Origin of the sequence: Pseudomonas sp. 21LCFQ010, assembly GCF_024129905.1 — a bacterium.
GTDB lineage: Bacteria > Pseudomonadota > Gammaproteobacteria > Pseudomonadales > Pseudomonadaceae > Aquipseudomonas.
The window spans coordinates 453,428-538,908 of the sequence record NZ_JAMYDZ010000001.1 but is presented as its reverse complement, the minus strand read 5'-3'; the positions used below and the strand labels follow the sequence as shown (position 1 = coordinate 538,908).

The 85,481-nt window shown below is 58.7% G+C and carries 123 protein-coding genes, 2 tRNA genes and 3 pseudogenes (1 of these 128 cut by a window edge); 47 read left to right on the top strand and 81 right to left on the bottom strand.

The window, feature by feature from the left end; genetic code table 11:
• Window positions 1-147 precede the first annotated feature (147 nt).
• The 7 genes from NJC38_RS02800 to NJC38_RS02770 form a co-directional block, all read right to left on the bottom strand.
• The gene (locus NJC38_RS02800; protein ID WP_253111339.1) at window positions 148-657 is read right to left on the bottom strand and encodes a hypothetical protein; all 510 of its coding nucleotides are present in this window, start codon (window positions 655-657) and stop codon (window positions 148-150) included.
• Between the two features lie 89 nt (window positions 658-746).
• Window positions 747-977, bottom strand: coding sequence for a hypothetical protein (locus NJC38_RS02795; protein WP_253111337.1), 231 nt, complete (start codon window positions 975-977; stop codon window positions 747-749).
• Window positions 978-1,063: 86 nt separating this feature from the next.
• Window positions 1,064-1,501 carry a phage tail assembly chaperone gene (locus tag NJC38_RS02790; RefSeq protein ID WP_253111335.1) on the bottom strand — a complete coding sequence of 146 codons (438 nt, stop codon included), beginning with the start codon at window positions 1,499-1,501 and terminating at the stop codon, window positions 1,064-1,066.
• Window positions 1,502-1,565: 64 nt separating this feature from the next.
• A complete protein-coding gene (locus NJC38_RS02785) occupies window positions 1,566-2,468 on the bottom strand; it encodes a phage tail tube protein (protein WP_253111333.1) in 903 nt (300 codons plus the stop codon).
• A 63-nt stretch (window positions 2,469-2,531) separates the two neighbouring features.
• Window positions 2,532-2,951: a phage tail terminator-like protein gene (locus NJC38_RS02780; RefSeq protein WP_253111331.1), complete on the bottom strand. Its 420-nt coding sequence runs from the start codon at window positions 2,949-2,951 to the stop codon at window positions 2,532-2,534.
• Window positions 2,948-3,379 (bottom strand): hypothetical protein, encoded by a 432-nt coding sequence (locus tag NJC38_RS02775; protein WP_253111329.1) that lies wholly within the window; start codon window positions 3,377-3,379, stop codon window positions 2,948-2,950. Before NJC38_RS02775 ends, NJC38_RS02780 begins: the two co-directional genes overlap by 4 nt.
• On the bottom strand, window positions 3,379-3,747 hold the full coding sequence (locus NJC38_RS02770; protein WP_253111327.1) for a hypothetical protein: 369 nt from the start codon (window positions 3,745-3,747) through the stop codon (window positions 3,379-3,381). Before NJC38_RS02770 ends, NJC38_RS02775 begins: the two co-directional genes overlap by 1 nt.
• A 77-nt stretch (window positions 3,748-3,824) precedes the next feature.
• Between NJC38_RS02770 and NJC38_RS02765 the strand changes: the two genes are divergently transcribed.
• The gene (locus NJC38_RS02765) at window positions 3,825-4,040 is read left to right on the top strand and encodes a hypothetical protein (RefSeq protein WP_253111325.1); all 216 of its coding nucleotides are present in this window, start codon (window positions 3,825-3,827) and stop codon (window positions 4,038-4,040) included.
• Between the two features lie 17 nt (window positions 4,041-4,057).
• Here NJC38_RS02765 and NJC38_RS02760 read toward each other — a convergent pair whose 3' ends face one another.
• The 11 genes from NJC38_RS02760 to NJC38_RS02710 form a co-directional block, all read right to left on the bottom strand.
• A complete protein-coding gene (locus NJC38_RS02760) occupies window positions 4,058-4,558 on the bottom strand; it encodes a DnaT-like ssDNA-binding protein (RefSeq protein WP_253111323.1) in 501 nt (166 codons plus the stop codon).
• A 26-nt stretch (window positions 4,559-4,584) separates the two neighbouring features.
• A complete protein-coding gene (locus tag NJC38_RS02755; protein ID WP_253111321.1) occupies window positions 4,585-5,193 on the bottom strand; it encodes a hypothetical protein in 609 nt (202 codons plus the stop codon).
• 49 nt (window positions 5,194-5,242) lie between these two features.
• Entirely contained in the window at window positions 5,243-6,187 is a 945-nt protein-coding gene (locus NJC38_RS02750; protein ID WP_253111319.1) for a major capsid protein, read from the bottom strand.
• Between the two features lie 10 nt (window positions 6,188-6,197).
• Window positions 6,198-6,917, bottom strand: a complete 720-nt coding sequence (locus tag NJC38_RS02745; protein ID WP_253111317.1) for a hypothetical protein — start codon at window positions 6,915-6,917, stop codon at window positions 6,198-6,200.
• 86 nt (window positions 6,918-7,003) lie between these two features.
• Complete coding sequence (locus NJC38_RS02740) at window positions 7,004-8,074, bottom strand: minor capsid protein (RefSeq protein ID WP_253111315.1); 1,071 nt, start codon at window positions 8,072-8,074, stop codon at window positions 7,004-7,006.
• Window positions 8,049-9,503 carry a DUF4055 domain-containing protein gene (locus tag NJC38_RS02735; protein ID WP_253111298.1) on the bottom strand — a complete coding sequence of 485 codons (1,455 nt, stop codon included), beginning with the start codon at window positions 9,501-9,503 and terminating at the stop codon, window positions 8,049-8,051. Before NJC38_RS02735 ends, NJC38_RS02740 begins: the two co-directional genes overlap by 26 nt.
• Window positions 9,503-10,825 (bottom strand): terminase large subunit, encoded by a 1,323-nt coding sequence (locus NJC38_RS02730; protein WP_253111296.1) that lies wholly within the window; start codon window positions 10,823-10,825, stop codon window positions 9,503-9,505. The genes NJC38_RS02735 and NJC38_RS02730 overlap by 1 nt, the downstream gene beginning before the upstream one ends.
• Window positions 10,800-11,276 (bottom strand): DUF2280 domain-containing protein, encoded by a 477-nt coding sequence (locus NJC38_RS02725; RefSeq protein WP_253111294.1) that lies wholly within the window; start codon window positions 11,274-11,276, stop codon window positions 10,800-10,802. The genes NJC38_RS02730 and NJC38_RS02725 overlap by 26 nt, the downstream gene beginning before the upstream one ends.
• 32 nt (window positions 11,277-11,308) lie before the next feature.
• Window positions 11,309-11,917 (bottom strand): putative metallopeptidase, encoded by a 609-nt coding sequence (locus NJC38_RS02720; RefSeq protein WP_253111292.1) that lies wholly within the window; start codon window positions 11,915-11,917, stop codon window positions 11,309-11,311.
• Window positions 11,918-11,925: 8 nt separating this feature from the next.
• Complete coding sequence (locus tag NJC38_RS02715; protein ID WP_253111290.1) at window positions 11,926-12,168, bottom strand: hypothetical protein; 243 nt, start codon at window positions 12,166-12,168, stop codon at window positions 11,926-11,928.
• A gap of 546 nt (window positions 12,169-12,714) precedes the next feature.
• Window positions 12,715-13,017, bottom strand: a complete 303-nt coding sequence (locus tag NJC38_RS02710; protein WP_253111287.1) for a DUF2829 domain-containing protein — start codon at window positions 13,015-13,017, stop codon at window positions 12,715-12,717.
• A 368-nt stretch (window positions 13,018-13,385) separates the two neighbouring features.
• On the opposite strand from NJC38_RS02710, the gene NJC38_RS02705 reads away from it, so the two are divergent.
• Window positions 13,386-13,766: a hypothetical protein gene (locus NJC38_RS02705; protein WP_253111278.1), complete on the top strand. Its 381-nt coding sequence runs from the start codon at window positions 13,386-13,388 to the stop codon at window positions 13,764-13,766.
• A gap of 20 nt (window positions 13,767-13,786) precedes the next feature.
• Here the strand turns inward: NJC38_RS02705 and NJC38_RS02700 are convergent, their stop codons facing one another.
• Both NJC38_RS02700 and NJC38_RS02695 read right to left on the bottom strand, forming a co-directional pair.
• Window positions 13,787-14,143, bottom strand: a complete 357-nt coding sequence (locus NJC38_RS02700) for a hypothetical protein (RefSeq protein WP_253111275.1) — start codon at window positions 14,141-14,143, stop codon at window positions 13,787-13,789.
• Complete coding sequence (locus NJC38_RS02695) at window positions 14,140-14,463, bottom strand: MFS transporter (RefSeq protein WP_253111272.1); 324 nt, start codon at window positions 14,461-14,463, stop codon at window positions 14,140-14,142. The genes NJC38_RS02700 and NJC38_RS02695 overlap by 4 nt, the downstream gene beginning before the upstream one ends.
• A 164-nt stretch (window positions 14,464-14,627) precedes the next feature.
• On the opposite strand from NJC38_RS02695, the gene NJC38_RS02690 reads away from it, so the two are divergent.
• Window positions 14,628-15,053 (top strand): hypothetical protein, encoded by a 426-nt coding sequence (locus tag NJC38_RS02690; RefSeq protein WP_253111264.1) that lies wholly within the window; start codon window positions 14,628-14,630, stop codon window positions 15,051-15,053.
• Window positions 15,054-15,061: 8 nt separating this feature from the next.
• Here the strand turns inward: NJC38_RS02690 and NJC38_RS02685 are convergent, their stop codons facing one another.
• On the bottom strand, window positions 15,062-15,400 hold the full coding sequence (locus NJC38_RS02685; RefSeq protein WP_253111261.1) for a hypothetical protein: 339 nt from the start codon (window positions 15,398-15,400) through the stop codon (window positions 15,062-15,064).
• Between the two features lie 156 nt (window positions 15,401-15,556).
• On the opposite strand from NJC38_RS02685, the gene NJC38_RS02680 reads away from it, so the two are divergent.
• The gene (locus NJC38_RS02680) at window positions 15,557-15,883 is read left to right on the top strand and encodes a hypothetical protein (protein WP_253111258.1); all 327 of its coding nucleotides are present in this window, start codon (window positions 15,557-15,559) and stop codon (window positions 15,881-15,883) included.
• Window positions 15,884-16,143: 260 nt separating this feature from the next.
• Here NJC38_RS02680 and NJC38_RS02675 read toward each other — a convergent pair whose 3' ends face one another.
• The 11 genes from NJC38_RS02675 to NJC38_RS02625 all read right to left on the bottom strand — a co-directional run bounded on the left by NJC38_RS02675 (window position 16,144) and on the right by NJC38_RS02625 (window position 21,871).
• A complete protein-coding gene (locus tag NJC38_RS02675) occupies window positions 16,144-16,737 on the bottom strand; it encodes a hypothetical protein (protein ID WP_253111255.1) in 594 nt (197 codons plus the stop codon).
• Window positions 16,734-17,369 carry a recombination protein NinG gene (locus NJC38_RS02670; RefSeq protein WP_253111252.1) on the bottom strand — a complete coding sequence of 212 codons (636 nt, stop codon included), beginning with the start codon at window positions 17,367-17,369 and terminating at the stop codon, window positions 16,734-16,736. Before NJC38_RS02670 ends, NJC38_RS02675 begins: the two co-directional genes overlap by 4 nt.
• Window positions 17,366-17,686 carry a hypothetical protein gene (locus NJC38_RS02665; RefSeq protein ID WP_253111249.1) on the bottom strand — a complete coding sequence of 107 codons (321 nt, stop codon included), beginning with the start codon at window positions 17,684-17,686 and terminating at the stop codon, window positions 17,366-17,368. The genes NJC38_RS02670 and NJC38_RS02665 overlap by 4 nt, the downstream gene beginning before the upstream one ends.
• Window positions 17,683-18,150: a recombination protein NinB gene (locus tag NJC38_RS02660; protein WP_253111246.1), complete on the bottom strand. Its 468-nt coding sequence runs from the start codon at window positions 18,148-18,150 to the stop codon at window positions 17,683-17,685. Before NJC38_RS02660 ends, NJC38_RS02665 begins: the two co-directional genes overlap by 4 nt.
• Complete coding sequence (locus NJC38_RS02655) at window positions 18,143-18,883, bottom strand: hypothetical protein (RefSeq protein ID WP_253111243.1); 741 nt, start codon at window positions 18,881-18,883, stop codon at window positions 18,143-18,145. The genes NJC38_RS02660 and NJC38_RS02655 overlap by 8 nt, the downstream gene beginning before the upstream one ends.
• Window positions 18,880-19,110, bottom strand: coding sequence for a hypothetical protein (locus NJC38_RS02650; protein ID WP_253111240.1), 231 nt, complete (start codon window positions 19,108-19,110; stop codon window positions 18,880-18,882). The genes NJC38_RS02655 and NJC38_RS02650 overlap by 4 nt, the downstream gene beginning before the upstream one ends.
• Window positions 19,107-19,382, bottom strand: coding sequence for a hypothetical protein (locus NJC38_RS02645; protein ID WP_253111237.1), 276 nt, complete (start codon window positions 19,380-19,382; stop codon window positions 19,107-19,109). Before NJC38_RS02645 ends, NJC38_RS02650 begins: the two co-directional genes overlap by 4 nt.
• On the bottom strand, window positions 19,379-19,825 hold the full coding sequence (locus NJC38_RS02640; protein WP_253111234.1) for a phage protein NinX family protein: 447 nt from the start codon (window positions 19,823-19,825) through the stop codon (window positions 19,379-19,381). Before NJC38_RS02640 ends, NJC38_RS02645 begins: the two co-directional genes overlap by 4 nt.
• Window positions 19,825-20,634: an ATP-binding protein gene (locus NJC38_RS02635; protein ID WP_253111232.1), complete on the bottom strand. Its 810-nt coding sequence runs from the start codon at window positions 20,632-20,634 to the stop codon at window positions 19,825-19,827. The genes NJC38_RS02640 and NJC38_RS02635 overlap by 1 nt, the downstream gene beginning before the upstream one ends.
• On the bottom strand, window positions 20,624-21,481 hold the full coding sequence (locus NJC38_RS02630) for a replication protein (protein ID WP_253111230.1): 858 nt from the start codon (window positions 21,479-21,481) through the stop codon (window positions 20,624-20,626). Before NJC38_RS02630 ends, NJC38_RS02635 begins: the two co-directional genes overlap by 11 nt.
• A gap of 168 nt (window positions 21,482-21,649) precedes the next feature.
• Entirely contained in the window at window positions 21,650-21,871 is a 222-nt protein-coding gene (locus NJC38_RS02625) for a helix-turn-helix domain-containing protein (protein ID WP_253111218.1), read from the bottom strand.
• 103 nt (window positions 21,872-21,974) lie between these two features.
• Here NJC38_RS02625 and NJC38_RS02620 point away from each other — a divergent pair, with 103 nt between their 5' ends.
• Entirely contained in the window at window positions 21,975-22,817 is an 843-nt protein-coding gene (locus NJC38_RS02620; protein WP_253111215.1) for an XRE family transcriptional regulator, read from the top strand.
• Between the two features lie 694 nt (window positions 22,818-23,511).
• On the opposite strand, the gene NJC38_RS02615 is transcribed toward NJC38_RS02620, so the two are convergent.
• Entirely contained in the window at window positions 23,512-23,808 is a 297-nt protein-coding gene (locus tag NJC38_RS02615) for a DUF1654 domain-containing protein (RefSeq protein WP_253111212.1), read from the bottom strand.
• A gap of 357 nt (window positions 23,809-24,165) precedes the next feature.
• On the opposite strand from NJC38_RS02615, the gene NJC38_RS02610 reads away from it, so the two are divergent.
• The 10 genes from NJC38_RS02610 (at window position 24,166) to NJC38_RS02565 (ending at window position 28,821) form a co-directional block, all read left to right on the top strand.
• Window positions 24,166-24,567 (top strand): LuxR C-terminal-related transcriptional regulator, encoded by a 402-nt coding sequence (locus NJC38_RS02610; protein WP_253111209.1) that lies wholly within the window; start codon window positions 24,166-24,168, stop codon window positions 24,565-24,567.
• Between the two features lie 474 nt (window positions 24,568-25,041).
• A complete protein-coding gene (locus tag NJC38_RS02605; protein ID WP_253111206.1) occupies window positions 25,042-25,284 on the top strand; it encodes a hypothetical protein in 243 nt (80 codons plus the stop codon).
• Window positions 25,281-25,538, top strand: coding sequence for a hypothetical protein (locus tag NJC38_RS02600; RefSeq protein ID WP_253111204.1), 258 nt, complete (start codon window positions 25,281-25,283; stop codon window positions 25,536-25,538). Before NJC38_RS02605 ends, NJC38_RS02600 begins: the two co-directional genes overlap by 4 nt.
• A complete protein-coding gene (locus NJC38_RS02595) occupies window positions 25,535-25,690 on the top strand; it encodes a hypothetical protein (RefSeq protein ID WP_253111201.1) in 156 nt (51 codons plus the stop codon). Before NJC38_RS02600 ends, NJC38_RS02595 begins: the two co-directional genes overlap by 4 nt.
• Entirely contained in the window at window positions 25,687-25,965 is a 279-nt protein-coding gene (locus NJC38_RS02590; protein WP_253111199.1) for a hypothetical protein, read from the top strand. Before NJC38_RS02595 ends, NJC38_RS02590 begins: the two co-directional genes overlap by 4 nt.
• Before the next feature lie 8 nt (window positions 25,966-25,973).
• Complete coding sequence (locus NJC38_RS02585; RefSeq protein ID WP_253111195.1) at window positions 25,974-26,606, top strand: AAA family ATPase; 633 nt, start codon at window positions 25,974-25,976, stop codon at window positions 26,604-26,606.
• An 11-nt stretch (window positions 26,607-26,617) separates the two neighbouring features.
• Window positions 26,618-27,274, top strand: coding sequence for a hypothetical protein (locus NJC38_RS02580; RefSeq protein ID WP_253111192.1), 657 nt, complete (start codon window positions 26,618-26,620; stop codon window positions 27,272-27,274).
• A gap of 62 nt (window positions 27,275-27,336) precedes the next feature.
• Window positions 27,337-28,020, top strand: coding sequence for a 3'-5' exonuclease (locus NJC38_RS02575; protein WP_253111189.1), 684 nt, complete (start codon window positions 27,337-27,339; stop codon window positions 28,018-28,020).
• Between the two features lie 2 nt (window positions 28,021-28,022).
• Window positions 28,023-28,202: a hypothetical protein gene (locus NJC38_RS02570; RefSeq protein ID WP_253111186.1), complete on the top strand. Its 180-nt coding sequence runs from the start codon at window positions 28,023-28,025 to the stop codon at window positions 28,200-28,202.
• A gap of 280 nt (window positions 28,203-28,482) precedes the next feature.
• Window positions 28,483-28,821 (top strand): hypothetical protein, encoded by a 339-nt coding sequence (locus NJC38_RS02565; RefSeq protein WP_253111183.1) that lies wholly within the window; start codon window positions 28,483-28,485, stop codon window positions 28,819-28,821.
• On the opposite strand, the gene NJC38_RS02560 is transcribed toward NJC38_RS02565, so the two are convergent.
• The gene (locus NJC38_RS02560) at window positions 28,813-29,310 is read right to left on the bottom strand and encodes a hypothetical protein (protein ID WP_253111182.1); all 498 of its coding nucleotides are present in this window, start codon (window positions 29,308-29,310) and stop codon (window positions 28,813-28,815) included. The two genes, NJC38_RS02565 and NJC38_RS02560, sit on opposite strands and share 9 nt — an antisense overlap.
• A gap of 104 nt (window positions 29,311-29,414) precedes the next feature.
• On the opposite strand from NJC38_RS02560, the gene NJC38_RS02555 reads away from it, so the two are divergent.
• Window positions 29,415-30,056, top strand: a complete 642-nt coding sequence (locus tag NJC38_RS02555) for a hypothetical protein (RefSeq protein ID WP_253111178.1) — start codon at window positions 29,415-29,417, stop codon at window positions 30,054-30,056.
• A gap of 85 nt (window positions 30,057-30,141) precedes the next feature.
• Here the strand turns inward: NJC38_RS02555 and NJC38_RS02550 are convergent, their stop codons facing one another.
• Window positions 30,142-31,080, bottom strand: coding sequence for a hypothetical protein (locus NJC38_RS02550; protein ID WP_253111176.1), 939 nt, complete (start codon window positions 31,078-31,080; stop codon window positions 30,142-30,144).
• Between the two features lie 142 nt (window positions 31,081-31,222).
• Here NJC38_RS02550 and NJC38_RS02545 point away from each other — a divergent pair, with 142 nt between their 5' ends.
• The 10 genes and pseudogenes from NJC38_RS02545 to NJC38_RS02500 all read left to right on the top strand — a co-directional run bounded on the left by NJC38_RS02545 (window position 31,223) and on the right by NJC38_RS02500 (window position 36,346).
• Window positions 31,223-31,834 carry a hypothetical protein gene (locus tag NJC38_RS02545; RefSeq protein ID WP_253111173.1) on the top strand — a complete coding sequence of 204 codons (612 nt, stop codon included), beginning with the start codon at window positions 31,223-31,225 and terminating at the stop codon, window positions 31,832-31,834.
• On the top strand, window positions 31,831-32,058 hold the full coding sequence (locus tag NJC38_RS02540) for a hypothetical protein (protein WP_253111170.1): 228 nt from the start codon (window positions 31,831-31,833) through the stop codon (window positions 32,056-32,058). Before NJC38_RS02545 ends, NJC38_RS02540 begins: the two co-directional genes overlap by 4 nt.
• The gene (locus tag NJC38_RS02535) at window positions 32,051-32,317 is read left to right on the top strand and encodes a hypothetical protein (protein WP_253111153.1); all 267 of its coding nucleotides are present in this window, start codon (window positions 32,051-32,053) and stop codon (window positions 32,315-32,317) included. The genes NJC38_RS02540 and NJC38_RS02535 overlap by 8 nt, the downstream gene beginning before the upstream one ends.
• Window positions 32,314-33,003: a hypothetical protein gene (locus NJC38_RS02530; protein ID WP_253111150.1), complete on the top strand. Its 690-nt coding sequence runs from the start codon at window positions 32,314-32,316 to the stop codon at window positions 33,001-33,003. The genes NJC38_RS02535 and NJC38_RS02530 overlap by 4 nt, the downstream gene beginning before the upstream one ends.
• On the top strand, window positions 33,000-33,287 hold the full coding sequence (locus tag NJC38_RS02525; protein WP_253111147.1) for a hypothetical protein: 288 nt from the start codon (window positions 33,000-33,002) through the stop codon (window positions 33,285-33,287). Before NJC38_RS02530 ends, NJC38_RS02525 begins: the two co-directional genes overlap by 4 nt.
• A 355-nt stretch (window positions 33,288-33,642) precedes the next feature.
• Entirely contained in the window at window positions 33,643-33,984 is a 342-nt protein-coding gene (locus NJC38_RS02520; RefSeq protein WP_253111144.1) for a hypothetical protein, read from the top strand.
• On the top strand, window positions 33,981-34,262 hold the full coding sequence (locus NJC38_RS02515; protein ID WP_253111141.1) for a hypothetical protein: 282 nt from the start codon (window positions 33,981-33,983) through the stop codon (window positions 34,260-34,262). Before NJC38_RS02520 ends, NJC38_RS02515 begins: the two co-directional genes overlap by 4 nt.
• Before the next feature lie 400 nt (window positions 34,263-34,662).
• Window positions 34,663-34,986, top strand: a pseudogene (locus NJC38_RS02510) (hypothetical protein).
• Window positions 34,987-35,029: 43 nt separating this feature from the next.
• The gene (locus tag NJC38_RS02505) at window positions 35,030-35,266 is read left to right on the top strand and encodes a DUF4224 domain-containing protein (protein WP_253111135.1); all 237 of its coding nucleotides are present in this window, start codon (window positions 35,030-35,032) and stop codon (window positions 35,264-35,266) included.
• Between the two features lie 3 nt (window positions 35,267-35,269).
• Window positions 35,270-36,346 (top strand): integrase, encoded by a 1,077-nt coding sequence (locus tag NJC38_RS02500; protein WP_253111133.1) that lies wholly within the window; start codon window positions 35,270-35,272, stop codon window positions 36,344-36,346.
• A 94-nt stretch (window positions 36,347-36,440) separates the two neighbouring features.
• Here NJC38_RS02500 and NJC38_RS02495 read toward each other — a convergent pair.
• The 6 genes from NJC38_RS02495 to NJC38_RS02470 form a co-directional block, all read right to left on the bottom strand.
• Window positions 36,441-36,514: transfer RNA gene (locus tag NJC38_RS02495), tRNA-Cys, on the bottom strand.
• Between the two features lie 46 nt (window positions 36,515-36,560).
• Window positions 36,561-36,636 (bottom strand) — tRNA-Gly (locus NJC38_RS02490).
• Between the two features lie 64 nt (window positions 36,637-36,700).
• Window positions 36,701-37,261 (bottom strand): CDP-diacylglycerol--glycerol-3-phosphate 3-phosphatidyltransferase, encoded by a 561-nt coding sequence (pgsA, locus tag NJC38_RS02485; protein WP_045490524.1) that lies wholly within the window; start codon window positions 37,259-37,261, stop codon window positions 36,701-36,703.
• 32 nt (window positions 37,262-37,293) lie between these two features.
• Window positions 37,294-39,117: an excinuclease ABC subunit UvrC gene (uvrC, locus tag NJC38_RS02480; protein WP_253111131.1), complete on the bottom strand. Its 1,824-nt coding sequence runs from the start codon at window positions 39,115-39,117 to the stop codon at window positions 37,294-37,296.
• Window positions 39,118-39,119: 2 nt separating this feature from the next.
• On the bottom strand, window positions 39,120-39,764 hold the full coding sequence (uvrY, locus tag NJC38_RS02475; RefSeq protein WP_045490520.1) for a UvrY/SirA/GacA family response regulator transcription factor: 645 nt from the start codon (window positions 39,762-39,764) through the stop codon (window positions 39,120-39,122).
• 335 nt (window positions 39,765-40,099) lie between these two features.
• A complete protein-coding gene (locus NJC38_RS02470) occupies window positions 40,100-40,495 on the bottom strand; it encodes a helix-turn-helix domain-containing protein (RefSeq protein WP_045494646.1) in 396 nt (131 codons plus the stop codon).
• 82 nt (window positions 40,496-40,577) lie between these two features.
• Here NJC38_RS02470 and NJC38_RS02465 point away from each other — a divergent pair, with 82 nt between their 5' ends.
• The 7 genes from NJC38_RS02465 (at window position 40,578) to NJC38_RS02435 (ending at window position 48,747) form a co-directional block, all read left to right on the top strand.
• Window positions 40,578-40,808, top strand: a complete 231-nt coding sequence (locus NJC38_RS02465; RefSeq protein ID WP_253111129.1) for a DNA-binding protein — start codon at window positions 40,578-40,580, stop codon at window positions 40,806-40,808.
• A gap of 704 nt (window positions 40,809-41,512) precedes the next feature.
• Complete coding sequence (locus NJC38_RS02460) at window positions 41,513-42,595, top strand: 3-deoxy-7-phosphoheptulonate synthase (RefSeq protein WP_253111127.1); 1,083 nt, start codon at window positions 41,513-41,515, stop codon at window positions 42,593-42,595.
• Window positions 42,596-42,785: 190 nt separating this feature from the next.
• A complete protein-coding gene (locus tag NJC38_RS02455; RefSeq protein ID WP_039589523.1) occupies window positions 42,786-43,067 on the top strand; it encodes a peptidylprolyl isomerase in 282 nt (93 codons plus the stop codon).
• Between the two features lie 145 nt (window positions 43,068-43,212).
• Window positions 43,213-45,081 carry an extracellular solute-binding protein gene (locus NJC38_RS02450; protein ID WP_253111124.1) on the top strand — a complete coding sequence of 623 codons (1,869 nt, stop codon included), beginning with the start codon at window positions 43,213-43,215 and terminating at the stop codon, window positions 45,079-45,081.
• Window positions 45,082-46,146, top strand: a complete 1,065-nt coding sequence (locus NJC38_RS02445) for a microcin C ABC transporter permease YejB (RefSeq protein ID WP_253111108.1) — start codon at window positions 45,082-45,084, stop codon at window positions 46,144-46,146. It abuts the gene before it with no gap.
• Complete coding sequence (locus tag NJC38_RS02440) at window positions 46,146-47,168, top strand: ABC transporter permease (protein ID WP_253111105.1); 1,023 nt, start codon at window positions 46,146-46,148, stop codon at window positions 47,166-47,168. Before NJC38_RS02445 ends, NJC38_RS02440 begins: the two co-directional genes overlap by 1 nt.
• 1 nt (window position 47,169) lies before the next feature.
• Window positions 47,170-48,747 (top strand): ABC transporter ATP-binding protein, encoded by a 1,578-nt coding sequence (locus tag NJC38_RS02435; protein WP_253111102.1) that lies wholly within the window; start codon window positions 47,170-47,172, stop codon window positions 48,745-48,747.
• Window positions 48,748-48,760: 13 nt separating this feature from the next.
• Here NJC38_RS02435 and NJC38_RS02430 read toward each other — a convergent pair whose 3' ends face one another.
• A complete protein-coding gene (locus tag NJC38_RS02430; RefSeq protein WP_253111100.1) occupies window positions 48,761-49,666 on the bottom strand; it encodes a LysR family transcriptional regulator in 906 nt (301 codons plus the stop codon).
• Window positions 49,667-49,764: 98 nt separating this feature from the next.
• Between NJC38_RS02430 and NJC38_RS02425 the strand changes: the two genes are divergently transcribed.
• Window positions 49,765-50,253 carry a DMT family transporter gene (locus NJC38_RS02425; RefSeq protein ID WP_253111097.1) on the top strand — a complete coding sequence of 163 codons (489 nt, stop codon included), beginning with the start codon at window positions 49,765-49,767 and terminating at the stop codon, window positions 50,251-50,253.
• A gap of 17 nt (window positions 50,254-50,270) precedes the next feature.
• Here the strand turns inward: NJC38_RS02425 and NJC38_RS02420 are convergent, their stop codons facing one another.
• Entirely contained in the window at window positions 50,271-51,449 is a 1,179-nt protein-coding gene (locus tag NJC38_RS02420) for a PilT/PilU family type 4a pilus ATPase (protein WP_253111094.1), read from the bottom strand.
• A gap of 96 nt (window positions 51,450-51,545) precedes the next feature.
• Between NJC38_RS02420 and NJC38_RS02415 the strand changes: the two genes are divergently transcribed.
• Window positions 51,546-51,821, top strand: a complete 276-nt coding sequence (locus tag NJC38_RS02415) for a peptidylprolyl isomerase (RefSeq protein WP_045490510.1) — start codon at window positions 51,546-51,548, stop codon at window positions 51,819-51,821.
• Window positions 51,822-51,829: 8 nt separating this feature from the next.
• On the opposite strand, the gene NJC38_RS02410 is transcribed toward NJC38_RS02415, so the two are convergent.
• Both NJC38_RS02410 and NJC38_RS02405 read right to left on the bottom strand, forming a co-directional pair.
• Window positions 51,830-52,177 carry a hypothetical protein gene (locus NJC38_RS02410; protein ID WP_045490508.1) on the bottom strand — a complete coding sequence of 116 codons (348 nt, stop codon included), beginning with the start codon at window positions 52,175-52,177 and terminating at the stop codon, window positions 51,830-51,832.
• A 50-nt stretch (window positions 52,178-52,227) separates the two neighbouring features.
• The gene (locus NJC38_RS02405; RefSeq protein ID WP_253111092.1) at window positions 52,228-52,671 is read right to left on the bottom strand and encodes a hemerythrin domain-containing protein; all 444 of its coding nucleotides are present in this window, start codon (window positions 52,669-52,671) and stop codon (window positions 52,228-52,230) included.
• Between the two features lie 224 nt (window positions 52,672-52,895).
• Between NJC38_RS02405 and NJC38_RS02400 the strand changes: the two genes are divergently transcribed.
• Both NJC38_RS02400 and NJC38_RS29005 read left to right on the top strand, forming a co-directional pair.
• Complete coding sequence (locus NJC38_RS02400) at window positions 52,896-53,213, top strand: SMR family transporter (protein WP_045490504.1); 318 nt, start codon at window positions 52,896-52,898, stop codon at window positions 53,211-53,213.
• A gap of 175 nt (window positions 53,214-53,388) precedes the next feature.
• Window positions 53,389-53,523: a hypothetical protein gene (locus NJC38_RS29005; protein WP_257105868.1), complete on the top strand. Its 135-nt coding sequence runs from the start codon at window positions 53,389-53,391 to the stop codon at window positions 53,521-53,523.
• A 51-nt stretch (window positions 53,524-53,574) separates the two neighbouring features.
• On the opposite strand, the gene ykgO is transcribed toward NJC38_RS29005, so the two are convergent.
• Complete coding sequence (ykgO, locus tag NJC38_RS02395; RefSeq protein ID WP_253111089.1) at window positions 53,575-53,724, bottom strand: type B 50S ribosomal protein L36; 150 nt, start codon at window positions 53,722-53,724, stop codon at window positions 53,575-53,577.
• A 301-nt stretch (window positions 53,725-54,025) separates the two neighbouring features.
• Between ykgO and NJC38_RS02390 the strand changes: the two genes are divergently transcribed.
• Window positions 54,026-54,283 (top strand): hypothetical protein, encoded by a 258-nt coding sequence (locus NJC38_RS02390; RefSeq protein WP_253111086.1) that lies wholly within the window; start codon window positions 54,026-54,028, stop codon window positions 54,281-54,283.
• Window positions 54,284-54,314: 31 nt separating this feature from the next.
• Here the strand turns inward: NJC38_RS02390 and NJC38_RS02385 are convergent, their stop codons facing one another.
• Window positions 54,315-54,464 carry a hypothetical protein gene (locus NJC38_RS02385; protein ID WP_253111083.1) on the bottom strand — a complete coding sequence of 50 codons (150 nt, stop codon included), beginning with the start codon at window positions 54,462-54,464 and terminating at the stop codon, window positions 54,315-54,317.
• A 268-nt stretch (window positions 54,465-54,732) separates the two neighbouring features.
• Between NJC38_RS02385 and NJC38_RS02380 the strand changes: the two genes are divergently transcribed.
• Complete coding sequence (locus NJC38_RS02380) at window positions 54,733-55,026, top strand: addiction module antidote protein (RefSeq protein WP_045490500.1); 294 nt, start codon at window positions 54,733-54,735, stop codon at window positions 55,024-55,026.
• Window positions 55,027-55,093: 67 nt separating this feature from the next.
• Window positions 55,094-55,404 (top strand): annotated as a pseudogene (locus NJC38_RS29135) (integrase).
• Between the two features lie 331 nt (window positions 55,405-55,735).
• On the opposite strand, the gene NJC38_RS02375 reads toward NJC38_RS29135, so the two are convergent.
• The gene (locus tag NJC38_RS02375; RefSeq protein ID WP_253111080.1) at window positions 55,736-57,388 is read right to left on the bottom strand and encodes an ATP-dependent Clp protease proteolytic subunit; all 1,653 of its coding nucleotides are present in this window, start codon (window positions 57,386-57,388) and stop codon (window positions 55,736-55,738) included.
• Window positions 57,389-57,420: 32 nt separating this feature from the next.
• On the opposite strand from NJC38_RS02375, the gene NJC38_RS02370 reads away from it, so the two are divergent.
• Entirely contained in the window at window positions 57,421-57,684 is a 264-nt protein-coding gene (locus tag NJC38_RS02370) for a hypothetical protein (protein WP_253111077.1), read from the top strand.
• A gap of 3 nt (window positions 57,685-57,687) precedes the next feature.
• Window positions 57,688-57,963, top strand: coding sequence for a hypothetical protein (locus NJC38_RS02365; RefSeq protein WP_253111076.1), 276 nt, complete (start codon window positions 57,688-57,690; stop codon window positions 57,961-57,963).
• A gap of 33 nt (window positions 57,964-57,996) precedes the next feature.
• Here NJC38_RS02365 and NJC38_RS02360 read toward each other — a convergent pair.
• Window positions 57,997-58,778, bottom strand: a pseudogene (locus NJC38_RS02360) (DNA adenine methylase).
• Window positions 58,779-59,122: 344 nt separating this feature from the next.
• Here NJC38_RS02360 and NJC38_RS02355 point away from each other — a divergent pair.
• Window positions 59,123-59,329 carry a hypothetical protein gene (locus NJC38_RS02355; RefSeq protein ID WP_253111370.1) on the top strand — a complete coding sequence of 69 codons (207 nt, stop codon included), beginning with the start codon at window positions 59,123-59,125 and terminating at the stop codon, window positions 59,327-59,329.
• A 41-nt stretch (window positions 59,330-59,370) separates the two neighbouring features.
• A complete protein-coding gene (locus NJC38_RS02350; RefSeq protein WP_253111068.1) occupies window positions 59,371-59,652 on the top strand; it encodes an XRE family transcriptional regulator in 282 nt (93 codons plus the stop codon).
• A 205-nt stretch (window positions 59,653-59,857) separates the two neighbouring features.
• Here the strand turns inward: NJC38_RS02350 and NJC38_RS02345 are convergent, their stop codons facing one another.
• The 22 genes from NJC38_RS02345 to NJC38_RS02240 form a co-directional block, all read right to left on the bottom strand.
• On the bottom strand, window positions 59,858-60,880 hold the full coding sequence (locus tag NJC38_RS02345) for an RHS repeat-associated core domain-containing protein (protein WP_253111066.1): 1,023 nt from the start codon (window positions 60,878-60,880) through the stop codon (window positions 59,858-59,860).
• An 84-nt stretch (window positions 60,881-60,964) separates the two neighbouring features.
• Window positions 60,965-61,477: a lysis protein gene (locus NJC38_RS02340; RefSeq protein ID WP_253111064.1), complete on the bottom strand. Its 513-nt coding sequence runs from the start codon at window positions 61,475-61,477 to the stop codon at window positions 60,965-60,967.
• Window positions 61,474-61,920: a structural protein P5 gene (locus tag NJC38_RS02335; RefSeq protein WP_253111062.1), complete on the bottom strand. Its 447-nt coding sequence runs from the start codon at window positions 61,918-61,920 to the stop codon at window positions 61,474-61,476. Before NJC38_RS02335 ends, NJC38_RS02340 begins: the two co-directional genes overlap by 4 nt.
• Before the next feature lie 15 nt (window positions 61,921-61,935).
• A complete protein-coding gene (locus tag NJC38_RS02330; protein ID WP_253111060.1) occupies window positions 61,936-62,388 on the bottom strand; it encodes a tail fiber assembly protein in 453 nt (150 codons plus the stop codon).
• A gap of 3 nt (window positions 62,389-62,391) precedes the next feature.
• A complete protein-coding gene (locus NJC38_RS02325; RefSeq protein ID WP_253111058.1) occupies window positions 62,392-63,444 on the bottom strand; it encodes a hypothetical protein in 1,053 nt (350 codons plus the stop codon).
• Between the two features lie 3 nt (window positions 63,445-63,447).
• The gene (locus NJC38_RS02320) at window positions 63,448-64,110 is read right to left on the bottom strand and encodes a DUF2612 domain-containing protein (protein ID WP_253111043.1); all 663 of its coding nucleotides are present in this window, start codon (window positions 64,108-64,110) and stop codon (window positions 63,448-63,450) included.
• Window positions 64,107-65,297, bottom strand: a complete 1,191-nt coding sequence (locus NJC38_RS02315; RefSeq protein WP_253111040.1) for a hypothetical protein — start codon at window positions 65,295-65,297, stop codon at window positions 64,107-64,109. The genes NJC38_RS02320 and NJC38_RS02315 overlap by 4 nt, the downstream gene beginning before the upstream one ends.
• Window positions 65,290-65,634, bottom strand: coding sequence for a hypothetical protein (locus tag NJC38_RS02310; protein WP_253111037.1), 345 nt, complete (start codon window positions 65,632-65,634; stop codon window positions 65,290-65,292). Before NJC38_RS02310 ends, NJC38_RS02315 begins: the two co-directional genes overlap by 8 nt.
• Window positions 65,631-66,332, bottom strand: a complete 702-nt coding sequence (locus NJC38_RS02305) for a Gp138 family membrane-puncturing spike protein (protein ID WP_253111006.1) — start codon at window positions 66,330-66,332, stop codon at window positions 65,631-65,633. The genes NJC38_RS02310 and NJC38_RS02305 overlap by 4 nt, the downstream gene beginning before the upstream one ends.
• Entirely contained in the window at window positions 66,329-67,144 is an 816-nt protein-coding gene (locus tag NJC38_RS02300) for a hypothetical protein (RefSeq protein WP_253111003.1), read from the bottom strand. The genes NJC38_RS02305 and NJC38_RS02300 overlap by 4 nt, the downstream gene beginning before the upstream one ends.
• The gene (locus NJC38_RS02295) at window positions 67,137-67,439 is read right to left on the bottom strand and encodes a hypothetical protein (RefSeq protein ID WP_253111000.1); all 303 of its coding nucleotides are present in this window, start codon (window positions 67,437-67,439) and stop codon (window positions 67,137-67,139) included. Before NJC38_RS02295 ends, NJC38_RS02300 begins: the two co-directional genes overlap by 8 nt.
• The gene (locus tag NJC38_RS02290; protein WP_253110988.1) at window positions 67,439-67,984 is read right to left on the bottom strand and encodes a phage baseplate protein; all 546 of its coding nucleotides are present in this window, start codon (window positions 67,982-67,984) and stop codon (window positions 67,439-67,441) included. The genes NJC38_RS02295 and NJC38_RS02290 overlap by 1 nt, the downstream gene beginning before the upstream one ends.
• A complete protein-coding gene (locus NJC38_RS02285) occupies window positions 67,984-69,510 on the bottom strand; it encodes a phage tail tape measure protein (protein WP_253110986.1) in 1,527 nt (508 codons plus the stop codon). The genes NJC38_RS02290 and NJC38_RS02285 overlap by 1 nt, the downstream gene beginning before the upstream one ends.
• Before the next feature lie 95 nt (window positions 69,511-69,605).
• Complete coding sequence (locus NJC38_RS02280; protein WP_253110984.1) at window positions 69,606-70,061, bottom strand: hypothetical protein; 456 nt, start codon at window positions 70,059-70,061, stop codon at window positions 69,606-69,608.
• 9 nt (window positions 70,062-70,070) lie between these two features.
• Complete coding sequence (locus tag NJC38_RS02275; protein WP_253110982.1) at window positions 70,071-70,529, bottom strand: hypothetical protein; 459 nt, start codon at window positions 70,527-70,529, stop codon at window positions 70,071-70,073.
• 70 nt (window positions 70,530-70,599) lie between these two features.
• Window positions 70,600-71,088 (bottom strand): DUF4236 domain-containing protein, encoded by a 489-nt coding sequence (locus tag NJC38_RS02270; protein ID WP_253110980.1) that lies wholly within the window; start codon window positions 71,086-71,088, stop codon window positions 70,600-70,602.
• Window positions 71,089-71,198: 110 nt separating this feature from the next.
• On the bottom strand, window positions 71,199-72,698 hold the full coding sequence (locus tag NJC38_RS02265) for a DUF3383 domain-containing protein (protein WP_253110977.1): 1,500 nt from the start codon (window positions 72,696-72,698) through the stop codon (window positions 71,199-71,201).
• A 7-nt stretch (window positions 72,699-72,705) separates the two neighbouring features.
• The gene (locus NJC38_RS02260) at window positions 72,706-73,242 is read right to left on the bottom strand and encodes a hypothetical protein (protein ID WP_253110974.1); all 537 of its coding nucleotides are present in this window, start codon (window positions 73,240-73,242) and stop codon (window positions 72,706-72,708) included.
• Window positions 73,239-73,610, bottom strand: a complete 372-nt coding sequence (locus tag NJC38_RS02255) for a hypothetical protein (RefSeq protein ID WP_253110971.1) — start codon at window positions 73,608-73,610, stop codon at window positions 73,239-73,241. Before NJC38_RS02255 ends, NJC38_RS02260 begins: the two co-directional genes overlap by 4 nt.
• Window positions 73,607-74,164 (bottom strand): hypothetical protein, encoded by a 558-nt coding sequence (locus NJC38_RS02250; RefSeq protein WP_253110968.1) that lies wholly within the window; start codon window positions 74,162-74,164, stop codon window positions 73,607-73,609. The genes NJC38_RS02255 and NJC38_RS02250 overlap by 4 nt, the downstream gene beginning before the upstream one ends.
• Window positions 74,152-74,574 carry a DUF4054 domain-containing protein gene (locus NJC38_RS02245; protein ID WP_253110965.1) on the bottom strand — a complete coding sequence of 141 codons (423 nt, stop codon included), beginning with the start codon at window positions 74,572-74,574 and terminating at the stop codon, window positions 74,152-74,154. The genes NJC38_RS02250 and NJC38_RS02245 overlap by 13 nt, the downstream gene beginning before the upstream one ends.
• A complete protein-coding gene (locus tag NJC38_RS02240; protein WP_253110963.1) occupies window positions 74,574-74,951 on the bottom strand; it encodes a hypothetical protein in 378 nt (125 codons plus the stop codon). Before NJC38_RS02240 ends, NJC38_RS02245 begins: the two co-directional genes overlap by 1 nt.
• Window positions 74,952-75,299: 348 nt before the next feature.
• Between NJC38_RS02240 and NJC38_RS02235 the strand changes: the two genes are divergently transcribed.
• Entirely contained in the window at window positions 75,300-76,142 is an 843-nt protein-coding gene (locus tag NJC38_RS02235; RefSeq protein WP_253110960.1) for a BRO family protein, read from the top strand.
• Between the two features lie 12 nt (window positions 76,143-76,154).
• Here the strand turns inward: NJC38_RS02235 and NJC38_RS02230 are convergent, their stop codons facing one another.
• The 9 genes from NJC38_RS02230 to NJC38_RS02190 all read right to left on the bottom strand — a co-directional run bounded on the left by NJC38_RS02230 (window position 76,155) and on the right by NJC38_RS02190 (window position 83,636).
• Window positions 76,155-77,240 (bottom strand): major capsid family protein, encoded by a 1,086-nt coding sequence (locus NJC38_RS02230; RefSeq protein ID WP_253110959.1) that lies wholly within the window; start codon window positions 77,238-77,240, stop codon window positions 76,155-76,157.
• Window positions 77,241-77,251: 11 nt separating this feature from the next.
• The gene (locus NJC38_RS02225) at window positions 77,252-77,758 is read right to left on the bottom strand and encodes a hypothetical protein (RefSeq protein WP_253110958.1); all 507 of its coding nucleotides are present in this window, start codon (window positions 77,756-77,758) and stop codon (window positions 77,252-77,254) included.
• A 4-nt stretch (window positions 77,759-77,762) separates the two neighbouring features.
• Entirely contained in the window at window positions 77,763-78,947 is a 1,185-nt protein-coding gene (locus tag NJC38_RS02220; RefSeq protein ID WP_253110957.1) for a DUF2213 domain-containing protein, read from the bottom strand.
• 43 nt (window positions 78,948-78,990) lie between these two features.
• Window positions 78,991-79,833 carry a phage minor head protein gene (locus tag NJC38_RS02215; protein WP_253110955.1) on the bottom strand — a complete coding sequence of 281 codons (843 nt, stop codon included), beginning with the start codon at window positions 79,831-79,833 and terminating at the stop codon, window positions 78,991-78,993.
• Window positions 79,724-81,226 carry a DUF1073 domain-containing protein gene (locus NJC38_RS02210; protein WP_253110945.1) on the bottom strand — a complete coding sequence of 501 codons (1,503 nt, stop codon included), beginning with the start codon at window positions 81,224-81,226 and terminating at the stop codon, window positions 79,724-79,726. Before NJC38_RS02210 ends, NJC38_RS02215 begins: the two co-directional genes overlap by 110 nt.
• A 9-nt stretch (window positions 81,227-81,235) precedes the next feature.
• A complete protein-coding gene (locus NJC38_RS02205) occupies window positions 81,236-82,465 on the bottom strand; it encodes a PBSX family phage terminase large subunit (protein ID WP_253110943.1) in 1,230 nt (409 codons plus the stop codon).
• Entirely contained in the window at window positions 82,446-82,745 is a 300-nt protein-coding gene (locus tag NJC38_RS02200; protein ID WP_253110941.1) for a hypothetical protein, read from the bottom strand. Before NJC38_RS02200 ends, NJC38_RS02205 begins: the two co-directional genes overlap by 20 nt.
• Window positions 82,746-82,828: 83 nt before the next feature.
• The gene (locus NJC38_RS02195; protein ID WP_253110938.1) at window positions 82,829-83,047 is read right to left on the bottom strand and encodes a hypothetical protein; all 219 of its coding nucleotides are present in this window, start codon (window positions 83,045-83,047) and stop codon (window positions 82,829-82,831) included.
• Between the two features lie 121 nt (window positions 83,048-83,168).
• Window positions 83,169-83,636 (bottom strand): DUF1737 domain-containing protein, encoded by a 468-nt coding sequence (locus NJC38_RS02190; RefSeq protein ID WP_253110937.1) that lies wholly within the window; start codon window positions 83,634-83,636, stop codon window positions 83,169-83,171.
• A 100-nt stretch (window positions 83,637-83,736) separates the two neighbouring features.
• On the opposite strand from NJC38_RS02190, the gene NJC38_RS02185 reads away from it, so the two are divergent.
• Window positions 83,737-84,795 (top strand): hypothetical protein, encoded by a 1,059-nt coding sequence (locus tag NJC38_RS02185; protein WP_253110928.1) that lies wholly within the window; start codon window positions 83,737-83,739, stop codon window positions 84,793-84,795.
• On the opposite strand, the gene NJC38_RS02180 is transcribed toward NJC38_RS02185, so the two are convergent.
• Entirely contained in the window at window positions 84,790-85,122 is a 333-nt protein-coding gene (locus tag NJC38_RS02180; RefSeq protein WP_253110926.1) for a phage holin, lambda family, read from the bottom strand. The genes NJC38_RS02185 and NJC38_RS02180 overlap by 6 nt on opposite strands.
• A 183-nt stretch (window positions 85,123-85,305) precedes the next feature.
• Here NJC38_RS02180 and NJC38_RS02175 point away from each other — a divergent pair, with 183 nt between their 5' ends.
• A protein-coding gene (locus NJC38_RS02175) for a hypothetical protein (protein ID WP_253110924.1) crosses the window boundary here: on the top strand, window positions 85,306-85,481 show its 5' portion. The gene runs 37 nt beyond the window's last position; the window shows 176 of its 213 coding nt (coding positions 1-176); its start codon is at window positions 85,306-85,308; its stop codon lies beyond the right edge, outside the window.

Below are 85,481 nucleotides of genomic sequence, written 5' to 3'. Positions count from 1 at the left end.
TTACCGGCGTACTCGAAATCGGAAAAGCTCATCTGACTCATGGGATGGCGGGCTTGTAGAGGGCAGTTGGACGGAGGGCTATTTCAGCACAGGTCAGATGGCCTGTGGTGACTTGATCGGAGAATCCCTAGATCTGGCTCGGACTAATTACATGCGGGGAGCCTCAGCAGTGCAGATAGGGGTATCTGCGGACACGTTCCGATCCGCCCGCGCATCGACCCTGACAACCTTGTATGCATCGGCCAAGGAGGAAATGGCTTCAGCAGCCTCCTTGAGGCCGGAGCTAGGCTCAACGCTTACCTTGGACACAGTTCCATTATCGTTTAGATCAACGGAGAGCTTCGCATACTCAAAGAATCCAGGTTGATAACTGAGATACCTAAGGTCTTCGGAGCGCCTGTTTACCACTACCTCGGCATTGACCGCTAAACAGCCTTCGTTTCCCGTCTTGTCGGAGTAACGTGCAGGCTTACCCCCAACTGCCGGTGTGTAGGTGAGATGTTTGGTTTCGATCCTTGGCTCGGACAAATAGAACGGCACGCCTTTACATGCGCCGTTGCTATCACAGTTTTCGCTTCCGACACCCTTGTGCGTAACGAAGTGTCCCGAGCATCCGACCAACCCCATTGCCATAACGGCGAAAAATATCTGTTTCATGCTCAACTTCCTGTTGTGAGTGGCAGATAGCCACATCAGGAGCGTAGCAGCGGCTGCATGCCTGCCAAGTGCGTTGCTTCGAAAGCGGCTCAGGCGCCTATCCCCTCGTGCGCCACCCGACACTGAATCGAGTCCATCCGCATCAGCGCACGGTATTCCTCAGGCTCCAGGTAGCGATCCATCAGTCGAGACCAGGCCTCAAGCTCGCTCCACAGCAGCGGGTCGCTTGTGCGCTTGCACTCCCAGAACAGCCCCACCAGGTACTCCATGCCCTCGGGCATCGGCGGGACATCCAGTTCACGCGGCTTGTGCCCGGTCATGCGCCAGACCTGCGTCAGGTGGTCCCGAAGCGTGGACTTCGAATCCTTGAGCGGCTTGGTGAGGCGCAGTTCGCCCTCCCAGAAGCTTAGGAGGTCGTCGAGTCTGCCGCGAAAAAACGCGAGCGGTTACTCGCCAGCGTCTCAACGTCCTGGGACAGACCGGGGTTATTGGTCAGCAGTTCTGCGACAGCATCAGCAGAAAACGGCGCGTCGAACGACCAGCCGATCACCAGCGCGGCGCGGTACTTGATGGTGCCAGCCTGGGTGATCTCGAATACCTCATCGGTCGAGAGCTTGGACTCGTCGCGATCACGGCCTTCGCGGGTCAGTTCCAGCAGCTTGCGACGGGCGACAGCGGCGTCAGAGCTGGTCACGACCAAGTAATGCGGGGTTTCGGTGCCGTCAGGGAGGGTCAGCGGCAGTTTCTTGCCCTTCTGGATTGCCGGCAGGGTGAAGAAGTCGGACAGTTCGAAGTTCTTGATCGGGGCTTCGGCTTTGGTTTCGTCTTTGGTCTTGGTGGTCATGCGGTGTTTCTCCTGGCAAAAGAAAGCCCGCGCAGTGGCGGGCATAGAAGGTCAGAGGCGCGGATCAGGCAGAGCGCTCGATCTGCATGGTGGTTTCCAGTGTGGCGTCGTATCCCGCGCTGACGGTGTACTGCGGGATGATGGCGCCCGGCCCCGAGGTCTGTTTCTGGCCTTGGGTGTAGCGAACTTTGGGCAAGGTCAGGGTGTAGCTGTCATCGCCTTCCTTGAACTCGATAACGTGCGCGGTACCGGTCTCGTTCAGCACCTTGTCCCACAGCACGGCATCGACCAGATAAGCCGACATCGAACCAGTGACCGTGGCCACACCATTGCTGATGTCGAAGGCTTCACGGCTGCCCAGGGCAAACAGTGCTTCCATGCCGTTATCCAGCGTTACCGACCACTCGGTCGCGTAGGCCACCGGCACACCGCCTTCCTGAAGGGCCAGGTTGGTGGTGATCATGATGTCGGTGTCGGTCGGCGGCAAGAAGGTCGACCCTGCCGGCAACGTGAATCTCTCGGCCTTGGTGCCCATCATGCTAAAAGTCACGCCAACCGGAGCATTCAGCGGGGAGCTGATCGCCATCGAGCTGACCGCGCAGCCGTGGTACACGTAGTCGATGCCGATGTCGGTATGGCGCTCCAGAATGGCGAAGGTGCGCTCGACCTTGCCGATTTTCAGCACGTCAGCGGTCCAGGTGCCCTGCATCGCAGCCTGGATCAGGTCGTCAAAGCTGGCAAAGGACAGCTCAACCGCGATATCGCCGGCCACGCTGTAGGTGCCGCCACGACTCGCTGGGCGCTGCCGGGACTGGTTCATCTCAGCAGTGTCGATCTGCTGGATGCTTGGGGTCAGGCCGGCACTGACGAAGCGGATAGGCTTCCAGGCCGGAGTTGCTGGAATAGCGCCTGCCACCTCCTCGACGTAATACGTTTGTACAGCTGAGCCGCTGGCTGCGTTGGCCATTTCGGGATCTCCATAACGAAAAAACCCGCAGTGAGCGGGGTGTGGGTTGTTGATTCGGGTAGGTCAGGCGTCTGGGAAGATCCAGGCGGTGTAGTAAACGCGGATGCTGACCGTCATCCAGGGCGAGCCGACACGAATCTGGGATCGGTCAGCCTTGCGGATATGCACCCGCTGACCCTGATACTCCAATCGCTTGCCCGGCACATAGAAGGCCAGAGCCTTGTCAGCATCAGCCAGGATCTGCCCTGTGCCGGTATTAGTCGGGTGATTGATGTCGATCTGCAGGTATCCGGTGCGCTCCACAGGGTTCACCCCGCCGAATGCTGCTGGCTCACGGCCTGTTGGCAGGTCTGTGAGCGCTGCCCATGCCTGCCCCTGTGGCGGAGTGAAGGTCTTGCCCTCCCAGGCCGTCTTAGCTGCCGGGTAGAGGTTCGCCGCGAGATAGGCTGACACGAGCGCGCCATTGATCTTGGTTTCGCTCATGTCGTCTTCCTGGCCTGCTCTTCGATGAGCTTTTTGAACCGGTCCACATTCTTCTTGACCATGCCCTGCGGCGCCTTCTTGCTGTAGCCGTCAGCGGTGACCAAGTCGGTCGGGCCGTTGTAGTCACCGTTCTCGACGACCTCGCAGTAAGGCATGTTGTTCGTTAGGTGGGTTTCGATGCCGACCGCGGACGGCGTGTTCTGGGCTACCTCAGCCATAGCGGAAGTGCCAGCCTTGTCCTCTTTCCCGGTATTGCCGGTGGCGGGCTGTCCAACTGTTGTTTGCCAGTCGCCCCGTAACCGCCCCTCATCCACTGGCGTGTCCATAATCACGGCATTGAACAGAGCGATAGTGGTCCCGCGAACGATCTTTTCATGCTTGGCGTTCGTCTTCAGCTTGAACGCCTTCATATCATCAGCCAGTCCCATCACTTCCTCACTTGCAGCTCATAGAGCAGCGGCGTGCCGGCTGGATTGATCTCTTTCAGCGGCGGGATCAGCGACCATGTTTCGCCTTGGATGATCACGGTGTTGAGCAGTTGAGGCGCCCACTCCAACCCCTTCGCGGCGATCTTGAGCTTCTTGTCGCCAGCTTTGAGCAGGGTGTTGGTGGCGAACTCCTGGCCGGTGAAGTCCAGCAGGATGCCTTGTGCGGACTGCTCTCGATCAACGCCAGGGGAGTCCGCCCCGGACACTGGGTCGTATTCCCCAGGCTGAACATCTCGGATGGTGACGACTTGCCCGAACTCAGTGATGAGTTCCAGAGCCGTCTTGGCCATTTCTTCATAAAATTCCATAGTTTCAGCTCAATGTATTTTTACAGCTGCGTGCTATACCTCTATCGGGCGTGTCGCCCTACATAAGGATGAAGCACATGACGATTGAAATTGATGAAGTCGTTTCCGATATCAGGGACGTGCTACTCAAACATGGGATTTCAGGAGGCACTTTCACGCTAAATCTAAATCCGAGTGTGGCCCACGGAATCACCGAGGAGGATTTGGTAGCGCTCGGTCAGCCCAAGCCGGCATTTTTTGGAATAGAGTGCAAATTCGAACCGCCTTTAGGGTTTTCCTGCACCTTCAGCTAGATACTGTGTCGCAATGATTAAGCCCTGACGGCATACAGCCCGCGCCGGGCCAGATAGTCGGCAAACTGTGTGGCGCTTGGCCGGTCCGGTGCAGCGGGCAGCAGATAGCCGCTGTCGTTGGGGATCTCGGCGTACTGGACATCGACGGCGCCCTCTACCCGCTTGCGAGTGACGGCGCCGGTACGCTTGCTGGGCGGATCGATGTCGTCAGCGTGAATCTCCACAGCCAACGCCATCTGCCCATATTCAATCCGGGCCGGGATCAGCGTCACCGGCAGGATTTCCCCGTCGAGCTCAACGCCCCGGCGCGGCCATGGCAATGCCTGACCGGTGGTTGCCTTATGCCCCTTCCAGCTCAGCGCCATCATCTGGACGGCGGCCCGGCGCAGTAAGGCCTCCTGCGCCGGCTCGTCAGCCGGGATTGTGCGGCCGAACTTTACGGCATAGGACGCCAAGTCAGCAGCTGTAGCGAAACTCTCGGCATCAGGCTTGCCGGTGCCGTCCTCGATGATGAGCATTGATCAGTCCAGGGTTGATGATTGAATCAGCTATCTTGCTGTGGCTTTGCCAGGTCAGCTACCAGCTTCTCCAGCGACTCTTTCGAGGCATTGGCGCGGTAGGTGATCTTGGCGGCATCCAGCTTTGCCTTGAGATCCTCGATCTCTTTGGCTTCGGCGCCGCCATCGGCGGCTTCCTGAGCTTGAGCCGCCTGAGCCAGCAGGTCCTCAACCTGCTTTTGCAGGAGTTTGGCCCGCTCCGCCTCGCTGTCACGCTCACGCTGCAGACTGGTCACGCCGGCATTAACCGCCTCGAACACTTCGAACAGACGACCAGCAGTTTTGCCCAGCTCACCTTCAGGTCGCGCTAGGCGCTGCTCGGTGAACGAATCCACGATCACGCCAATGGCCGCCAGTTCGGCGATCAAGCTGTCAGTAACCGCGGTGTCCGCGCCACTGATGAGCGCCACCCGCTTCGGTGCATCGACGACAACCACCTCGACCCCATCCTCTTCGTAGGCCTGGGCGACCTTGGGCCAGTCGCCGACCAGCACAACCTTCTCCACTTCCGGCTCAGCCTTTTCGAAGTGCCGAGGATTGCGGTAGATGCGGCCAGGCTCGAAACCATCGCGCTGTTCGGTGTAAATCAATTCCATGGGGATTCTCCAAGGCGACTCCCGCGAGCCGCCCGTTACCGTGAGTTGATTAAGGCGCGGACAGGTCGATCAACACGCCGGCGGTGGCCTTGTCGCTGGTGGCGTGCTTGCGCCAGTTCGCACCAGTACCCAGCGCGGCCAGGTTCGGGTTGATGCCTGCGGTGGATTTCCACGAGTAGCCCATGATGTCGACGTTGAAGGCGCCTTCCGCACGATAGCCAATGCCCAGGTTTTCCTGAGAGTTAATGTCGTAGGAGCGAACGCCAGGCGCCTGCGACTCGGTGAGGCTCACGGCGCCGGCCTGCAGGCCGAAGATGCGCTCGTCGGTCACCTTGTCGGAGACGAGGACCGGTTTGCCCATGGTGCCAGGAGTGCCGCCGTAGATAACCACACCGGCTTCTTCGTAGATCTTCTGGTCGATGGCGTCATCCACCAGGTCGAAGTAGGTTGCGGAGTCCATGGCGAACAGGGCAATGCGGTTGAAGCGGTCGCCGAACTTGCGCATGCCCTTGGTGAGCACCTTCTTGTGATCGGCGGCGAACGAGCCGGTTGCAACCATGGCGGCGTTCGCACCAATCGCGGCGCCGAGTGCTGCGAAAGCGGTCTGGATGTAGTAATCCAGCGCAGCATCAGCCATGTCCTGGCCGATCAGCATGGAAAACTCTTCAGGACTGCGAGCACGGCGCTTGAAGGCCTCCTCGGTGGTCTCGTATGGGCCGTACTTCCAGGGAGTCTTGACGCCCACGGCTTCATCGGCACCGATCTTGTTGCCGGCCACTGCGGCAGTGGAGTTCACGTCGCGGTGAGCGATAGAGCCACCGATCTTGTACATCGAACGCTTACGCAGGTCGCCTTCGATCAGTTCGTTGCGCAGCAGAATCGCACCGTTGGAGGATGCGTTGAACACTTGCAGAACGTCCTGCAGACGCTCGAGGTAAGCGGTTTGGGCCAGATCGTTGTAGATGATCAGGTCCGAGTTGACGGTAGTCGGCATGGGTTACTTCCTATTTTGGCAATTTGAGGTAGGCGTCCTGGCCATGCGCGGTGATGTACTCGCGGATCTGGGTGGAGGACATTTCGGAACGTTTAAGCGCGGCCCCGCCGCCCTTTCCAGCACCGCCGGCCCCGCCGCCAGATGCCTTGCTGCCAGCGATCAGCGGCGCAAAGGCCGCATCGTTGGCGATTTCTGCTTTCAGCTCGTCGAGCGTGGTCGCCGAGAGCTTGCCGGCCTTGTCCAGCACCACGACGGTCGGTTTGCCGTCGCGCTGCTCGACGCTCAGCCGGCGTTCGATATGAGGGAGCAGCACTGCCGCGCTACCCTGGACTGCCAGAGCGGTTGCCAGCTCGGTGGCGGTGCGGCCAACGGTCAGATCCCGGATCTGGCCCAGCAAGCTGCTGTTGGTGGTTTCGAGCTCGGCGGTCAGCTCGGCTTCGCGGCGCGCGAACTTCTCGGACCAAGACTTTTCCAGGCCCTCCACGTCGCCGGCCTTGCGAGCAGCCTCCTCGGCGTCGAGGCGAGCCTTTTCCTCGACCTCCTTGCGAGCCTTGTCCGCAGCCTTCTTCTCAGCCAGGAGCTCTTCATTCTTGGCTTTCAGGCCGGTGACATCCTCCTGCGGAGGCAGGCCGCTGATACTGAGGATGAACTTTCCATCCTTCTCGGCGTACAGGGCTTTTACGGCTTCGTCGACGCCTTCCAGGCTGTCCAGTTGGTAATCAAGTGGCATTGCAGTCTCCCAGAGACGTGGTGCAGGCCCGGCCTGCGGACATAAAAAACCCCGGCGATGCCGAGGCGTTGTGATTTGGTTGCTGATTACTGGACGCCGGCCTTTTCGAAGGCCAGAGGCTCCAGTTTCTTCATCTGCTCCAGATTCAGCGGCTTGAACTTGCGATCAAGCTGCAGTTCGGCGAATCGCTCGATACCCAGGCCTCCGTCACGGAACAGCTTGCCTCTGGCCGGTCCCAGCGCCTGGTCCTGAAATGCAGCCGGTTGCTTGGCCAGCCACTCATAGTAGGTCTCGTCAGCATCGACATAGCCGTCGACACTTGAGCGGGTTGCGCCTTTCTTGAGGAAATCCAGCTCCGGATCCAGCTCGGCTACCGTGGTTGATCGACAGCGAACGTGTGCCGGTGGCTGCGGCCCCTTGCCAAGCTGGAACACCCGACCATCCAGCGACCGGCAGAGCTGCGTCGTGCGGCTGTCGAGCGTCGAAACCCACTTGTAGCCATCGACAACGTCATCGTTCGCCTTCCAAGTCTCGAACCGGGCGACATTGGCGACGTGCTGCACGGCGGTGCGCACCACAGCATCGGCGTTTCGCTGGGTGATACCCAGAACCCCGTCCGTGTAGTTCGCAGCCTTCGTGCCACGGATCGCCTGAATGATCTGCTGATTTGTCTGGCCCTGCGTGTAACCCAGGCGGACAGCATTAACGACCCGGCCCCGCTCGGTCGCCGTCCAGTCCTTGATGAAAGGCTTGAGCAGCTTTCCGCCATCGGCGCCGGCCACCTGCAGCGGCTGGGCGTTGATCGCAGCTCGGAGCGCTGGCAATGTCGGCGTTGCCGCCTGATAGCCGACCAGCACCTGATCCAGGCTGCGCGCCTCAAACCCGGCCTCGTACTCCGCTACCTCTTCCAGGTCGACAGCCAACTGGCCGGCGTACTGGTCATAGATGGCCAGCAATTGACCGTCCACCTCAGCCAGCATCTTCTCCAGACGGGCCGAAGCCCATTCTGTGAGGTTGCCGCCGCTCAGCCGATCCCGAATGACCTTGTCGACCTGGCGCAGGTACTTGGCGACCTTCTCGACTTCGCCTGATTTCAGCTGCTCAAGCAGAACTTGGTGCCGAACAGCAGCATCAACCAGTAGCGGAGCCGTCGCCATCGTCGTCGCCTCCATCCAGGTCAAGGCCCGCCGTGCTGGATTCCAGTTCGTCGCGGATCATGTCGTCGGTTTTCTCGGGGTTGATCACCCCGCGATCGCGCAGGTACTGCCAGAAATCGGACTCAGGCAGCTTGCCGCCCTGCACGGCTGCGAACAGCCCGGCCAGGATCGTCGCGTCGAGGGTGATTTGCGTGAAGTCCTGATTCAGCTTGTAGACCAACTCGCCAGCGGCACCGACGAACTCGGCAGCCCAGGCCAGGCACTGCATGTAGCCCTCGCTGACGTTGCTCACCACCAGTGACAGGACGCTGTGTTCGGCGGCGCTGTCTGATGCGGCCTGCGTTGCGGTCTTGGTCGCGCTGCCGCGCTCGATGAGCCTGGCACCAAGGGCGACCATCTGGTTTTCCTTGCCGTCCATGGCCTCCTTGATCATGGTGTTGGCCTGAGCTTGAAGGATGCCTGCCGTGCCGTTGGCGGGCAGTGGCAGGATCGCACGAGAACCGAAGTAGATGCCCTTGTCCTCCAGCATCTTGACCCACTGCTCGTTCAGGCCGGCCATGTACACCTGGGGCTGGCCCATCAGGTAGGCCGCGTCCTCATAATCGGCGCTGTTCCGGTAATGCCCGACGTTGACCACGGCCATGTCGTACAGCGGAGCGTCGTCGATGCTGGTGTCGTTGTTCTCGCTGCCCAGGAACTGGAACGGGATCACTCGCCACGGCTGGCCAAGGCTGTTGAGCGGCGTGAAGGCTGGCATGTCCTGCGTGGTCGAGCTCTTGCCTTGCACCCAGACCTCTTGGGTGTAGATGCCCGCCTCACTGAGGCGCAGGACGCGGTACTGGACCACCTTGTCAATCCCAAAGCCGTCCTCCGTATCGGAATCGACCTCTTCCTTGAGCACGACCAGGCTGAGCAACTGCTGGCCGCCGACCTTGCGGGTCTTCCAGTTGATGATCGACTCGGCGGTATAGCTGCTGATCGTCGCCCGGACGCGGCCTGATTGCTGGTCGGCAACACTGACGGCCTGGCCGTCTACCTGCGGATAATCCACCAGTAGGCCATGCCGGCCGACCTCCAGCAGGTTGCCGATTACCGACTGGCTTTGCTGGTAGATGCTGACGCCCTGCCCGTCTACGTCCTGAGCGACGTACTCCAGCGCGCCGGGCACGGTCAGTGTCGGCCAAGTGCGGAACACCGCGCCGGTAAGGCTGTGCTTGGTGCGGCCCGTGGCGTTATAGAACACGGCACGTTGCAGGTAGGCGTTGTACCTGGCCTTGTTCTGCTCGCTTTCGTCCTGGGCGTTCGGGCGCGGCAGGTAGGTTTCTTTGGCTGCCTTGATCGTCTCTGAGCCCGAGCAGACATCACGGACCAGCTTCCAGCGGTTCAAGGCTCCGCTGTACTCGGGCCGAGTGAAAGTGACGTCGCTCATCAGTGGGCGAATCCTATGTTGATCGTGGTGGCGATAGCGTTGATCGGGAACCGCTTGGCGATGAAGTAGCCTGCGGCGTCGTTCATGTGGTCGTGACCCTTCTTCGGGTCTTTGTCCGGTTCGCCCTTATCGGTGTAGGTCTGCCGCTCCAGGCACTGGGTAAGCTGCGGGCACTGGTCGATGTTGACCTTCAGTCTGCGATCGCCATAGCTGTTCAGGAGCATGGCATTCAGGGCGTTGACCCGGTCCTTGACGCCAGGGTTGGTCGAGTCGACAACCACCGTGAAGTCGGCTTTTTTGAGCAAGGACAGGTCCGACTCGCTGGCGTTCTTGCTGCTTGTGTTCTGGCCGCTAGCATCTGGGTAGACCGCAACGCTGTGACCAGGGAAGCGCGCCTTGATCTTCTCGATCATCTCGGGTGTATCGCGCACGCCGTGGAACTCATCAAGCGCCAGCGGCAAGCCGTCGCGAACGACGTAGACCACGGCAGCCATCTTCATGACGTTGAAGTCCATGCCGATATGCAGAGCCTCGCCGGGCTTTATTCGCTCGGTAGTGCGGCATTCGGTTCGGCTGAAGGTGTAGTAGACGACGCCCGAGTAGTTCTCGAACCCGGCTTCGTACTCCTGCCGGAAGGTTCGAGGGTCCATCTTGCGGCGGGCCGCATCCAGCTCCTCGGCCGGGACATTGCCGCCCTGCAGAGAGGTGTACTGCCAGCTCTTGTGATCTGGCTCGCCACCTTCCTGCCCGTCGCGGTAGGTGTCGTAGCAGTGGTTGAAGCCCTTCGGCGTGCCGATCCGCAGTGCGTGGCCACCCTTGAGCGTGCCGACACCGGGAATAACATACTGACAGGTCGAGAGCATCGGGCGCAGGACTTCTTCCCAGGCCGCGTACTTACAGTCAGCCCATTCGTCCACCAGCACGAAGAACAGGCCGGAGCCGCGCAGGTCGTCGTAGTTCTCAAGGCCAACGCAGCGGATCAGGTGCCCGCTCTTGAGCGTGATCAGCATGTCCGTTTCGTTTGGTTTGCACTCGCGCCACTGCACCGGGATGGCCTGCTTGAGCCTGCGCCAGAACACCCGGCGGGCCTGTTTCTGGGTCGGTGCCGCGTACCAGATCTCGTCCTCTACGCTGACACCCCACTCTGCTGCCAGCCTAGCCGCCCGGCGCATCTCTGCTTTGCCCAGGAACGTCTTGCCGAACCGGCGACCACACACCGCATCCCTGAACCTGGCATTAGGCTGGAAGCCCCACACGTAGATATTGGCTTGCTTCGGCGTCAGCTGGACCGGCGCGTCATAGGTGCGGGGTAGCCGGGGCATCTTCGTCAGGCCTCAAGGTGTACTCAGCAACGGCGTGCTGCTGGTCCGCCTGGGTGCCCAGGGGTTTCTCGGGTTCAAGTCGGCGATTCACGAACACATCGCCGCATTCCTTCGCGGCCTGCTCCAGTAGCTGGGCGGTCAACGCCAGGTTGCGCATGTTCTCTGCCTTCTCGGCCATCCTGCCCAAGGCGCGCAACCGATAGGCCCGGTTGGCAATCGGTATGTCTGCCGTCTCTTCCCTGAACCGCTTGCGGCACTCATGGAACAGCTCGACCCACTTCGGCCCGAGTCCCTTCCCGGCGTACTTGGTGGGGTCGTGAGACTCGCACTGCTGCCGGGTGATGACGATGCCGAATTCCGTCTTGACCTGCTCGGCTACCTGGCTGGGCGTATCGAAGCAGGCCAGAGCCTGAACGATGTAGGCTTTGACCTCGCTTCGTAGTGCTGCCATGTAATTGCCATCCGTCAAAACCTGTCACTGTTTCAGGCCGACTTGAGCAGACAGGTTCCGCAGGCCCTCGAAATGTTGATTCTTGCCACCTCAGGCGGCTTGCTTGCTGCGTCGATCAGTGCTTGAACGTCCTGACTGGCGCCGTAGCGGCGGACCACTCCAACAAACTCCTCGACATCATGGCCATGGATCTCAAGCTTCGGCATCCCTTCCTTGGTGAAGGCTGGGGCACCGTATTTGTCTGGCTTGTGGGCTAGGTGATAGAGCTCATGTTCGACAAGCGAACAGAATTCGGCATCGCTGCACTGGGCACAGTAGTCAGCGGCCAGCGTGATGATGAATTCCGGCTCTTCCCCGAACCACTCACGCATCTGCTGTTCCATCCGGGCCTTCTGCCAGCCACCGGCGCGGTGCATGACCTGCTCGGCCTGGCCAAGCACTACCCGGCCTTGCTTGGCGAACGACTCGGATGCCCACAGGACGCCGATGTTCGCGCCTATAAGGTGAGCGTGATCTTCGTTGTGGATGCTGCCGGTGTCGGCAAGGATCTCGGCCGATATCCATTCCCAGACCTCTGGGGCAGGCTCAAGGGTCAGGAATACCGACTCAAGCAGGCTTGCTGGCGGAACTGGCCTGGCCATGGGGCACCTCAGTCGATATCTAGCAGCACATCCACCAGCCTCTGCTCTCCCAGCCTGAACAGGGCGAGCGCCTGGAGGTCATCAGCGGCAGGGCCGCACGCGAAAGCCTCGACTCTGCCGTTTGGTGATCGCAGAGCCAAGACGCCTATCGCGCATGGCTCCAGCTCTCCGGAGTCCAGTTGATCGGCAACCTTGCGCAGCGTCGCGACAGCATCCCGCCACCCTTCCCGCTTGAATTCGACGACATTCATGCCGTTACTCCACTGTGCAGCTCGGCCAGATCGACCAGCAACAGACCATTGCTTCATTGCTTTCTTCGAGCGCGCCAGCAAGAGTGAATAAATCGTCACCGATGCCTTTCTCATCACGCTATTGATTGACGTGGATCAATGCATGCCCAGCCATCAGGAACAAGCTGGAGTCAAGACGACTCCCAAGTGGGTGATGAAGATGCAGCACACTTATGAAGTTCATTATCTACTTGGGAAAACCAAGCGGAGCGTAACAATTCCCGCCCCTAGCATGGATTCCTCTCTGGCCCTGAAGATAGCGATCACTCATGCAGGTGCATGCGCGGGCATTTCTCTTCCGCTATCAGGGCTAAGTGAGATTCTTTGGCTGATCAAGCAGTGGAAAGTCGCTAACGTAAGGTGGAACAAGGCAGTTTCCTTCACTCGCCGCGACGTAACGCTTCAGCACCAGCAGCTTGTATGCCCGCGCTCGCTAGAAGACACGGCCCGCCAAGCATGCACACGGATAGCCTGCCTAAGCAGCCCAGAGGTATGCGCTTCCATCCATCAAAGTGAATCAGCCATAACAACCCAGTCGTCGGCCAGCATGTCGGTCTGCAAGGCGAGCCAGCCAGGCTGCATCTCGCCGGTCGCAGTCTTCATGTCGATGTGCGGGTTGATGGTGAACGATCCAGTAATGCCTGCCTTGTGATAGGCGCTGCCAGGGCGGACCTCGCTCACCGTCGAGCCTGGGTCGAGGACAAGCCACATACCCTTGCCATTCCAGCCGGCCCGAGCAACGCGCTTGCCTTGCTTGAGCGCCTTGATTGCATCGCCAAACGAAACGCCTTCGGTTTGTAACTTGGTCATAGCCATTCTCCAGAATGCAAAAGCCCCAGCGGATGCCAGGGCTTGGGTTGTTCGCGCCACGAAATGGCAGCTATTGAATTTGTGGCGCGGTCAGATATTCGGTGGGCTGGCCGGAAGCGGAATCGTACGTTACATATTGCTCAGTGTTGCGGGACGCAAATACCAAGCGGGCGGGGGAATATAGGTGTAATGTGACCGTTCATCGGAGATTGCTCCAGCAAGCTGACCCGCCACGCTCCTTCCTTTTCATGTTTCGGACCGCTAGGTCAAACCGAAACATCCCCAGATCTCTCACTGATCGTTCAGCACTTGCTGATTAGGCCTGAGCTACTGCCGGCCATCTCGCGTAAGTATCGGAATCAACTCGAATGGAAACGCCAGCCAACCTTGATAGGGCTCCTCATCGATTAGAAATCGTCATCGTCGAAAACGATTTGAAGCTTCTGAAACGCACCACCGAAATGATCGCCAAACTTGGTTGGAGGCCGCAGCCTTTTTCAAAGCCTGACAGAGCGCTTACTTACATCTTTGAGCGCAGTCAGAAAATTCACACGCTCATCGTCGATCTGACTGTGCCTGGAAGGGTATCGGGCTGCGAACTGGCCCTGATAGTCAACGCAAAGGCCCCAGAGATAAGAGTGATCGCCACTTCCGAAATACTGGATGCAACCTTTCAATTGAGCCCTGAAACGCGACTCCTGACCAAGCCGTGGACTCTGGACAGTCTTCAAGAACTGCTTAAAAGGTAATGCGTTTTTAGGTATGTCGATCAGTACCGCCGCCGCTCATGCTTGCCAGGCTCGGGGCCGAACTTCGGATCGGTCAAGCAGTGCTCGCAGTGCAACCAGCGGCACAGCCAGGTCTTAACTTGGAGCCAGTAGGTGCGGACGAACCAATGGCGGATGCCAGCGCAGGCCAACGCAACGTGGAAGGTGACCCCGGCAACCGTGGGCGTGACATAGGGCCACTCGCCGCGTGTGGCCATCGCATAGCCGGCGACCGCAATCGTGAAGTAGATGACCTTCCCCACAATCCCGTCGTTGACCCGGAAGCTCAGCATCGACCACAAGGCCCAGACCGCAATGATCGTAATGCTGATGGTGCTCGTCAGTTGAAGGCTGCTCATGGGTTACCCCCGAAGCGTTGCCGGATCAGAGCCCACAGATCAGCGGCTTTGATCGCTCTATGAATGGCGGCCATGAGGCTGCCACCGAAGGCGCCGAGCAGGAACCCTACCCCGGCAACGTTGTTCGGCTCGGTGATTGCCAGGTAGTTACTGACCATACCTGTGAGGTACACGGCGCAGGCAACCCCGGTCACCAAAAAAATGACCCAGGCCCTAACGCTGGTCAGGTCGTCCCGGTGCCACCAACTTGCAACCACGGCGCCAATCAAGCCGGCGATGGCCCACTCAGCGTTAGTGAGCCAGCGGTGAAATGAATCCATGCGCTCGACTCCGTTGAGCAAAGAAAAGGCCCGCCATTCGGGCGAGCCATTGAATAAAAGGGCCAGCAGCCTGGCCAAGAGAGCGTGACGCCCTGGAGTGACACGAAGAAAGGCATGGCCCCGTGCTATCGTTCAGCCTCCTACAGCAAACGATGGACGGAACCATGGAAAACATTCACCGATTTAAAGTCTTCGGCGCGAGCATTCTGACTGAGCTCTACAAGAACTTCCCTATACCTGTATCGATAACGCCTAGAGTTGCCGGGCTGACAGAAATCGAGTATGGGGAATATGACCCGATCTCCGAGTCAAGCCCAACTTCAGGAGCAAGAGATCCAGAGACGGACTTATTCGAAGCAGTACTGGGGTGGCTTTCTCGATCTGGAGTCATTGAGCTCGTTAGATCGCCAGTTGGGACTCCGCAGTACACGCTGGGCGCGCCTGGCTACTTTGCCATGCTTGAGCGCTCCAACTACAACAGCCGCATCCAACATCTCGGAGACATTCTACTAAGCGCTGATAGCGCTCAATCTGAAGATGCGTTGGTTAGCGCTTTTAGCAAGGTTCTGGAGCTGACTCTACGAAAATAGCAGCACCACTAGCTACCCTTGATGAAGTGGTCACAGAGGAATTTCAAGGTTGCCCGCATCTCCTTGATGTCCTTCAGGAGAGAGTCGGCAGCTATAGCCTGATCCGCCGGGGTCGAGTTCGAACCTAGCGACTTTCCGTCGCCGCTAGCGCGATGACAATTTTGCAGCAACCCTTCGAGCCGGCCCAACTCACCCCGCTTGGCTTCCAGGCGCTTTTCGACAACGGAAAGCGTCTCGGCAGCCTTCGCGGCAGCCTCCTGAGCCTCGGCATGGATCTTCGAGATCTCAGCCAGTTTGAGCTCGTCACAGATGATCGCCTCTACGAGGCTGCGGTATTCGCTTTTCATGTTGGCTCCAGAAATAAAAGGCCAGCCAGACCAGCGAGCCTCGGAATATGCGTACACAGCGCTATAGCGTGCACGAGACCATCATGGCCATCGGCACTTAACTGCCCTATCGTATTGACCGAAACTCAAATTTGTTCATCGCTGCCAGGAGGCCACATGCCGCTACCCATTACGCAGGAACAGCATCTCGCCCTGCGCAGGCTCAGACGGTCTCATCCGCCGATAGGAAGCTTGGCGATTGATCTTGCGGGAGCCTTCAACGAAACCTGTGTCGATAACCCTGAGTTCGCCAGGGTTATCTTGGAGACGCTCTGTCGCCGGCTGGTTGAGGGCGAACCCGATGCTGTCGAATCGCTAGTCAACCACTTCCAGACACTGGAGCAGTTGGGCTGCCTGGATGCCGACTCCGTTGCCAGCTTCACCAAGCGGATCAGGGAGCTTCCAGCGCAGATGCCGAAGGTGCATCTGCCGAAAGCTATCTAAGAACCTCAGGTAGCTGGCCGAGCGGACAATAAAAAACCCAGCCTTGAGAGCTGGGTTTAATTCCACGCCGCCTTTGCAGAGGCTGATCGGCGCGGGAGTGCATGCTATAGCATGCGCTGACTTGATGCCACCACATACTGGATGGGCAGCACAGCCATTGAGTAACAAAAAACCCGGCTTTGCGGGCCGGGTTTCTGGTCAAGTTTGCCTTTGGCAAAACTCTAAAAGTGGCGAAATGATGCCGAATCGCCGACAAAACGTCAAGCGGCTTCTTTCATCACCGAAATTGCGCGCGAAACAGGCGCCAGAGCAGCCTTGTCGAACTGGTTGCAAGCCTCGAAACAGTGCTCAACAAACTGCCCCCAGTCTCTGGCCCACTGATCACCAACCAAAGCCACGCCGAACTCCTCCAGAATCCATTTGCGCATGTGCTCTGCACCGGGGAGCGGATCAACGCCTTCGCTCTGCCCGCCCTGGTGCAGTCGGCGATACCGGTGCAGGACCGCCATAGCAACGTAGCGGGCCTTGTCGAACTTGCGCGCGGTCATCTTCGGGCCAAGGCTGTAGGCCAAGTGCAGCACCCTCTCCTCGGCCTCTTCCTTCTCGTCGATGCTCGCTATGGGGCTGTACATCCAGTTGCCGAACGCCCGGAGACTGGCCGGCAGCGTATCCATGGCCTGCTGCACCCGGCCGGCGATAGCTTGGTGAGCAGCGTGCCTAGCATTTGTGGACCGCTCGGTCTTTTGGATCATCCGACCAAGCATGCCCATCTCCTGCATCACGGCACCCTGGCTGTCGCGAGCGGTGTACAGGGCGTCGTGCCAGGCAGCACGGGCGCTGTTGAGTTTCATCATGCTGCTGTCCTCTTCAGTTCTCGGACCTTGGCCCGGTAGTGCGCCGTGATGGCTTTGATTTCTTCAACTGTGTACTTGCGGGGCTGATGAGGCCCTTCCAGCCAGGCAACCTGTTCGGCGCCGATGCGCTGGACCAAACGAATGCGGTACTCGACAGCGTTGCCGGAAAGGTTCCGATTGCACTTCACGCACTGCCGGTGGATGTTCAGCGGCTCGAACCGCAGCTCGGGACAGGCACCTACGGATCGGTAATGGCCAGCATCCCAACGGCTGCCGGTCAGCAAGTCGGAATCGTTCGGAGCCGAGTCGCAGCTGATGCACGGCAGATCGGCGTCACGCAGGCGAACGAACTCGTTGATCGCGGCCTGGGCATCTTTGAGGTGGTCCGAACGGCTTTTCAGCTTCTCCTTGCGGACCTTCAGCTCCTGCCGGCCAACTTCGGCCAAGGCCTTCCGCGTCTTCGCCTGCCCCTGCTCCGACTTGCCATGCGCGATCGCGCATTCAATCTCGCCGCAGACGGCTTGGGATGGCCGTACAGGCTTGAACAGCACTCGACACGACGGGCAGCGCTTCTTGCGTTCGGATCGTGGCTTGAGCGGGGTTTTGCGCTGTAGAGGTGCAGTGCGCTTCATGCTGGCACCGCCTTCGACTTCTGCTGCTCAGGGGTGAAGTCGCCGCGCAGGGGCATCAGGTATCGCGGACTGACCATTGCGATGCCACCCCTATCCACCCAGCCATTTTGCTCGGTATTAATCAGCAGGCCCTGAGACTGAACGATCCATTTTGGTTCATCTGTCGATTGAAAGAGCCTGTGCCCGGTTGGCGATACAGTTATTTCACCGGGATTGAGAAGCGTGACAAGCTCAACACAGCGACCCACGTTCGGACTGCTCCCGCTCTTGCTTCCAGTGATCAGCGCAAAATCGCCCGGCTTGAATTGATGACTCATGCCGCCGCCTCCCATTGCTCAGGCATCTGCCCTTTCGGCTCGCTCCAGCGGACGCCACGCTCAGCGCCGAACACATACATGCACTCAATCACGTCGCCCAACTCAGCCACGGTCATGCGCCGGGTGCTGACACCCAGCATCACAACCCCGCCGTTGATGCCGGAGGCCATGCGGACCTCTTGGCGAGCAGCGGCAGTCATCAGGGCTTTCCAGTCCTCGCTGTCAAGCTTCTGCATCACGCCATTGACCGGCCACTCCACCTGGCGGGAAATGTCAGCCAGCATTGCCCACAGCTTTGCGTTCTGCTCCAGGGTGCGGCGGGACTTGACCGGGCGGACGATGATCTCGATCGCACCGACCACGGCCAGCTCAGTGGCGAAGAGGTACGCCAGGCGACACACCTCGCGGACGCGGCTCGGGCCGGATGACCAGAAGTGTCGAGGTTTTGCGATGATGTCAGTCATGGCTCGCCTCCTTGTCCGCCCCCATCAGACAATCCAAAGCCCCAAGCCAGTTGTCGCCATAGATCCGCTCCAGGCTGGATTCAGCGTCTTGGGCAATGAACTGGAATCGATCAGCATCCCTTTTCAGAGTCGCCGCTTGATCTTTGAGCCGCGCAGCCTCCTCCCGCCAGTTATCCGCATGCGCCTTCTCTGCTGCTCGCCCGGCGTCGAAGCCTGACTGGTAGCTGTTCGGCTCGGCCTGCAAGGTGGCGACTTGGCTGCGCAGGGCGTCGCGCTCAGCTCGCACCTGATCCAGCAAGCGCCCGGAAGACTCAGCGAACGAAGCCAGGCCATCAGTGACCTTGCCCACCAGTTGCTCGGCGGTCAGGGTTTCTGCGTTGTAGCCGCCGGCGCTGAGCTGGAAGGCAAGCGAGCGCATGCCCTCGTCGAACTTTTCGTTCTCGGCCTTGAGCTGGTCGCGCTGCTCTTCTGCGTCAATTGCCTCATCTTCGGCCTTGCCGGCCCGCTCTACCCACTCCTTGCGGCGCTTGCGCTGACTCAGGTTTGAACGCAGTTGATTCAGGTTCCGCGCTTCCAGCCGCTCGATCTCCCCTAGCAGGGCCAGAACAACATCGGATCTGGCCTCAAACTCAAATTCGTCTCGAGCCTCGATCTCCGCATCAATGTCGCCGCAGTCGATCATGTCCAGATGCTTTTGAGCCAGCGCCTTGAGTCGGTTCTTGTCGATGGTCATGGCTTAACCTCGCGCATGAAATTCGCCATATCACCCATCTGCTGAACGATTGCAGCTTCCTCTGTGGCGACTGACTGAGTGATTTTTTCTTTGCCCTTGATGCAGCGCCGACAGTCCACAAGAGCCCAGTCACCGGACAGGCTGCTGCTCTCACCAAGCCAAGTGCCGCAAGCGGCCTGTTCCTCGCATTCATCATCTTGCGGGCGCGGGCAATAATGAGTTTTCAAAGCTTCACCTCGCAGCGCAGGCCCGCGGCCTCGATGGCTTCCTTGCATTCGCGCTTGTAGCTCAGCACAGCGTTACTGGTCAGCGTTCCGGTGTTCGCCACGGTATCGGGCAGTTCAACGACAACGGCCTGGCGGCTGGCTTCCCAGACAGACCACATCGACTCCTTAAAGCCTTCCATAACCTGTGCGGCCTCAACTTCACCAGCAGCGACAAAGGCCTGAGTCTCGCGTTTGTGCCATTGCTCGAATTGGATCTTGCTTGTATCGGTCATGGCAGCAGCTCCGCTGGGATCTGGACGGTATCGCCAAGCTTGGAGGCGACGATGGCGCGGCAGGCGGCGATCAGCGGGGTATCGCCATGCCACGGGGCGGTGCTGTCAGTCCATGCGCACGGATCGCAGGTCTCGTCCGAGTAGATGACACTTACGCGATGCGTGGCGATCAGCGGGCCGCCCTGGCTCCAGTCGGTGGAGGGGCAGAAAGCCTGAGGGTCCTGGCGCATGGAGTTGCGAGGCACAAGGATGCAGGTCGGAACCATGGAGCCGAACTCGCCTCGCGGATATTCGCCCACCTCAACCCCGGAAAAGGTCGGATCAACCGTCATGGTTGGGTAATAAGCGTGCGCAAAAGTCCACGCTTTAACGGCCATAGCCACAGCCCAGTCCAAGGCCGCGCCGGTCAGCTCAGCCGCTTTCACTTCGATCATGTTGGTCATCACACTCCCTCCTTGCCACGCTGTGACTCCCAGTCGAACACCACAACCACCCCGCCACCCTCGCGCAGGCGGTCAACGCAGCGCTCACCCATGGCCTGGGGAAGCTGGGCGGCGTCGAGGTTGGAGATCACCACGGTGGGGCGAACTTGCTCGTACCGGCCATTGATGATTGCGAACAGGGTGGTCAGCTCGAAGTCGCTCGGCTGCTCCTTGCTCACGCCAACTTCATCAAGGACCAGCAGGTCAGGCTCGATCAAACTGGACAGGATCTCGGCCTCGGACTTGTCACTGCTGCGGTCGTAGGTGGCGCGGATCGCCTGAAGCACGGCGCCTACTGTTCGGTACACGGCGGTTGCTGATGTGTTGCGCATCAGGTCGTTGGCGATTCCTGCGCCCAGGTGGGTTTTGCCAGTGCCAGGCTTGCCCAGCAGCATCAGGCAGCGTCCGGTTTTCTGGACCTCGCCAAAAACCTCGACGTAGCGTTGGCAGATCGCCAAAGCGAGGGCTTGAGGCCTCGACTCTGCCACGTACTGGGCCAGGGTCTTTTCGGCGAACCGCTTGGGGATCAGGGCCGCGCCCAGCTTGCGAGCCATGGCGATGCGGAGCTGGTGGGCTTTTTCCGCTCGCTCGGCCGCCTCGCGCTCTTCGTTTGCAATGCGCTGGCACTCAGGGCAGCCGCCCTTGAACTCACGGCCCAGCAAGGCGGTGACCTTCTGGTCGTACGAGCCGTGGATCTCGCACTCGGCCGGCTGGATACGCGGAGCGATTGGGTCGACAGGGGTGGTCATGGATACGGTCTCAGAGCGCATAGGAACCATCCTCCCGCTGGGTCAGGCCTGCGGTGTAGTCACGGTCGGCAAATCCTGTGTGGCGACTGGCTGGGGCGGCAGGCAACCGAGCGGCGGAGCGCTTGGTGATCCACTCGACCTCGAAACCCTGCCAGCCGTTTTCGATGGCGATTGCCATGGCCTGGGCCGGGGTGACGCCGAATGCCGCGCACTGGCCAAGCTTGGCGTTCAGGGTTGACCAGACTCTGGCCGACACCGGGGCACGCTTGGCCTTGCGGACGGCGAGGTAATCAGTGATCAGTGATTCGTCCAGGCCGTGCGGGTTGTCAGCGAGCATCTGGGATTTCCCGAACGCTGGCTTGCGGTCAGCCTGAGGCTCGTTGCCGGTGGCCGGCTGATCCTTGGGGGGGCATGTAACATCTTCCGAAGGAAGATTTACATAGGGGGTTTGTTTCTTAGAATAAAGAAGGGAGTCGTCGATTTTGGTCTGTTTCGCGGCAGATCCGATTCGGACGATTTGAGCCGAATCAGACGGTTTGGTCTGTTTCGGCTCTGACGAATACACCCATTCTTTTGGGTCGCAAACACCGATGTCACCACGCGCCCCGCCATCACGGAATAGAACGCGACGGCGCAGCAGGCCGGAGATCGCCTTGGATACGGTGTCAGGGTGAATGTGGGTAGCCTTGGCAATGGCTGTTGCAGGAATGCGCTGGGCACCGGCACCGAAGTTGATCGTGGCCTTTGCCACGTACAGAACGATCTTCAGCTCGCGGGCCGAAAGATCAATAGCCATCAGGCTATCCATCAGCTGATTGTCCATCCGGGTGAACCCCCTGGACTTGTCAAGTGGGACGATGTTTGTCATGATTCCTCTCGCAAACAGTTGTTGAAGAAACCACCCCGCCAGGTGGTTTTTTTGTGTCTGAAATTTGGTGCTGTATGCATCAACAGTTAGATCTCTAATCTGCCCATGCACCCCTGCTCAGGGGACAATCACGCCTACACGCACACGCGCGCCTGACTCGGAATTGAGTCAGGCGGCGGTTCTTTTGGCGGATGCCTTCTGGCCCTTTTCCATTTCCGCGTGCATCTGGTCGATTGCCGTCCCGGCGATGTAGCTCGGGTTGCCAATCTGGCCGTTGCGAATGCGAAAAATGGTCGAGATGTCGCACTTGGCACGCTCTGCAATGACCTTGTAGGTCCATCCAGAGCCCAGCAATGCATCCAATTTTTTTGGGAGATCGGTAGCGCCCATGGCTGCCTCCATTTGTAGATATGCACATAATCATGCACCAGTGCATAACTGTCAACGCCCGGAACCCTTGATGTATGCACTGAGTACAACGACGATTGCATCTATGCATAAAACCATCGACAAGATTCTGGCCGCGCTAATGCAGCGAGACGGCATCAATCAGCTCCAGCTCTCGCAGCGCTCTGGGGTCGGGCAGTCCACTATCTCCAGGATTCTCAAGCCTGGCGGCACGAAGGGGATCAAGGAGCCCACCGACAAGCAGGTTCGGCCTCTTGCCGACTTCTTCGGGGTTTCCACTGATCAGCTGCGCGGCTTCGCGCCGCTAGAAGTAGACGGAACCCAGGCAGAGCTGGTTGAAGAGCCGGCCCCGACATCGTCTGCCGACAAGATCCGCGAGATGCTGGCCGGCAAACGCCTCGGGGAAGACAAGCTGCAAAAGCTGCTGGCGATTGCACAAGGCGAAGACCCTGGCGTGGATCTGGAGCCTTTGGTAAACGATGCCTACAAACCCGGAAAGGTCGGCGATGAGGTTTGGATCGCCCACTACGACATCCGTGGCGCCATGGGTGGTGGCGAGGTAACGCACGACTACCCGGAAATGCTTCAGGATGTTCGGGTAAGCCCTTCCCAGCTGAGGGCCATGGGCGTCGAGTTCAAAGAACACTTCCATCTGAAGATGATTACGGGATGGGGTCAGTCGATGGCGCCGACTATCAAGCACGGCGACCCGCTACTTGTGGACATCAGCGTCAATGAGTTCGTCGGGGATGGGATTTACTTTTTCTCGTACCAGGGCTTTCAGTACATCAAGCGCTTGCAGATGAAGGGGAAGGACAAGCTAAAGATGATCTCGGACAACCGGAAGCACAAGGCCGAGGACATTTGGCTGGAAGAGACCTACATCCAGGCTCGCGTTTTGCTGGTGTGGAACGCAAATTTAGTGTGATGCGGCCAAGGGATGCCAGGGTTTTGCTGATCAGGGATAGGAAATAAGCATGAAGATTGTTATTGCATTTACGATTGGAGCCGCCGCCCTCTTGGTGGCATTTAGGTTCTTTCGCAGCTATCGCGAATTGAGCGCTCGGCTGGCCAACAACAGGCGCATTGGCTCTCAGTCCAAAACAGCTGACGTGCACAATGAAGATCTGTACAGGTATTGGTTTATAGGGCTGTCGCTCGCTGGCTTCGCCTTTATTGCCTTGGGCTTGAAGTGGGTCCTTGCATCTGAGGCGCCAGCTTCAACATACACGAGTACTGGATCATCGACCTCCAGCTATCTGAGCGTCCCTTCCGACCCAACAGGTACGTTCACCGTCATAAGCAAGTCCAGAGACCAGGGTCTCGCCATAATCACTACAAAGCGGTCGGGATCCAGTGGCACTACTTGGTCAAAGCGGGCCTACGACTGCGGGAGAGGGACGGTTATGTATCTTGGTACTGGCGGATCGTACGCAGAGATGAACGCCTCCAGGCCAGACCCCGGCATGACTCCAATTGTATCTGGCTCTATAGCGGATTACGTAGGGCGTGAAGCCTGTCGATAGTTGGCCAGGCCCCGCGCCGTGCTTTTCGTATCCGCCCATCCCGCCTGACTGATCCTGGCCGGAAGTCGATTCCGGGCCTGGATCAGTGACGCCGGATCAGAACGGCGCTTCGGCCTCTTCCGCTAAATCTTCCGCCGCTTCGGCCGATTCGTTCTCTTCCTGCTTTTCCCAAGAAACCAACACATCACCGTCATCCTGGAAGACAACAGTCAGTCCATCGGTATCCACGAGCAACCCCACCAACTCATCCCACACCTCTTCCGGATCGGTATCCAGCCTGTGAATCAGAGCTGATCGCCTGTGCTGCGCCTGCGGCGAATTGATCATGTTCGAAATCCGGATCGCCAGTCGATCAATGGGTGTGAGCAGCTCGCGCTGGGCTTGCTTGGCCATGGTCTGGTCCTTCATGTGATTGCTGTATACATATACAGTACACGATCAAAGAAATTTCCTACAGGCACTAACGCATAAAAAATTATGCACTGGTGCATTGACAGACAAATTGCACTGGTGCATATTTTACCCATCGAAACGCAACGCCAACGGCAAAGCGGATCGCCCGCTCTTTAAAAACCAGAAGGATGATGCGCCACCGGGGGCCTGAGGCAATTGACGCCTGGTGGACAGCACGAAATGCAGCAGGCTCCCCTGTCCGACATGTCGGCAGGCCGGTCTGCTGAGCAACACCAGTTTTCACTGGCTGGCCTGCCAAAGCGGGCCAGACGGGAAAACAACTAATGAGCTGAAAGCATGGAATCAACAATCGTAAATGGATCTTGGCAGGGCAGGCTGGGTTTGGGCCTGGCCCCCAAGGAATTGCAATACCTGCTTTCGGTGGCTCAGGGCATGACGGCCAAGGAGATCGGCAAGGCCTTCGGGGTCGCGCCCCAGGTGGTGACTAACCGCCTCAAGGTGGCCATGTACAAGCTGGACGTAAACCGGTCAGCCGCCATGGTTGCCGAGGCGATGCGCCGGAACATCATCAGCCCGCTGTGCCTGATGCTTGCTTCGCTACTGGCCTTCCATGCAGTGACTGACGAAGAAAGCATGCGCCGAGACAGGAAAGTCCCAGAGCCTCGGCGCGGCGGATACGAAATCAAGATTGCCCGCAAGGGTATGGAGAAGATCAGGCCGGGAATGGTTATCGGCTGAACCATCCTCCTGCACATTCGATGAGTGTGCAGCGGGATGCGGAAGACTCATCTCCGCGCAACGCGGCCCCCTGCATCCGTTACACGACGCCCAGCGGCTTAAGCCGCGCACCGGGCATTCCCGCAGAGGCGGGTTTCTCCATCGAGATTCGGCTTGAATCGGAACCCAGTAGCAGTGATGCCAGGCCCGCTACCGGCTGCAAAGCTGGTCAGGCGATTCTACGGAAGCGCGGGTATCAGGCTTAGCCATATGCGCTGGCAGGTGTCAGCAAGCCGAATCATCGATGCAGATTGCATCACCCGCAGGCGAATCCGGGGCCGAAAGGTCAGTCCAGATGCTCACCGGGGCAGCTCCCGGCGCCTGCATCCCCTTTCCTTCAATTTCGACCGCATTAGCAGGTGCCAGGCTGGCTTTTCACGCCCGGCTTGGTCACCGGCGCCTGGCATCTGACTAATGCGGTCCAGAGGATCAATCATGCTCAACGAACAAGCTGAAGCGTTCTTCAAGGACCGCATCAAGGCAGCCATCGCAATGCCCGCCAACCGCCAGATCGGCGCCGAGTCAGAGCTGGGCGTTGCTTCGGGCCTTCTGGCCTACGCCTGCCTGTCGGGCGACATCACGCCTGCCGAACACAAGATCCTGCACCGCCACATCGATGAGGCGCGCACTGAGTGCATCAAGAAGCTCTACACCGAGCCGGTGAGATCCTGCGCATGACCGACTTAGACCTTGAGCGATACCAGGACAGCTACCAAGGCATGCAGTCGGTCAGGCGCCAGTCAGCTCCGACTGATGCCTGGGGCAACCCCATTCGGCCAATCACCGACTTCGTGCACAACTACGACAACCCAATCGACCTGGCCGCCCGCAAATCTCGGGAGGCTGTTGAGCGGAAAAGTCTGGCCCGCCGGATCGGAATCGCAATCACGCAGATGGAGCGGATCTGTCCGCCCAAGGAGAGCGCAGCATGAGCATTCAGACTACCCAACGTCCGCAGGACACCCAGCCTGCTGCTCAGGTGCAGGGAACATTCACCTTCCCGCGCGACATGAAGGTGTCCGACCTCAAGCATCCGGTGCGCGCCGCATGGCTCAAGCGCAAACCGATAGGTAACTGGGGGTGACCCGCTATCAGCGCGCCCGCCGTATCGGTATCTGGCGAGGCGCCGCCATCACCGTCCTGCTCTCTGCGCTCTGGATTCTCGCCAGTTCCTACGCCGGCCAGATCACCTACCTGCCAAAGGTCGACCCCATGAACACCTCCCCGCAAGAACTTGCCCGGCAGGACTGGGCAACCATCGGCGCCTTCGACCCTGAGCAACTGCAGGGCGACCAGCGCCGCGAATACGAAGCCGAAGCCGCACGCATTGAGCGGCAATGGGACAACCAACCAAACTGAGGTGCTAGATGGCAACCGTGACCCTGATCCTCGGCAAGTCCGGGGCTGGAAAGAGCGCTTCACTGCGCAATTTCAAACCTGATGACGTGGCCTTGGTGCAGGTCATCAAAAAGCCGCTGCCCTTCCCTGGCTCCAAGGCCTGGAAATCGTACGTCACTGACAACTGGGTCAAGGTCATCGGCGCCTGCCGTCAGACCCGGCGCAAGGTGATCGTCATCGACGACTTCCAGTACATCCTGGCCAACGAGTTTATGCGCCGGAGCGAGGAAAAGGGCTTCGACAAGTTCACCGAGATCGGCCGGCACACCTGGAATATCTTCGAGGCCCTGCTTGGCCTGCCTGACGATGTTCGGGTCTACGTCCTCAGCCACACCGAGGAGACGGAAGGCGGCCAGATCAAGATGAAGACGATCGGCAAGATGCTGGACGAGAAGATCACGCTGGAAGGCATGGTGACCATCGTTCTGCGCTCGGTTGTGAGCGATGGCCAGCACCTGTTCAGTACCAGAAACAATGGTTCGGACACCACCAAAGCCCCGATGGGCATGTTCAACGAGGCGCTGATCGACAACGACCTCGCATCGGTAGACGCCGCGATCTGCGCGTACTACGACCTCACCGACACCACCCAGGCCGCATAGGAGCCTTCTGTATGTTCAATCTGGACGCAAACGCGGCCCGGTCCGCCGACAATAAATCAGCCTTCATCGACGAGGCTGGCAAGTGCATTGGCGAGTTCCAGCGAGCCGAATACATGGAAAAGAAGGATACCGGCTCAACCGGTATCGGCCTGACCTTCAAAACTCGCGACGGCGCCGAGGCCAGCTTTTACCTCAACCTGACTTACCAGCATGGCACCCGCAACGAAGGCGGCTACGCAATGATGAACGCCATCATGGCCTGCCTGCAGCTACGCACCGTAGGGGCGCCACAGCCGATCAAATTCGAAAAGTGGAACAGTGAAACCCGCCAGCGTGAGCAGGTCACCGCCCCTGGATTTCCTGAGCTGCTGAAGAAGCCCATCGGCCTCCTGATCCAGATGGAGATCGAGAAGGACAGCCAGAACGGGATGCCCCGCCCAACCATCTACGCACCGTTCAGCGCCGAGTCGGAGAAGACAGCTTCCGAGATCCTCGATCCGCGTTGCACTGCCCCGGCAAAGCTGGAAAAGATGGTCCAGCAACTGATGAAGAAGCCTATCTATGACAGGCGCCCCAAATCAGCCCAGGGCGCCGCTGCGCCCTACCAGGCAGACAACTACGACTACGGCGCGCCGCCCGACTTCTCAGACGACATCCCTTTCGACTGATTAATTTTCGCCGGCGGCCTGACCGCGGGTCGCCGCCCTCAACTTGCAGATGGATGCACGCGATGACCGCTTACATTTTTGATTCCGAGACCACTGGCCTCAACGATCCGCAACTGGTCGAGGCCGCTTGGCTCCGCCTCGCCGATATCGGCACCCTTGAAGTCACCCATGAATTTCTGGCCCGCTACAAGCCGGCCAAACCGATCGAGCTGGGCGCATTGGCGACGAGCCACATCCTTGATGAGGAACTGGCCGACTGCCCGCCGCACACGACCTTCGCGCTGCCAGCCGATACCGCCTACATGATCGGCCACAACGTCGATTACGACTGGAGTGTTATTGGTCAGCCTAACATCAAGCGCATCTGCACGAAGGCGCTCAGCAGCCTGCTCTGGCCGACCGCCGACAGTCACTCGCAATCGGCCATGATCTATCTGCACTACCGCTCCGAGGCGCCAGGCCTCCTCCGCAATGCTCATGCAGCGCTGGACGATGTTCAGAACTGCCGCCTGCTGCTGATCAAGATCATGGATGCGTTGGCGGCTCGCCTGGGTCGTCAAGTCGCAAGCTGGGATGAGCTGTGGGAGTTGTCCGAAGATGCCCGCCTGCCGCGCATCATCCGTTTCGGAAAACACGCCGGCTCAGCAATTGCCGACATCCCTGCAGACTACAAATCCTGGCTTCTGCGCCAAAACAACATTGATCCGTATCTGCGCAAAGCCCTCACCAAGCAGAGCGGAGCCTGATCATGCCGCCGCGCACAACCTACATACCTGAGCGCCCCTGGCACATCAAGCACTGGATGGAGAGCATCGACCGGCTCATCGCAGCATCGTCAGGCTGGAGCAAGGCCGATGCGGCGAGGGGTGAGAAGACGATAAAACAGCTCGAAAAGCAGCTTGCCGAGGCGCGCGGTGAAGCCCCGTGAGGCGCATCAGTAATCGGGTCCGCTGTCGCAGGCGGGCCGATCAGTTCCACTTACCACCGAGCGGTATTCGTCATGCAGACAACGATCACTCGAAATCACACGAACCACCGGTGCGGTGTGAGTCATCCAAAAGCCCGGTTAACTGACGCGCAAGTCGCTGAGATCCGCGAGATCTACGAAAGTGGCGGTGTTGGCTATGGCTACCTGGCCGAGCGCTACGGATGCGGCGCCTCAACCGTGCGTGACATTGTGCAGCGCAGAACAAGATGGAGTGGATGATATGGGCATGACCCAGCAAGAGCGCGATGCGAAGCGTCGGGCCAAAGAAGCGCGCATGGGCGCCGAGGAATTACGCATCAAGGTCATGGCCGGTGAAAAGCAGATGGCCAGAGAAATCATGGAGTGGCTGGACGACACCGAGCAGGCATCAGTGATCCTGACCAGTGTGCGTTACATGCACTCGCTTGGGCCGGAGGGCGTCAGGGAGGCCGTGAAAAATCTTCGTGCGCGCCACAAATTCGTTATCAGCGAAAACGTGGCGGCAGACTTTCACGCGAAGAGCCTGCTGATGATTCAGCAGGATCAGGGGGATGAGATTGAGGCGCCCTTATTAAAATAGGCAAGCAGGGAATTTGCTCCTTGAGACTACCTGCTCCCTTCCAGCCACCACGCCTCTCCTTCCTGAGGCGTTCGTGTAAGCTCGGAGGCTTTTCCCTTCGGGGACAGTAACCAAGACTTGGTACGAATCCTCTGCTGCGCCGTGGGATGCCCGGCGAGCCTCAATGAGACTGTTGAACTCGTCAAGACTCAGGCAGCAAATCTCTTGATCTTCGACGCAAACCAGAGCCACGAACACCTTGTGCATCACTTGAGATGCCTGTCGTATCGACTCCAAGTGATCAGCAGTGTATGTGAACTGATATTCTTCAGTATTGCGCTTAGGCTCGTTTCCGTACTTCAGAAAAACGCAAGTATCGGTATTTATCAGAAACGCGTTGTTAATTCTGATGTTTCCGACCTTCCACGGGTTGATCGCAGTAAAACTATCGTGCTCGGCAATCTGCATTAATGCGGCGCCCAAGTTCTGATGTTCCGTACGAATTTTCATTGTACCTCCCTGATCCGGCCCCATGCCGGAACACACCTATAGCCCACCTACAACCAATTTGCCACCACCGGATACGGAGGTAGGCGCATGCATGGAGAAACGCCATGAGCGAGAAAGCTATCGCCGAGAAAGCGCCGCGTAAAATGCTGGCCTATTCGGTAGAAACAAATGATCCTGAAGAGTCGACCATTCAGTTCGCCACTTCGAGCGCCGCAGCTCGTCGCCAGGGCGCTGATGAGATTGGCACGGACTTCAGCGGGATCGTGTCTTGCCGCCGAGCGCATTGGGCCGACCAATATGCTGATCAGCGATTCATTCCGGCAAAGGCCTACCTCGATGCGGGCTGGTGGTTTGATTGCAACCACTGCGGCACAAGGTGTGACAGTGAAGCCACCCGCTGGGACGAGGAAACTGAACAGGACATCCATCTTGACCTAGTCTTCGATGGTCGTGTCGTCTACTGCTCGGCGGAATGCAAGCAGGGTCATGAGGCAGAAGTGGCGGCGCGCAATGCCAAATTCGAAATCTTCAAGGAACGAGTTATTGAGGCTGAGCCTGGACTGACGTTTACCGAGTTTACGGGCGGATATCCATGGTGTGGCAATAGAGCGAAGTTCACCTTCCCCGGAGCGCAGTTCGGAGGATCGGTTAGCGACTCCGAGGACGGCAAGGACCTGAGGTGGTACGTGGCTAACGGCGATAAGACAGCATGGGAAAGCTTCGTCGCAGACAGATCTGCCGCCTGACCAGCGCCTAAGGGACCAATCATGCCAAGAGCCATCCACTACGAACCCGACAACGACGCCGAACAGGTCTTCTGAGGCGAGTAGATCAGATCAAATACTGGTCATATTTTGCCGGCAGCAGTGATACTTCTCCCCACGCTAAATTACTTACCGCTAAGCCAACACCGCTCTCTCTGACAATTCCGTAGAATAGGACGAACTTGCCAATCGCCCCCTCGTTCAAGTCATGCAGCTCGGCATCATATTTCTGTATTTTGATCGAAAAGTCTGCGTACCCACCTCTGCGATTAAATTCAAGCTTTACGAACCTTATGTTATGGGGATTTGAGCCGGCATCCCAAATGCTCGTAATACGCCCAAAACCAAGAATTTCGCTTTGCGTGGGCGAATCCATTATTGAGATATTCCGAAGCGAATCAAGAAGCAATCGTGCATGTTTGGCACCAGGAAATACGTAATACTTATACAAATTATCATCAAATTTTCTACAAAGACCTCTCACGGTTGTCAGTTTCGCAGGCAGGTTGAATGATCTGCCTCGATGCCGGGCAATTGGCACAGAGGCTATTTCTCCATCTTGATCTTCAACAGCGCTCTGACTGTAGACTTCGGCTTGTTTTTCTGGGGTCGCCGGACGCGACTGCAAAAAACCTTCAACGATGACCAGCTTGCCATCAACGATTGCTTGAGCAGCTTCTTCTTCGCTGAGGTATTTCTTACCCTCGGCTTTCTTAGTCCGAAGTCCGCACTCCGTCACTATGTTACGGCGGTGTGCGTAAAAAGCGTTCTTACCCGTCTTGTTTGCCTCTTCATTTAATGGCGATCTGAAGAGAGGGCAGCAGCATTCAGGGCAAAAAAGTGATCCTTTCATATCGGCTTGGTATTCAGATACCAGAACCGGCTTCCCGTTGGCGCGCAAAGTTGTTTCGCTATCCTTCCTGAAGACCCAGCCAGGAAGATGAAGAGCGTGCTTAATGCGATTGCTTTCCCAGTTTTGCGACTTTTTGCCAGATCCATCAGCCATTTGAAACGCTCCATATGTAAAGGCGGGCGATCTGACAAATACATTAAATTAAGGCAAAAGGCCATACTCAAAAGGTATTCACATGTGCGTAGGAAGCCAAGCAAGTAAATGGAAATTGGTGCCGGTCGAGCCGACCCGCGAAATGATCGATGCCGCACTGCGCGGCGATCCGGCGCTTGTCGATCCGCGATCAATCGTCGAGCACGACTATCAGCAAATGCTCGCCGCCGCCCCTCAGCCGCCAGCGCTTGGCGTCGAGTCTGTCCAGCGCTTCTGGGCTGAGGAGGCTCAAAACATCCGCTGCGTGCGCGAGAGCGACTTTGACGAGCAAATCGCACGGCTCCAGGCCGAACTGGCTCGCTCCAATGCCGAGGTCGAGCGGCTGACCGCTCTGCATGACGTCGATACCGAAGCGATGCGTCGGATGCTGGCCAGAAATGCTGAGCTTGAGGGGCTGCTGCGCAAACAAGCAGAGCACATCGTAATTCTGGCAGAGAACACACTTTCGTACAGCTCAGGTATCGGCTCGCCGATCAAGACAAAAGAGGTCAACGACGCAGTCTACGTGGCGCTTATGCATCAGCAAGCTGTCAACGCAGCACTGGCCTCTGGCAAATGCTGCCAGCCTACCGCTGAAGAACTCGCTGCGCTGCAGGCCGGCGATTGCACGCCGGAAGAACTCTGGGGCGGCGGCCGTCCGAACTGCCCGAAATGCCATGACAGCAAGGCACTGGCCGAGGGCAAAGAGCAATGAGCATCGCATATCAAGCCGACATCTTCTGCGACGGCGATCACACCAGTTGTCTTGGCCACGTTGTGCAAGGAGAGGTGTACCACCACAAACCCACAGGCGCTGCCCCCGGCGCGTGGAAGGTCGCGGATAGCCAGGGATGGCTGCTGGTCCGTGGCAAGCAGCGAATGCTGCACTACTGCCCGAACTGCTACAAACACCTTGGAGAGGGCAAAGAGCATGGCTAATGAAGATGAGTGCCTTGCGGCGGGCATCGATCCGACGAAAGTGGATAAGCATCGTAGAGCGCTGGAAAAGGTCATGAAGGCCATGGCTGCTGACAACATCATGCTGTTCGGTGGTGGTGACGGGTCTTCCCTGCGTCCACGCCGTGGCGACTCCGATACACAATTGTTGATCCTTGCGCACGTCCGTTCGGTAAATATCGACGGCGGCGCTGGGGCGTGCAAGCCAGGCTACGACGGACTTTTGCGGGGTGAGGCATGAATAACGACCTGATGCTGGTGTCGCGTGAGCTGCTGAAGCGACTGTACGTGTACGCCGAAATGCCGGCCGACGAGTTTGGCGAGATTGCTGCCTTGCTCGCAGCGCCTGCCGCCCAGGCGGTGGACGAAGACAGCACTAGGATTGAGAAAGCCCTGCGGAGCATCGCCAGCATTCCCGGCGACAGCGTTCATTACCATGCGACGCACATGAGCCGGATTGCCCGCGCCGCCCTCGCTGACCCTGTGCCGACTGCCCGCGAAGCCGAAGCACTGGCAGCAGAAAAAGCCCTCGGCATTGAGCGCTTACCGGCAGAGTCAGTGGCGCCTGTGCAGAGCGAGCATGAGCCGGTGGCCGTCCTGCAAGTAAGCCGCCTAGATTCCGGGGCTCGAGTTGCTGACGTGCTGTGGTTCAACGCCCAGACCCTGCCGTTAGACAGCCGCATTAAGGTGTTCGCTGCGCCGGTACGGGCGGAGAGACTGCCGGATAGCGAGGGCGTAGCTGACGCTTTGAAGCGAGTGATCAACGCCGCGAGAACGATCAACTTCGGCCCGCAATACGCGAAGCACGTCGTGGGCGACGATGACCCGCAATACCTTCAGCGGCACGAGTGGGTCGAATACCTCCTGGAAACTTGCAGCGAGGCTGAGGCCCAGCTCAACGCGCAGCCTGCCGGGCCAGAGTCATGAATACCCTGCCCGTCACCCTCCCGATGTGGGTAATCGAGCAGATCCGTGAAGGCATGAAGCTCACACCCGGCACATGGACCGAGCTTGAAGCCTGTGTTGATCGCGCAGTCGAGCAATCTGCCGAGCAGCGCAGCGAGCCGCAGATCAAGCTGGAAGCTGCCCGGTACCGGCTTCTGCGCAAAGGCGGCATGCTCGCAATCACCCGCCTGGGCGCAACGCCCGAAGAGTGCCGAATCCTCACCGAAGAAGACGCAGACGCTGCGATTGATGCAGAAATGGGTTAGTCAGCAGCAGCTTTTTCGCTCTTCCGGACTCATGCCATCAACGACCGCGACGCCACAGGTGGTAAGCCATGCCGAGGCATGCAGCTCATCCCTAAACGAATCCTCACATGCGTACGCCATCTGGCCGTTACAGCTGACCACCAATTGCCCGGCAGTTCCTTGAGGAATCTGGAGCAGGCGCAATTCAAGTGCGCACCCACGATAGATCGCTGACTTCAAGGGCGATTTTGTAAACACAATGGCTCCGCGGCCCGTAGGGGCATACATAAAATACAAGTGATATCAAAACGCCTTCATCGTATTTCCATTACATGAGTTTTTCAATCTGCTGCCAAATGGCGGCAAAGGAATTGCTATGCCTGAAGAAATGAAGTTCATCGGCCCTATCGAAGTAGCTCGTGACCAAGACGGCTGGTGGTACCACCCCGACATCCCCGACTTCGATGAAGATCACGATGCGTGGAAAGCCTGGCTGGCCGCCCAACAATTGAAGGTGGTCGGCTGGCACATGGACTCCGACCTGGAATCCCACCCCTATTGGGATGAGGACGCTTGCCATTGCCTGGGGTGGGAGCCAAAGAAACCACCGACTGCTGACGGGTTGATGGGCGTCACCGGTGACTGGTTTTTGCTGGGGATCTTCGACACGGAGGACGGCCCGTATGCGCAGTGGGCTTGCCGAGTGGTGACACCATGACACGCCTCGCCCTTACCCTGATGCTGCTGGCCACCGGCGCCAGCGCAGCTGAAACGCCAGATGCTGATATTAAGCGCCTCGAAATCGAACGAATGACCTTCGGCAGCGGCGTGACCGTCATTCACGACGATAAGCGCGACGTGACCTGCTGGGTGCTCTCTTACGCCGCATACCAAGGCGGCATCAGCTGCGTACCGGACAGCCAGCTCAAGCCTGAGCCATCCGCGAAACAGACCCAGGCGCCAAAGCGGCGCGTTGATGAGAGGTATTCGATGTGAGCGCCCGCGAAGCATTGGAGTTGGAGCCATGAGGACCGTAACCCGAATCGTCGACGACCCGGCGGCTGCGTGGGGATTCCGCCGGGAGCCTGCGACCTATGAGGATGCAGAGGCTATCACCGGGTTCCGCCTTGACCGGCGCAGCAATTACATGATCTCGCAGCATGGCGAGGTCGAGCAGTTGAGCTGGTGCACGTTGCGTTGCTCGGGCTGCAGTTGCGATTGCTCATCTGCAGCTATGGCTACGACACGCACGAGTCGTCTGGCTGCGAGGAGTGCGGTTACACCGGCAAGCGACGCCACCACTTCGGCTTTCCGCCACGGGCACCCCAGCCAAAGCACTCATAACCCCTTCCCTTTCAATCAGCCTGCCATCCGGTGGGCGTGGAGAACTATTGTCATGACGAAAGAAGAACTGGCTGCCCTAGCACCGAAGGTTCGTATTGCCATCGAGGCTGGCAAAGCCGCAGCGGCGTCGTGCAACAACGACGGCGGCAGTGCAAACCTCGACCGCGTGGTGATCCCGGTGCCGGGCATGCGCTCAGACGCCGACCATGGACTGCCTGGCTATCTGCAAAAGCGGCACGGCTACCACCGGCAAGGCATTCACCTCGACACGCCGTGGCCTGGCTAGGGTAACCGGCACAGCGCCGGCGTCCAGGCCATGCACAAATCACTCAAGGATCAGGGTGTGGACTGCTACGTCTACTACCAAGTCGATTAATCCCTCCCTAGCCCCAGCCGCCGTGCGCGGCCCGGAGATGATCATGGAAATCCAAACCGAAACCTTGGATGAAGACGAAATAGCAGCAATCACGGGCTACCAGATGCCCAGCAAGCAAGTCGCTTGGCTGGCTCGCAACGGTTGGCAATACGCGCTCACGGGTGCGCGCCGGCCGGTGGTGGGCCGGGTATATGCCCGCCTGAAGCTCGCAGGGGTCAAGCCGAGTGCTACGAACGCAGTCGCTGAGACCTGGACACTAGACCTATCGCGCGTGGGGTAATTGATGCGCAGCAAGAAGGGAGCGAACCGAGACCTGCCGCCGCGAATGCTGCGGCGGGTTCGGGCATTGAAAAGCGGCAAGGTTTGGGTGGGCTATTACTACGACGGGAGGGATGAAGGCGGCAAACGCAAGGAGATACCGCTGGGCACGGACCTCAACGAAGCCCGGGTTGAGTGGGCGCGACTTGAGCGCACCAGCCTACCGAAGGCAGCCTGCCTGATGGGCGAGGTGTTTGACCGATACCGCGACGCGATCATCCCCACCAAAGCGCCGCGGACCCAGCGGGACAACCTCAAGGAACTGGAGATATTGAGAAAGGCCTTCGGGGAGGCGCCAATAGATTCCATCACAACCCCCATCGTTGCCCAGTACCGCGACGCCCGGACGGCCAAGGTGCGGGCCAATAGGGAGATTGCCCTGCTCTCTCATGTTTTCACAATCGCTCGGGAATGGGGCCTGACAGAGAAGGCCAACCCGTGCTTTGGACTGCGTCGGAACAAGGAGAAGCCTCGGGACTTTTATGCCACAGAGGGCGTCTGGAATGCAGTTTACAAACACGCTGTCCCGGAACTACGTGATGCAATGGACCTGGCATATCTGTGCGGCCAGCGGCCCGCTGACACACTTAAGGCCAGCGCTACAGACATTGTCGGCGGCTTCCTTGAGTTCAGGCAGGGGAAAACCGACAAGAAGTTGCGTATTCGGCTCTACATCGGCGAGGAACCCACCAGTCTTGGCAAGTTCGTTGAAGGGCTCCTTGAGCGCAGGCGCATTGCAGGTATTCGCGGCACGCGCTTGATCACAAACGCCTCCGGAATGCGGATGAGCTTACCCATGCTCACGAACAGATGGAATGAAGCGCGGGAGCAGGCAATTACCGAGGCAGTACTCCAAGGTGATCAGGACTTGGCCGCAAAGATTCGAGAGTTCAGGTTTATGGACATAAGGCCGCGAGCTGCGTCAGATATAGAGGATGTTGGCCAGGCTGCGAAGTTGCTCGGGCACTCATCTGAAAAGATCACCAAACAGGTATATCGACGCCGTGGCGAGGTGGTCAATCCGACCGAAACAACCGACTAGTTGCGGAAACGATACCCATAGATGCGGAAATGATCCACCTTTCTCAGCACAACAAAAAAGCCCCGTAGACGTTAATCTACGGGGCTTTCGAATATGGAGGCCGAGGTCGGAATCGAACCGGCGTTAACGGATTTGCAATCCGCTGCATAACCATTTTGCTACTCGGCCTCAAAACGCTTGACGCTGCACTTAACAACATCTTGCGCAATCAAATTGGAGCGGGAAACGAGACTCGAACTCGCGACCCCGACCTTGGCAAGGTCGTGCTCTACCAACTGAGCTATTCCCGCATCATTTGATGTGCGCCATTCTATACATTCAAATCTATCCGTCAACCCCTTGATTCTAAAAAACTTATTTTTTATCTACAGTGGTTTTCAAATGAGGCCATGCGGCCTTGAGGTATTGGATCATCGACCACAGGGTCAAGCCAGCGGCAACCAGCAGCAGCGCGTAGCCCGTGACCACCCAGAAGCTGAGTTGCACCGGGTTGGCCAGCAGGATCACCAGGGCGAGCATCTGCGCGGCGGTTTTCCATTTGCCCATGTTCGATACCGCCACCTGAGCGCGGGCACCAATCTCGGCCATCCATTCGCGCAGTGCGGAAATGACGATCTCTCGGCCGATGATGACCATCGCTGGCAGGGTAAGCCAGAAATTGGCATGGGTCTGCACCAGCATGACCAGCGCCACCGCGACCATGAGCTTGTCTGCCACCGGATCGAGAAAGGCCCCAAACGGAGTGCTTTGCTGCAGTTTGCGCGCCAGATAACCGTCCAGCCAGTCAGTAGCGGCCGCGAACGCAAACACCACGCTAGCCGCTGCGTAGCTCCAGTGATAAGGCACATAGAACAACAGAATGAAGATCGGAATCAGGAGAACGCGTAAAACGGTGATCAGATTAGGGATATTCATCGGCACAACTGGCTACGAGGTGAGCGGGCATTCTACTCGCTATGCAGGTTCGCATAAATCGACTCTGCAAGCTTTTTACTGATACCGGGTGCTTTGGCGATTTCTTCGATGCTGGCGCGCGACAACTCCTGCAAACCGCCAAAGTGCTTGAGCAAGTCGCGGCGCCGGGTAGGCCCCACGCCCGCGACGCCTTCCAGGGTCGAGGTACGCCGGGTCTTGCCGCGACGTGCCCGGTGGCCGGTGATCGCGAACCGGTGCGCTTCGTCGCGGATCTGCTGAATCAGGTGCAAGGCCGGCGAGTCGCCAGGCAAGGTAAACTCATGGTTAACATCGTTGAGGTACAAGGTTTCGAAACCGGCCTTGCGGGTCACGCCCTTGGCCACCCCCAGCAAGATGAGGTCAGGCACCGCCAACTCATTGAGAACGTCGCGGGCCATATTCAACTGCCCCTTGCCACCATCCACCAGCAGGATGTCCGGCAACTTGCCCTCGCCGTCCTTGATCTTGCTGAAACGCCGCGTCAGTGCCTGGTGCATGGCCGCATAGTCATCGCCTGCAGTGACGCCTTCGATGTTGTAGCGCCGATAATCGGATTTGATCGGTCCTTCCGGGCCGAACACCACACATGAGGCCACCGTGGCTTCGCCGCTGGAGTGGCTGATGTCGTAGCATTCAAGGCGCTGCGGCGGCTCATCGAGTTTGAGTTCACGAGCCAGTGCTTCGAAACGCGACGCCACATGTTGCCGGTTGGCCAGCCTGGCGCCGAGGGCCTGCTCGGCATTGGTGACCGCCAACTGCTGCCAGCGCGCCCGGGTGCCTCGCACCCGATGACTAATGGTCAGCTCACGACCGCGCAATTCATGAATCGCATCGATCAGGCTCGCAAAGTCGTCATTGACCACGTTGACGATGACCTCGCCGGGCAGCTCACGGTCAACACCCCCCAGGAAATACTGGGCGAGGAACGCCGACATCACTTCGCCGACCTCTTCTTCTATACCCACCTGAGGGAAGAAATTCTTGCTGCCCAGCACTCGTCCGCCGCGTACGCTGATCAAATGCACGCATGCACCGCCCGGGTTGACGAAGGCAGCGACCACATCCACATCGCCGCTGCCGCCTTCCATGCTCTGTTGGTCCTGGACACGCCGCAACAGGGAAACCTGATCGCGAAGCTCGGCCGCGCGCTCAAACTCCAGCGCCATGGCTGCCTGCTCCATCGCCGCATTGAGTTCATCACTCAGAGCGTTGCTGCGCCCTTCAAGGAACATCACCGAATGGCGCACGTCCTCAGCATAAACTTCAGGCTCGACCAGACCGACACAGGGTGCTTTGCAACGTTTGATCTGGTACTGCAGGCAAGGCCGGGTGCGGTTGCGGTAGTAGCTGTCCTCACACTGACGCACCAGGAAAGTCTTTTGCAACAGGCTAAGGCTTTCGCGAATGGCCCCGGCGCTGGGATAAGGCCCGAAATAACGCCCCTTGGCCCTCTTCGCTCCACGATGAATGCTCAGCCGCGGGAACGCGCCGTCGGAAAGAAACACATATGGGTAGGATTTGTCGTCGCGCAGCAGGATGTTATAGGGCGGCCGACTCTCTTTGATGAGGGTCTGCTCCAGCAACAGCGCTTCGGTTTCATTGGCAGTGATGGTGGTTTCGATCTGCGCGATTCGCGCCACCAGCGCACCGGTCTTGGGCGCATGGCCAGTTTTGCGAAAGTAGCTGGCCAGACGCTTCTTGAGGTTCTTGGCCTTGCCGACATAGAGCAGCAGCCCCTGCTCATCGAACATCCGGTAGACACCGGGTCGGCCACTGCAAGTGGCCAGAAAAGCACTGTGATCAAAGGTTTCAGTCATGTTCAGGCGCTGGCATCGACCATGCCGTGACGAACCGCCAGCAATGCCAGTTCGACATCACTGCTGATCGAAAGCTTCTCGAAAATACGATAACGGTAGGTGTTGACGGTTTTCGGCGACAAGCACAGTTTGTCCGAAATAGTCTGAACCTTCTGACAGCCAACGATCATCAAGGCGATCTGGATTTCTCGTTCGGACAACAGATCGAACGGCGAGTTACTCTGCTCGGGCTGAAACGACTTGAGCGCCAGTTGCTGAGCGATCTGCGGGCTGATGTATCGCTGACCGGCAAACACCATGCGAATGGCCTGGACCATTTCGGTCAGGCCGGCGCCCTTGGTCATATAACCTGCCGCCCCGGCCTGCAGCAGGCGGGTCGGGAACGGGTCTTCCTCACACGCGGTCACCGCCACGACTTTCATGTCGGGGTGACTGCGCAACAGCTTGCGGGTGGCTTCAAGGCCACCAATACCCGGCATCTTGACGTCCATAAGCACGACATCAGGTTTGAGTTCACGGGCTTTCTTCAGGGATTCTTCGCCACAATCGGCCTGACCGATGACCTGCAGGCCATCGATGTCGGCGAGCATGCGGGTTATGCCTGTGCGCACGAGATCGTGGTCGTCGACAACTAGCACCTTAATCAAGGAGACACCTCGCGAAACAGTCATAGCAATGCGTGTCACGATAACAAAAACAGGGAGCCAGACCTAGGGTCTTTGAACTCGTCACACAGTGTCGAGCGCCGCCCTGAAGCTCAGAGAACCGCGACCTAGCAGCCCTCAATGACTGCTATAGCATGATTCGCAAGGCAATGCCCAAGATCCCCATGGCCAATACGGGTAATTCAATCAGGCACGCCCCCGGTTTCTGACTCAATGCTGTTGGGTGGACAGCGTTAACCACACGCTATCACTCATAGAATTCAGTGCCAGAAAAAAATGTGCGCCGACTCACAAATATACCCAAAGGACGACCGCCATCAGCTCTCTTCAACTGATGACTCATCGCTGATGGACGGGCTGGAAAAGAGCTTGCTGCCTATCAATGACGACGCGGACAGTTCCGCCATGCTGGTAGTCAACCGCCGGATCGCGTCCTGATCCTCCTTGTGCAGGGTCCTGTAGCTGCCCAGCACTTTTTCTTCGGCCAGGCTGAGATTATCGAGCGGGATTGGCGTAGCTTTTCCTGTGAGCACGTACAATACGTCAACCCCTTTGGCAGAGACCGCAGCCAGGTAATCGGCCTTGGGAGCACGATCACCGCTTTCATACTTGCCTTGGGCATTGGCTTCCACGCCACCGATTTCCCCGAAAGCTCGCTGAGACAAGCCCAGACGCTCGCGTTCTTTTCTTAGACGGTATCCAATTCCACTCATTTGAATGCGCAACCCTGTTGACCCCATTCTAACGAATGGTAAAATCCTGACAAAATTAAACTGATTTGAACGGTTTTAAACTATGCCCGTAATCCGCACTGCTGCACAAGCCAAGGCTTGGCTCGATCAACAGGGAAAATCCGTTCAACAATTTGCTCGTGAAAACAACGTGGATGCTGCAACGACCTATCAGGTTTTAGCCGGTCGCAAGAAAGGTCGCCGTGGCGAAGCCCATAAAGTGGCGGTTTTGCTGGGCATGAAGGTCGGGACCATCTCCGCGCCGGAGAACCCGCCAGCCTCTGACGTTGTTTGACAGCACTGCTGAAGCGCCAAGGTAAAAGAATAGTTCTGTCCACCGTTGCAGGTTTGATCTGAGTGATCAAATCGCCTTTTCTGACAATTCGCGTCGGCACCTACCCGGATAAAATTCTGCCTCAACCGCTGATGACCTGCTCCCCCCTAAAAACCGATTTGACTTGAGTAGCGCAATCAGTCGCAAGACGGGTAGTTTTTAAAAACTGCCTGAAGTATGCTCGGCAACATTCAACGGAGACATCCCATGTCGCTTACCCTCACCCTCCAATGTGTTCGCCCTGCCGGCCTTGAGTGCCAGGTAGCGACGCATGCTGGCGAAAGGGTTTTGGCCAATGCTTGTCTGCCGGTCGATTTTTATTATGGGTATTGGTTTAGCCACAGGCGCTGATACCCCTACATCGGCGCCCTGAATCACGGGACGCCCACCAGAGAATTCTCAACCCCCGGTCGGCTCCCCGACCGGGGGTTTTGTTTTCAAGCCCCTTTAACGACGCACAACAGACTTCCAGAGGACACAGCACATGAGCCACTTCACCTATTACTGCAACTACGTCTACGCCTGGCGATTTACCAGCCTCCGTTCGGGACAGCCTGCCGCCTCCGTCCGGTCACTGCCTGGTGGCAATTTGTCTATTACACAACCTTGTCGAACACCCCTATAGGGCGTGAGCGGGAAAAACCCGCCGCCCAGGAAGCCAGAACATGAACGCGCCTGCCACTCTGAAAAACACCGAACTGTCGTCCAGCACCGTCACCTGCCTGGACACTGCGCTCCATCCGCAACGCTTGCCCAGCACCGTCGAACTCAAACAGCGCCTGCCGTTGAATGCCTCCCTGACCAGTCAGGTCGCAGCGCATCGACGCGCCATTCGCGCGATTCTCGAGGGTAGCGACTCCCGCCTGCTGGTGGTGGTCGGCCCCTGTTCATTACACGACCCACAATCAGCACTCGAGTACGCAGCGCGGCTGGCCGAACTGGCCAGTGAAGTCAGCGACCAAATGCTGCTGGTGATGCGTGCCTACATCGAAAAGCCTCGCACCACCGTCGGCTGGAAAGGCCTGGCCTACGATCCGCATCTGGATGGCAGTGACGACATGGCGAGCGGACTGCGCCTGTCACGGCAACTGATGCGTGACATGCTCGAACTGGGCCTGCCTGTCGCGACTGAAGTACTGCAGCCGATGGCGGCCGGTTACTTCGATGACGTGTTGAGCTGGGTGGCGATCGGCGCCCGTACGACCGAATCGCAGATCCATCGAGAAATGGCCAGCGGCCTGGGCATCCCGGTCGGCTTCAAGAACGGCACCGATGGCGGAGTCGCCGTGGCTTGCGACGCCATGCGTTCGGCGGCTCACCCGCACCGGCATTTCGGCATGGACCGGCACGGACATCCGGCCATTATCGAGACGGCAGGCAACCTCGACACCCATATCGTGTTGCGCGGCGGCCACCACGGCCCCAACTACAGCGCCGAACACGTCGCCAAGGTCAGTGCCGCGCTTGATAAACAACAGGCCAACCCGCGGATCATGGTCGATTGCAGCCATGCCAACAGCGGCAAAGACCCGGCCCGCCAGCCATTGGTGTTCAATGACGTGCTGGAGCAGCGCCTGCAGGGCAACACCGCGCTGATGGGCATGATGATCGAAAGTCATCTGTTCGACGGCTGCCAGGCTCTCGGGCCTTCATTGAAATACGGGGTATCGGTGACCGATGCATGCCTGGGCTGGTCCGGCACCGAGGCGCTGCTGCGCGGCGCGGTTGAGCGGTTGCGCTACCGCTGAGCCATGACCTCAGCGCGAACATCGGCCTTGGCCGGGACCGCGTCGCTGCGTTTCCCGGCTGAAGCCGGTCTACGTACGATTGCCGGGCCGGTCAGCGCCGCACGGCATTAGCCAAGGGTCATGAACTTAATCAGACAGCGCCCCTCACATTACGGTAGGCTTGATGTTTTTCAACAGGAGTACTGTTCCCATGGCAAAAGCCACTGCCCGCCACATCCTGGTTTCCAGCGAAGAGAAGTGCAACGAACTGAAAGCCCAGATCGAAGGCGGCGCTGACTTCGCGGAAATCGCCAAGGCCAATTCAAGCTGCCCGTCGAGCCGTCAGGGCGGTGACCTGGGCTCGTTCGGTCCAGGCCAGATGGTCAAGGAGTTCGACACCGTGGTGTTCAGCGCCCCGATCAACGTGGTACAGGGTCCGGTCAAGACCCAGTTCGGCTACCACCTGCTGGAAGTGACCAGCCGTCAGGACTGATCCTGCGCAGTTGATTCTGGTAAACGGCCCATCCTGATGATGGGCCGTTTGCATTCTGACGGGCCGAAACTTGTAGCTTGAGCCCTTGGCGCTGTAGCGCTTTCCCTGTAGAACGACACAACAGTTTCTGGCTTGTGGTTCGCTCATGGGTTTGCTTCGTTCATCACTGTTTGCCGCATCACTGGCCCTACTGAGCACCGTGCAATCAACGTGGGCTGCGCCGCAGCATGCACTGACTGTTTATGGTGAAGCGCCGCGTTACCCAGCGGGCTTCCTGCACTTCGATTACGTTAACCCCGATGCCCCCAAAGGCGGCAGTATGCGCCGCTCGGCGCAGGAAATCGGCCAGTTCGATCATTTGATTCCGTATGTCGACAAAGGCATGGGCGTCGAGCAGGTCGACAAGTTGCTGTATGCGCCGCTGGCCGTGCGCTCGCTGGATGAACCCTTCACCGTCTATGGTCTGGTAGCACGGCAAATGGAGCGCAGTGCCGACGGGCTATCGCTGCGCTTCTATATTGACCCTGACGCCCGCTTCGCCGACGGCACGCCGATCACTGCCAATGACGTGAAGTACACCTTCGAGTTGTTCATGAGCAAAGGCAAGCTCGATTACCGGACCCGCTTTGAGGCAGTCAAGGGGGTGCAAGTCGAGTCACCCGGTCAGGTGCGTTTCGATTTCAGCAACAACGAAAGCCGTACCCTGCCACTGGAACTGGCGTCGCTGCCGGTACTGCCCGAACATTGGTGGAAGACCCGTGACTTTGCTGGCGGCGCCGGCTTTGAAGTGCCGCCCGGCAGTGGGCCGTACAAGATCGGCAAGGTCGATGCAGGGCGCAGCATTACGTTCGAGCGCGACCCGCAGTGGTGGGGACGTGACAAGCCGGTCAGTCGCGGCCTGTACAACTTCGATTCGTTTCGCATCGAGTATTTCGGCGACACCGATGTGGCGCGTCAGGTATTGCTCGGCGGCGGTTACGATTACAACCGTGAATACTCCGCCACCGGCTACACCATTCGCTATAACGGCCAGGCCTTGAGTGAGGGTCGCCTGCAAAAGGCCCATCTGGCCAGCGGCGCGATCCAGAACTCCCAGGGGTTTGTCTTCAACCTGGATCGACCGATGTTCCAGGACCGGCGAGTGCGCCAGGCACTGGCCATGCTGTGGGATTTCGAATGGACCAATCGGCAGATGATGCGCAACATGTACATCCGCCAGAGCAGCTACTTTTCCAACTCGCCCCTGGCGGCCAGCCAACTGCCCTCGCCCCGCGAGCTGGAAATTCTTGAGCCGTTGCGCGGCCAGGTGCCTGATGAAGTATTCACTCAGGTATTCCAGCCACCGCGCACCGATGGCAGCGGCCTGATCCGCGACAAACAACTGCAGGCCCTGAGCTTGCTCAAGCAGGCGGGCTGGGAGCCGAAGGGCGACCAACTGGTCAATGCCCAGGGCGAGCCGCTGAGTTTCACGTTCCTCAACGCCCAATCAGGGATGGAGCGCCTGCTGCTGCCTTACAAGCGTACCCTGGCGCAGATCGGCATCCGCTTCGAGATCCGCCGCATCGACGCCGCGCAGTACCTGAACCGGGTCATGGCCCGCGACTATGACATGATCGTGATCGGTTATACCGTGAGCAACTCGCCGGGGATGGAGCTGTACAACAGCTTTGGCTCCAAGGTGGCCCGCGATGCGGGCTCCAGCAACTACATGGTGCTGCAGAACCCGGCGGTGGACAGCCTGATCGATGGCCTGGTCAAGGCCACCACCCAGGCCGACATGAGCGCCTATGCCCGTAGCCTGGACCGGGTATTGCAGTGGGGCTACTACTGGATTCCCAACTATTATCCGCCCGGCAGCTCTACGGTGTGGTGGAACCGCTTCGGCATACCCAAAATCCAGGCGCGTAACAGCGAGGCCATTGAAACCTGGTGGGAAGTCAGCCCTACAGCGCTGACCGACGAGGAGTTCGCCGCACGCCGTGGTGCTTCGGCGCTGGTCAAGGAGATGCAGTAAATGCCGGGCTATATCCTGCGTCGCCTGCTGCTGATCATCCCGACCCTGCTGTGCATCCTGCTGGTCAATTTTTTCATTGTCCAGGCCGCACCGGGCGGACCGGTGGAGCAAGCCATCGCGCGCTTGCAAGGGGTTGGCGGTAGCAGTGTGGGCAGCACCTCGGTCGAGTCGGTGCACAGCGGCCAATCCCGCGCCTCAAGGGGGCTGGACCCGAAACTGATCGAGGAAATCGAGCGCCAGTATGGCTTTGACAAACCGCTGCATGAGCGGCTGTGGCTGATGCTGGGTCACTATGCCCGGCTGGATTTCGGCAACAGCTTCTTTCGCGGAGCCTCAGTCACTGAACTGATCATGCAGAAGTTGCCGGTGTCATTGTCGCTAGGACTGTGGGCGACCCTGCTGACCTATCTAGTGTCGATCCCGCTGGGGATTCGCAAGGCGGTCAGGCACGGCAGCCACTTCGATGTCTGGAGCAGCACGCTGATCATCATCGGCTACGCCCTGCCGGCCTTTCTGGTCGCCATGCTGCTGGTGGTGCTGTTCTGCGGCGGCACCGCGCTGCACTGGTTCCCGGTGCGCGGGCTGGTCTCGGAGAACTTCGCCGAGCTTTCGCTGACCGGCAAGATCGCCGACTACTTCTGGCACCTGGCGCTGCCGGTCACGTCGCTGGTGATCGGCGGTTTTGCCGCCCTGACCCTGTTGACCAAGAACGCCTTTCTCAACGAAGTCACCCGCCAGTATGTGACCACCGCCAGAGCCAAAGGCATGAGCGAACGGCGCGTGCTGTATGGCCATGTATTTCGCAATGCCATGTTGCTGGTGGTGGCCGGCATCCCGCAGGCGCTGATCACAGTGTTTTTTTCCGGCGCGCTGCTGATCGAAGTCATTTTCTCGCTTGATGGCCTGGGCCGCATGAGCTACGAGGCGGCGGTGGCGCGCGATTATCCGGTGGTGTTCGGCACGCTGTTCATCTTCACCCTGTTTGGCCTGCTGATCAAACTGGCCGGCGATATCTGCTACACCTTGGTCGATCCGCGCATCGACTTCAGTGCGAGGACTGTCTGATGCAGCGCCTGTCCCCTGTGGCCCGACGCCGGCTGGCGCGGTTTCGCGCCAACCGTCGCGGCTGGTGGTCGCTGTGGCTGTTCTGCGGGCTGTTCATACTGACCCTGGGCGGCGAACTGATTGCCAACGACAAGCCGCTGGTGCTCAGCTATAAAGGCTCGCTGTATTTCCCGGTATTCAAGCGTTATACCGAGCAGGCATTTGGCGGCGAGTTGCCGTTTCAGCCTGATTACCGCAGCCAGTACGTGCAGCAACAGATCGCCAAGGGCGACGGCTGGATGCTGTTCCCGCCCATCCCGTTCGGCGCCGACACTCCCAATTATGACCTGAGCGTTCCGGCCCCAAGCCCACCGTCAGCGCAGAACTGGCTGGGTACCGATGATCAGTCGCGCGACGTATTGGCCAGGGTGATCTTTGGTGCCCGGATTTCGATCCTGTTTGCCCTGGCGCTGACCCTGATCAGCGCGGTGATTGGCATCGCTGCCGGCGCGCTGCAAGGCTATTACGGGGGCTGGACCGACCTGATAGGCCAGCGTCTGCAGGAGGTCTGGTCAGGCTTGCCGGTGCTTTACCTGCTGATCATTCTGTCCGGTTTCGTCGAGCCGGGCTTCTGGTGGCTGCTGGGAATCATGGCGCTGTTTTCCTGGCTGGCGCTGGTGGATGTGGTGCGGGCCGAGTTCTTGCGTGGGCGCAAGCTGGAATATGTGAAGGCCGCCCGCGCCCTGGGGCTCAGCGACCGGCGAGTGATCGTGCGGCACATTCTGCCCAATGCCATGAGCGCCACCCTGAGTTACCTACCATTCATTCTTACCGGCGCCATCACCACCCTCACGGCCCTGGACTTTCTCGGTTTCGGCATGCCGGCCGGCAGTGCATCGCTGGGCGAACTGATTGCCCAGAGCAAAACCAACCTGCAAGCACCCTGGCTGGGGCTGACCGCTTTCTTTGCTCTGGCGCTAATCCTCAGCTTGCTGGTGTTCATTGGCGAAGCGCTCCGCGATGCCTTCGACCCGAGGTCTTGATATGCCGGATAATCTGATCGAAATCCGCGACCTGAACATCGCCTTTAACGGCCAGCCAGCGGTGTATAACCTCAGTCTGGATATACGCCCCGGCGAGTGTCTGGCGCTGGTTGGAGAGTCCGGTTCGGGCAAGTCGGTCACTGCCCATTCAATCCTGCAATTGCTGCCGCAAGCCGACACCCAGTGCAGCGGCAGCATTCGCTACCGTGGTCAGCAGTTGCTGGGCGCTGACGCAAAAACCCTGCGCCAGTTGCGCGGCAACCGCATCGCGATGATCTTCCAGGAGCCGATGACATCGCTCAATCCGTTGCACACCGTAGCCAAACAGATTGGCGAAACCCTGCTGCTGCACCGCGGCATCAGCGGACGCGAGGCGCAGCAGAGGATCGTTGAGCTACTGGAACTGGTCGGCATCCGCGAGCCGCAGAAACGCCTCAAGGCCTATCCGCATGAGCTGTCCGGCGGGCAGCGTCAGCGGGTGATGATTGCCATGGCGCTGGCCTGTGAACCGGAGCTGCTGATTGCCGATGAGCCCACCACCGCGCTGGACGTCACTGTCCAGCGCAAGATCCTGCTGCTGCTCAAAGACCTGCAGCAACGCCTGAACATGTCGCTGCTGCTGATCAGCCATGACCTGAACCTGGTCCACAGCGTGGCCCAGCGGGTGTGCGTGATGCAGGCCGGGCAAATTGTCGAACACAATGAATGCCAGAGCCTGTTCAAACAGCCGCAGCACCCTTATAGCCGCCTGTTGCTGGACGCCGAGCCGGCAGGTTTACCCGTCACCCGCCCCGCTCGCGAACCATTGCTGGAGGTCGAAAACCTGCGCGTGTGGTTCTCGCTGGCCGGCGGCTGGTTCGGCCGTCATAAGGAATACCTCAAGGCCGTGGACGACATCAGCCTGAGCGTCGAACGCGGCAAGACCCTGGGCATCGTCGGCGAATCCGGCTCAGGCAAGTCCACCCTCGGCCAGGCCATTTTGCGCCTGCTCGACTCCAGCGGCACGATCCGGTTTCGCGGCCAGACCCTGGATGGCTTGGGCCATAAACAGATGCGGCCGTGGCGCAAGCAAATGCAGGTGGTGTTTCAAGACCCTTACGGCAGCCTCAGCCCGCGCCTGTCAGTGGCGCAGATCATTGCTGAAGGCCTTCAAGCCCACACCCAACTCGACCCTGAGCAGTGCGACCAGCAGGTGATCCGCGCCTTGCAGGAAGTAGGGATCGACCCGGCCAGCCGGCATCGCTACCCTCATGAGTTTTCCGGTGGCCAGCGCCAGCGCATCGCCATCGCCCGCGCGTTGGTGCTCAAGCCGGCATTCATTCTGCTCGACGAGCCGACTTCGGCCCTGGACCGCACAGTCCAGAAGCAGGTGGTGACGCTGTTGCGTGACCTGCAAGAAAAACATGACCTGACCTATCTGTTCATCAGCCACGACCTGAGCGTGGTCCGCGCGCTGGCCCACGACGTGCTGGTGCTCAAAGATGGGCGCGTGGTGGAGTACGGCAGCAGTGAAACGCTGTTCAATGCCCCACAACACCCCTATACCCGCGAGCTACTGGCGGCCGCGCACACCGGATAAGCGGGTCTGGCGATTAACGGGCGGCATGAACCATGAGTAGCTGTCGCAGCCAGCCGTGAGCCTGATCGCCGTCCCGGCGCCGATGCCAGATCAACGAGAAGCCAAAGGGCTCAATGCACAGCGGCGGCTCGAAGATGCATAACCGTGGGTCGCGGGCGACGGCGTCCAGGCTGCGCCGGGCGACGGTCAGAATCAGATCGGTGCCGGCAATCAAATCGCTTGCCACGCCCCAATGCGGCAGTTGCACGGCAATCTGCCGCTGATGACCGGCGCGAGCCAGTGCCTGATCGACCTCGTTATCGGCTGTTGATCGCATCGCCAGCATCACGTGAGGTCGAGCCAGCCAGTCAGACAGGCTCAACGCACCGCATGCTGGCATTGTCGAAGCGTCGGCCAGGCAGGCAAAATGCTCGCGAAACAGTGTGTGGCGATGTACCTCAGTGGGCGTGTGATCAGCGAAGACGCCAAGCGCCATGTCGACCTGGCCCTCCATCACATCAGCCAGCATTGCCTCACGGCTGGACTGACTGATCCGTAGCTCGACGCCGGGGGCAGCAGCGCGTAACTCCGGCACCAGCCCAGGCAACACCACCCGCGCACCGTAATCCGACATCGCCAGGCGAAACACCCGCTGGGTACTGGACGGATCGAACTGCGGCGTATCGAGCAACGTGCCGAGCTGGCCCAATGCCTCGGTCAGCGGCTGAAACAGCTCCGCAGCACGGGAGGTCAGTTCCAGCTTGCCACCGCGCCGGACCAGCAACGGGTCATCGAACAACTGGCGCAAGTGAGCCAGAGCATGACTGACCGCAGGCTGGCTCTTGTGCAAGCGTACGGCGGCGCGAGAAATATGCTTCTCAATCAACAGCGCGTGCAGGGTCACCAGCAGGTTCAGGTCAATACGTCGCAGATTATTCACCACAAGAATGAACCCTATCCTGAATTCGAATTTCCATTCATCTTACTAATTAATCAAGATTCTGCTCCGACACAAGCTGGATTAACCAGGAGACGAGCATGAATGGTTCGCTGTCATTGACCGCAGCACTGCTGGCCACCACTGCGTTGGCCGCAGGTGCGCTAGTCCCCTTTCAGGCTGGCAGCAATGCCGCACTGGGCCGCGCACTGGGCCATCCACTGTGGGCGACGGTCGGGTCTTTATTGATCAGCCTGTTGGTCATCGTGCCAGCGCTGCTCGCCGCGCGGCCACCCTTGCCCGCCTTGAGCCAGGCCGCGGCGCTACCACTTTGGGCATGGTTGGGCGGTGTGGCCGGGGTCGCCTACATCACCTGCGCCCTGCTGCTGACACCTCGCCTGGGGGCAACCGGCTTCATTGCCTGCGTGATCGCCGGGCAGATGCTCAGCTCGCTGCTGATCGACCATTTCGGCCTGATGGGCTTAGCCGTCAAGGAGGCGAACGTCGGGCGCCTGGCCGGTATCGCCATGATGTTCGTCGGTGTGCTGCTGGTGCAGTGGTTCACGGTGTCGGCCCCGCCCGCCGGTTAACGCGGAGCCTTGCTCGCTCAAGACTGGGTCGTGCCGGATTCGTCGTCATCCTCCACCAGGCCCCACTGAGTCATGCTCGGGCTGGCGACCCCCACCGGCGCCGCTGGCGCTGCGGTCGGCGCGGCAGTCACGCCGCCCTCACCATGCAACTTGAGACGCAAGCGCACATTGTTCTTCGAGTCAGCATGCTTGATGGCTTCTTCTTCGCTGATCGCACCCTCCACCACCAGATTGAACAATGCCGAATCGAAGGTCTGCATGCCCAGGTTGCCGGACTTCTCCATGATGCTTTTCAGCTCGGTCAGCTCGTTGCGCTGAATCAGATCGCGGATGGTCGGTGAGCCCATCATCACCTCGACCGCCGCGCGCCGCTTACCGTCCGGGGTGCGCACCAGACGCTGGGAAACGAACGCTTTGAGGTTATTGCCCAAGTCATGCAGCAGTTGCGCACGGCGCTCTTCAGGGAAAAAGTTGATGATCCGGTCCAGCGCCTGGTTGGCGTTGTTGGCGTGCAAGGTCGAAATGGCCAGATGCCCGGTGTCAGCAAACGCCAGCGCATGCTCCATGGTTTCCCGGTCGCGGATCTCGCCGATCAGGATCACATCCGGTGCCTGGCGCAGGGTGTTCTTCAGCGCGTTATGAAAGCTGCGGGTATCGACCCCGACCTCACGCTGGTTGATGATCGACTTCTTGTGCCGGTGAATGAATTCCACCGGGTCTTCGATGGTGATGATATGCCCGCTGGCATTGCGGTTGCGATAGTCGATCAGTGCCGCCAAAGACGTCGATTTGCCTGAACCGGTGGCACCGACAAATAGCACCAGCCCATGCTTTTCCATCACCACATCAAGCAGCACTGGCGGCAGGTGCAGGTCTTCGAATTTCGGGATATCCAGCTTGATATTGCGCGCCACGATCGACACTTCGTTGCGCTGCTTGAAGATATTGATCCGAAACCGCCCGACCCCGGCCAGGGACACGGCCAAGTTCATTTCCAACTCACGCTCGAAGGCGGTTTTCTGCTCGTCATCCATGATCGCATCAGCGACCTTGGCCACTTCACCGGGCTTGAGCGTTTCAGTACCCAATGGCCGCAACACACCGTTGAACTTGGCGCAGGGTGGCGCGCCAGTAGACAGATAAAGGTCCGAACCGTCCTGAGTGGCCAGGGTCTTGAGTAATGCCTGAAAATCCATAATCGACACCGCAGGGGTAAAAAAGTAAGGCCGCTACACTGCTGAGCGTAGTAGACAGGCATAATGACAGCCTTTTGCGACAGGTAGCAGCGCCTCATGAAAGCCCAAGCCCGCCACATCCTGGTCAAGACCGCCGAAGAAGCCGAGCGCTTGAAGCTGCAGTTGGCCAAGGGCGAAGCCTTCGATGTATTGGCCCGCAAACACTCGATCTGCCCCTCTGGCAAACGCGGCGGCGATTTGGGCGAAGTGCGACCCGGCCAGATGGTCGGCGCCATTGACCAGATCATCTTCAAGAAGCCACTGCGCACCGTACACGGGCCGGTGAAAAGCAAGTTCGGCTATCACTTGGTGCAGGTGTTCTACCGCGACTGACTCAAGATTCAGAGGCAGGTGGCGATTGCCGCAGCCCGCAACGCAATCTGGTCGCCGCCCTTGTGTGCGTAGAAACGCACCTCACTGCCACCACCCTGGCGCAGGACATCGGCAAAGTAACGGGTCTGGGTGGTAAATACCGTAAAGTTGCCGTCACCCTGGCGGTCCAGAAACACATCCGCCGAATCGCCGAACAGCTTGACGTCTTGCCAGGCAGCCTGGATGCACTGGGCCACCTCGGCGCTGGTTTTCTCGCTGGCCAGCGTTTTCAACGGCCCCTCGGAGCGCGCCGAATTCGACGGCGCGGCGCATCCGGCCAGCAGCACGGTCGCCATTATCAGAGTCGCGTATTTCATGACGAGCCCTTATCCCTGAAAAACGCCGAGTCTAACACTGCCAGCCGGTTTCAATCCTCGGCCAATTGCTCTTCAAACTCTTTCACGTATTTACCCGCCAACGCTTCTTTCTGTTTGTCGTCCAACAGTTTGCCGGCCATCTGGAAGAATTTCTGTTCTTCCTCCTTAAGATGGTGATGCACCTTGTGGCTGAGCTTTTTCGCCGAGACCAACCAGCTCGGGCTGGACATGTCGGTGGCGTCCAGCTCTTCCATCAACTCATCCATTTCGTGATGTTCGGCAATCGCATGACGGCTCAGGTCTACGCCATTGTCATGCTGCATCAGCGGCACGTAGAAATGCCGCTCTTCTGCGGTTTCATGCGCTTGCAATTCATCCTTGAGCAGCCGATAAGCTTCGGCCCGCTCCTCACTGGCACCTTGGGTCTGAATCATGGCATCGGCATAACGGCGTTGACGATCGTGGCTTTCGCGCAGCGCTTCGAAGATGTTCAAGGGCAATACTCCTGACCAATGAAAAAGGTAGTCAGTGGCTAGACCGCTGCGGCGTGCGCTCAGTTCAAAGCGAAGCTGCAAGCGGTCACGTCGATGGCTGCATGACGACGAGCGTTTTCGTAGCGCTCGCTCTTGAGTTATAAAGCGAGGCTGTTGAGGACGCCCTCACCCATGACGGGACAGCATTTCGGGACGGCCCGATTCTTTGAACAGGAGAACCGGGCATGGCCTGGATATACCTCGTATTGGCGGGCATTCTGGAAATTGTCTGGGCCTTTACGATGAAACAGTCAGAAGGTTTCAGCAAACTCACCCCTACCCTCATCACCGCAGCGGCCATGATCGCCAGTATCGTGTTGCTATCGATCTCGATGCGCAGCCTGCCGCTGGGCACCGCGTACACCATCTGGACCGGCATCGGCGCGGTAGGCGCGTTCGTGGTTGGCATCACCGTGCTGGGCGAGCCGATGACCTTCCTGCGGATACTGGCGGCGGTACTGATTGTCAGCGGTCTGGTGCTGATGAAATTGTCGTCCAGCTGAATGAACGCAGGCAGGAACAAGGGATGTGATTGAACGGCCAGCGATTTTCTTGCAACTCGGGGCAAAAAAACCGGTCGTGACCGCTGGGCAACTGGCTGCTGATAAAAACTGAATAAGGCGTTTTTGTCTGCGGTCACACTCCTTGTGCAATGAAGCATCTGACAAGGAGACAGCAATGACTATCGAAGCAGATACCCTCGTGCAACTGACCCTGGCTCTGCAGCAGCAAGGTCTGAAACGAATCGCGGATATCACCTTTATTCGCGCGCCTTATCGACATCATCAGCGTTGGATCTGCAGCGTCGAATGAGGACTTGACGGGCAGCGGATCTAAAACCGGTTGCCCGTCTTTATTTCTCAATCAACCCTTATTACGGTTTTTCGCATTGCCCTGGCGTGCCTTGAAACGCGGATTGGACTTGCAGATCACATAGATTCGCCCGCGGCGTTTGACGATCTGGCAGTCGCGGTGACGGGCTTTGGCTTCCTTGAACGATGACAACACTTTCATAAGATATACCCTCGGCTTTAAATGCAACAACATAACATCACAAACGGGAATCATTATCAACCAAAGGACGACACGATCTCCTGCTTTTACGTCACCGCGCTTTACTTTGCCTGTCCGTTATTCCAAGCTGTGAGCCTTTATTTACGGGGCCTGGCAGCAAAAATCCGACGCCAGAAACGTGTCACGCACAGACGCGACTTCGTGATCTCGCACCACACTTAGCCAGGAATGGACACAAACGGATTTGACGACTTTTGCAGTCGTGAAGATTGGATCGCACCCACAACCAAGGCGCCGAGCAATGCTGGAATCTCTGGATACCATCAAGAGTGATCTTGAACAGACCGCCAGGCATCTGGAGAGTCTTTCCATTGCCATGAGCGGGCACCTGATCTTCCTTAATCAGCGTGGCGGACACGTCGACGGGCTGGATGTGCAAGGACACATCGCAGCCATTGAATCATCGGCCCAGGCACTGCGCAGTGCGGCGTTGCGGATTGATGAAAGCCAGCGGGCCGAGCCCTCTGCGGTTTATCCGCATCCCGAGGTACTGGCTTGATTGGTTAGCAAGGTAGCTCGATGGTCGAGGATTACTCATCGTCCTCGACTTCGTCGGCGAACGGGTCGTGATCGTATTCTTCGTCACCCTCTTGCTCCTCCTCAAATGAATCCGTGGCGAACTCGTGATCGAGCAGGTGATCGTGTTCAGGCTCGTGCTTGTAATCGTCATTGGCGGGCATGGCGGGCTTGCTCAGTTGGTACTCGGGCGGTTTGTATAGCCTTGTGGGGGGTGGTGGGTCAACGTTGTGGCGTTAAGCTGGTAGCGTTCCTCATACACTTGGCCCAAAAGACATGTAACAAATAGAAATATTGCGTCAGTGAAAGTTACAAGTCCTGATGAGGGGCATCGTCTCCATCTGGATACACTCACCCATGACTTAGCAGACCCGACAAACCCGAACCTTTATCCGGGGGCATGCAGACTGATGTGGCAAAGGAGGTCCTGCCATGACCGATACCCTGTTGCCGTTCGATATGGCGGCACTGCTCGACAGTGATGAAGCAATCACCGAGTACCTGACCCAGGTGTTGGCCGATGGCGACACCGATGAACTCATCAGAGCCGTTTCCCATGTGGCCAAAGCCCGAGGCATGGCGCAAATTGCCAAAGACTCCGGGCTTGGCAGGGCCAGTCTTTACAAGGCCCTCGCTCCTGGAGCCAAACCACGCTTTGACACCATCATGAAGGTGATGCGCGCCCTCGGTATCGAACTTCATGTCAGGCCCATGACACATCCTTGAATCAGGTTGTGCACAGCTTCGATTTTGCGACCGGCCCCAAGCAAAACAATGGGTAGCGCTGTGCAAAATGTCATCGAGAGGTGGTTACCCTGAGCGCCCTTACGTGTTCTCGCCCAGTAAGGGCGGGATGTGGATTCAGGAACCAAGTGTTACAATCCGCCACCTCAAACCTGTGCTCCAAGCTCTTGGCATCCGCGAACGTCGCCAATACGACACGCGCCATACCTACGCGACCATGTGCCTGATGTCTGGGATGAATCCTGCATTCATTGCCAGCCAATTGGGCCATAGCGTCGAAATGCTGCTTTCCACTTACGCAAAATGGATCAGCTCAACCTCTGATGGAGGGAGCTGGATAAGCTGGCGGTTCGAGTGTGATTGGCCCAAATTTGGCCCAAGACCGGCAGTGACACAGAAATACTCGCTTGAAACCCTTACAGGACCAGCACTTGATCTCTACAGCAAACATCACCATGCGCTACCTCGCCGGTAATCTAGAGTAGCTAAGCGTTGATTTTGCTGGGGTAAATCACTATGTGACCCTGGTCAAAACCTGTCAAAACGCGCCTGTTGGTCCGTGGATTGGTCCGGCAGGCCGCGAATCTTCTTATGTCCACTAGGCATACCTGTATGCAGAAACACCGTCGAACAGATTGCCTTGGCAGCGCAACAACGCTCTTGTGGAGATACTCACCACGAAGACAAAATCTCACCTCAAAATGTAGTTATCGCCGATAATAATTAATCGCCCACCTACATTTTTCACAGCGCACACCTGCTGAGATAGCTCAATAAATCTATGGACCTCATGACATGCCTTATATAGATCAGTATCAGACTTTACTACATCCTCACCAAGCTCACCAAAAAGTTCACGAGCCTCGTCTAGATCAATAACAAAATTATGATCTTTATAATGATTAGTAAAGTGCTCAGCTAATGCAGACATTTGCTTCAAGTCCACCTCCGTTGAGGTAACCTTAGACTTTAAAAGCCTTAATGCGTATTGAGTCGCAGACTCTGTGATTCGCTCATAGTGTCCTAACGCTCTGACATCAAGACTACTACCAATCAGGTATTGTGATAACATGTTTGCCGCCCCGGGATATTCATGAGCAAGCTTTGTAATTCGCTCCAGAGCTCCAGAGAAAGCTAGTGCAGGAAAATCATTAATTTGAGGATCAATTGGACCAAGCTCGCTCATTGCCCCCATATGAATTTCATCCGCACCAAGAGAAAGCAAAGTAGCAGCTGACTTTGCTTCTGCTGGCACACCCACTACAAACCTACCATCCTTGTATCTATTACACATCTTACTAATCAAATAAGCCGACTCAACCTCACCCCCCGGACTTTTTAAAATCAAGAATATATCTTTCTTTTTATCACGACCAGAAAGGCGTTGGTATATAGCACCAGCATGAAGCCTATTGATCTGATTATGATCATATAAAAATACCACATCATAATTAGCCAGAACCGGGTGTTCACCGAGAATTTTCAAAACCTCCCGCTTTAGTGCATCCCCAAGCCCCTTGCCCTTCTCACGCTCAACAAAGTCCGCAACGTATTGAGCGTCACGATTAGGTTTTTGCGCAATTACCTCCTCAGTACTCGCAGCGGAGGCCGGCTCATCTCCATACGGCTCACTACTACTTCCAGCGTTCTTACGAGGTTTGGTGTTGGCATCCACAACGACCGCTTTCAACAGATTCAAAAGGCCAGACTGCCCCAGATTAGGTTTGGTATTTTTACGTAATTCGTCTATCTGAGTAGCTATCTCTGCAAGCTGTTTAGCTAGCGGCGGCTCCTCTCGCTTTTTTTCGGCCGAAAACGATCTTGATTCATCGTCCGGAGCAGCATCTAGACTGCGTTCGCTGATCTCAGTCACGTTAGAGGACTCAACGCCATCAGGGACGTCAGAAGCGGGAACAGAATGACCGTCCGTCGCACTGTCTTGTGGAGGGCCAGAGAGTGCATGGGGCTTTACCACCTCGCTTTGGCTGGGTTCGAGACTGCTATCAGCCGCTTCATCACTTCGTGCCACATCCACCTCATCCAAAGGAATTTGCTTTTGCACCAGATTTACACCAAAATCGCACCATAGTAGCACCAGAAATGCACCATGCTTTGATATTTTTTGACGCAGTGCAAGGAGAGTACAAATGTCCAGAATGAGTGTAAACCTCTCTCCAGAAATGGAGAGGCTTATCGAAGAAACCGCCCTTAAAGATAACATTTCAAAAGGGGATGTAATACGGCGTGCGTTCGCCCTATTAAAAGTGTCTGAAACAGAAAAAAAACACGGCCGTTTTTTGGCAGTTGCCAAAGAAGACAACGACCCAAACAGCAGTTCCCACATAGAAGTCATCGGCAAAATAATAGGGATATAAAATGAACCAAGAGGAGCTTCAGGAATTCAAGGTCAACCTTGACGGAATAGTCGGAGAACCGAGTTTTAACATGCCCCAAGCAAAGCTAGAGCTTGCACGAGCAGTACTTGGCGGTTTGTTTTTTTTGATCATTCTGATTTTTGCCTGTAGCTTTATCCCTGACTGTTTTGTCACCGAACGCGCCAAGAAGCTTTCAGAAAACATTTATCAGAGCCTAGTTCCAATAGTATCAATGATACTCGGATATTACTTTGCCAAGGATTAAACTATGACGACATATGTTTTATCCTTTGAACTCAACGAGGATTACAATCAAGACGACTTGTTTGAGGAGCTTGCAGCGCTAGGTGAGGCAAAGCAAGGCTTAGCATCGACTTGGTTTTTAAAATCAGAACAAACAGCTACAGAAATTAGAGATTCCTTATCAGTACATCTTGCACCTGATGAAAGACTTTTAGTCGTAAAGTCGAGCGCACCCGCAGCATGGCGAAATTTAACATGCGACAACCGATGGCTAATAGATAACATATCTAACAAAAACTAGAAACAGGCGCGCAGGCGCCTGTTTTTTTGAAATTTAAAAAATTCCTGGCATCCAGTTCATAATCACCAGCTCTGAGCTTATCTCGGGCTGGGTGGTGCGCTGGTTGCCAGTGATATAACGGGCTTTCAATGTCTGATGGTGAACCCCTCGAAAATTTCTCGAACATCCGGATGATCATTGACACTCACCATCACCCGCCCCTTGCAACGCCGCATAAAATCAGCCATCGCCTCATACTGCCCAAACCCAAACCCTACCCCATACCCTGCGGTCTTCCAGTACGGAGGGTCCATGTAGTGAAACGTATGCGGCCGGTCATAACGCTCGGCACACTCCAGCCACGGCAGGTTCTCTAAGTAGGTGCCTGACAACCGCTGCCAGGCAGCCGACAGGTTTTCCTCGATCCGCAGCAGGTTGATCGCCGGGGTGGTGGTCGCGGTGCCGAAGGTCTGGCCGCTGACCTTGCCGCCAAACGCATGCTGCTGCAGGTAGAAAAACCGCGCAGCGCGCTGGATGTCGGTCAAGGTCTCGGGGCGGGTCATTTTCTGCCACTCGAAGATCTGACGGGACGAGAGCGCCCACTTGAACTGGCGGATAAATTCCTCAAGGTGGTTCTGTACCACCCGGTAGAGGTTCACCAGTTCCCCGTTCAGGTCGTTGAGAACCTCGACCTTGGCGGGTTCAGGGCGTTTGAAGAACAGTGCGGCGCCGCCCGCGAAGACTTCGACGTAGCAGTCGTGCTTCGGGAAAAGGGGCAGCAGGTGTTTGGCCAGGCGGCGTTTGCCGCCCATCCATGGAACGATGGGGTTGGTCATGTGCAAGTCTTTACTGTATGGATAAACAGGTGATAGGCTCGCCGCGCTTTGTGCACGGAGCAGGAGCCTTGGCGGGACTTGCAGGAATGGTCTGCGGGTTCGGCGACCGGTATGGATGTTGACGCATCCAGGCTGGTCGCTCCTTTTGCTTGAACGGGTGGTGAAAAAGAGACAAGCCTTCTGATCGAGCGCAGCGCTTGATCGACACCGACAGGCATCGCCTCTCCCAAAAAAGTTAATATCAGCTATTGCGGAATAGGCCCAATGGGCCTAAAATACAACGCATGGGAAGCGCACATCGCCCGGCCCGACAGCCCCAAAGGGAAGCACACATGAGCAACGCAATGACCACCGCCGAACTGGAAAAGATCCACTCCGAGATCGCCAAGCTGATGGCCGAGACCAGCAAATTGAACGCTGAGACCATCAAGCTGCGGGCCGAGTCATCCAAGATGAGCCGCGAAGTATTCTGGTACCCCATCGCGATTGCATCCGGCCTGGTCGGCGCGGTGGCAGCAGCGACCCTGGCCTTGACCAAATACCTGGCCTGATCAACAAGCCCCGCGCAAGCGGGGCTTCTCATAGGCGGCACATGAACAAGATCACCCGCTACTCTCCCCCCTCCACAGACGACCTTGAACGGCTCAAGCGCGAGCTGGGCATGACCGGCAATCAGATGGCCGACCTGGCCGGGCTGGCCGACGGGCGTCAATGGCGCAAGTACACCGGGGGCGCTGCGCCACGGGAATTGAGCGCTCAGATGTTGTTTATGATTGCAGCACGGCTGACCCTTTCTGATGAGATGCTTGAAAGCGTCTACGCCAAGATGCGCGACGTGGGCGCGGGTATAGAGATAGGCCAGGCGGACGACTGATGCATCCAAGGCCGCCATGCGGATTGAACGAGTACTCCACCTGGACGTGGTAGTTTGGATGTAAGTACCTGCCAAGCGACTACCGGTTTTTTTCTCTGACGTACACCAGTTCGATTGGGCGCTGGCAACCAAGCCCAGTAATGATCCTGAAGAGAAGATTCAGCCTCGCCACAGCCCAGACAAAGCCTAGCGTACACACCGCCTATTAGATCGCGTGCTCTTTTCTAATATCAGACGCTCGCCCAAGCCGCGATATCGACTCAACTCTTCCAGCTTGCCGCCGCGCCTCCGCAATTTTGAGCTGTAACTCCTCAGGGTTAGTGGCCCGTCGTCTACCACCAGCGCCCCAGGTCTCACTTTGCTTTACATTCGGCAACTGACTAACTGCATTCTTGTTGATGGCCCGACGCTTCTCAGAAAGCATTTGTTTAGAGGATTTTACATAACGGCGATGATGTTTAAGCAACTCCTGGGCGGGAGCGTCCAGAAAGTACATTTCATCAGCTGTACGGGCTACTACGGTCTCAGGAATAGCAGGCAGCGGAGCTGAGTCATTCAAGTTGGCAATAAGCCGCCGAGGCTTGAAAGGTTTGGCTGCGATAGGCGCTAGACCTGTTATACGCGGGGAGATAGCAGCGTGGCGCGGCTGGCGTTTGATTAGGGCCAGAAATTTTTCGACAGCCTTATGTAGCATGTAGGAGTGGCCGTCGAGATCGATCCGATTCAGCGGGTCTCCTGCGCAATAAGCATAAGCGTTGATACCACCACCCCCGAAGGGACTCATGCTATCTGGACTATGAAAGCGCATGAGTATCGGGTTATAGGCTCGGTATCCGTTACCTAGCATATAGTATCCAGTTACCGGTTCAGGACACTCACCGACAAACGCTGGTAGCATGCTCAGAGCCTGTACATGGTAGCCATAAGGCGTATAACGCAGGTGCTCTGTGCGTAAAGGGTTGATTGCTTGAAAAACCGAATTTTGCTCATTTGTAGCGAACAGCAACTGCTCCACTTGCTGCTCGCGCTTAATGACCACTCCTAGCAAACCAAGCTCAGTTTGTAAAAGAGTCGCTGCTAGGTCTTGCTGAACAAAGCTCGCCACTTTGCTTTCTCGGTAAAAGCGATGGCCTGTAAGCGCGGACGTATCAAGACTACTCACCCTGTCGAGGGGATCATAACGATAAATACACAGTGATTGCCCTTGAGCAGCAGCCAGTCTGTCCATGGCGAAACCTCCAATGGATGCCTACTGACGCCATGATAGCTCCGTATACATGCAAGCACCGCTGAGCAAAAATGCTAGGTCTAGCTACATACATACCTCCCTAACGTACTCTTGCAGCGCCTTCAAGGCTGCTTGATCGGCAATAATCCCGGCTCTGATATCAAAAACAGCTCGTCCAGCAACTTGAGCGAGTTCGACGGTGCCTGCATCGCCCACGCCGGCGGTGCCGGTGGCATCGGGCACGTGCCCGGTACCGGCAGGACATGTCCCGGCGATGCGCAGCCGGCGAGTGCCGTCAGCCACAGCGCGGCGCAGAGCTTCATTTTCGGCATTGGCCTGTTCCTTTTCCTGAGTGTATTTACGGTCGAGGTCAGTCAGCGCCTGTTGCATGCGCTGTTGCACCTGGAACGCCTTACGGGCTTGGGCGGCACTGGCATTGGCGATGGTGGTCAGGTCGGCCTGAAAGGCAGCGGCCTGGCTGGCCAGCTGTGCCCGGTAAGCGTTGGCCTGCCACGCCCAGGCAACGGCGAAGCCGCTGCCCAAGCCGACCAGCAACGCCGCGACCCAGGGTCGGCCACCGATGGACGCGCCGATCATGCCAGCGCCCGCCACATGCCTTCGTCAAACACTTCATTCGGGTACCGATAGTTGGCGCACTCATGGGCGATGATCGAGCCGACCATGGTGCGCAGCACACGCGGTTGGCGCACGTCGATGATGTCGTTATCCCTGACACCCAGTTTCCCGGCCACGGCCCTGATGTAGGCCTCGGTATCGTTCTCGTTACCGGGCGCCCAGCGGGTGATGGTTTCGCGCACGGTGTCGATGTTTGGCCCGCCGATGCCGGGCAGGCCATCTTTACCGCGATAGTTGAGCAGCAGTTTGCCAAGGGCACGAATGCCATTCTCGGCGCTGTCGAAGCGGGCGAAGCGCGGGCGGAACACGCCCAGCTCCAGACCAAGCTGGCCGATCCACGGGTTGCGCGGGTTGTAATCGATGTTGCCCGGATTGCAGTTACGGACGCCGCGAGGGACTGTCATGTTCATTTCTTGCGCTCAATAAAAAGCCCGCTCGGGGCGGGCTTCAAATTCTTCGGGTAGGGTTGGCCAGTCAGGGTCTGGCAGCGTCAGGTCGATTCGATTGACCTCGACGACGTAGCGTTTCCAGAGCAATAGTTGGGCCGCTTCGTCGTCAGTTTCCATCTCCAGATCGACCGCGTACTGCAGCGGCGTGATAGATATCTGCGCCTCGCTCATCAAGCGCCTGCGAGTCACGCCGTTGCGAAACAGGATTTCTTCCGGGGTGATGACGGGCGGCGCAATGGTCGGTTCCATGTCGGTCAACGCCCCATTGAAGTACCACTGCAAGGTGTTCTGCCGCAGCCAGTCACTTTCCGGAATCACCGCCACAGCCATGCCCCAGCCTGGAGCGCCATAGTTCATTTTGTCCGTGTCTTGCCACTCCAGCACACGGAAGGTTTGCAAGGAATACAACACGCGCTTTGCCATGAATCACCACCTGATCATTACGAAACCGGGCGCGCCATTACCGCCCTTTCCACCGGCACCGACGTTGATGTAGGAAGACCCTCCACCGCCACCGCCCGTACCAAATCCCGCAGCAGACATGCCCTCTAGCCCTTCGTTCAGCTGGGCCTGGGGAATACCACTGCGTTGTCCAAGGCCACCACCGCCAAATGGACCGGATGCACCTGCACCGCTGAGACCAGTATGACTGGCTCGCTCAATCGACGAAGTACCATCGGTACCGCTGCCGCCGTTAGGAAAACCGGCTCCGCCTTTACCCCCTGAGTAGGCGCCGTTTGGAGCGCTGATGCCGCGTCCGCCGCCCTTGCCGCCTCGTAGCGTGAGAACCGAGCCGATGACGGTATCTCCACCATCGATACCATTGCCGGGTTCAGTGACCATAGGCACGCCCCGCTCACCGCCCAGACCACGGGTGCCGATCAAGATATCCAGTACTTGACCAGGCACCACGTCATGAGGCTCGGCAATCACAAACTCACCCGCGCCGCCGCCACCGGGACTGGGCGCGGCCGCACCCTGGATATGGTTGCCGGAGCCACCGGCGCCACCACCACCGCCAGCACAGCCGGAAATCCAGATGGTGGTCACGTCGGCCGGGATAATCAGGCGGCCCGACTCGGTAAAACGGGCGCAGTTATGGCTGATGCTCAAATCGGTCCAGGTACCATCCGTGCCGGGCTCGGAGCGGTTGTCACTGATGCGTGAGCGCCAGACCTTTTGCTGGTGGCGCACCAACGCATTAAGCTCATAGCGCACCGCCTCACCGCCGTTCTGCGCGGCATCCACCCAATCAAATACCCCTTGGCGCTGGATCGTGCCCAGCGCCTCGGTGATGTCATGGAAAACACCATTCATGCCTTCGCGTGGCACCGGCTTGTAGCTGGGGTCATTGCGGGCGCGCTCGTAGTCAAAGCCGAAGCCTTGGTTGTAACTGAAGCTGCCATCCGCCTGAACGGCGTCCGGTATGGGGCTCTTATCGCCCTGGTAAGCCCAGGGAAATCGGAAAAACTTGGGCATGGATCAGGCTCCAAAGCTGCCTTGAGAAAAGTTGAGGTGCTGGGTACCGAAGCCGAAGGCTTCACGCGGCTGAACCCGAAAGCGCACGCCTACCGCTGAGGGGCGCGGAAACAGGTCATAAAACTCAGTGATGAAGCTGAGCTGGCTGTCAGGCTGGAACGAGAAGAAATAGGTCACGTAGGTCATGTCTAGAGAATCGACCACCCACACGCTACCCAGCTCGCCGAACAACTGGCGCAGGAAGGTGTTGATCTCCGGGACCGTGCCCCGGCTGGTCAGTTGGAAGTAACGCAGGCGGATCACCAAGCGCTTTTGCTCGGTGGTGAGCGCCACCTGCCCGGCCTGGCCTCGGGCAAAGTTGCCGTTACCAAAGTTCTCGTGCTGTTCGCCGAAGCCAAAGGCTTCTTTGTCGCGGCTGCTGGGCACGTCCACGCCCAGCGAGATGTCCAGAATCCTGGCCCAGATGCCCAGACCAAAGTCGTTGGCGGTGCGCGGGTCGAACACGTCACGAATCCAGTCCGACCAGAACTCGCAGTGGTTCTGCTGGTACCACTGCTGCTTGAGGCTGATCAGCCGCTTGAGCCGCTCGGCATTGTCGTGCTGCCAGAGCAGCGCCTGCATGGCGTCGAGACTGCATTCAACGGCCTGTATACGTCGGTCGCTCATGTCGGCAGTACCTGAATGGCGCCGACTGAGGTCTGGGCCTTCTGCTGAATGCTGATCGGCAACACGTCGCTCTGCCAGTCATGGCCATCGGTGGATATTTCCACGCGCTTGATAAAGATCCGCGGCTCAACCTGATTGACGGCGCTGGCCAGCTCGAATGGCGACACAGGGTTACCGACCACAAACCCGGCATCGCCCTCCAGCCTGCCGTTGACGTAGGCCATGATCGATTCGGGGATGATCTGCTGACCGTCGAGGTTGTTGTAGCGGGCGGTCACCCGGATGAACACCGGTACCACCTGCGGCCGGTCAAACTGCACCTGGTAAGGTTGGCTGCTGGCCTGATCGATGACCGTCACCGCCACGCTGCCATTCCAGCCGGCGCCCAGGGTTTTGGTGTCGAGCAGCGCTCCGGCAATCACAGCATCGTCACCGCCGTCCACGCACACGTAGATGCTATGCGGCTTGAGCACCACGCCGTCGATGTTCAGCGGCAGGTCGGTGTAATTCTCGCGGAACACCAGCGAGCGCACGCCTTCAGTGTCGTACAGCCGAGAGATGATCGCCTCGGGCAAGGCCACCGACTGCAAACCCAGGGTCTGTCGACGCCGCCGTCGAGCGGCAATGTCGGATTCCTCAAGCCGCCCCGGCACCGCATCAGCGGGGTTGCTGATGGTTTCCCAACCCAGCACACCGGTGACAATGGCATTCAGTTGCCCGGCGCTGACCGTAATAGGCCCGTAGTCGATGGCACGAAAGGTCGCCAGAGCACGACCATCGGTGCCCAGCGTTACGCTGGTCAGCAGTTCGAACAGCGCGCCAGTGCCCTCCACCGCTGCCCGAGCACCGGCCAAAATGTCGGTACCGGCCTGCCCGCCGAGTACCACCCCGCTGATCAGCGAGCGGGTGGCCTGGCGCCGGCCACCGCCCATCAACGACCAGATGCCGTCCAGGAACACGCCACCCGCAAGGTCCGGATTGATCTGGTTGGCCAGGTCGGCGTTGTTGCGGGCTACGCTGTCGCGGGCTTCGATCTCGGCGGTAATCATCACGCCTTGCGGCGTCTCCGGGCTGACATCCAGGTCATGACCGAAAGCGGCTTTCCATTGCGAGATGACTTCCTCGCGGATGTCGGCCGTGTCCGGAACAATCACGCCGTTGGACGTGATGAATTGGAAGCTAGCCATTGATGGTTACCTCACCCCACTGGGTGTTGACCATGGCGTCGTAGGCAATCACGTCGCCCTGCAACCGGGCGGTGAACGACACCACTGCCAGCGCGCCAGGCACCTGCATCAGGCGCACACGGCCGGCAGCCTCAAACTGCGCGACGCTGGGGGTGCCGCCCCACAGCACGGCCGTAAAGGGAATGCCTTGATCGGCGTTATGGATCATCTCGCCCAGGCGGGCCTGCATGTACTGGCGTGCCGATTGAGCGAAAGCATCGATTTCGCGGGCGGTCGCCAGGCGGCCGTCACGGCCCAGCACCAAGTCGTTAAGCGAGTCGCTGAGGAAGGTTTTCATAGCGGCACCCCAGTGGGCACGACGGGGCCTGGCGGCGCGCTGACCGGGCCGAGGTGGGTATGGGTGTCGCCTACGTTCTTGCCGTTGTGCGTGAGGCTGCCGCTGGTGATTGCCACTGAGCCGGCGCTGATCGCAAGGTCGCCCGCGTTGATACTCAGGCTGCCATCAACGGCGATTTCACCGGCCGGGCTCTTGAGCACGAATTTGTCAGCGTGCAGCGCCAGGCACACCGCGCCATCCAGGCTCTGCACCACCAGCGCATCGGCATTCGCGCCGTCGATCACCCACTGCTTGAAAGTGTCCGGGAAGAACATCGCATCGCTGAACGAGTGCCGACGCTTGGTGTGCGGCCACTCTTCCCCGCCACCAGACTGCATGATCAGGCTGATATCCCGGTCATTGGCCTTGAGCCAGCCCAGATCACCGGCCTTGAGCGGGAAGCGGATAAAGAACCCGCCACCCCCGAAGCGGAACACCGGAATGTTCGCGATCCTCGCCCGGGAGAGCTTGCTGCCGTCGGTACCGCCGATCATCACGACCGGCTGTATCACGGCGCGGTTGCTGGTGTCGTCATAGCTGACCACACGTGCGGGCAGCATGTCGTCGACACCCATCAGCCAGTTATTCAAGGCATGCTTGAGCGCGCCGGCCAGATTGCCGTCATTGGCCTGGTCGGCGTTGGATTTCTGCAAAGTCATAGTCGAGTGGCCAGAGCGGTATAGAAAAACGGGTCAGCGTGGCTTTGCACGTCGAACGCCAGTTGATTGATCACGTAGTCGCCGTTGAGCGCGACATTGAAGCGCGATTGAATGCGCAGGCCGCCGCCAATGGCGGTCTCCGGGTCAATCAGGAACGTGGCCTTGACGCCCTTTTCCGTGGGTTTGGGAATGCCCACCATGCCGGAGTTCTTGTTGAGCACGCGCATGCGTCCGGACAGCGATGCACCGGCGTCCTTGACCACCAGCTTGTCATCGTCGATGTACGCCGAGACGCCACCGGCCTCTTGCAGCTTTTCCACCTGCTGCAAGGCGGAGCCTGTGTGGCTGTAGTTGCCAATGTTGCGATCCTGGGCCTGAAACTCCAGCGCCAGGCCAAGATCGTTGGCCACCCCCTGCGCCAGTGCTGACAGCGGGGTCAGCGGCGCGCCGGAGCGGGCCAGCAACTGGCCGCCGGCCGCCGCCTGGGTCTTGGCTTTGAGGGTCAGATCAATATCGGGCGGCGAGCCAGGTTCGGCGCTTTCGATGTCGCCCAGAAACAGTCGGAACAGACCGGTGGAGACTCGCCCCACCTCAACGATCAGCCGCTTGGGCGTACGGTTGTCATTGAACGGGCTGGCTTCGGTCAGCAGGTAGTCACGAGTAGTCTGGCTCAGGCCGGTAATAGTCACCGCGCAGTCGTTCATCAGCGGGTTGGCGTACTTGGTACCGCTGACCTTGACCCGCAGGCCTTCGTAATACCTGATTCGGCCATCGATTTCGATGCCAATCCGGATGCGTCTGAGGTCAAGCATCAAGCTCACCTGCCGCGGCATACACCAGCAGTTGATCAACCCCGAAACGCTCCCACCAAGGCGACTGGTCGGCCTCGGTAAGCAGCCAGAAGTTGCCGTGATCTTGCAGGTGTCGATAGGGAATCAATGGCGTACCCGCAACCAGACGCTGGCCCAACAAAAGCGGCGCGTCGTTGAGATAGATATCAGCCATCATCATGCCTATGCCAACCCGTACGCGCAGTGTCCAGCGGTTCTGCAGGAGCGTGACCGTGAACTCCTGATTGGGTACACGGCTTAAGGGGATGGTGCGCATCAGTCGAACACTCCATGCAGGAGGCTGGCTCGTTTCTTGGCAGCGTCCGGTGTTTCCGAGGTTTGTTGGTGGCCCTTCTTGGTGGTGCTGGCCTGGGCCGGATTAACCACCTTGCGCGGCGGCAGCGCGCCGAACTCAGGGGTCACCACGCTGACCTCCTGCAACCGGACGGCTACCGGAATCGAGGCGCCCTGTTCGGGCGTTTCCTCGTGCGGCAGCTCCACGATCATCATGTCGGGATAGCTGCGCACCTTGGTCTGCACAATCAGGGCTTTGCCGTCCAGCCAAGCCTGGCGCAGGGTTTCGAAGACGTTACGCACGTCGTCAACCAGCAGCAGCGGCAGGTCGATTTCCACCGGCTCGATGTAGCGATGATCCGACCGGGGCGAACCGTCTTCGACCGCGAACCGGGTCAGCTTCGCCACCTCTCGCACTGTCACCCGCATGGGGTTGAGGGTTTCGAATAGCGGCTGGTAACTGGCCGCATCGAGTATCGAGACCAGATCCTGGGCCGACTCCTGAACGGACAAATCAGTCTGTGCCATTAACGGTCCACTCCCGATGAATGTTCGGATTCCAGTTGCTTGATTTGCCCGGTGAGTTCACCGCCCACCTCCGCCGCGACGCCTTTGGCATCCGTGGCTTGGGTATTGATGGTGATATCGCCCACCTGCACGTTGGTTTCCCGGCGGCTGCTCGCGCTGTTGCTGATGGCGTTGCTGGTGGTGGCGTTCAATGGGGAGGCATTGGCGGCAGTCATGGCCTGGCGCCCTGCCTCGACCCCCGCCGTGGCCGACTGCGCGTCGGTCAGCGCGGCGCCTTCGCCGTTCTCGCCCTCAGCTGCAGGTGCGTCCGAACCGATACCGAAGAAACTGGCCACCGTGCGGATGCCTTGGCTGATCTGCCGAACACCGGCCAAGATGAAATCAATCACTTGCTGGAAGCCGGTGATCATGGTGTTCCAGATTGCACTGACCACTACACCCATGGCTTTGAACGCGTCGATGGTGCCGAACACCACGGACTTGATCATCGGGTACTTGTCGAAGATCTGCCCGATCAACGAATCGTTGCCTTCGATGAAGTACATGATGTCTTCGTAGGCCAGCGCGAACAGCGCGGCCATCGCCACTACTGCCGCGCCAATGGCGATGATCGGCCAGGTCGCCGCCAACGTTGTGGCAGCCGCTTTGAGCATCGGCGGGGTGTAATACAGCGTCACGGCCGTGCCAATCGCCGCGAAAAACCCGACAATGAAATCGCTGTGCTCGCCAGCCCAATCCACAAGGGTGGTCAGCCACTCCACGCCTTTGGAGATGGCCGGAATCAGGGTCACCATGAATCCGGTACCGGCCGTATCCAACGCACCGCGCAGTCGGTTCATGCCTTCGGTCAGCTTGCGCGCCTGTTCGGCGGTTTCCTGAGTGACGACGCCCTGTTCCTTCTGCGCGGCCATCATGCGCTCCAGTTCCTTACGGCCCTTGAGCAGCATCTCCAACGTTTTGTTATCGGATACACCCGATTCTTTGAGCTTGAACACCGCCTGGGCTTTGTCCATGCCCTCCACGGCTGCGGCCAGATCCAGCATCCCGGTTACCGCGCCCTTGGAGTTGCCCTCGGCATCCTTGAGGCCAACTCCAAGCGCTGAGAACGCCTTGGCGGCCGATGACTCGGTGTCGCTCAGGGCCTCGCCGATCTTCTCGGCCATGTCCGTCAGGGCGTCACGCGCAGTCTCGGCATCGCCACCCGCCGCAGCAGTGGCACGGCCAAAGGCGTCGACCTCTTCAATGGCCTCACCCAATGCCTCGGCGGTCTGCTCCAGGGCGGTGATATCGGCGGCCTTCTGAATGGTGCCGCTGACCAGTGCCTTGGCCCCCAGCGCGGCCGTAATTGCGCCCAGCGCGCCCTTGGCGTAGTCCTTGAGGGTGTCACCGACCCGCCCGGCCATCGCATCGGTATCGCGCAGGCTGTCCAGCAAGCCATCAACCGCGTTTTCCGAGCGCCGCGCACCGTCCTCGACGCTGCCGGTGTCGGCCTGGAACAGGATGGTGAAGGTGTCGAGTAATGACATTTATCGCCCCTGCTTCTTGCTGTGCTCGATGGCCAGCCATTCGTTGTAGCGGTTGACCTGCACCACCTCCCACAGCTCGAAAGCCTCTTCCAGGTCTATGGTTGTTTTGAGTTCGGTGCGGGTCGCAAATCCCGCGCTGACGATGGCGGCAAAGAATCCATCAGCGTTTGGATAATCAATGGCAGGTGCTTCTTGACGAGCCCTTCCAAGAAACCGGAGGGGCCGCCGTTGCCGAAAAAACTGGTGTTGTGCTCCAGCATGGCGAACTCCAGGCGCAGCAAGGCTTCGCCATCCGGCACATGGTTATCGATCAGCGCTTTGGTGGTCAGGCGCAACAGGCCGCTTTCCATCGGCACCGCGACATAGGACATCAGCAGGCGCATTGCCTCGACGCTGGCGTTGTATTCGCCCAGCCTGGGGATGTTGCTGACCGGGTACTTGGCGAGGATCTCGCGGCTGTCCAGCGCCGGCAGCCGGGAAATGACAAAGGTGTGCAGGTTGCCATCGATATCCTTGATGGCGACCTCTTTGGGTTTGATCAAATCAGCCATAGAGCCTCCTTATTCAGCTGTCGGCCGGGTGGAACTGAGGTCCTGGAAGGCAAAGGCATAAGCCTTGGATTTCTTGCGGCCGGCACTGGCGACCGAGTTGCCAGGGTTGCCGCTGAGGATCTTGCCGTTGGAAACCGTCAGGGTGGAGCCGTCCGGGTAGCTGGCAACGATCTTGACCACATCACCGGCCACCTTCTTGCCCTTCGCCGCCCGATTAGCCTCGAACAGGATCTGCAGGTTGTTATCCGCTTCGCTGCCAGGAATCACGTTGAGGGTCGGCAAGATCGGCTGCGGCGAACTGAACACCACCAGGTCGCCATTGACATTCATGGCAGCGGTTGCCGCCACTACGGTGGGCAGGTCGAAAGGGTCGGCATCGTCGGCAAACTCGGTGACCGGAAAGCCATTGGGAAAGGTCTTGTGAGCAATGATGGTGAGCGACAGACCCGTCGCGGAAATGTCGTACATTTCATGACCTCAAAAAAAGCCCGGCAATGCCGGGCTGGTTGAATACAGAGTTAAATAAGGACAGACAGGACTAGGTCGTCAGTACGGCACCGACGAATACCAGCACAAGTCCCGCAGTAAAATAAAAGAAGCCGTGAATGTTCAGTCCTGATGCACGATTGATAAGCCGCTTGATAATAGGTAAAAACAGCAGCCCACCCCACATGACCAGACTTCCGCCCCACAGGTGCTTACTGCTTAAACCCAAACCTGCCAGAGAGAAAAATACTCCTGCTGCCCAACTGATGATCGAGCGGACTGTGGATACAACTTCCGCCAGACGTTTTCTATGCCAGGCGGCATCAAAGAGAATTTCACTCTCCGCTGGTTGCGTTCGAGAGTTCATCATCGTGGTAGTGGACAGCCCTGTACCGGGCACTCCCGCTGTGACCCGAGTTCCCCGTCGACTGATGTTAGCTGTTAATCCTCGACCACCAACGGACAAACTGGCGCCCTTCTTTCCCAGATTGAGCTTTACTCCGGGAATAATCTTGATCGACTTTCTGAATCGCAATGCCATTAAGTTCCTCCTTAAACGAGAAACGGAAGCTAAAACGGGCAAGCAACTTTGTATGTCAGAATCTTCTAATTACTCAGTAGGACGTTTCAGAAGATTGGAATATCCAAGGGTTAGATCAAATTGTGCGACCCTTCAATTTTGCGCACCACATCGTTCTTGCTATAGGCGACCGCGTATTGCGCCACGTACTCGGTCACGCCGCTCTCGCCGCTGCGCGGGACAATCCGCACATCAGCCCAGAAGCCATTGATCTGTACGTCGCGCCAGGCGTCAGGGTCGCCGGACAGTTGGGTGATCGCCACCTGCTGGGTGGCGTCCAGGTCCTTGCCGACGATGATGGTACCGTTGAAGCGCGCCAGGTTCACCGCCTCGATCACCTGCCCCAGCACCATGCCACGCCCGTCGTTGTTGGCCGGGATCTTGCCGACCGACAGTTGCAGGCTGAGCAGCCTGGCGGTCAGAAATGCCTTGAACCACTGCTCATTGGCGTGGACGTTCATGTCCAGCGGCGCCGTGGCGTCACCCAGCAGATAGCCGCGTTGGAAGAATGCGATTTTCTGCCCGGCGTTGGCGGTTTCGCCGTAGTAGTTCACCCGTAGCCCGTCCAGCAGGTTGGCCAGTTGGTTGCTGCTGACCTCCGGCGTCATGCCGGGTACCTGCCGGTACATGTAGTTCACCGTCGCGTTGCGGCGCTGGTAATTGGTCGCGGCCATGATCGCGGCCGGGATGGCTTCCTTGTACTGATTGGCAATGCCGCTGAGGATCAGACCCGTAGACGGGAAGCTGCGCAACGCAGCATGCCAGGCCTCGGCATTGGTCTCGTTAACCGCCACCAGCAGCATGTATTTGACGTTGAGGGCCGCGTTGTATTGCGCCAGCGGTACTGCCTGCTCGATGTTCAACACCGGGAAGCTCAGCGAACCGAACGAGTCGGTGATGTTTTCCACGGCCTGCAAGGCTTCCAGCGGGGTCTGTCCAAGACTGCCCGGCGACCTGATGGTCAGGGCATTGCCCCAGCCCAGAAGTTGCGCCAACTCGTCCTTGGCATCGATGCCCACCGCTGCCTGTTCAGCCACACCACCGGTCAAGGTAAAGATGGCTGCAACGGCATCATAGGTGACCGTCGCATCGGCCCACTGCTTGCCCCCGGCCGCGTGTGCACGGACAGCGCCCTGTACCGCCGAGGCAATCTCGGCAAAGGTCTTGGCGGCTGACAGATCAATCCCGCCCAGAGTCGCAACCGTCCCGCCCAGCGTGAGGTGCAAAGAGCCGTCTTTGACGCGGTTGAAAGCCGTCACCGTGTTACCCGTTTTCACCCCGTAGATCCGTGGTGGCCGGGCCACATCGGCATAAGCGGCAAAGCGGATCTTTTGCGCCTGGCTGGCCGGTGCCGGGCTGATGTAGCCAAAGTACTGATTGGCAAAGGTCGCCTCTGGGCTGCCCGCGCCAAAGTAGGCATCGGCATCGCCTTTGCCCATGCTGATCACCGCGTCGAGTGGCACTCGCGGGTCGCTGGTAAAACGCAGGCCCACCAGCTCGCGCTGGGCGACCGATTGACCGCCGGCCACGCCGGAGGTGATCTGGATGTAACGATCAATGGAAATGGTCATGGTGACCTCATACCCGAGTGAATGCGTGCTCGAACGCCTCTATCGAAGGCGTTCGCTGTGTCAGGGTTCGTTTGTGCGTCAGGGTGATGTCGAACGACGGCGTGGCCTCGTTGCGGCCTTGGTCGTTCTCGATGAACAGGGTGCGAATGGCCGTGACCCGCTCAACCCCTGCCCCGCCTCGTCGCAACGCGGTAATGGCCGACGCCGAAACCAGCAGCATGGCGGCCAGCCCGGTGATGTCCTGAGCGGTCAGCACCGAGGCGTCCTGCAGGTTGGCTTCGGCAAAGCCGCCAACCTGGAAGGTCGAACGCACGAGCTGGGTTTCGCTATGGATCTGCTCGCCGCTGGCCGGGTCATAGCGATCCTTACGGTATTGCCAGCCATACCCAGGTTCGGCCAGCGGGAAGAAGTACAAACCTTTGGGTTCACGCCCCTGCCCCGTGGGTTGGTAGCCGTTGATCACCGGCACATCATTGATGCCTTGGGCCAGCAGGCCGTCCAGCAGGGTCTTGCGCAACAGCGCCTTGAGCTGGTTTTCAGTCATGGCACCGGTCCTGTGTCGACCACCAGCACACCCTGCCAACCGGCTTGCGCTATCCAGTCCAGGTCGTTGACCACTTCATGGCGGCGACCAGCAAAGTCCAGCAGGTCCGGTGACTCACCGCGTTCAGTCCCTTTGAGCGGCACCGTTCCATAGAACAGGCAGTAGCGGCGGGCCAGGTCCAGACCCAGCGCCTGATAACGAGTGCGGTCCACCGCTTGCAAGCTGCCTGATACTGGCTTTGGCGGCTCATAGAGGGTGATCCATTGCCCTTGGTCGTTCTGTCGACGGCCATTGGCCTGATGCCAAACCAGCTCTTGAGTGCCGATCACGCCCAAAGCCAGGCCAAGAATGTTCAGGTCGGCAATCATCGGTCCACCACATCGCTGTTGACTGACTGGATCAGCAGGCCGGTGTCGACCAGCGGTTTGGTCGACACACCTGACAGATTGTTGCGGTCGTCGGCCGCTCTTGGGCCAGTGAAACGGGCATCACGCGCCGCCTGCCCCACAGCACGACCACCGGGTGTGAAGTCCGGAGAGTTCCTGCGCTTGCGCAACAGCAAGGTGATCGGCGACAGCTCTGGCGAGGTGATGCGGCTGATGGTCAGGCGAACATCCCCCGCTGCCAACATGCCGAACTGCTGCAGCATCGCGGTGGCGTCGATCCGCCCATTGATCACCGCCTGCATGCCTTTCTTGAGGGTGTCTTGCCAAGCGCTGCGCTGCTCTTCAATGGTCGGGCGCATGAACGGTCGGGCGTGCTGCGGGTGGAACTCCTGGATGGTCGCCACATGAGCCACCGAAGTGCCGTCCGGGTATTTACTGTGCTCGAAGAAACCCACACGGGCCTGCTTGCTGGCAATCTCGGCCAAAGCCCGGCGCAGTGCCTCGCTGCCGGCCGTATTCGGGGTCACCGTCGCCATCGGCCACCTCCGGGAAACACACCGCCGACCGCACGAAACGCCGCCCGCTCTGAACGACCACCGACGTATAAGCCACCGGCAGTACAGGCCTTGAGCAGCGCCTGCAACTGCTGACCATGGCCGGTCAGGCTCAACCAGTAGCCCCACATATCACGGCTGGGTGGCGGCGCAAGGCTGACCGAGACTTTATCCACGCCAGCCCCGGTGACCTGGCCCACCACCCCGCCCGCTTGTGCCTTCTGCTGCAACTCCAGCAAATGAGCCACCATCAGGCGCAACTGCTGCTCGGAACAGGCGCACCCGTGGTCAGCCAGAAAGCCCCGGCCATCGTCAGCCGCTGCCAACACCTGCTGGTCATCCAGATGAGCGAACTGCGGGAAGCGAAGACGAAACCCCTCAAGGCTGAACATCAGCGGGCCTGCTTGCGTTCGATCCGGCCAGTGGTCGGCGCCTCGCCTTCGGCAAAGTCCTGGTCAACCAACGGGGCCGAAGCATCGCGGCCCTGCATCGAGGCTGCCACCTGGTCAGGATCGGCCTTGGCCTGGGACACAGAGATATGGCCGTTCTGCTCATGCATGCGGAACACCGGATTGCGGCGCAGCTCGGCCAACTGCTCGGCGGTAACCTCAGTGACCATGCCCAGCGGCGTGATGAAGTGGTTATTGGCGACGTTGGCTTTGCCAGCGATGAAAATCGCCTGATCCTTCTGCGGCACGCCGCCGGCCAGTTCGGTATAGGTGGTGTAGCTTTGGTCGTTGCTCAGGGTGGAATAGACGTAGATGGGCATACAGGTTGTCCTGTGCTTAAGAGGAAAAAGTCATTCAGGAAATAGAGCTGCAAGCACTTGCACTTGCTGGGTGTCGTGTTGACACAATTTATTGAGGTGAGTACCGTGCCCGCAGTCGCTGCAAATTCAGCGATACAGGATTGGCGTCCTGTTAAGTACAGGCGGACACAACCGCCGCTCACGAGCGGTTTTTTTGTGTCTGCAGCATGGCTTCACCTGTTATGGGCGGGCCGTGTGTGGGAGCCTTCGGGCTCACCGGTTCCTGTACCCGGCACGCCAACCCGCACGGTTCCGCTCACCCATATTGGCGTATGGGCGCGGTTATGACTGAGGTACAGGAGATCCAACATGCAAGCAGCACACGTCATTCCGTTTCAGTTTGAATCTCAAGAAGTCCGCACTTGCATCATCCGTGAACAACCCTGGTTTGCGGCGCAAGATATCCTCCGCTCGTTGGGCTACACAGAAAGCTACAAGCCTGCTCGTGCAACAGCTCATGTCCCTGAGCAATGGAAGGATGTGCATCGGTTGCACACCCCTGGCGGCCCCCAGAAACTGCTGATGCTTTCCGAGCAGGGCATGTATTTCTTTCTGGGGCGCTCTGACAAGCCAAAAGCGCTGCCAATACAGATGTGGGTTGCAGGTGAAGTTCTGCCAGCCATCCGCAAACATGGCCGCTACGAAGACACTGACAACCGCATGGCCACCCTACTCGGCCAGACCATCGGAACTGACGGTTTCCATATGCTCGGCGCATTGATCAAAGGCAAGGTGTCGTCGCTACCGGTACCGGTACAACGTCGGGCCAAAGCCAAGATCTGGTCACAGACCCATGCCGCCTTTGGCGTGCGCTCGGCAGCCGACATCCCTGCCGACCAACTCGATGCAGCGCGCAACTTCATTGCCGCTTATGCGCTGGAAGGTGAATGGTTGCCCAAACCGGACCGCCTTGAAATCGAGGCCGGCCCCACTCGCCGCTATCTGGTGAGTTTCAACGATGCAGGTGAACGGCAGATCAAACCGGTGCCGCTTGACGCTTTCGTCATGACTCATCAGCAGTTCATCAAGGGCCTGCTCACACCGGGCGACATGATGGTGAGTACGGAAGAGCTGATCGAGGTTGCCATGGCTGCCCTCGGTCACCTCAAAGCGCGCTCTGGTTTTCAGTCAGACGCCCTTCCCGGCCTGTGACAGCGAAACGACTCACAACCCGGTGTACCGCCGCACCGCCCACGGCCGCTTGAAGGTCACTCCGGCCGTGGCGTTGCTGAAATCTTCGACCTGGCCCTTGGCGCGCTTCTCGACACCGATCACCTGGAAGCGCGACGGCACGACCTGCGCCACCACCCGACCGTCATCGGTGCTGCTGTCCTGCACGGCGTCGGCCATCAGGTAAGCGGCGTTGGCACCGCCGTTCGCACCTGCCAGTTCGGGCACTTCGACGATGCGCATGCCGGGGTAGGTCTTGGTGAGCCACTCCTGCACCGAGTTGCCGAAGTCCGACGTCACGCCCAGGTATTCACCATGGCCCAGCGGGATGGCCAGGGTCATGAGGGTCTTGTTGTTGATGTGGCCACCGCCCGACACCACCAGATCAGCCACCATGCGGCGAATATCGGCGGTCAGTTGCAGGTAGTTCTTGTCCGCCCATGCGGCAGAGGCTGGTGAGCCGCCGTTGGTGGGCAGGCTGATATAGGCCGGCAGCACCGGGTCATTCAGGTAACCGTAAGTGCGGGTCTCCGGCGCGTTGTAGCCGTAGAAGCCCACCCGGTTGCGCGAGATGTCCAGCGACTCAGTGGCCGCACTGCGCTTCTCGGCTTCGGCGTTGATATTGGCCTTGGCTGCGCGCAACGCTTCCAGAGTGGTAACCACAAAGCCCTGTTCGAAGCGCACCACGGTACGCCGCACATAGCCGCTTTTGTAGTTGGCCAGCGGAATGTTGGTGGTATCGCCATACAACGCAGCCTTGCCGGTCGCCTCCATGGTGCCCTGGATGACTTCTTCGTCTTCCCAGGCACCGGCAGTCAGCACACCACACAGCTCGTCGATCATGCGCACCTGGGTGATCTGCTTGACCAGACCCGGCAGCCAGACTTGCAGGAACTGCGCGGGCGTACCGGCACCGCCAATCGCCGGGCCGATCAGCGCCGAATCCATGGCCAGGCCATCCAGGCCAATGCCGATCTGACTCAATTGAGCATAGTGCCGGGCGTGTTCGGGTTTGATCACCAACGGGCCGCGCCGCGCCAGCTCTCGCCCGCTGATGTAATTGCTTTCAGGGGTTCGCACGGGGCGCCTCCTTAATTGGTGAGTTTGACGAACGCCAGCGACGGCGTGTCGTTCGAAGCGTTGCAGCGGTCGACCATGCAGTTGGGCACTCGCGCCCGACCGGCACCGGGATCGGTCGGGTCTGCCGTCCAGTCCAGCTCGCCAGTGGCCAGGTCGTACACCACGGCCACACCGATGGTCGCGCCGGGGCTGGCAAGGGCCACGGTGACAAAGCCCATTTCCGCGAACTCCGCCTGGGCGCCGTTGGGCAGGGTCATGCTGTCGGCCAGGGTGTCGCCCGGCACGCCGTACAGCACATGGGTTTTCGGCAAGATGAGAATGCCGCCAAAAGGACCTTCGCCACCGGCTTGCAGGGTCTGCCGGGCGGTGTCGGCGTAGGTGAAGGCGCGTCCGATAACGTTGTGCGCCGGATCAGCGCTGTCCAGTTGCCCGGCGCGGGCGCGAAACGGGCCGTCGTGGGAAATATCTCCCACCACGCCGGAAATCAGATCGGCCTTCACCGAAGATGGAAATGCCATGTGCTTACTCCCAGCCAGCGAGCAGATTCACGCCGGCATTGTCATGGGTGATGGTCGAGTGTTTATGCGCCGGTACGCGGCCATGCAGCCAGGCATCGAGCGCAATGCGTTCGGTGCCCTTGCGCGCCGGGATGCCGAGTTTCTTCACCCCGTAGGCCGCCACCGCATGGGTGGTCATGCGGCTGTGATCAAAAGTGCCGACAAACCCGGACAGCTTGCTGGCCAAGGCGTCGCGTTCAGCAATGCTGGTGAGCAGCGCCGCATCCATGCCACGGGCGTTCTTCTCCAGACGACCCAAACGCTTGCTGATGCCGTCCAGCGCCTTGAGCACCGCCTTGTCGGCGGCTTCCAGCTCAGGGTCGTCATCCGTAGTCGGCTCATCGTCCTGAGCCAGGTCGTCGTCCAGTGCCGGTTCGTCATCCGCGACTGGCTCGTCGTCGGCAGCCGGTTCATCGTCAAGTACAGGTTCGTCATCAGCCACAGGGTCTGTCGGTGCCAGACCGACTTCAGCCAGCAAGGCATTGGCTTCAGCCTGGCTGGCCAACAGGGGTTTGAGTTGTTCGAGCAGCGCCTTGATCTGCGCCAGGGTATCCCCGTTATCCGGGTTGTCAGTTGCTACAGCCATGGGTAATAGCTCCGCTGAATCAATGGTGATGGTGAGGTGGTCTTGCACGGCGACGTCCGGGCCGGTGCGCCCTTCACTGACCAGTGCCAGGTGGTTGCCACGGATGTGGCGCTGAACGGCGTCATAGGGCTGGCCCTCGAACACGCCGGGGGTGAAGTCGTAGCGGCAGCGGTAACCGGGCGACAGCTCGATCTTGCCGGCCTCAATCAGCCCCTTGGCGGCTTCGGAAACGATCTTGATATTGCCCAGCAGGTACGGGGCTGCGAAGTACACCTGCTCACCGATCATGCCCTGTACGCCTTTGCGCTCAGCAGGCAGACCACCTTCCTGCTCGGCACCAAGAAAGTCGTGCTCATCGATGAAGGGCAGCAGGCGAAACGAGGCAATACACGCTGGGTCGGACAACTCTTCGGCAGGCCGGTAAACCTGATAGATCCGCTCCGGCTCAGGCGCGCCGATCTCGCTGCCCAGATAGGGAAACACCCCGACCTTGCTCAGCGGGTTATCGCGGACCTCCAGCCAGCCATTCAGGTCGGTGGTGCGCTTGGATTGCGGTACAGGCATGGCAGACGCTCAAGAAAAAGCCCACCGAGGTGGGCTGGATGGATCATTCGCCGAAGTTGATCACCGGCCGCAGGGTGCAACGGCAGTTGGGTAACTGCCCTGGCAAGCCTCGCTCGCCGGTGCGTTCGTCAATCACCGGCAGGTCGTCAAAGCTGAACACTTGGCCATGCAACTCGACATGCAGCTTGCGCGGTTCGGCGCCACCACCGGAGTGAATCCATTCGAACTCGCGGATGCCGGTGGACTGCATGCGTGCCGAGTTCATTGCCGTGGTGACCTTGCGGGTCTGATCCTCGGCAATGAACCGGGCGCGGCGCTGGGTGATGCCTTCCTGTTGGCTCAGGGTTTCCACGACGTCCTGCAGGCCGTTGCCACCGGGCTGGATCGAACGCAACACCGCGCTCTCGATCCGGGCGTGAAACTCTGCCGGAATGGACTTGATCAGCGCCACGTTGCTGGCGGTGGCCGCTTGCATCTGGTCATACAGAGCGCCGGGCATCTTCGGAGTGGTAAGGGTGATGCCGCCAGACAGGTCACGCAGTGAGGTGTTCAGGCTGCTGGTGCTGGCTTTATCAATCTGGCCAAACAGGTTGTCGGTCAGGGTGCGCGCATTGCTGCTGAACAGCCGCTGGAACCGTGACTTGAGCCCGGTCAGCGCCCGCTTGGCCAAGGTGGCCGGCGAAGCATCCTGCGTGACCGGGCCAGCCGCCAAGGCGGATTTCAGCTCGGCCCGGTAAGCCTTGAGCATCTGGCCGATCAGCCGCTGTAGCGCCGCGTCATAACGGGCTGCCGGGGCTGCCGGATAGGCCAGCTTGCTGCCCTTGACCGTCGCCCTCTGCCGCTGCGCCACCCAGCGCTGACGCTTGCGGGTCAGTTTCGCCAGCATCGATCAGTTCCTCGCTCAGGCCGTAGTAATCGGAATCCTTGTCGGCCGCGACCCGGCGGCGGATATCAAGGCCGTCCACGGCACCGGCATCGAACAGGATCTTGTCGGTCTCGGCCTTGGTCTTGTTGATCGTCGCCCACACCTCGGCTTTGGGACTGTCCAGCGGCCGCCAGTCGACACTGGTCGGCGCCGGCTCAATACCCAGCCGTGGCGCGATATCGGAACGCATCACCAACGCGTGGTGACGCTCCAGCATTGAGGTCAGGTCGTTGGCCTGGATGCTTTCCAGCTCCTCGCGGTAGCTGGCTTCCTCATATTCACCCGTGGCGTTGAACCCCTTGGGCGTGGTGCCCAGCAGCTTGGTGGCCGGCACGTTGGCAATCGCCGCCACCAACTGGTACTGGCTCATGATCACCGCATCCAGATCAGCCAGGCTGGTGTCGCTCTGGGTCACCGTGTCATCCGGGCCGATGGTCCAGATGCCATAGTTGTCACGGTTCTCGATCACGCCTTGCAGCACCTGGGCGATCTTATCCGGGTTACTCAATGCCGCATCCGGAACCTTGAAGGTGGTCAGGCGCTTGGTCATGGCCAGTTGCGGCGCTTCGTTGGCCGTGCGTTCAGCGGCATACACCCGCTCGTAAATCCGCTGCGGCACGCTGATACCGCCGTAGAGATAGGCCGGTTTGAGCATGTCGACCACCGGATGCGGCACGTAAATGGCCAGGTGCGAACGGTGGTAACGCTGGTTGCCGATCCGGTAGTAGGTCGGCTCGTAGAACATCAGATTGGCCGGATCAGCCAGCGCGGCGGCATCCAGCTCGGGCGTGATCCAATACGGATCAATTTGGCTGATGCCCTGATAACTGCCCGCCGTCACCCCGTCGAGGTTGAACGGTTTCTCGTAATACTCGGGGTCGGTGCTGCGCACCTTGAACAGCGCATGGCGCACGCCGAACACCCGGCCCATCCGAATGAACTCGCGCATCGAGGCGTTGATACCCCGGCGCTTGTCGATCTTCTTCAACAAGGCGATGGCTTCGGCATTGCTGCCGTTGATCTCGTAGCCATGGCGAATGGCGTCCCGGCCGGTCATGGCACAGGCCTTGTCCACCAGCCAATGCTGAGCGATCAGGGCACAGGCACCAAAGCCGATAAACCCCTGCGCCGCATACCAGGCCAACTGTGCATCAGGCACACTGGTCGCCGACATGCCCAGCTTCAGCGCCGAAGCACTGTCCATGGCCACACCGCTGGCGGTCGGCAAGGTAAAGGCCTGGGCCATGACCTGCTGCGATGATGGCCGTTGCACCAGTGGCCCCAGGTCAGTGGAAAACACTGTTGCGGGCGGCCGGGGCTCAGGTGGGCGGGCTTTGCGAGTGAAAGGCCACATGCGGCTCCCCTAACTGAAAATGCTGCGTCGGGCCTTCATGACCGGCTCCAGCGCATAACGGATGGCATCGATGTAGTGGTTGTGGGCATCAACGATGTCAGGCAGAACGTCGCCGGATAGCCGGTCGACCTTGTGGGTGTACTTCTTCATTTCGCTCTGGACCTCGGTACAGCGCGTATGCACCACGATCTCGTCGTAGCTCTTCATGTGCGCTATACCGTCTTCCACGCTGCCCTTGCCCTTGTCACAGGCCACGATCAGCGGCAGGTGGGCGCGCTGGCCGTGGGGGTCGCGGCGTTTGAGGTAGCTGATGGATTCAGGCCGGGCGTTGTCGGCGCGCAGCGCATAGCGCTCGATGCCCGGAATCCCCTGCACCAGGTAGTCGGCAGTGTCGTCCAGCTCCAACCCGACCTTGCCCGCCTCATACTCGATGTGCAGGCGCCGGTTGTAGATCCAGCAGCGCACTCCGGCGGTGGGATCGTTGGCAAAGCCAAAGTCCAGGCCGTGATACGGGCCATCCCAATCGGCACCGGGCGTGAAGGTGTCCATGCGCCATTTGCCGAGGAAGATGGTGGCCTTGCTCTGCTTGAGGTAGGCGCCTTCCCAGATATGGCTGTAGGTCTCGGGGTCGAGGGTGCGTTGCTGGTGGTGGCGCTGCTCTTCAAGCACCGGGGTGAACCACGGGTTATCCGTGTAGTTCATCTCGACGATGGCAGTGCGCGGTGGTGTGTTCTGCCTGAAGCGCTGGTCCACCGGGCTGTTTTCCAGCCGGGGGTTCCAGATGACCCAGATCTCCGACTTCGGCGCACGAATGGTCGGCTCCAGCGCCTGCCAGGACGCCTCGGGAATGTCCTCGGCTTCCTCGACGATGCACAGATCAATCTGCGCCAGGGACTTGATCGAGCCGATGTTATGACGTAGCCCCTTGAACAGGAACTCGGTGCCGTTGAAGCCGCGCAGGTAATCGACACCCACATCATACGCCGCCGCCAGCCACGGTTCAGAGGCGATGGCGTTCTTCAGCTCAGCGTGGAACGACTCCTTGATCGAATCCTGCAGTTCACGGGTACAGAGGATGCGCAGAGGTTCGATCACACCCCAGATGGCGGCCATCTTGGCAAAGTTGAACGACTTGCCCGACCCTCGCCCACCGTACGCCGCCCGGTAACGCATCGCGCCCCGTGGTGCGGCGAACACCGGCAGCAGCCTGGGCGGTAACTCAATGCGTGCCGTCGACATTCGGCACCACCAGTTCAATACGCGTTGGCAGCGGCGTCATCGTCCCGTCTGTGCTGCTGTGATCCACCGACTGATGCGCCTTGCCATAACCCCGGTCGAGGATCTCTTTCGAAGCCGCGACCCGCGCTGCGGGCGGTGCCTCACCATCGCGGAGAATCTCCACCAGGGCGGTGATGGCTTCCTCGCCGTAGCTCTGGGCAATCACCTTGATATCCGCCGTAACCTTGTTGCGCCCACCCTTCGGACGGCCAGCGCCTGGACGCTTTCCGCCAGCAGTCATTTTGAAATCCTTTGATATTTTTTCAAAAGCCGAAAATAGAAAACCCCGCACGGGGCGGGGTTCATGGGGTGGAGCAACGTGGCCTAAGCGGCGGCCTTCAGACTCTGTTTGTAGCGCCAGCGGTAGACGATCTCTCTGGCAACCATCAGCGAGCCGCCAATGCATAGCCCGGCACCGATGGCAATATTGCCGTCTGGCCGGATGAACTGCAGCGCCCCCCAGAATGAACCAGCAAAACCAATCATCACGCTTGTGACAAAAAGCCATCGCGAAGCAGCGCGCTTGGGAAATCCTTTACTCATTAAAAGTGCTCCAGAAAGTTAACGAGCAGGATTCTAATGATCGAGCCACTTTATTAAAAACGTCGTCGCATAAAAAATATTACCAATTGAAAATTATCAATAGAAAATGTTTATTTAAACATCAAGGGATAGCCGATATCTGACGCTTAATCTCGTCGTGAATAATTTTCGCTGTCCATAAAGTCTGAGTAGTATCAGTTCCTGCCTGTAATTTACCGGCGTCACCATTACCAGGGGCTGCGGGAATGGTTGGCTTGTTGCTCAGGTCGACGTAGCTACCGGAGAAATTGGACGTGCCTGCACCGATGGCAGCTCGTGCAGCAGGCTGGTCGGCGCTGGTGAGCACACTCTTACCCGTCGCAGACGCGTCAGTGATATCGGCGGACGATATCGGTCCACTGCCGCCTCCACCATCAGGCGTACCTTTGACGATGGCTTGCACCAACTGGAACGTCTTGTGGGTCTGCTGAAGCGTGATGCAGATGGGGTTGCCGTAAGGTTGCCAGCCATCTGAGATTTTTGCCGTCATTTTATCCTGCAGTTCATCTGCATGATCAGCAAATACAGTTTCATAATGGGTGTAAGACATCGAGCTCCCCTGAAAATAAATCTCACTTAAAATTTAAAGAACTGATTTGTGCTGCCGAGAAACAGCACATCACAGCCAGTGCTACGAGGGAGCGAACCACATGCGCATTAGCAACCCACAACCGGAAACGCAGACATCAACTGACAAGGTGATGCTAGACATTGTCTACGTCACAGAAAATAAATACACCGCAGCAGCAGCCCAGAAATCCGATGGTAAATCTGGCCAAGATTTCGTCATGGTTGGAAGAGAGCCGCTCACTGCCACAAGTCTTGTAAGCGCGAGCCCGCTCAGCTTGATAGCGAGTACATCCCCCCTACTCTTTCCGATAGGTCTACTAGCTAATGCCATTAGCAGCAGTCCATCAATAGGATCAATGCTTAAGAGTAAGTCAGATACAAATACCGATGAAGTCGACTCTGCTCAGTTAGAGCTAGCTGCTTATGTTGCGTACCACTCAATGACAAAAAATGATGCTAAAAGCAGAGGGTATCGTTTCCAGCCTGGACACCCTGTTGTGGGCAAAGCCTACAGGCGCCATCCTCTTGCCGATTATCCAAACACTGAAACCGGGGACCTGTACATACCCAGCGATAGCTATGACGCGATATTGCTTGAGGAGCGAGAGTCTGAACTACTGAAACTTTTGGTTGATCTTGGCGCGACTAAAATCACTATCACCAAGAGGACATCAAACAATCAGCACAATTCCACCGCAGCCGGCCTAAAGGTCGATGCCGGTATTGCGGGCGGAGGTGGCTTGAGTGGCGCTTATGACTCTCAGCAGAACACAAACTCTCTCGACGTTCGAGAGTTTTCACTGTCAGGGAAGCGCTGGCAAGAGGGACACGCGCTGAATAAGAACAATTATTTCTGGCTGTCTTATGAGCCGTCTTGGAAAGCAGTCGTATTCGCCCGTGAAAATGGTGGGTGTCTAACCGCTTCATTGGAAATCAAAGAGTCCACTTCCTTCTCAACGGACAAGGGCATCGAACTATCCGTCAAAGCCAAAATGGCGGAAGTCACCGGCAGCGTGAAGATCTCCAACTCCGGCGATGAAGAGAAAATCTATCTTGTACGTGCTGAGTTTTCACCGCTGATTGCTGGTAATCAAACCACCCCCAATGGCCAAACGGATCTCAGCGTAACCACCTCATGAGTTGGTATCGTTGGGCAGCTTAACGTGAGCGATCCGCTCCACCCAACCGGCGACCTTACGCACACCGAAATAACCAATCCACACGCCTGCCGCGAGGGCCAGGTTGTGTGGTAACTCGAAGTGCTCAAGCACAGGTATCAGCCCCAAGGTCATCAGCATGCACATTGGGGCTTCCAGCAGCGCCTGGCAAAGCGTACCCCCACGGCGCATCACGCCCAGGAAGGCCATGACCAGAGTAATGAGTGCGGCATAGATGATCGGGGCATGGTCATGCAGCCAGGCAAGCACCAATGCCCAGGTCTGTGGTTTATCAGGCATCAGGGACATTCCGAGTTCTCCCGTATGCGGGAGAGAAAATAAAAAAGCCCCGGCGGCTGCCGAGGCTTTGATGACGCTGGCCTTGTATCAGGACCAGACTTCAGATTGATTGGCGCGCTTTTCCTGCATGGTCAAATCTCCCCAATACCGCCTGGGGTTGCCGCACATAAAACAGGAACAGGGCTTGCCGTGATGAGCGAATCGCCCGGCAGCAGCGGGATCGGTGCAGCGCCATTCGTGATCGCGAGTGCGCTGGATACGGTGATACTTGGCTTTCATGCGCCACTCATGGTGACGCCGTTCGGATCGTTCCATAGGGTTCTCCAATGGCTAGATCCGAAAAAGCCCCGGCAGCGTGAGCTGGCGAG

Bases quoted from the DNA above. Each gene is read 5' to 3' on its own strand.
- NJC38_RS02800 (WP_253111339.1), bottom strand. From the start codon at position 657: ATGAAACAGATATTTTTCGCCGTTATGGCAATGGGGTTGGTCGGATGC.
- NJC38_RS02795 (WP_253111337.1), bottom strand. From the start codon at position 977: ATGACCGGGCACAAGCCGCGTGAACTGGATGTCCCGCCGATGCCCGAG.
- NJC38_RS02790 (WP_253111335.1), bottom strand. From the start codon at position 1,501: ATGACCACCAAGACCAAAGACGAAACCAAAGCCGAAGCCCCGATCAAG.
- NJC38_RS02785 (WP_253111333.1), bottom strand. From the start codon at position 2,468: ATGGCCAACGCAGCCAGCGGCTCAGCTGTACAAACGTATTACGTCGAG.
- NJC38_RS02780 (WP_253111331.1), bottom strand. From the start codon at position 2,951: ATGAGCGAAACCAAGATCAATGGCGCGCTCGTGTCAGCCTATCTCGCG.
- NJC38_RS02775 (WP_253111329.1), bottom strand. From the start codon at position 3,379: ATGGGACTGGCTGATGATATGAAGGCGTTCAAGCTGAAGACGAACGCC.
- NJC38_RS02770 (WP_253111327.1), bottom strand. From the start codon at position 3,747: ATGGAATTTTATGAAGAAATGGCCAAGACGGCTCTGGAACTCATCACT.
- NJC38_RS02765 (WP_253111325.1), top strand. From the start codon at position 3,825: ATGACGATTGAAATTGATGAAGTCGTTTCCGATATCAGGGACGTGCTA.
- NJC38_RS02760 (WP_253111323.1), bottom strand. From the start codon at position 4,558: ATGCTCATCATCGAGGACGGCACCGGCAAGCCTGATGCCGAGAGTTTC.
- NJC38_RS02755 (WP_253111321.1), bottom strand. From the start codon at position 5,193: ATGGAATTGATTTACACCGAACAGCGCGATGGTTTCGAGCCTGGCCGC.
- NJC38_RS02750 (WP_253111319.1), bottom strand. From the start codon at position 6,187: ATGCCGACTACCGTCAACTCGGACCTGATCATCTACAACGATCTGGCC.
- NJC38_RS02745 (WP_253111317.1), bottom strand. From the start codon at position 6,917: ATGCCACTTGATTACCAACTGGACAGCCTGGAAGGCGTCGACGAAGCC.
- NJC38_RS02740 (WP_253111315.1), bottom strand. From the start codon at position 8,074: ATGGCGACGGCTCCGCTACTGGTTGATGCTGCTGTTCGGCACCAAGTT.
- NJC38_RS02735 (WP_253111298.1), bottom strand. From the start codon at position 9,503: ATGAGCGACGTCACTTTCACTCGGCCCGAGTACAGCGGAGCCTTGAAC.
- NJC38_RS02730 (WP_253111296.1), bottom strand. From the start codon at position 10,825: ATGCCCCGGCTACCCCGCACCTATGACGCGCCGGTCCAGCTGACGCCG.
- NJC38_RS02725 (WP_253111294.1), bottom strand. From the start codon at position 11,276: ATGGCAGCACTACGAAGCGAGGTCAAAGCCTACATCGTTCAGGCTCTG.
- NJC38_RS02720 (WP_253111292.1), bottom strand. From the start codon at position 11,917: ATGGCCAGGCCAGTTCCGCCAGCAAGCCTGCTTGAGTCGGTATTCCTG.
- NJC38_RS02715 (WP_253111290.1), bottom strand. From the start codon at position 12,168: ATGAATGTCGTCGAATTCAAGCGGGAAGGGTGGCGGGATGCTGTCGCG.
- NJC38_RS02710 (WP_253111287.1), bottom strand. From the start codon at position 13,017: ATGACCAAGTTACAAACCGAAGGCGTTTCGTTTGGCGATGCAATCAAG.
- NJC38_RS02705 (WP_253111278.1), top strand. From the start codon at position 13,386: ATGGAAACGCCAGCCAACCTTGATAGGGCTCCTCATCGATTAGAAATC.
- NJC38_RS02700 (WP_253111275.1), bottom strand. From the start codon at position 14,143: ATGAGCAGCCTTCAACTGACGAGCACCATCAGCATTACGATCATTGCG.
- NJC38_RS02695 (WP_253111272.1), bottom strand. From the start codon at position 14,463: ATGGATTCATTTCACCGCTGGCTCACTAACGCTGAGTGGGCCATCGCC.
- NJC38_RS02690 (WP_253111264.1), top strand. From the start codon at position 14,628: ATGGAAAACATTCACCGATTTAAAGTCTTCGGCGCGAGCATTCTGACT.
- NJC38_RS02685 (WP_253111261.1), bottom strand. From the start codon at position 15,400: ATGAAAAGCGAATACCGCAGCCTCGTAGAGGCGATCATCTGTGACGAG.
- NJC38_RS02680 (WP_253111258.1), top strand. From the start codon at position 15,557: ATGCCGCTACCCATTACGCAGGAACAGCATCTCGCCCTGCGCAGGCTC.
- NJC38_RS02675 (WP_253111255.1), bottom strand. From the start codon at position 16,737: ATGATGAAACTCAACAGCGCCCGTGCTGCCTGGCACGACGCCCTGTAC.
- NJC38_RS02670 (WP_253111252.1), bottom strand. From the start codon at position 17,369: ATGAAGCGCACTGCACCTCTACAGCGCAAAACCCCGCTCAAGCCACGA.
- NJC38_RS02665 (WP_253111249.1), bottom strand. From the start codon at position 17,686: ATGAGTCATCAATTCAAGCCGGGCGATTTTGCGCTGATCACTGGAAGC.
- NJC38_RS02660 (WP_253111246.1), bottom strand. From the start codon at position 18,150: ATGACTGACATCATCGCAAAACCTCGACACTTCTGGTCATCCGGCCCG.
- NJC38_RS02655 (WP_253111243.1), bottom strand. From the start codon at position 18,883: ATGACCATCGACAAGAACCGACTCAAGGCGCTGGCTCAAAAGCATCTG.
- NJC38_RS02645 (WP_253111237.1), bottom strand. From the start codon at position 19,382: ATGACCGATACAAGCAAGATCCAATTCGAGCAATGGCACAAACGCGAG.
- NJC38_RS02640 (WP_253111234.1), bottom strand. From the start codon at position 19,825: ATGACCAACATGATCGAAGTGAAAGCGGCTGAGCTGACCGGCGCGGCC.
- NJC38_RS02635 (WP_253111232.1), bottom strand. From the start codon at position 20,634: ATGCGCTCTGAGACCGTATCCATGACCACCCCTGTCGACCCAATCGCT.
- NJC38_RS02630 (WP_253111230.1), bottom strand. From the start codon at position 21,481: ATGACAAACATCGTCCCACTTGACAAGTCCAGGGGGTTCACCCGGATG.
- NJC38_RS02625 (WP_253111218.1), bottom strand. From the start codon at position 21,871: ATGGGCGCTACCGATCTCCCAAAAAAATTGGATGCATTGCTGGGCTCT.
- NJC38_RS02620 (WP_253111215.1), top strand. From the start codon at position 21,975: ATGCATAAAACCATCGACAAGATTCTGGCCGCGCTAATGCAGCGAGAC.
- NJC38_RS02615 (WP_253111212.1), bottom strand. From the start codon at position 23,808: ATGGCCAAGCAAGCCCAGCGCGAGCTGCTCACACCCATTGATCGACTG.
- NJC38_RS02610 (WP_253111209.1), top strand. From the start codon at position 24,166: ATGGAATCAACAATCGTAAATGGATCTTGGCAGGGCAGGCTGGGTTTG.
- NJC38_RS02605 (WP_253111206.1), top strand. From the start codon at position 25,042: ATGCTCAACGAACAAGCTGAAGCGTTCTTCAAGGACCGCATCAAGGCA.
- NJC38_RS02600 (WP_253111204.1), top strand. From the start codon at position 25,281: ATGACCGACTTAGACCTTGAGCGATACCAGGACAGCTACCAAGGCATG.
- NJC38_RS02595 (WP_253111201.1), top strand. From the start codon at position 25,535: ATGAGCATTCAGACTACCCAACGTCCGCAGGACACCCAGCCTGCTGCT.
- NJC38_RS02585 (WP_253111195.1), top strand. From the start codon at position 25,974: ATGGCAACCGTGACCCTGATCCTCGGCAAGTCCGGGGCTGGAAAGAGC.
- NJC38_RS02580 (WP_253111192.1), top strand. From the start codon at position 26,618: ATGTTCAATCTGGACGCAAACGCGGCCCGGTCCGCCGACAATAAATCA.
- NJC38_RS02575 (WP_253111189.1), top strand. From the start codon at position 27,337: ATGACCGCTTACATTTTTGATTCCGAGACCACTGGCCTCAACGATCCG.
- NJC38_RS02570 (WP_253111186.1), top strand. From the start codon at position 28,023: ATGCCGCCGCGCACAACCTACATACCTGAGCGCCCCTGGCACATCAAG.
- NJC38_RS02565 (WP_253111183.1), top strand. From the start codon at position 28,483: ATGGGCATGACCCAGCAAGAGCGCGATGCGAAGCGTCGGGCCAAAGAA.
- NJC38_RS02560 (WP_253111182.1), bottom strand. From the start codon at position 29,310: ATGAAAATTCGTACGGAACATCAGAACTTGGGCGCCGCATTAATGCAG.
- NJC38_RS02555 (WP_253111178.1), top strand. From the start codon at position 29,415: ATGAGCGAGAAAGCTATCGCCGAGAAAGCGCCGCGTAAAATGCTGGCC.
- NJC38_RS02550 (WP_253111176.1), bottom strand. From the start codon at position 31,080: ATGGCTGATGGATCTGGCAAAAAGTCGCAAAACTGGGAAAGCAATCGC.
- NJC38_RS02545 (WP_253111173.1), top strand. From the start codon at position 31,223: ATGATCGATGCCGCACTGCGCGGCGATCCGGCGCTTGTCGATCCGCGA.
- NJC38_RS02540 (WP_253111170.1), top strand. From the start codon at position 31,831: ATGAGCATCGCATATCAAGCCGACATCTTCTGCGACGGCGATCACACC.
- NJC38_RS02535 (WP_253111153.1), top strand. From the start codon at position 32,051: ATGGCTAATGAAGATGAGTGCCTTGCGGCGGGCATCGATCCGACGAAA.
- NJC38_RS02530 (WP_253111150.1), top strand. From the start codon at position 32,314: ATGAATAACGACCTGATGCTGGTGTCGCGTGAGCTGCTGAAGCGACTG.
- NJC38_RS02525 (WP_253111147.1), top strand. From the start codon at position 33,000: ATGAATACCCTGCCCGTCACCCTCCCGATGTGGGTAATCGAGCAGATC.
- NJC38_RS02520 (WP_253111144.1), top strand. From the start codon at position 33,643: ATGCCTGAAGAAATGAAGTTCATCGGCCCTATCGAAGTAGCTCGTGAC.
- NJC38_RS02515 (WP_253111141.1), top strand. From the start codon at position 33,981: ATGACACGCCTCGCCCTTACCCTGATGCTGCTGGCCACCGGCGCCAGC.
- NJC38_RS02505 (WP_253111135.1), top strand. From the start codon at position 35,030: ATGGAAATCCAAACCGAAACCTTGGATGAAGACGAAATAGCAGCAATC.
- NJC38_RS02500 (WP_253111133.1), top strand. From the start codon at position 35,270: ATGCGCAGCAAGAAGGGAGCGAACCGAGACCTGCCGCCGCGAATGCTG.
- pgsA (WP_045490524.1), bottom strand. From the start codon at position 37,261: ATGAATATCCCTAATCTGATCACCGTTTTACGCGTTCTCCTGATTCCG.
- uvrC (WP_253111131.1), bottom strand. From the start codon at position 39,117: ATGACTGAAACCTTTGATCACAGTGCTTTTCTGGCCACTTGCAGTGGC.
- NJC38_RS02470 (WP_045494646.1), bottom strand. From the start codon at position 40,495: ATGAGTGGAATTGGATACCGTCTAAGAAAAGAACGCGAGCGTCTGGGC.
- NJC38_RS02465 (WP_253111129.1), top strand. From the start codon at position 40,578: ATGCCCGTAATCCGCACTGCTGCACAAGCCAAGGCTTGGCTCGATCAA.
- NJC38_RS02460 (WP_253111127.1), top strand. From the start codon at position 41,513: ATGAACGCGCCTGCCACTCTGAAAAACACCGAACTGTCGTCCAGCACC.
- NJC38_RS02455 (WP_039589523.1), top strand. From the start codon at position 42,786: ATGGCAAAAGCCACTGCCCGCCACATCCTGGTTTCCAGCGAAGAGAAG.
- NJC38_RS02450 (WP_253111124.1), top strand. From the start codon at position 43,213: ATGGGTTTGCTTCGTTCATCACTGTTTGCCGCATCACTGGCCCTACTG.
- NJC38_RS02445 (WP_253111108.1), top strand. From the start codon at position 45,082: ATGCCGGGCTATATCCTGCGTCGCCTGCTGCTGATCATCCCGACCCTG.
- NJC38_RS02440 (WP_253111105.1), top strand. From the start codon at position 46,146: ATGCAGCGCCTGTCCCCTGTGGCCCGACGCCGGCTGGCGCGGTTTCGC.
- NJC38_RS02435 (WP_253111102.1), top strand. From the start codon at position 47,170: ATGCCGGATAATCTGATCGAAATCCGCGACCTGAACATCGCCTTTAAC.
- NJC38_RS02425 (WP_253111097.1), top strand. From the start codon at position 49,765: ATGAATGGTTCGCTGTCATTGACCGCAGCACTGCTGGCCACCACTGCG.
- NJC38_RS02420 (WP_253111094.1), bottom strand. From the start codon at position 51,449: ATGGATTTTCAGGCATTACTCAAGACCCTGGCCACTCAGGACGGTTCG.
- NJC38_RS02415 (WP_045490510.1), top strand. From the start codon at position 51,546: ATGAAAGCCCAAGCCCGCCACATCCTGGTCAAGACCGCCGAAGAAGCC.
- NJC38_RS02410 (WP_045490508.1), bottom strand. From the start codon at position 52,177: ATGAAATACGCGACTCTGATAATGGCGACCGTGCTGCTGGCCGGATGC.
- NJC38_RS02400 (WP_045490504.1), top strand. From the start codon at position 52,896: ATGGCCTGGATATACCTCGTATTGGCGGGCATTCTGGAAATTGTCTGG.
- NJC38_RS29005 (WP_257105868.1), top strand. From the start codon at position 53,389: ATGACTATCGAAGCAGATACCCTCGTGCAACTGACCCTGGCTCTGCAG.
- ykgO (WP_253111089.1), bottom strand. From the start codon at position 53,724: ATGAAAGTGTTGTCATCGTTCAAGGAAGCCAAAGCCCGTCACCGCGAC.
- NJC38_RS02390 (WP_253111086.1), top strand. From the start codon at position 54,026: ATGCTGGAATCTCTGGATACCATCAAGAGTGATCTTGAACAGACCGCC.
- NJC38_RS02385 (WP_253111083.1), bottom strand. From the start codon at position 54,464: ATGCCCGCCAATGACGATTACAAGCACGAGCCTGAACACGATCACCTG.
- NJC38_RS02380 (WP_045490500.1), top strand. From the start codon at position 54,733: ATGACCGATACCCTGTTGCCGTTCGATATGGCGGCACTGCTCGACAGT.
- NJC38_RS02375 (WP_253111080.1), bottom strand. From the start codon at position 57,388: ATGTGGGAACTGCTGTTTGGGTCGTTGTCTTCTTTGGCAACTGCCAAA.
- NJC38_RS02370 (WP_253111077.1), top strand. From the start codon at position 57,421: ATGAACCAAGAGGAGCTTCAGGAATTCAAGGTCAACCTTGACGGAATA.
- NJC38_RS02365 (WP_253111076.1), top strand. From the start codon at position 57,688: ATGACGACATATGTTTTATCCTTTGAACTCAACGAGGATTACAATCAA.
- NJC38_RS02355 (WP_253111370.1), top strand. From the start codon at position 59,123: ATGACCACCGCCGAACTGGAAAAGATCCACTCCGAGATCGCCAAGCTG.
- NJC38_RS02350 (WP_253111068.1), top strand. From the start codon at position 59,371: ATGAACAAGATCACCCGCTACTCTCCCCCCTCCACAGACGACCTTGAA.
- NJC38_RS02345 (WP_253111066.1), bottom strand. From the start codon at position 60,880: ATGGACAGACTGGCTGCTGCTCAAGGGCAATCACTGTGTATTTATCGT.
- NJC38_RS02340 (WP_253111064.1), bottom strand. From the start codon at position 61,477: ATGATCGGCGCGTCCATCGGTGGCCGACCCTGGGTCGCGGCGTTGCTG.
- NJC38_RS02335 (WP_253111062.1), bottom strand. From the start codon at position 61,920: ATGACAGTCCCTCGCGGCGTCCGTAACTGCAATCCGGGCAACATCGAT.
- NJC38_RS02330 (WP_253111060.1), bottom strand. From the start codon at position 62,388: ATGGCAAAGCGCGTGTTGTATTCCTTGCAAACCTTCCGTGTGCTGGAG.
- NJC38_RS02325 (WP_253111058.1), bottom strand. From the start codon at position 63,444: ATGCCCAAGTTTTTCCGATTTCCCTGGGCTTACCAGGGCGATAAGAGC.
- NJC38_RS02320 (WP_253111043.1), bottom strand. From the start codon at position 64,110: ATGAGCGACCGACGTATACAGGCCGTTGAATGCAGTCTCGACGCCATG.
- NJC38_RS02315 (WP_253111040.1), bottom strand. From the start codon at position 65,297: ATGGCTAGCTTCCAATTCATCACGTCCAACGGCGTGATTGTTCCGGAC.
- NJC38_RS02310 (WP_253111037.1), bottom strand. From the start codon at position 65,634: ATGAAAACCTTCCTCAGCGACTCGCTTAACGACTTGGTGCTGGGCCGT.
- NJC38_RS02305 (WP_253111006.1), bottom strand. From the start codon at position 66,332: ATGACTTTGCAGAAATCCAACGCCGACCAGGCCAATGACGGCAATCTG.
- NJC38_RS02300 (WP_253111003.1), bottom strand. From the start codon at position 67,144: ATGCTTGACCTCAGACGCATCCGGATTGGCATCGAAATCGATGGCCGA.
- NJC38_RS02295 (WP_253111000.1), bottom strand. From the start codon at position 67,439: ATGCGCACCATCCCCTTAAGCCGTGTACCCAATCAGGAGTTCACGGTC.
- NJC38_RS02290 (WP_253110988.1), bottom strand. From the start codon at position 67,984: ATGGCACAGACTGATTTGTCCGTTCAGGAGTCGGCCCAGGATCTGGTC.
- NJC38_RS02285 (WP_253110986.1), bottom strand. From the start codon at position 69,510: ATGTCATTACTCGACACCTTCACCATCCTGTTCCAGGCCGACACCGGC.
- NJC38_RS02280 (WP_253110984.1), bottom strand. From the start codon at position 70,061: ATGGCTGATTTGATCAAACCCAAAGAGGTCGCCATCAAGGATATCGAT.
- NJC38_RS02275 (WP_253110982.1), bottom strand. From the start codon at position 70,529: ATGTACGACATTTCCGCGACGGGTCTGTCGCTCACCATCATTGCTCAC.
- NJC38_RS02270 (WP_253110980.1), bottom strand. From the start codon at position 71,088: ATGGCATTGCGATTCAGAAAGTCGATCAAGATTATTCCCGGAGTAAAG.
- NJC38_RS02265 (WP_253110977.1), bottom strand. From the start codon at position 72,698: ATGACCATTTCCATTGATCGTTACATCCAGATCACCTCCGGCGTGGCC.
- NJC38_RS02260 (WP_253110974.1), bottom strand. From the start codon at position 73,242: ATGACTGAAAACCAGCTCAAGGCGCTGTTGCGCAAGACCCTGCTGGAC.
- NJC38_RS02255 (WP_253110971.1), bottom strand. From the start codon at position 73,610: ATGATTGCCGACCTGAACATTCTTGGCCTGGCTTTGGGCGTGATCGGC.
- NJC38_RS02250 (WP_253110968.1), bottom strand. From the start codon at position 74,164: ATGGCGACGGTGACCCCGAATACGGCCGGCAGCGAGGCACTGCGCCGG.
- NJC38_RS02245 (WP_253110965.1), bottom strand. From the start codon at position 74,574: ATGTTCAGCCTTGAGGGGTTTCGTCTTCGCTTCCCGCAGTTCGCTCAT.
- NJC38_RS02240 (WP_253110963.1), bottom strand. From the start codon at position 74,951: ATGCCCATCTACGTCTATTCCACCCTGAGCAACGACCAAAGCTACACC.
- NJC38_RS02235 (WP_253110960.1), top strand. From the start codon at position 75,300: ATGCAAGCAGCACACGTCATTCCGTTTCAGTTTGAATCTCAAGAAGTC.
- NJC38_RS02225 (WP_253110958.1), bottom strand. From the start codon at position 77,758: ATGGCATTTCCATCTTCGGTGAAGGCCGATCTGATTTCCGGCGTGGTG.
- NJC38_RS02220 (WP_253110957.1), bottom strand. From the start codon at position 78,947: ATGCCTGTACCGCAATCCAAGCGCACCACCGACCTGAATGGCTGGCTG.
- NJC38_RS02215 (WP_253110955.1), bottom strand. From the start codon at position 79,833: ATGCTGGCGAAACTGACCCGCAAGCGTCAGCGCTGGGTGGCGCAGCGG.
- NJC38_RS02210 (WP_253110945.1), bottom strand. From the start codon at position 81,226: ATGTGGCCTTTCACTCGCAAAGCCCGCCCACCTGAGCCCCGGCCGCCC.
- NJC38_RS02205 (WP_253110943.1), bottom strand. From the start codon at position 82,465: ATGTCGACGGCACGCATTGAGTTACCGCCCAGGCTGCTGCCGGTGTTC.
- NJC38_RS02200 (WP_253110941.1), bottom strand. From the start codon at position 82,745: ATGACTGCTGGCGGAAAGCGTCCAGGCGCTGGCCGTCCGAAGGGTGGG.
- NJC38_RS02195 (WP_253110938.1), bottom strand. From the start codon at position 83,047: ATGAGTAAAGGATTTCCCAAGCGCGCTGCTTCGCGATGGCTTTTTGTC.
- NJC38_RS02190 (WP_253110937.1), bottom strand. From the start codon at position 83,636: ATGTCTTACACCCATTATGAAACTGTATTTGCTGATCATGCAGATGAA.
- NJC38_RS02185 (WP_253110928.1), top strand. From the start codon at position 83,737: ATGCGCATTAGCAACCCACAACCGGAAACGCAGACATCAACTGACAAG.
- NJC38_RS02180 (WP_253110926.1), bottom strand. From the start codon at position 85,122: ATGTCCCTGATGCCTGATAAACCACAGACCTGGGCATTGGTGCTTGCC.